The sequence below is a fragment of the Flagellimonas sp. B-3 genome (assembly GCF_056857835.1).
This window is the reverse complement of record NZ_JBSXNW010000024.1, coordinates 1,095,758-1,211,100: the sequence shown is the minus strand read 5'-3', so window position 1 is coordinate 1,211,100 and position 115,343 is coordinate 1,095,758. Positions and strand designations below refer to the sequence as shown.

The window sequence follows — 115,343 nt, the reverse complement described above, 5'->3', positions numbered from 1 at the left end:
GTTGAAGAAAATGAGCTTACTCAAACTCCATTTAAAATGCTGATTGACCGAATTTATTCGTTCAAATATGGCTATCAAATATTCGGAAGTCAGGTAGGTGTGGACTTAGCGGACAAGAAAGAACAAATGGAAGTAGCTAAAAAATATGGAATTAAATAAACTAAAAACAGTCTCAGGTTCAAATAAACAATTATCAATAATATTGATAAATAAGTTGTGCAACGTTTAAACCATATTGATGAAGGAAATACTGACTCTTTTACTTTTAGCAAACCTATATTTTGCAAGCGGTCAACGTAGTGAATTTATTTATCCCGAAGGGACTTATACCACCTTTGAGGACTTTATAAATAAGAAACCAAGTATCGAAAATTCAATTTCTGCGAAACAGGGTAAAAATGTTATCATCACAACATTCAGAATTAAAGATGGTGATGGGAATAAAATAAAAGATGCGTTTGCCGTATCAGATGGACAATATGTTTATGTACGGTCAAATGCCATGTTAAATCATCTCACAAATTCTGAATTCAACAAACCTAATGTGACAAATAAGGATTATAGCATCGCAAGTTTAGTTAACAAAGACTATCTCTATTTCGAAGTTTTTTTTCAAAACAAATCTGTTAGGACTTGGGGAATTGGAAAGGTCTATCTGGCTGGAATCATCTATGACAATTCCAATCATAAGTTCACATTTTTAGATACAATAAAAGACTTGGAAGCTGTATTGGGGGAACAGGAAGCTAATAATGATAAAAATTACAGAGTTAATGGACAAAATATTGAACTTGCACGGAAAGCCGTTTCTATATTATTCAATTAATATTTAAAACGTCTCAAAACAAAGGTGCTGAGTTAGCCAAAGTTCAAATAAACGATTCAGTTAAACTCCAATGAACGAAAACGAAGATTACTTTAGGATTTCCAAAAATGGAAGCGTTCATACCCTGAGTGACCGAATTCCATTTAGATGGAAAGAGCTGATAATTTGGACTTCGGCTTCGTTCCTTATTTTGATTTATTTTTTAGGGTTATTGGTTGGAATTTGGGTAGCCATTCTGACATTAATGGGCTATACGTTTTATCGATTCGCAGCTAGTATATATTACTCAGTGTTGGAAATAGATGAACAAAGTGGAAAAATGACTCGGAAGATGAAATTTCTCGACAGAGTACAAAAGGAGGAATTGATAACAGACAAGTTTGACCCGAACCGATTTGAATTTTCTGAATTATCAAGAAGTGGGAAATCGAAGTTCCTAATGAATTATAGAACACATAAAAACAATGAGCTGTTAGTGTTGAAAAACAGAATAGATAAAGAATTAATGGAAAAATATATTTCTGACAATTTCGATATTGGAAGAAATGTTTAAACAAAAGTTCAAATAAACGATAGATGTTTGGTTCAAGGTTTTTTAGGGCATTTTTTAATTTCATCGGAGCAGGCGCAAGATGGATTTGGGGTTCTATTTGGAGAACCCTCTTTAACAAACCAAAATATAAATGGAGAGAATATCTATATGGTCCCGATAATCCAGATTATTTTGATGAGATGGGACATAGATTAAACAATGGTTTGATTGGCATCTTGGTTTTATTCTTAATAATAATCCCAATCATAGAAATTTTATTTAGATAGCTTTATGTTTAAAATAAAGTTCAAATAAACGATTACACTAGTTAATTAAGCAGATTGAGAAAGGTTGTTTATATAATATGTTTTGTAGGGATATTGATTGGATGTGCGAAATCAAAAAAGCAAGAGCTTACACAGACCAAGAATGGGAAATTAATGGTTTATAATTTGGATCAATTGATTAGGAACAATGAATGTGAAATAGTCAGAATAGAAAATGACAGTTCAGTTCTATTCAAGTATAATAATCTAATTGACTCCACTAAAAGCCTTGAATTTTCTTATCGGAAAGCTGATGGTGTGATTCTTTTTGGGCCTGATAAATTCGTAAAGGTAGAAGATGATGTTTTGGTTGAAGAGTTAAATTTTGATCGGTATGAATTGATCGAACCATATCCTGATGGTATGGGTCCAGTGATTTTTAATTTTGAATATGGTGTAGTGGCATTTAACAATGGATGGGGTATGGAATTTCATTTATTAACCGATAAAAAAATGGATGAGCTTAAATTTCCTTTAACCTACAAGATGGAACAAAAACAATAATAAAGTTCAAATAAACGATGAAAGCAAGCTGTAAGAAAATATGAACTACTCAAAAGAAATTCTAGACGGACTTGGAAGAGGGTTGAATGAAGCAGAGCTATTAGGTTCGGAATTTGATTTCGAAAGAGAACTTTTAGCTTGTACTTTCAATCCAATAGTGGTTGATATAAACGGAAGAATTCCAGTAGACAGAAGAATTCAGCTGATTTTAAAAAACGTAAAGAGAATCGTAAGTTCATTGCGCAATAGTGATTGGTATGACGATAGGCAACAAGCTGAAACATTTGAATTGTCCGAATTGCTATCCGTTGTAAATAGCTTTGGAGGATTACCTATTTACGGTTGGGAATTTTTTAATTGCAGAGAAGATGGTTTTAAAAGATGGGAAGACAGATTAAGTTTTGACTGGAGAAATCAACAATTTAATGGAAAGGAAAATACGTTTGACTTTTTTCAAGAGGGACATGAAAGGCATTTAGATATTCGAGTATGGTTTGAGGAAATTCATTTATTTGATTCAAATGGCAAAAAAATAGAATTTAAAAGTTTTATGGATGCATCTGACAGAGGTTGGAGGGCATTGAATTCGAACCCAGAAGTCTCTAAACATTACGGAATTCAATTTATTGACAAGGACGCAAAACCTGATATATAGAATAGGAAAAAGGCCAGCAGATATAATTGGCTATAACTTAATATTGAATGATTTAATAACAAAGTTTAAAAAAAACGATGCCGAAGATTGAATTGAAAACTGAAATTAAAGCTGATAAGGAAATAGTTTTTGATTTATCGAGAAGTATCGATTTGCATAAGATATCAACCGAACATACTAAGGAAGATGCAATTGCAGGGAAAGTTTCTGGACTTATCGGTGATGGTGAATGGGTGACTTGGAGAGCCCAACATTTTGGAATTTACCAGACACTAACATCTAAAATTATTGAATTTGAAAGACCAGATTACTTTGTCGATGTAATGGTGAAAGGAGCATTTAAAAGCTTTAGGCACCAGCATTACTTTAAAGACCTTGAATATGGCACATTGATGATTGACTATTTTGAATATCAATCTCCTGTTGGAATTTTAGGAAATCTTGCTGATAGTTTGTTTTTAAAAAAATACATGAAGACATTGCTTGAAAAACGCAATCAAACTATAAAGGAGTTTGCCGAATCAGAAATGTGGAAGCAAGTACTGAAGAAATAAAAGTTCAAATAAACGATTCATCTAAACCATTTTCGAAAAATGTCTCAAGATTATATCACCGTTAAAAATCGACATGAAAAGTTTATCAAGGATGTAAGTGAAACAGAAACGGTTTATGCATTGAAAAACAAAACGGGATTTGCAACATCTAGCTCTATACATTATGAAGATGAAGATGGTAACCCAATTGGGTTGATTTGTTTTTGGTCAGAAAGTGCAAGAGCCAAATCTTGCATAAAGGATGGCTGGAAAGAATATGAGTTAGCGGAAATAACACTAGTCGAGTTTATGGAAAATTGGTGTGTTGGAATGGAAAATGATGGACTTTTACTAGGCACTCAATTTGACAATAACATGTTTGGATTTGAGGCTGAACCATATGAATTGATACTGGACTTAGTAGATGAATTGAAGTCTCTTGGAAAGGATTTAGGCTTCAGGAAATTTAGCGGTATTCAGGATTTAGAGAAACAAGTGAAGGCCGTACTTGAATAAAAGTTCAAATAAACGATTGTCACCAATTAGTTAATGGATAAATTTAAGGAAAATTCTTTTTGGAAAAAGTTCACTTTTGGGCTTTTGGCAATTGCAATTATTGGAGGTTCTACCTATCATTTAATAAAGGACTACAGTGTAAAGACTAATAAAAAACATGTAATTGGAAAAATAACGAATTTCCAATTTATTAATATGACCCGTTATTCGATTGACTACGAATATATTGTGGAAAATAAAAAATATGGTGGTACAGTTGGGGTTGAATATTTTGATTGCTATAAGAACAAAGATTGTTTGGGATATGAGATTGATGTCTACTATTCTTCAAAAAATCCAAAATTCTCACAGGTCGACTTAAGGAAATATGAAAAATTTAAAACAACGGTTTATCTTATAAAATAACTCTTTGCAATAAAGAAAATAGTGAAAACAAAGTTCAAATAAACGATATAAACAAGTTGGTGAACACATGAACTGTAAGTACATCTTATTATCGATATTTTCATTGACTTTGTCACAGTTTCCTTGTAATGGTCAAACCGCTGATTTAGAAAAATTTGAAAGTGTCCTAGGGCCTGAAAAGAGCAAGGTTCTAACCCAGCTAGTGGAGGATTTCGAAAACAGGTTCTTGCCAACTTATTACCCCAACAGCAATCTAACGGAAGGTTATTTAGCATTTATGGAACAAATGGCAAAACGCAATTTCCCCAAGAGAGAAGAACTTATTCTAAAAGAAAACGAGAAAAAATATAGGGATAGCAGGCTAATAAATGAAAAGTACCTATTCATTGATTCCGTTTGGCTTGATAAAAAAGGAATCAAATCGGTGTGGACTTTTACCGATTCAAGTGGAGAAAATCATACTGAAGAAAGCTTTCGGCCATTAAACAAAGATGAGTACCAAGTTAAAGATTCAATTCTTGAAATAGAGAAAAAAATCTTTAGATTCAACTCTTATAGTGATTATACAAAAGCCCTTGAGGCTGTTAAAGATGAAAGCCCGTTCATAGCAACCTATTTTACTTTGGTAACGCAATTTGGATTGGTGGGTAGTTCAGTTCTATTTCCCATAATCAAGGAAGACAACCTTGACATTAATGGACCAGTAGAAAGACGTGTATTAGTTCTGGATATGATTTATTAAATAGACGGCTTATGGAAATCTTACATTTATAAAAGTTCAAATAAACGATGCAAAAGTTGCGGGCTTTTTCACAGTCCATGGTATATGTCTCTGTAAGCTCCCCTTATTTCTCCTACATTCTTACCTAACCCAATGATGACAAGGGTTTTCAAGCTAGGTCAGATGTTTTTTTAACTTACCTATCTTACCTTTTAGGTAGGTTAGGTAACCTTTAGGTAAGATGGAAGTTATATATCCTACCTAAGGTTTTGCCCCATGACCATTGGCTTTATTCTGCTTTAGATAACTAGGTAGGTATATTCTTCTTTCTTTGCAAATTCCATTTCCCATGGGCTACCCCAAAAGAGCGGTCGGGACAAATAGCCGTACACCTGTCCTTTGGGGTGCTTTATCTTTTGATTTATTTGTTCCTTTCGCTCTGCGTTCCGTTTCCAACGAAATTTTGATGATTTGATGACAAACCTCTCGGAGACCCTATAAATACTGATTGTTCCCCCGTCATCATTTTGTCATCGTTTCATCATTTTTGTTTTTTTCTTCATTGTTCCTGTCATCATTTTTTATTTTGATGACAGAATGATGACAAAGTGATGACAGCCTAATCTCTTATAAACACTGGGCTAAGATCAATCTGTCATCAAATCATCAAATTTTTGGCATGTAATTTTATTTTTTCCTTCAGTGCATCATCCATCTAACCATACTATATGTAAAAAAGCCAATTTTGTCCCAACGGCAAAAAGGGGTACAGAATCGAGCTCCCAACTTTGGCCTGGACACTAAAAATTTATCACACTGTCCAAAGCTTCGTCCGCCTCCTTATGGATAAAATTTGCTTGATAGTTCAAGGTAGTCTTTAAATCGCTATGGCGATAGAGTTTTTGAAGCATCAAGGGATGAATCTTGTCACCCGCAATATTCCCAAAACTGTGACGTGCAATATGATTGGAAAGAGGTTTGTCGATATCACAGAGCTCAGCGATTCGCCTGAGATATTTATTACATAGTTTTGTTGCATTTCTTGTTTTCACAAAAACAGCTTTGGTGTCCTTGGGATTGACATCCTTTAGAAAGGGAAAAACATAGCCATTATTTAACTCTTTGTCATTCGTATATAAATCCAAAATGACCTGCGCTTTATCCGGGATTTTTAAGCTTACCGGTTTAGAGTTTTTGTTCATTACATAGAATAGACGATTGTCTTTGAAATCGCTCCATTTTATCTGTACAATATCCGAAATACGGATGCCGGCAAAATAGAAAGCCGTTAACCAGACATTCCGGGTATGCCAAATAGAAGTTCCATGGTCCAACTCCAATTGCTCGATGCTTTGAACTTCTTTGATAGTCAGACCGATTTTATGCCCTGAACCAATCCTTATTTTTTCCTTATCACCAGCAAAGGGGTAATATTTGGATGGAACTATCCCGTCTTTTATAGCCACATTGAACAAGGTACGGATAAAGATAAGTTGATTGGTTATGGTTCGTTCTTTATGTTCCAGATAAATAGCGCAAAAATCCTTGAACTTTTCAATAAAACGCTCATTGATATCTATAAATCTAAGTGATGGTCTGTTTTTGAAATAACGCACCGAATCATAAAAGTCGGTTTTCGATTTGCGTCCATCACTGATGCGTTTCTTTCTTCGGCTTTTAATGCCCTCAATGATCTCATGCTTATTCAACGAACGTTTAAGGTGTAAAAATTCATCTATATTAAAAAGAATTGACATTTCGGCCTTGGCAACAGATATGGTTCCCCTATCATATTTATCCTTTATACGTTCGGCAGCTAACACAAAAAATGGTTTTATCCCCTCTACTCCCTTCAACTTTTGCTTAGCCTGTTTTGGAGTTAGGCTTTCCTCCTTCAAATCAAAATAAATATCGTTGGCCTCAATCAACTTTTTCATCAGAAAGTTGTTCAACTTTTTATAATTGGGGTGTGATCTTTTGACCCTGCTAACTGTCTTATCCCAATCTTTTTCAAGAATGTACTGGCCCAAAAATCGGTAGCTTGTTCTATAATTATCACTTATCCGCAATGCAAGTGGTGCAGAACCGTCGTTTCTTTCCTTATTTTTCCGTCGAACAATCTTAATGCTGGCCATAATTCTTCTTTTTAATCCTTAATAAAAGTACAACTTTAAACAAAAAAAGGGGTACAGAATAGGTACAGAATAAATTGATATTAAATGGATTCATTTGGTTTTATTTAACATTTAAAATAATGTAAATAGTTTATTTTCAATTGTTTAAGTATTTATTGGTTGGTATTTTATCAAGCTCATAACCCGAAGGTCGCTGGTTCGAGTCCAGTCCCCGCTACTAGAAGTAAAAAAGCCGAGAAGATTTTCTCGGCTTTTTTTGTATTCTCACCTCAGTCCCTCAGTTTATATAGCTTTCTAGGGGTAAACTTTTATCGGGGCTTACCTACTTTAATAGTTTGTTAACGTTTTTAACACAGTATTTTCATAAATTGTTAATACTAATTCATCATCAATCAAAATGAGACAATCTACCAACTATATTGTCTTACTGTTTCTATGGCTAAACCTCATGTTTGCCTATGGCCTTACCCTTAACAGCGGTTATGGTGGTTTTCCTGCACCCACAGCAGAAACCTTTAAAGACTCCCTCGATTGGGCAGACTACTATTTTAATATTCACCGGTTTAAGGAAGCAGTACCCCTCTATAAAAAAAATCTTGATGTAACCGATAAGGAACAAAAAATTCACATCTTAAAAAAGTTAGCGCTTAGTCAGGCAGCATTGAAGAAACCAGAAGAATCAATTGGATATATATACGATTATTTCAAAATAGATTTTCAGCCCACTTTTTTATTGCACGAGGATTTTGACCACATCAGGAACAATGAGGATTTCATCAAACTATCAGGAACCGTATTACCAAAATTCACAGGTTGGTCAATTTTTTACTTTTTTGTTTCCCTAATTGGCTTTTATGTCACCTTTATTTTATTGATCAACAAAAAAATTGACAAACAGGCGAGAATTCTGATTGCCATTTTTGTCTTTATCCATTCGCTTTTCATTTTAAATATATGCATCAACCAGACCAATTATGTGTTCGAGTTTCCACACACCTATCTCATGTCAACTTGGTCTTCCTTTTTATATGGCCCCTTACTTTTCCTATATTTTAAGCGCGTTTCAAAGTCAACGAATCTTAAAAAAAACGACCTATGGCATTTTTTGCCCACATTGGTTTTAACTGTATATCTAATTTTTACAGTTTATGGTTTTTCAGGATCAGAAAAAGTGAACCAAATGCTGCAAAGGTTGCAAGAAGGGTTAAACCCAGGGGATTCTACCAAATTATTGTTGATGGTCGTTCTCAAAGCAACTTCATTAGGGGTTTATGCATTTTTTGTACATCTGATTTTAGCCAACAACAAAATGGGACTGAGCAAAAAAACCAGAACTTGGCAAAAAAATATCTATTTTATACATGTAAGCTATGTAATGGTTTATATAATCTATGGTATATACATTAATATAGGGGTAAATAGTGGTGTATTCTATCATGCACCTATTGTTTTGATGAGCACCATGGTCTTGTATGTAGGATATGCCGCTAATGTACAACCCGATGTGTTTAGCGGTTTATATGCCTATACCAATCGGCTGTTCCCAAAATATGTAAAATCCGGTCTAACGGACAGTCTTTCACAAGAGCTCAAAAAGAACCTGACTGACCTATTTCTAAAAGATAAGCTATATCGCAAAAATGACATCAATCTTGACATGGTGGCCGAAAAACTCGACACTACCCGACACAATGCCTCGCAACTGATCAACGAACATTTTAATATGAGCTTTAGGGAGTTTGTAAATTCTTACCGTATACAAGAAGCCAAAGAACTCCTTGAAAAAGAAAATGAACTCAACATTATAGACATCGCCTACGAGGTGGGTTACAACAATAAGGTATCCTTCAACAAAGCTTTCAAAAAAGACACCCATCTCACTCCCAGCGAATACCTCAACCACTTAAAACAGGGGTAAACTCTTATCGGGAACACCTAAAAACAGGGGTTTTATTGCTAACTAGTGGTCATCAATCAAAAATCATCAATCATTATGAAACGACTACTAAAACAACTCGTTTTTAAGTACATTGGGCAGAAGGAGCTGACCTCCGGCCCATTAAACAGTCATGAAAAGTACAAGAAGTCCGGACTTACGGAAGAAGAAGCCCTTGCTATTCGAGGGAAAATTAAAAGGGCCTTTGAGGAGGACAAGATTTACAGGAACAACACCATTTGTCTTGACGAACTTTCGGAACACATTCAAGACAATAGGTACAAGGTGTCCCAAGTAATCAATACTTACTTCTCCAAAAACTTTTATTCCTTTTTGAACGAATACAGAATAAAAGAAGCCAAACATCTTCTGGTATCGGACCCCACTTTAAGTGTAAAGGCCATTATGTACGAAGTAGGTTTCAACAGCAAGAACAGCTTTTACGGTGCCTTTAAAAAAGTAACAGGGCTTAGCCCCAACGATTACAGATCTGTTGCCACTACTGTGGATTTCAATCAAAACAACATACAGATGGCGTAGCAGAACCCATTAAATCGTTCAGAGTTATTCGCAAAAACCTCTTGGATTTCCAAGAGGTTTTTTCACATCCCATTATCAAATTGTTATCAAATCCATTTTTATGTGTTAAAAACGGTACTTCCCCATGGGCACCCTTGCTTTTCAGGTTCTTGCCGTTTAAAAAGTACCTACTCCACGACACTTATAAGTTGATTTGTTATGCAATTGTAAAGGTAGGGCGGTGAGAGGCTCTGCTTCTTAAAAAGACAAAATCCATTAAGTTTTGTTCACTTCCCAGAAGTATTATTTGAATTAGCTATCATTTTCCCAGTGCCGTCCACCTTTCTCAGTTGCCCTAACTCATTTCAAATTACTAACAAAACTTTATTCGTATGAAAGTAAAGAAACTGTTTGGAGCACTGGTGGCCATGTGTCTATCGATAGTATTTGCCCATGCTCAAGAAAAAACGGTCACCGGAACGGTCACCGACCAAGAAGGGGTACCCTTGCCCGGTGTTAACATTGTTGTTAAGGGAATTGTTCGAGGCACACAGTCCGATTTTGATGGCAATTATGCTATTGAAGCCAGTGAAGGAGATATTCTTGTATTCTCCTATTTGGGACAAAGAACGCAAGAAAGAAGTATTGGTGCAGGGAGTACCATTAACGTACAAATGGCCGAAGATGCATCCCAACTTGAAGAAGTAGTGGTAACCGCTCAAGGTATTGTTCGAGAGAAACGATCCCTAGGATACTCCGTAACCACTGTGGAATCCGACAAAGTGGAATCCAGACCGGAGGCCGACGTTGCCCGTGTATTGAACGGAAAAGTCGCCGGGGTCAACATTACATCCAATAATGGAATGTCCGGTTCAGGCACCAACATTATTATCCGTGGATATTCCTCAGCAACACAATCCAACCAACCGTTGTTTATTGTGGACGGCATCCCTTTTGATTCTGGCACCAACACACAGACCAACTTTTTGGATGGAAACACCGAATCCAGTCGATTTTTAGACCTTGATCCGAACAATATAGAAAGTGTAAGTGTATTAAAAGGGTTGAGTGCAACCGTATTGTACGGTAACCGAGGTAGAAATGGTGTGATTTTAATTACCACCAAAGGTGCCGCCACAGGTGACACCCCCTCAAAAACCGAAGTTTCCGTTACACAGTCGGTATTTATGTCGAATGCAGTGCTCCCAAAATTCCAAGATAATTACGGAAGTGGGTTTCACCAAGGTTTCGGATTTTTCTTCAGTAACTGGGGACCTCGTTTTGATCGTACAGATGATGATGGCATAGCCACGGCAGCACAATATATTCGTACTGGTCCAAACGGAGTTGCATTGACGCAACACCCATTCAACTATATTGCCGACCCTACTCTGATTGCAGGTTATGAAGACCTTTTGGACGACGAATATCCTTATAAACCCTACAATGGCGTCGAAGAATTCTTCAGGACCGGTTATGTGTACAGTACATCCGTTAATGTTCGCGGAGGTTCGGAAAAAGTAAACTTTAATGCCAATTACGGTCGCACAGAAGATATTGGGGTTACTCCCGGGAACAGATTATTGCGCAACAACTTTAGTTTGGGAGGCAATGCTACTTTGTCCAACAACTTTACCGTTTCGGGTGTTTTCAATTTTGCAAGGACAGGATATAAATCACCTCCAAATGCAGTAAGTACCGGTAGTGGGGCCGCCTTTAACGGTTCTGCCATTTTTGGGGATGTGCTTTATACCCCAAGGAGTGTCGATTTAACCAACATTCCGTTCCAAGCAGCAGATGGCAGAAGTTTATACTACCGTTCAGGAAACGATATCCAAAACCCATATTGGACCGTGGCCAACTCAAAAACCTCTCAGGAAACCGACCGTTTTACAGGAAATGTTTCCATGAGCTACGCCATCAACGATTGGATGAACCTCACCTATCGTGTTGGTTTGGATACCTACACCGAGTTAAACTCCTATGGACAAAACAAAGGTGGAGTAGATGGGCCAACCTTGGGTATTTTAAGGACATCATCAGTAAGAAACTCCATTTGGAACCATGATTTGATTCTAAGTGCTGAAAAAAGTCTTTCCGAAGATGTAAACCTTACCGCAACTTTGGGTGCCAATAGCCGTAGGGATACCTATGCACAAGATGGTATTGAAAGCCAAGGACAATTGGTGTTTGGAGTGCTCGAACACTACAACTTTACCACCCCATCATCTGTTAACTCTTTCTCTGGAGCTAATTTGAATCAAAATTTTGAGGAAAACCTAGTTGGAGTTTATTTAGATGCTACCCTCTCATATAAGGATTTGCTCTACCTCAATGTGGTAGGAAGAAACGATTGGTCCTCAACATTGGAAAGGGAAAACAACTCCTTGTTCTATCCAGGAGCCAGTTTATCCTTTATTCCAACAACCGCATTCCCTGCACTGCAAGGAAACGTACTGAACTATGCCAAACTTAGAGTGGGCTATGGTTCCTCCGCAGGTTTCCCTACCCCATTTAATACACGGGATGTCCTCACCTTGGGCGCAAGGACCTTTGTAGATTTCAATGGCAATGTAGTATCAGGAAACACAGTTTCGGATGTTTTGGGGAACAGGAATTTATCACCAGAGAGAGTTCAAGAACTGGAAATAGGTTTGGACACTCGGTTGTTCAACAGCCTCAATTTTAATGTGAGCTTGTACCAAAAATCAACTACCGACCTGATTACCAACCGTACTTTGGACAGTTCCACAGGTTTCCGTTCCACTTTTGTTAACATTGGTGAGGTAGAGACCAAAGGTGTCGAGATTGATTACGACCTTAATCTATTAAGGGAAAGTGAAGCTGGAATAGGATTTAATCTAGCTGGAAACTTTACTGCCAACGAAACCATTGTTACCGATTTGGCCGAAGGTACCAACAACATCCTATTGACGTTTGCCGTAGCCGGCGAAGCAGCCAACTACGCCGTGGAAGGCAGACCCTTTGGTGTTTTGCTCGGGAGCACCATTCTAAAAGATGACAATGGCAACAAAGTTGTAGGCCCAAATGGTCGCTATTTGGTGGACAACAACATTACTGAAATAGGTGATCCCAATCCAGATTGGACCACTGCGCTGATTCCAACAATAACATTCAAAAACTTCACCCTATCGGCCAACTTACAGTATCGCCATGGCGGTGATGTTTACTCTGTAACCACTGCAGGATTGATCGGTCGTGGTGTGGTTGATCTGGATGATCCGATCCACAGGGAATCCAATTATATTTTGCCTGGAGTTTTTGCTGATGGCACACCCAATAATGTTGCCATTTCGTCCACAGAATTTGGATTCAACACCCTTTTTGCCGGTGGCATCAACGAAGCAAATATTTTTGATGGCACCACTATCCGTGTCCAAGAAGCATCATTAGGGTATTCTATTCCTAAGAAAATGTTGGATAAAACGCCTTTTGGAAGTTTATCCTTTACACTATCTGGTACCAACTTATGGTACAAAGCGGTAAACTTCCCAGATAATGTTCGTTACGATACCAACTCATCAAGTACCGGTGTGGGCAACGGGCAAGGAATTGATTTCTTCACAGGCCCTTCCACCAGAAGGTATGGTCTTACCGTAAGAGCATCATTTTAAAAGCAGCTAACTAGAATCAAAAAATATATTATGAAAAAAATATCAAATATACTAAGTCTCGTAATCGCTGCACTGACAGTTATGTTGGGCTGTGAGACCACATCCTTGGATGTTGTGGAGAGTCCGAATGCATTAAACCCTTCGCAGGCGAGCGTCGATTTCTTTCTAAATCAAATACAACTGATGACCGCGCAAATCCATTCCGGTGAAGAGGGGCGCGCCGAAAACGGCCTCAGTCAATTTGGAATGGAACCGGTAAGAATGCAACACGGGTTTGGCCCAACGTATCGTGAAAGTTATGATCCATCGGATTTTGATAGGGTCTGGGACAATGTTTACGCAAGGGCATTGATCGATATCAGAACCATGAACCCCTTGGCAGAAGACGCTGGCCAGTTCACCCATCTTGCCATTGGGCAAATTTTGGAAGCCTACATCATGATGTCCATGGTGGATTTCTTTGGAGATGTACCCTATTCGGAAGCAGTATCTGGCGGTGAAGGTATTCTGAACCCCTCTGTGGATTCAGGAGCTTCCATTTACCAAGCGGCAGACCAACTTTTAGTCGATGCCATTGCCAACCTGAATAAAGATGAGACGTCTTTACCCTCCAATGACCTTTTTTACGACGGCAACGAAAGTCAATGGAAAAAAGTCGCCAATACCATGCGATTGAAGCTATACCTGCAAACACGTTTGGCCAGTGCCGATGGGTTTGGGGCATCTGTTTCCACCTCGCGCATCAACGAGTTGATCAGTGGAAACCAGTTGATTTTGGATCCTTCCGATGATTTCTTGTTCCAATGGGGCACCAACAATGCCTCCCCAGATAGTAGACATCCTTATTTTGATGCCAACTACGATGGCGCAGGGCCAAGTTCGGATTTTTATACCTGTAACTATTATATGGACCTGATGGCCAATCAGTATAGTGACCCAGACCCAAGAATACGGTACTACTTTTACCGACAACAATCAGATTATTCAGGTGCCGATGTTGTTACCAAAGAATGTGTTACGGAAATATCCTTGCCCGCTTGGTGGGATCCTTCACAACCCTATTGCTTAGTGCCCGCAACCAATGGTTTAAGCGGATATTGGGGAAGAAACCACTTGGATGATGATGGTATTCCACCAGATGACGCCTTTAGAACACTACATGGTACATACCCTGTTGGCGGACCGTTTGATGATGACTCATTTAGAAATGTGTCCGGTTCCGGAGCTATAAATGAAGGTTTGGTAGGAGCCGGTATTTCACCCATTCTAATGTCCTCCTACACCTATTTTATGTTGGCCGAAGCAGCGTTGACATTGAACACCACTGGAAATGCTCGGGATTACTTGGAAACAGGAATCAGACAGTCCATAGGCACCGTGGTTGACTTTGGAGCATCTTTGGCAAGTGGCACGGGATACGAACCCACCTCAACGGCCATCGACGATCATGTAGCGGAAATATTGGCCAATTTTGATGCCGGGGATGATACGGACAAACTTCGCATTATTGTAGAGCAATACTTTATAGCATTGTGGTGCAACGGAATAGAGGCTTATAACACCTACAGAAGAACCGGTCAACCGGACAACCTAACTCCTGCTTTTACCACCAACGACCCGGGACCGTTCCTAAGATCTATGTGGTATTCGCAGACCGCAGCGGACAGCAATACGAACATTACACAGAAAAGTGCCCCTAGCACTCCTGTGTTTTGGGACACCAACCCAGACGGATTCGTTGATTGATTTAAAACTAAAAAACAATACAGATGAAAAGTAATTTTAAATATATATTCGGTCTTGTTCTCCTGATCTTGGGAATTGTAGCCTGCGAGGACAACGACAAAAATCCGATCAATGTTTTTGAACTGGAAGATTCAGCAGCTCCTTATGTTAGGATTTTGTTGGATGAAACCATTGTTGCGAAAGGCGATTTGGCCAATTCCACCTTTTCTGGTACCGTTGACGACCCTAGCGACAATGTAGCTTCGTGGGATTTAAGCGTAACCCTGGAATCGGGCGGAGTCTCCACCGATACAGTACCTCTGGCAACAATAACGGAATTTCCAAGTGACATTTCCATTCCATATACCGATATCGCTAGTGCCTTGGGCATAACCGTTGATGATATTTCGGGAGGTGACTTTATCCGGTTTTTAGGAAAATCCACTGGAGTTGATGGTACGGAAACCACTGCAGAAAACTATAGTGCCACCGTTACCGGGCAGCCAGAGCAGTTACAGGCCTTTAATTTTATAGTACTGGTCAAATGTTCCCCAATTTCCGGAACCACGGTTCCCGGGACTTGGGTGATCGATATGCAGGACCTTTATGGCGATGGATGGGACGGTGCCTTTGTTACTTTTGAAATTGATGGCGTAACGACGGATTATACCTTTACCGGAGGTGATGCAGCAACTTTCAATGTGGATGTACCAGAAGGAACAAGCTCATTGGTAATTTCCTATACCAGCGGCGCTTTCGAAGAAGAACATGTTTACACTATTGAAACACCGGATGGCGAAGTACTGGGACCTTTTGGGCCCAACCCGTCACCCTGTATCAATTGATCTTTACATATTGTTCAAAAAAAGTCCCGACCTAAATGGATCGGGACTTTTGTTTTTGGAACAAATAGGTTCTACTAAATCGGGAATGGTACTTGTAGTTGAGGATTTCCGCAAAAAATAATCCATCCACGTAATTTTAGCGTATATAAAAAGTAATCCTCATAACAGCCTTGAACCCAAAATATCTTTTCAAAAGTATTTGTTTCATTTTTTGAATGTATTTGAATTAGTCCAATCCTCAAGGCTGTTTTTCTTCCTCAGGTAATTCAAAATAGAATTAAGTAAAAATCCTTGCAACTTCTTCCTGCAATAGGACTTACCTTTGCGCTTTAAGAAAATAAGCTTGGACAACACTTCTCGATCAACCAACAAAAAAGCACTTTTATCTCTTGCCATAGGCGGTTTTGGTATAGGCCTAACGGAATTCGTGATTATGGGAATTCTTCCCAACATTGCTGAATCCATGGAAATTTCCATACCTAAAGCAGGACATTTTATCGCCATCTACGCCTTGGGCGTGGTAATCGGTGCCCCTGTAATGGCTCGGATCACAAACAACTTAAACCCTAAAAAAACTTTGTTGTTCCTGATGTTGTGGTTTACGGTTTTCAATACCTTATCCGCATTTTCCGGCAACTATTGGGTCATGATGCTCTTTCGGTTTTTATCCGGAATGCCGCATGGTGCTTTTTTTGGTATAGGTGCCGTAGTATCGGGATATTTGGCCAAACCGGGCAAAGCGGCCCAAGCCATGGCCATTATGTTTTCCGGATTGACCATTGCCAATATTTTAGGAGTTCCTTTGGGTACCTATATTGGACAGGAATTACATTGGAGCTATTCGTTTATGCTGGTGGGCATTGCAGGTATTGCCACTTTATCCAGCCTTTATTTTTGGATGCCCAAAGAGGACTTGGAAGAAAAGGTTGATGACCAACACGCCAAAAGCGCATCACCGGGTTTAAAAAACAAAAAACTATGGGCCTTGATCGCTTTGACCACTGTGGGAACCGGTGGTTTTTTTGCTTGGTACAGCTACATTGCCCCTTTAGTGATCTCTGTAACAAAACTGCCCGAAGCAAACGTAGGATACGTGATGATCGTAGCTGGGCTGGGAATGTTTTTTGGCAATTTTTTGGGAGCAAGGATGGTAGAAACATTCAACCCCGTAAAATCGGTGGTCATTAGCATGCTGTCCATGACGATCATCTTGATCCTCAACGCGCTTTTTGCCAGTAATGGCATTGCCATATTTGTCTTAAGCTTTTTTGTTGGGGTCATTACGTTTACCATTGCAGCACCTATCCAAATTGCAATAATAAAAGCCGCGAAGGGTGCAGAAAAATTAGGTTCTTCCATGAACCAAAGCGCTTTTAACATGGGAAATGCCTCGGGTGCCTATTTTGGTGGACTGCCCATGGTTTTTGGTCTCGGGGTTAACTATGCCAGTGTTGTGGGAGGTATTTTGGCTTGCATTGGAGCCTGTATCGGAATTGCAATCCTTTATATGGATAAACTTTCCAAAAAGAATAAAGGATAAAAAAATTCTTGCTGAAATAACACTTTGGAACAAAACCATTAAGCATCTAAAAAGAGCTCTAGTTTTATACTTAACTTTATCTTTATAAGTTTCGATGCATATTTAAAATAGTTCGGTTTGAAGCCCCACATTTTTTATTTTCTGTTGTTCTTTTGCTTCACCCTGGTGGGTCAAGAACTGCCGCCTATCCGAAATTATACCCCAAAAGAATACATCGGGGAGTTTCAGAATTGGGGAATAACGCAATCCCCTTCAAAAAACATCTACGTGGCCAACCATACCAGCCTTATGGAGTTTGATGGGAGCAAATGGCATCAATATAAACTGCCAACCTCCCCCATAATTAGATCGGTAAAGGCAGTTGGGGATAAAATCTATACCGGCTCCTACCGTGAATTCGGCTTTTGGACAAAAATGACAAACGGTGAACTGACCTACACTTCATTATCCCAAAAAATGGAAATACCCATGGCCGAAGACGAAGAGTTCTGGGATATTTTGGTCGTGGACCAATGGATTCTTTTTCAATCCCTGGATAGAATTTATATTTATGACAGTGCAGAGGATACTTTTAAAGTTATAAATGCAAATTCGGAAAAAGCGAACCTTAGCATTGTAAACGGTGATGTTTATTTCCAAATAGCCCGGAAAGGGCTGTTTACCATTCAAAATGGGGAGCCCAAATTGGTAAGTGACAACCAAGTTTTTACAGACCAACCCATTATTGGGCTATACACCATGGGCAATGATCTTTTGGTAATTACCGAAGGTTCCCGTTTTTACAAATATAATTCAGAAGCCATCATGCCGTTGAAAACAGCTATGGATTCCATCAATGTAAAACTCTACAGCAGTATTCAACTTAAGGATGGTTCTTTTGTGCTGGGCAGCATTTCCAATGGTTTTTATCATCTTTCGCCAAACGGACAGACCATCATCCGGAACATTGACCAAGAAAAAGGGCTAAACAACAATACGGTATTAACACTTTTTGAGGATTCGGAAAATAATTTGTGGTTGGGGTTGGACAACGGTATTAGTGTCGTAAACCTTTACTCTCCCTTTAACGAATACGTGGACAAACTTGGGAACCTAGGTTTGGTTTATGCGGCCTTAAGCCACAAAGGGTACTTGTATTTGGGCACCAACCAAGGTCTGTTCTACCGCAAAACCGGTTCTGAGGATGCCTTTCGTATGATTGAAGGTACAGAAGGCCAAGTGTGGAACATTCAGCTTGTGGATTCCACTATTTTTTGTGGGCACAATAATGGTACGTTCGTTGTGGAAAATAACTTGGCTGAACTTATCTCTGATTTTCCGGGCACTTGGGGCGTAAAACCTATACAAAATCGTAAAAACTTACTTCTTCAAGGAAATTACAATGGGTTGAGTATACTCGAAAAGGTGCAAGGCTCATGGAGATTCCGAAATACCATTGATGGTTATACAATTTCCAGTCGTTTTTTTGAAATGGATTCGCTTGAGGTAGTCGTGGACCACGAAAAAAAAGGGCTATATTTTATTGAGCTGGAGCCGAACCTGAGAAAAGTTAAACAAGTTACCAATAAGGAGCGAATCGGCCACAGTTCCAATATTTTCAGTTTTCAGGATAAACTCTATTACAAGACCAATGCAGGAATCTATAATATTGATGGCGAAAACAACATCGTCCTGGACAGTACTTTGACCCAGTTGATTTTAGATGAAAATGATGGACAGGTCAGCATCATAATTCCTGAAAGTTCGGAACAACGGTTGTGGTTCTTTACCAACGATGGCATCCAGTACGTTACCCAAAGTACACTTAGCAACAAACTGAGTGCCTCCCATATTTCCATACCCAAGGACATTAGGGCCAATTTGGGAGTTTCAGGTTTTGAAAATATTTCAAAAATATCCGATTACACATACTTGATAGGAAGTTCCAACGGCTACGTGTCCTTGGACCTTACCAGATTGAAGCCCACGAACCAGCAAGTGCATATCAATTCGGTTTATTATGGGGATTACCAAGAAGTATCCTCCAAGGCATCTATTGACACAACAGGCACTTTTAAATACTCCAACAACAACGTTAGGTTGGAATTTAGCGTACCGGAATTCGATAAATACACCGAGGTAAAGTACCAGTATAAGATGGACAACGTATACGATGATTGGAGCGAATGGTCCGAAAATACGGATGCCACATTTAAAAACCTGTCTTTTGGTGATTATACCTTTACTGTAAGGGCCATGGTAGGCAGTACCATGAGCGAGAATACCTCTTCGTACAGTTTTAGCATATCCCGGCCATGGTACCTTTCCAATCTTGCACTTATCCTTTATATGTTGTCCATTGCATTGCTGTTTGTACTTGTACACAGACTTTACAACAACTATTATCAAAAAAAACAAGAGTCCCTCATAAAAAGGAATAAAAAAGAATTGGAGCGCAGGGAACTGGAAGAAAAAGAACGAATTGCCAAAATACAGACGGAAAAACTCCAAAACGAAATTGACAGTAAAAACCGCGAGTTGGCCATTTCCACGATGAGCCTGGTAAAGAAAAATAAATTCCTCTCTGCACTAAAAGCGCAACTCAGGGAAGTTCCCAGCAAGGATAAGAACATAAAATATGTAATCAAGGAAATAGACAGGAACATTAACAGCGAAGACGATTGGAAATTTTTCGAAGACGCATTCAATAATGCCGACAAAGACTTTTTAAAAAGAATAAAAGCAAAACACGACAGCCTTACCAACAACGATCTTCGCCTGTGCGCTTATTTAAGGTTAAATCTTTCCTCCAAAGAAATTGCACCATTGCTTAACATTTCTGTAAAAAGTGTGGAAATGAAACGTTACAGGCTCCGTAAAAAGTTCAACCTACCACACCACGACAACCTTATAGATTACATTTTAAACTTTTAATAAGCTCTACTTTTGCACATCATTGCCCTACAAACCTTAAAATTACCTCTACAATAACTCTACATATCCTCATTTTGTTCCGTTTTACCACATTGTTCAGGATGATTGCAAAAACGCTAAATATTTTAAAATCCTCATATTTTATAGGGTTTGAGTGATAAAAAATCAATTTTACCCCTTTCCAATTAACAATGTAGGTTTTTTATAGAGGTACATCCTTTGTTAACAAGACGTTAAGCCATATACCTTTAACTCAAATTAAATTCACTCAAAAATGAGATATGGCATTTTAACCTTAATGGTACTTTTATGTACTGCTTATGGATATTCACAAACAAAAACTGTTACCGGCACCGTTTCTGATAATATTGGGCCCATGCCGGGTGTTAACGTACTTGTTAAGGGAACAACCAATGGGGTTGTCACCGATTTTGATGGTGAATTTACCATTGACGATGTTTCCAATGAAGACATCTTAGTTTTCAGCTACATTGGTTTTGTGACCCAGGAGGTTCCTGTCGGGACCCAGGAGGAAATCAACATTGTATTGAATGAAGATACCCAAGCCCTCGACGAAGTAGTTGTTGTGGGATATGGTACCCAAAAGAAAAGTAATGTAATCGGATCTGTGGCCAGTGTTGAAGTAGAGGAAGCCACCAATGTACCCACAACAAACGTATCCGAAATGTTAAGAGGTAGAGCGGCAGGGGTTCAAGTAAACTTGGGCGATGCACGGCCAGGAGGTAATTCCAATATCGTAATCAGGGGTAATGTATCCGTTGCACCCGGCGGAAACTCTCCGTTGATCATCGTAGATGGACTTCCTTTTGACAACCTAAATGATGTAGCTCCCGATGACATTGCCAACATTGAGATATTAAAAGATGCATCTTCAACGGCCATTTACGGTTCCCGAGCATCCAACGGTGTAATCTTGGTGACTACAAAATCAGGAAAAGTAGGCAAGGCAACCATAGATTACCATGGATATACCACCGTACAAACCTTGACCAAAAACTTCAACCAATATACTGGACAGCAATTTATCGACCTAAGAAGAGAAGCTAACAGAAATAGGTTCACCGGGGATTACCTGAACGATGAGAACATCTTCTCGCCATTTGAGTTGGAGGCCATAGAAAACCAAAACTTTGTGGATTGGGAAGACTTGGTGCTTCAAGATGCCATTATCCAGAGCCATTCGCTTAGTTTTTCAGCAGGTAGCGAAAAAACGAAGGTCTTTTCAAGTGTAAATTACTTTTCGCAAGAAGGTATTATTCCCAATTCGGGTTTTGACAGAGGCACATTTAAACTAAACTTAGAACAAAAAATATCCGATAAGTTATTGTTCCGTGGAATAATCAACTATCAAAATGCAAAACAGGACAGGGAAACAGGTGGAATCAACTTTACCACAATTACTCCACTGGCACAACCTTATACAGCAGATGGCGAGCTCCAGAAATTCTACTTGGGGCCATCCAACACAGCAGTCAACCCATTGTGGGACCAAAGAGAGTCTGTGGATGAGACCAAAATCAACCTTACGGATATAAACCTGAGCCTTATTTATGACATTGCACCAAACCTGAGCTATACCCTAAAAACGTTTTTAAGGAACCGTAACTCCAACCAAGGTGTTTACAGGTCTTCTCTTCACTCCGCTGGGGATGAAGGAATTGATGGAATCGGAGTATTATCCAACACCCTGTTCAAACAGGTGCTGGTAGAAAATATTTTGAACTATACACCACAAATCCATGATGATCATAGTTTGGACTTAACGGCTGTTCACGCATTTGATGAACGCCGTACCGAGTACACCCAATTGGACAAATCCGGCTTTACCAACGATGCCTTGCGCTTTAACGGAAATGCCACCAACCTGCTAAACAACGTAAGGGATGTTTCTCAACGTAGGCTTTTGTCCTTCTTGGGCAGGGTACGATATGGTTATCTGGACAGATATCTTTTGGAGGCCACCGCTCGTGCCGATGGTGCTTCGGTATTTGCCGAAAACAACAAATGGGGGTTTTTCCCGGCAGTGTCCGTAGCATGGAAAATGCACATGGAACCTTTTATGGCAGATGTAGATGCCATTAACGAAATGAAGTTTAGGGTAAGTTACGGTGCCACGGGCAACCAGGGAATCAACCCTTTGGAATCTTTGGGCGTTGCGGACGACCTACCTTATGTTTTTGGAGATGAAACCGTGGCCGGCGCCACAGCATCGTCTCGTTTGCCCAACCCAAACCTAAAATGGGAGACCACAACAACTTTGAATGCAGGTGTGGATTTCAGGTTGTTCAACAATTTTTTCCAAGGAACTTTTGAATACTACAAAGCCAACACCAACGACCTATTATTGGATAGATCCATAGCAGGAACCACCGGATTCAATGTAATCCGGTTTAATTCCGGTGAATTGCAAAACCAAGGTATTGAAGCCTCTTTGACCTCGAACATTATTCGTAAAGAGAACTTTAGTTGGTCTTTGGGGATGGTTTTCTCCAGAAACAGAAACAAAGTAATCTCATTGACAGGAGAACTGGATGATAATGGCAACCCCATCGACATAACCGATATTGCATCGGGAAGGCGTTTATCCGTAGGGCAGTCCATCAACAACATTTGGCTCCCCAAATATGATGGTATATACCAAGAAGGTGATGATATTGCAGGGTCAGGAAACCCATTGGCCCAGCCCGGTGATGTCCGCGTGGTGGACCAGGATGGAAATGGTCAGATAGACAATCGCGATAACGTATTCACAAATACCGATCCCGATTGGTATGGTTCCATTACCAACACCATTACCTACAAGAACTTTGACTTGTTTGCCGATATTTATATTGTTCAAGGAGCAACAAACCTAAACCCTGTTCTTGCCAATGGAGAACTTTGGAAGGGTGCCATAAACGGGATCAGAACCAAATATTACACACCGGAATATCCATCTACCGAATACCCAAGACCAAAGCCGGATACACACTTGCACCTGTTCCCTTTTGCTGTGAGGGATGCATCTTATGTGAGGTTGAGAACCCTTACTTTGGGATACAACATACCCAAAGATGCCTTCTCCAAGCTTGGGTTGCAACGGGCCAAAGTATACCTCACGGGGACCAACCTGTTCACTTTTACCGATTTTAGATCGTACAGCCCGGAACAAACCCCACTAAACAATGACCAAAGTGGCTCTGCATTCCCTGAGACCAGAAACATAACCCTAGGGGTAAAATTAGGATTCTAAAAAAATTGTCATGAAAACCATATTTCAATATTTAACATCAAAAAGAATATGTGCAATACTACTTGCTATTGCAACATTTACATCGTGCGAAAAGGATTTGTTGGAGGATGAACTGTTATCCAACACCTCTGTCGATTTTCTATACTCCACGCCCGAAGGTTTGGAGAACGCCGTTGTAGGCCTGTACACCCTCAACAGAAACTTATACCAAGACTTGAGCCTAAATGGTACTTATCCTCTAATTCCACAAGCCAAAAGCGATCTTGGAGTTGGGATTACAGGGGAGGTTTCTTTATACAGCCGTTTGCTTTGGGGGGCTAGTCTAGGGGATTTCGGTACTACCTCGGGAATTAATGCGTACTGGGTCAACTACTATAAAATAGTGGATAGGGCCAACGCTGTGATTCAGGGAGCAGAGAATTTGGAAGATATCGAGGAAGGCAGAAAAAATCAGATTCTTGCTGAGGCCAAATGCATGAGGGCCCATGCCTACTTTACCTTGTACCGCCTTTTTAACAACATCTTCATCACCACGGAGCCCACTACCCCAGAAAATGCCTTTGATGTACCACAGGACAAATCTTCGGAAGAAGAAATCTTTTCGCTATTGCGTTCCGATTTGGATTTTGCCATAGACAATTTGGATTATTCCACGGCACAATTTGGACGTTGGGGGCAGGGAGCCGCAAGACATCTCAGAGCAAAAGTGGCCATGTGGGAAAACGATTGGACAGAAGCCGCTGCCCAAACCGATGCCTTGATCACTAGTGGAAGTCATAGTTTGACCACTACCACGGCAGAAGTATTTGCCGGTGAACTTAATCATCCTGAGACTCTCTTTGCAATCAACTTTGAAAGAGAAACCATTGGTGGCGGGAGTCCGCATATCTTGAACTGGAACATGGTCTCTTCCTATGCCGATGCACCAGGCCTTGTTCAATCCGTAGAGAATGGCGGTGCGGGAGCGGGATTCATTTCATTAAACCAATACACCATCGACCTGCTCAATGAGGATCCGAACGATGACCGAAAAAACAACACCTATTACATTTTTGAGTATGCCTACAACGACGAAACTGCTTTACCGGAAGGGAAAGAGTTAGGCGACCCATTGGATTTGTACGAAAACAGTGAAACGGACCAAAACGAGTTTATGCTCTATTACAGAAGGCAGAACCCGGGCATCCTTAAATTTTTTGATGAAACCGTGGAACCTACAGACAGAAATCATTTTAAAAATATTATGATCTACAGGTTGGCCGAAACCTATTTGATCGGTGCCGAGGCCCACATGATGCTGAACAACACCACCAAAGCCCTTGAGTACCTAAATACAGTGCGAACAAGGGCAAATGCAGCTCCTGTAAACAGTATCGACCTTGAAATTATTCTGGAAGAGAGAGCAAGAGAGTTAGCCTTTGAGGGGCAGCGGTGGTTTACCCTAAAACGTACCGGATTGTTGTACGAGTATCTTTTGGACCATATGAACAATGATAACATGAACGAGTCCTATCCTGAAGGAAATCCAAAGGATATTCTAAGAGAATACATGCAAAACTGGCCCATTCCACAACAACAAATGGATCTTTTGGGACCAAACTACCCACAGAACGACGGGTATAATTAAATCGGCACTAACTAGAATTAACCTATAACATTGAAAAATGAAAAAGCATAACAACAAGAAGAACCTCAACAGCACAAGATTACCCATCTTGTTCCTGTTGACGGCCATAGGTATTTTGGGCACTATCATTTCTTGCGAAACTGAGGACGATTTGCCCCCACCCTCTGCCTATGTTCCACCAGAACCGGAACCAGAGCCAGAACCAGGCGAGGATTGCACATTCTCCACTATTGTTCCAGAATTGGCAGATGGAATGGATTTTGAGTGTGGAGGACCGGAAGTGACCTTTTTTGGGGAAAAAGACGGTTCCTTTACCCTTGATTATGTTGAAAATCCGGATCCATCCGGCATCAACACCTCTGAAACCGTTGTTGAATATACCCAAACAGCCGATATTGAACCTTGGGCAGGCTTCTTTTTTGATTTGGCCAGTAAAGTGGATTTTAACGAGATGCAGACGGTCAAAATTAAAGTGTACTCCCCTGCCGCAGATCAAATTGTACTGATGAAGTTTGAGGACAAGACCGATAATTCCATTGCAAAAGAAGTTCAGGCAACCACAACTGTGGCCAACGAATGGGAAGAACTGTCCTTTGTTTTTTCACCCAGTGACTCCGATAAGTTTGATCGAATGATTTTGTTCTTTGACTTTAACGGAGAAAAGAGTGCCGAGACCACCCACTATTTTGATGACATCGTGATGAGTGAAGGTGGCGAAGTAGAAGAACCTGTTGAAACTGGCGAACCCGCCGCCGCCGCCGCCGACCCCACTATTGATCCATTGGAAGTGGTTTCGTTGTTTAGCGACGTCTATACCAACGTCGCCGTGGATACCTGGAGAACCGATTGGTCCGATGCCACATTGGAAGACATTGAAATTGAAGGCAATGCCGTTAAAAAATACAGCGAACTTAGTTTTGTGGGCGTAGAAACGGTGTCCAGCACTATTGATGCTACCAACATGACCCATTTTAGAACTGATATCTGGACTGGTGACGCTACAGAATTCAGAATAAAGTTAGTTGACTTTGGTGCTGATGGCGCTTTTGATGGCGGTGATGATGTAGAGCACGAAATAGTGATCGAAGCACCCACACAGCAAGAATGGGTAACGCTAGATATACCGCTTTCAGATTTTACAGGACTGACCACTAGGGGCAATATCGCCCAATTGATATTCGTGGGAGCACCATCAGGCGCAAATACAGTATTTGTGGACAATGTGTTCTTTTACAACGAAGCAGGTGTTTCCAACGCGCCCACATCGGGTGCCCCTGCACCTACACTAGCGGAAGCAAATGTGATTTCCGTGTTCAGTGATGCCTATACCGATGTCGCAGGAACGGATTATAATCCAAATTGGGGGCAGGCCACTATAGTTACACAAGAGGAGATTGCAGGGAACAACACCTTAAAATATGAAAACCTTAACTATCAAGGAACGCAGTTTGCAGCTCCATTGGACGTTTCTGGAGCTACTATGGTGCACGTGGATTATTGGACACCCGATTCCTCACAGCTAAATTTATCCTTGATCAGTTCAGGACCTGCAGAAATTCCATATTCTTTTGATATCACCAATGGTGAATGGGTAAGTGTGGATATTCCATTAACAGTGTTTTCGGATGTAGTGGATCTTACCGATGTGATACAATTAAAATTTGATGGTAACGGAACCATTTATTTGGACAACATCTACTTTTATTCACCACCTGCAACGGAACCAACAGCCGCAGCGCCAACTCCAACTGTTGCAGAAGCGGATGTGATATCAATGTTTAGCAATGCATACACTAATGTTTCCATTGACACTTGGAGAACAGATTGGTCGGTTGCTACACTTGAGGATATTATGATCGATGGTAACGATGTAAAAAAGTATAGCGACTTAAATTTTGTGGGGATAGAATCCGTAACCACTCCAATCGATGCAACGGAAATGACACATTTTCATACCGATGTTTGGACAGCGGATGCCACTGAAATTAGAATAAAACTTGTTGATTTTGGTGCCGACGGTGCTTTTGATGGAGGAGATGATGTGGAGCACGAAATTACCATCGCCAACCCAGAACAAAACACTTGGATTTCATTGGATATCCCGTTATCAGAATTTGTTGGACTTACCACTAAAGCAAACATTGCACAACTTATCTATGCAGGCCAACCCGCTGGTTCAACCACAGTATTTGTGGACAACGTATATTTTCACAAATAATGGATAAAAAACAAATCGTAATTTGAGTTAGTTAATTAAGGGAAAGGTTCCACTCTTTAAAAAAGGGTGGAACTTTAATCCAAGCAATGTTTTCTATGAAAAACAAAACATACATTTATCAAAAATTAAAAATGAGCATTTTAAACATATCCTTATTATCCTTGGTATTTGCGCTTTCGTGCAGCTCTGGGGACTCCGACTCCACCGATGTTCCCACCAATTTAAATGTGGACATTTCCATCATTGGTTCAAACGACAATAACCCGAATGGCGATGGTTCTGGGACTGTACAGGTATCCGCATCGGCCAATAATGCGGTACGTTATGCCTTCCGTTTTGAAGGTGGCGACCAAATTAACAGTGAAACGGGATCCATCGAACATACCTTTACCCAAAATGGCACTAATACATACAACATAACTGTATGGGCTTATTCAGAATCCGGTGGGTTCATTAACCAAAGTTATAGTGTGGATGTATACAAATCCGATGAAGCTTTTGCCACTTTGGTCTTTTCCGATGAATTTGATAACGAAGGTAGGCCAGATGACCAAAAATGGCATCATCAGGTTATTCCCCCGAACAATGGAAGCTGGCACAATGATGAACTACAACACTATACGGACAGGCCAGAAAACTCCTTTGTGAAAGATGGTTCCTTAAAAATCAAGGCTATCAAAGAACAATATTCGTATAACGGAAGCACAAAAGAATATACTTCTGCTAGATTGAATACAAAATTTGCCTTTACCTACGGCCGGGTAGAGGTACGAGCCAAACTTCCAAGCAATGCAGGTACTTGGCCCGCTATTTGGACCTTGGGCGCCAATGTAAACGAAACCGGAAACTATTTCGGGGACCAATACGGCAGCGTTGGCTGGCCTCTTTGTGGAGAGATTGACATTATGGAACAAACGGGTTGGGACAAGAGCAGTACCATATCCCACTTTCATTGGGGCGACCTAAACACCGAGGAATATATGGATACTGGGGGAGAAACTACTGTTGCCAATGCATCTACCGAATATCATATCTATGCCATGGAATGGGATAGTGAAAGTATTAAGACCTATGTTGACGACACCTTGGTTTTTGAATTGCCCAATACCAATAACAAACCTTATAATCACGAACATTATTTGATTCTGAACATTGCCATAGGCGGAAATTTAGGTGGTGATGTACCAAGCAATTTTACAGAAGATACCTTTGAAATTGATTATGTAAGGATATATCAGTAGTACCTGAGAAATTGGCAAGAGGTGGATTACTGTTTACGATCAACTTCAAGATTTTGGAAAAGGGTTCCATCAACTTATTCCAATCAACCCAAAGCCGGAGTTTTAGACCTTCGGCTTTTTTTATTGCCCAAGTTCCTTAACATCAAAAAAAACAAGTTCCCGATTATTAAATTTCGCCGTGGCCTCAATAGGGTTGCAGCATACTTCACAATCTTCCACATAGGTTTGATGCGGCACAGAACTATCCAAAAGAAAGGATATTTCTTCCCAACAGTATGGACATTGAAAAAAATGCTCGTACATCTTCTAAAAATCTACATTGAGCAACTGACCGCTAACTTGAAGCATTTGAAGTTCCGCCAATTTTGCATTGTATTTGGCCTGACTTTTGGCCAGTTCTGCATTTAACAAGTTCAACTGGGCCTGCCTAAATTCTATTGAGGTTATTTGCCCCAGTTTATAGCGCTCATCGGTACGCTTAAAGTTGTTTTGGTTGGTCTGTAGGTTTTTCTCCTGAACCTCCAGTACGTACAGCGCATTGGTATAGCTGTCCCAAGCATTGCGAATATCCCTTTCTACTTCCAACTGTATCTGCTTTTTCGCTATCTCTTGGTTTTTATAGGCGATTTTGGCATTCTTTATCCCAGTTATGGTAGTTCCGCCATCAAACAAATTCCACGTTAAGTTTATAGTTCCCGTAACCCCTGTAGAGGTGTTTTGCAAAACAAAAGCCAGTGGACTGTTGTTGTTGGACTCGTTCCAACCGTAAGTTCCTGTCAATCCAATGGTAGGCAAATAACCGCTTTTGGCTACCCGAATGTCGTTAAGGCCCATATTGATGTCCTTTTCCACAATTTGAAGCCTTACATTGTTCATTTGGGCCTCATTGTACATATTTTCCATTTGAAGTCCAGGAACAAAGGTTACCGTGGTATCCGCAGCAAATTGGGCAGATAGATCACGATTCAATATCAAATTCAAATCCCTCATGGTATTTCTGAGCTGTTGCTTGGAGTTCAATAAATTAATGCTATCCGTGTTGATGTCCACTTCGGCATTCAATACATCCAACCCTGTATTTTGTCCGTATTCAAATTGATATTGCGCCCTTTTTAATCTATCCTTGGAAATCTCCAGCGCTTGCTCCAATGTTGCGGTATTTTCGGTAAGGCGGGCTGCTTCATAATAAACTGTAAACAATTGTAAAATGGTGTTTTCAATGGTCTGCCTGACCTCTAGCTCGGATTGTTCGGACCGTTCTTGAAAACTTTTGTAATTATAATACCTTCCCAATCCATCGAACAAAGTATAGTTTACATTAACCGCAGCATTATACCTTCTGGTTTCGGCCCCTTCTGCTGTACGGGTATCTCCATTGCCCAGAACCCCTTCGGAATTTTGCTTGTCTATACTTCCGCTGGCATTTCCTGTTACCGATGGCAAATAGCCAGAGTTAAGGATATCGGCATTATTGTCATCTATCAGTTTGGTATTACGGGCCACTTTGATATCCAGATTGTTTTCCAAAATCAAGTCAATGGCTTCCTGTTTGGTAAGTATTTGATCTTGGGCGTTTGCCATTGGACCAAAAAACAACAAAATCAGGGATACGGTATAAAAAATGCTTTTCATTATGTGGTCTCTTCTACAACTTTTGAGGTTTCTTCTCCATTCTGAGAAAGGTTTTTACTATCGGTTCCGTTTAAGGCAACGCCATTTGCTTCCATCTCCTCCTCTTCATGCTGTTCGCGAATAGCTCGTTCCACTTCTTCGGACGTAACCTCTTCCCCTGTCCACAACTTTTTGGCCGCAACCTTTACATTGTTTCCAAAGGAAAGCAGCAAGGGCAGCAGCAACAAAGTCAAAATAGTGGCAAAACCAATTCCGTAGGCAATGGAAATAGCCATTGGCTTTAAAAATTGGGCTTGACGGCTTTTCTCCAAAAGCAATGGTGCCAGGCCTGCAATTGTGGTAACCGAGGTCAAGAATATGGCCCTAAAACGGGAACGGCCTGCTTGGTACAAGGCATCATCGAAATTCATCCCAGTTCGAAGATTGGTATTGAATTTACCTATTAGTACCAGTCCGTCGTTTACCATAATCCCAATTAATGCAATTATTCCCAACATAGAAAGAATGTTCACCGGGAATCCGTGCAGCCAGTGTCCCCAAGCCACGGCAGTCAAACTAAAGGGCACCATAAAAATCAATAATAAGGGTTGACTTATACTCCTAAAGGTGAAGGCTATGACAATAAAAATCAGAAACAATACAATTGGTCCTACAAACCCTAAGGAACCGATCAATTTATTGGCCTCTCTGTTCTGTCCTTCATAAGATGGGCTTATGGATGGGTATTTGGCCAGAATTTCCGGCATTACCTCATTTCGTATCCACAGCATGGCATCGGTTCCACTTGTAGTTTCCGGGTCGGTCAAATCTGAAGAAACCTGTATTTCCCTTCTACCTTCTAGGTGGTTGATGGCCACATCTCCCCTTTCAATGGTATAGCTTGCAATCTCTTTTAGGGGGATACGGTCTCCGCTGGGTGCCAAAATCCGCATTTCATCCAAATCTGAAATGGATGATCTGTTCTCTCTATCGTACCGGACCCAAACCCTAATTTCATCCTGCCCTCGTTGAAAACGTTGTGCCTGTGCTCCAAAGAAGCCACCTCTAACCTGATTCATCACAGTTCTAAGGTCCAGGCCGAGCAGGTATGCATTTTCTTTAAGTTCCAAACGTATTTCCTTGATTCCGGCCGGATCATTGTCCGTTACATCCTTAAGGTTCGTATTTTCTTCCATCGCTTGTTTAAGCTCTTCTTTTGCTGCCTTTAGCTCGGTAATATTGTTGCCCAAAAGGGACACGGAAACAGGGTTTCCACCAAAATTACCTCCAGAACCATATATTAAACTCTCTACGCCAATAACAGGGCCTACCAGTTCTCGAAGCCTGGTAGTCACCATATCGGCGCGGATACCATCGGGGCGTTCTTCACCGGGTAGTAGGTTTATCTCCAGTTCAGCAGCAGAAGAACCTGGTCCCAAGTTCTTTATCATATTCACAAAAAGCATCTTATCCATGCCTTGCAAATATTGATCAGTAAGTTCCTGATTTACAATGTGCGCTTTTTCCTGAATGAGGCTTATAATGGAATCCGTTACCTTTTCGTTTGTACCATTGGGCATGGTAAGTTGTATGGACACCTGATCACTTGCAATTCTCGGAAAGAATGAAGTACGGATAACTCCTCCCCCAATGGAACCCAGGGTTAATGCCAAAGCCATAAAGAACAGGGCAAAAGTCAAAAATTTATAGTTCATCATAAAGCGAAGTACTGGACTATACCAGTTATCCCTCATGTAGTTCATTAATCTATCGCCCATTTTATTAATTACCCTAAGTTTTGCAAAAATTTTTGCAACACCTGTTTTGGGTTTGGTATTTTTAGCTCGAAGCGCTTTGGAGTGCGCCAAGTGAGCTGGCAAAATAATCAATGCTTCTACCAAGGACACCACCAAGGTGAGAATTACAATCACGGACACCTCGCTAAAGAATTCACCGATACGGCTATCCAAGAAAAGGAAAATGGAAAAGGCCAAAATTGTGGTGATTATCGCTGAAATAATGGGCGGTATTACTTCCATGGTGCCATCCAAAGCGGCCTGTACCGGAGATTTCCCGTCTTCATAATGTTGATAGATGTTCTCTGCGATCACAATTCCATCATCCACCAAAATACCGATAACGATAATCATCCCGAACAGGGAAAGAACGTTAATGGTAACGTTGAACATGGGGGCAAAAACGAACATTCCCAAAAATGCAATGGGAAGTCCAAAGGCTACCCAAAATGCCAATCGGGTATTTAAAAAGAGGGATAAAAACACCAATACCAAAATCATCCCTACGATGGCATTCTCGGTTAAAAGTTGGGTACGCTGTGTTAAAGTAGTTGAACGGTCATCTATAACGTTCAACTGTACATTGGTATACTTTTCGTTGAACTCTTTAATGTACTGCCTAACTTTTTCTGCAGAGCCCATTAAATCCTCTGTATTTGTACTGGTGATGGTTATGTTAACGGCCAATTCCCCATCAAAATAGGAAGCATTTGGAGTCTCGGAAAACCTGTCCCGTATCGTAGCTACATCTTTTAAGCGTATGGTACGGCCTGCTGCATCACCTCGAACTACAATATTGGAAAGCTCATCTCCATAATAGGAACGGTTGTTGGCGCGTATTAGATATTCTTCGGTAGCGGTTTTAATATTACCTCCCGTTACCAAAATATTTGCATTGGAAACGGCTTGTGCTACATCGGCAAAAGATAGGTTATAGGCCAAGAGGCTGTTCTCATCTACAGCAATCTCGATTTCTTCATCGGGATAGCCGGCTATTTGAATTTGAGAGATTCCATCAATGGCCCTAAGGTCGTTTTCTATTTGGCGGCCAATTTGTTTTAAGGTAGCCAAGGGAATATCCTTTCCGCTTACGGCAAAACTTATGGTAGGCCTGACCGGTTCTTGCTTGGCAACAATCAAAGGTTCCATGCCCGTAGGAAAGGTAGGTACCCTATCCACGGCATTTTTAACCTCTAACAACATGAAGTCTACATTCCTCTCTTTCTCAATCTCCACATTGATTGTACCACTGTTTTCCCTTGATGTAGAGGTTACCCTTTCCACACCTTCGAGCCCTTTTAGGTTATCCTCAATTTTTAGGACGATACCTTCCTCGACTTCTTGTGGCGAAGCACCTGGGTAAGCAATGGTAATTGTAATGTTACGTGCCTCGGTAAGAGGAAAAAAAGATGATTTTAAGGAAAGTATTCCCACAACCCCAAAAACAAAAAACGCCAATATAAAGACATTTACTGCCATGTGGTATTTAATAAAATACGAGATGAGTTTTCTCACGGCCAGGGGGTTTAGGATTTACTTTCGTCAAATGTTTTAACCAACATGCCTGCGTAGGCACCGGTAATGGGTTTTGCCACTATAACTTCTCCATCGGGAACGTTCTTAAGCACTACGGTTTTGTCCGTAAAAAAGATAGGCTTTACATCCATTAGGTCTAAAATGGAGTCCCTGACCACAAAAATCTGGTTGTTTTCCAACAACAAGGACCGACTGATTTCTATGGCATCTGGCTCTTCTTTTGCTTCTAGGTTGGCTTCAAGATACTGACCTTCTTTTAAATTATCGCCACTTACTTCAATGTAAACCGTTATGGTCTGTGAGTTTTGGTCCACCCTACTGTTCACACGGGCAACTTCACCCATATACGTTTGGGTCTTTTCCAAATTGGATAACGCTACCTTTTTTCCTTCTTTTAAGAAATCCCCGTAGGTCTTGCTAACGGAAACTTCCAGTTCGTACAGTCCCGTATCAATAAATTCTCCTAGTTTTTGTCCAGATCTGACCAATGTTCCCTCCGTGACCAAAGCTTCGGTCAATACTCCTGTAAAAGGGGCGGAAATGGTGTATTTGGACAGTCGCTGTTCCAAATTCTTTACGTTATAATATGTAGTGATAATTTCTCTTCCCGTTATGAAGAACTTTTCTTTTTCTGAATCCATCTTGGGTAGCTCGGGAGTGGTTTTCTCCAAATCAAACCCATTGAGGTATTGTTGCCATTTTGGATAAATCTCTGGGTAATCCAACCGTAAATCTGGCATTATGGACGTAAGCAAGTTATATAGATTGCTTTTGGCCGATTGCACGCTAGCGTAATACTCGTTTGCATCTATTCTGATAAGCGTTTGTCCTGCCGTATATTGCTGTCCTGTTCGGAACAATTTGCTTCCCGATCTAAATACTCCTTGCACTTCGGAGTAAAGTTCTACGCGTTTTTTGGCGGTAAGGTTACCATTGGCAGGCACCATTATGGGAATGGTCGTATTTTGTACTGTATCCACAAAAACAGTTTTTACCACCTTTTGGGAAGGGGGCCTTTTATTGTCCTTGCTGCCAGCAATAAGGCCAGCAAAATATAGAGAGGCCAATATGATGATACCTCCGGCAACTGCCGATATTATAAGCTTTCGCATTCGTTAGTTGGTTTAATAGCTACAAATCTATTCCCTACTTTTTTTACAATGGTTAAATATTTCATAAAATGCATTTTTAACTGGGTCAAATGCAAAAAGGGGACCCCAAACGGCATCCCCAAACCAAACAAACTAAAGTAATAACTAACTACTCGTTTTCGTTTTCATCCTCGAATTTGGTATCTGCCATTCGAGTACGGTCTATTTGAATATCCATAAATTTTGGGTTCAATGTTTTATCATCGGTATCGAACACCAAAAACTGTTTCGCATCCATACCATGTAAGGCGTTGAAAGAGTTGAACCTATTATTTTGAAGTTGTAATATTTTTAAGTTTGCCAATTGGCCAAACTCCTTGGGAATTTCGCCTCCCAATTGATTATTCGACAAGACCAATTCCTTTAACTGGACCAAATTCCCAATTTCTCGTGGTATCTGACCTTCCAATTTGTTTTCAAAAAGACCCAATGCCTCTAAGTTTGATAGGTTTCCAATGGATTCGGGTATTGTTCCTTTGAGATTGTTACTGGATAGGTTTAGCTCTTTTAACTTTTTAAGTTCCCCAAATGTTTCTGGAATAGGTCCGGTTAAAAAGTTGTTGAACATAGAGAATACCTCCAACTCCTTAAAATTGGCGACTCCTGTTGGGATACCACCCTTGATTCGGTTCATCTCCAAACGGAAAACCTTAAGCTTTTCCAATTTCACAATATCTTTAGGAAGCACTCCGGTAATCTGGTTGAAAGCCAGATTCAAATTGGAAAGGTGCCTTAAATCTCCTATGCTTTCTGGAAGTACGCCATTTAAATTATTCATAAACAGTGTTAGGCCCACTACATGCCCTTTATCGACCTCTACACCCTTCCATGTGTCCACGGGTGCGGTCAAATCCCAAGAAACATTCCAATCTTCGCCATTGGTGCTATTGTACAAATCTACCAAGGCAGATTTTTCTTTAGGGGAAATCTGTCCACTGGCAAAAGATATACCCGCAGAGAACATCAAATAAAAGAAAAAAAGAGCCGCTCGAATCATTAATTACTTATTAAATCACAACGAATTTACTTACAAAATACAATAAAGAAGAAATAACTTACAAATATAATCGTCAAATACACTCCGATTTGTTGTGAATTCGGTAAAATTCGATGTAAAAACTGAAATGTTAGGTTAATCAAGAGCCTCTAAAGCTTCGGACAAGTTCTCCCAATCTTCCATTAAGGACTCCAAATCTTTCTTTTTTCCCTCGTAATTATCAAAAAAATTGGGCTTCGCAATGGTGGCATCGTAGTCCATGAGCAAGTCGTGGTCAATATCGGCAATCTGTTTTTCCAGTTGGGAAATCTTCTTCTCTACCCCACTAAGCTTGTTTTTGAGGGATTTTTGCTTCTTTTGGATTTGATAGTCGTTCTCCTTGCTTTTTTCCTGTGGTTTGTCTTCTTTCTTTGTGTCCCCTTTTTCAACACTTCGGAAATCCTCCATCTTACGCTGTTCCAAGTAAAAGTCGATATCTCCCAAATACTCCTTTATGCCTCCGTCCTTAAACTCGTAAACCCTATCGGTCAACCCTTGAAGAAAGTCACGATCGTGAGAAACGAGAATCAATGTCCCCTCAAAATTTTGAAGCGCTTGTTTTAAAACATTTTTGGATTTAATGTCCAAGTGGTTGGTAGGCTCATCCATTACGAGCACGTTAAAGGGTTGCAAGAGCATTTTGGCCAGGGCCAAACGGTTTCTTTCGCCCCCGGAAAGCACTTTTACATATTTGTCCACCTCATCACCTCTAAACAGAAAGGATCCTAAAATATCCCTTACTTTACTGCGGTTCTTCTCATTGGCGGCATCGATCATGGTATCCAAAATGGTCTTATTACCATCCAGGTATTCCGCTTGGTTCTGGGCAAAATAGCCCAACTGTACGTTGTGTCCAATTTTTAAATCGCCCGTGTAATCCAGTTCACCGACCAAAATTTTGGCAAGAGTTGTTTTTCCTTGGCCGTTTTGGCCTACAAAAGCGGTTTTACTTCCACGATCAATCATTAGATCTATATGTTGAAGCACTTTTTTGGGGCCGTAGTTTTTGGAAACACCGTTTAATTCTGCCACTACCTTGCCGGGGTTTACTGAAACAGGAAACCGAAGATTCATCACACTATTGTCCTCTTCATCCACCTCGATGCGCTCCATTTTATCCAGTTTTTTGACAAGGGACTGTGCCATGGATGCCTTGCTGGATTTTGCCCTAAATTTTTCAATCAACCTTTCGGTCTGCTGTATCTGTTTTTCTTGGTTTTTTTGGGCACTTAATTGCTGTTCCTTTATTTCCTTTCGGTGCACCAAAAACTGGGAATAGGGCTTGTTGTAGTCATAAATCCTTCCTAATGAAATCTCAATGGTACGGTTGGTTACATTGTCCAAAAACATTTTATCGTGGGAAACAATCACCACGGCACCGGTAAAGTTTCGTAAAAACTGCTCCAACCAAATAATGGATTCAATGTCCAAGTGGTTGGTAGGCTCATCCAGCAGCAATACATCGTTATTTTGAAGTAAGAGCTTGGCCAGTTCAATACGCATACGCCATCCACCGGAAAAGGTATCGGTCAGTTTATTGAAGTCTTCTCGTTTAAAACCCAACCCAAGAAGCACTTTTTCGGTATCACCTTGATAATTGTACCCTCCCAAGATTTCATACCGATGCGTTACATCGTTCAAATCCACCATGAGTTGATGGTACCCGTCGCTTTCATAATCGGTTCGCTCCGCCAAGGCAGTATTGATCTCGTCCAGTTTGAGTTCCAGCTCTTTGATTTCTGAAAATGCCTGATAGGATTCTTCCAAAACGGTTCTCCCTTCTTCAAAATCAATATCCTGTTTAAGAAAACCGATTTTTATGTTTTTTTCAGTGGCTATGACCCCTTCGTCCAAGGGCATTTCCTTGGCAAGGAGTTTAAGCATAGTGGATTTACCCGCACCGTTCTTTCCGATCAGACCTACTCTATCCCCGCCGTTAAGACGAAACGATATTTCCTCGAACAGATATTCTCCTCCAAAGGCTACGGAAAGATTATGAATATTTAGCATTTAAATGTGACCTTGATTACAAAACATTAGTTGGCGAATTCATACTTTTGTACAAAAGCCCTGCAAATGTTAAAAAAAGGAACCAAAATGTACAGCATTTTAACAGGAAACTGTCCAAGATGCCACCAGGAGAGCATGTACGAGAAATCCAATCCGTACACACTTTCCAAAATTTTCAGTATGAACGAAAGGTGTTCGCATTGTGGCTTAAAATACAAGATTGAGCCCTCCTTTTTTTACGGTGCCATGTACGTGAGCTACGGTGTGGGCATTGCGTTTGCAGTTGCCGCCTTTGTAATCTCCTTTTTATTTATTGGCACTTCTTTATTGACCACCTTTATTGCTATTGTGGGTACTTTGATTGTTTTTATGCCGGTAATCATCAGGTTATCCAGAAATATTTGGATCAACTTTTTTGTGAAGTATGACCCCACTTCGGTTAAAAAACACGAAGCGGTAAAGAGTTAACCGGAATAATATTTTTTGGTAAACCTTACAATATCCATTTCCGGATCCAAGTCAGTATTCTTTTCAATATAATCGAACAATTGCCTAGAGGCATACGGCCCTATCAACACACCCCTAGAACCAAATCCGTTCAAAACATACAAATTTTGATACTTCGGGTGCCTGCCCACCAAGGGTCTGCGATCAATAACAGTGGGGCGAATGCCCGCTACGTGGTCAACAATCTCAAAATCACATTTTAAAAAGGACTTCAGTTTTTCCAATAGTTCGTTCTTGGACGCTTCGGTAGGTTCATTGGTCTTATCTTTCCACTTGTACGTGGATCCCACCAAATACGTGTCATCTTCCATTGGAATGGTAAAAACCGAGGATTTGATTACATTGTCTTCTTTGTAATTGGGCGCATGGATAATCAATAGCTCGCCTTTGGTCCCATTTAAGGGGAGGTAACCGAAATATGGATTCTGTTTGAGGCCGTAACCGCATGCAAAAACAATGTTCTTGGCGGCAATGGACTTATAAGTGATATGATCTTCTGATATTGAAAGTGAATCAAAATCCAAAGATTCTGATAAGAGTTTGCCTTTTACTTCCAGATAACTTTTGTACGAACGCACTAAGGTACCCGTATCTATTCTTCCTGTATATTTTACTTTGCCAAATCCATGTGGTGCATCAATGGCCGGGTTATTGTTGTGCAGAATTTTGGTTGAAAGGAAATAGTCCAACTCTGGGCGGTCAGCGGCCTCGAACCATAGGTTTTGCTCTTCAATGGATGCAAACTTTCGCAGAACAGGGAGCTGGTAATCTAACTTTTTGCCCAGTTTTTCCTCTAAATTATGATAAAATGGTTTGGCCCCTTGCAACTGTTGCTTGGCTTTCCATGCCATGGTGAACCGTTTTAAGGTTATGGGATTGTATAGGCCACCAGCCACTTGTGAAGCTCTTTGTGATTCGTCCGTGATCACTGTAAAAGCTTTTCCCTCTTTTTCCAAAACTTCGCAGAACGAAATCCCGGCCAACCCTAAACCTACTACTATATAATCCAACATCTTGCAAAATTAGGTATCTGATCGATCAATCAATCATTCCTACTTGAGTTTAATGCAAAAAAACGCCGCACTAGGTGCGGCGTTTTACTGTATTGAATTGGAAATATTCTATGGACTTACTTAATATGCCCACATATCTTGCTCTCTGTCGCGTATACCCTCTTTTATCCTTTGGGATTCCAAGAGCTGGAACAATGCATTATCAAAAATGTAATCGCTTATTTCACGATCTTCGTGAACGTTTTCCTCTTTGTAGATAACTCCGTTGAATCGACGTGCGTTCAACAACATATCAAAGGAAATGGGTCTTGCCGAGTTCCGCTGGTTGTACACCTTGGCATCGTGCAAAATTTGCCTAGCCGCAGGGTACCACACCCAGAACAATTCTACTTTGTTCTGCCCTGGATCAACATTCTCATCATCGATGAAGTTGACATCGGGAGCTACTGGTGCAATTCCCAATAAACGATACTTAAGTTCTCCCTGGCGCTTGTCGAAATACCAGATTCCCTTTATACGGAACTCCTCTATGTCGGCAGCAGTAATATCCCTTTTGTTAATAAACTCCGGGGAAACCTGCTCACCAGCATTTACCTGCTCGTAACCAAGATCGGTGGTATCTACCTTTCTTAAGGTAGCCGAAAGGTCTTCCAACTTTCTTTTTTCGGTAAAGTAGGAGTCTGCATAAACCTCGGTAAGGTTTCCATTTTTAATGTTTTTCATCAAAACATGGTACAGCGACCTTCTATCTGCCCCAATACCTATGGTATCGGTTGGGTAATACAATGGAAAGTTAACTCGTTCGTCAAGATCGATGATTTCCCAAACGGTCTTGGACCATAGGATATCCCTATCATCCACATAACCGTACGCTAAAGGCTCATCGGCATCTTGCTCTATTTGAGCTTGGGTTTTTTTACCTATATCCTCTGGCAACTTGGCATTTAAAATATTTGCCTGTGCCATGATTGATACTGGCAATACGCCCAACAATCCAATTAATAATGCGTTTTTCCAATTCATGATCACTTGTATACTTTTTATACTTCTTAGTTAGTAAGCTCAACCATAACAGGAGATACTTTCTTTAACTTGTAGCTCTTGTTGTTTGTGATGTAAGCTTGGATATCGAATATCTGGACAGACTCGCCTCTACCTGCTCTCGCAAGTACAGATTTGGCTCTGCCATCCAATTTGTTTCCATTTACAACTACGGTAGGCTGACCCGGTACTTTAAACTTAAACTGATTAACAGCTAGGTTCAAGTCAAAGTCGAAATCTTCCAACATTGCACTAACAGTTGCAATTTCAAGGTTTTTCCTTGGCATTTTAATGCTACCTGATTCTCCACGAACGGTACCACTTGGCCTTGGAATATCCTTGATACGGAATTCGGACGAAGTACGGATTCCCTTACCATCGGGCAACGTTCCAGAAGCTGTAATGGTTACAGATCTACCTGTGCCGGGGTTCATTATGTAATTGCTGCCACTTCTTCTGCTCAAACCAGGAGCTGAAGCTGAAACCTTATTATCTGGAATACCAGGAATAGAGATGGTCATTGGGTTGGCAACACCACGGTAAACCACGTTCATCTTATCCGCAGAAATTACTGCTGCGTTAGGCATGGAGATGGTTGCAAAAGTGTTGTTCACTTCCACTGGCACCTCTACACCATCTTGCATGTATGTCATGGTTCCTTTAATGGTATGATCCCCTGGGGTACCGGCACTGATCAACATTTTGATACCACCAGCTTCCAATTCATAGTCCTTACCCTCGGTCAATGGTCTTCCGTCCAAAGTCAATTCTGCTTTTACAGGCGTGGAAGTCTTGTCAGTTTTACTAACAATGATCTTACCATCGTACTTTTCCCCTGCGTAGTAAGCGGTTTTTGGAGCGGACAATGCACTTGCAAAGTTGGTCAAGGACACAGCCTCGGTCAATTCACCCTCCAAAAGGGTTTTCAACACTTCTTGTTCCGTGGTTTTGATATCTGCCTGCAACTGGGTCATTTTGGTCAAAGAGGCCACCAATGGGAACCCTTCGTAATGGTAGTTGATCCAATCTTGACGTGTGCCATCTCTCTTCTCAACTTTACCATCTTCATCACCAGTGGCAAAACGGGTTTCAACACCGGTTTTCAAAGATTTGTATTCATCTGGCAAAGCATTGATAACACCTTCACGGTAGGTATTGATCTGATCCATGAACTTTTTTCCTTCTGGGCCCAAATTGTCGCCTTGAAAGAATTTTTGGTCCAAATAATCAGACTTGTCCATAACCACATAGTCTTTGGGATCTTCCAAATCTGCGGTCATTTCTTTTTTCAATCCTTCCAAATAGTTATAGTAATTATCGGAAAGTTGTTTGATCTCTTGAGCATTTTGGTACAATTCTCCGTACTCCTCTTCGTTTTCACTGGCCTTTGTTTCCAAGCTGGCCATAAAACTAGAGTTATTGGAGTCCATATTGGTATTGGAAGTTTCCAGCTTTTCGTTCATAAGTCCGAACGCGGCAAGTACTTCCTTGCTCATATTTAGTGCCAACATCGCGATGAAGATCAAGTACATAAGGTTGATCATCTTCTGACGTGGTGTTTGTTTTCCTCCTGCCATGTTTTTCTAATTAGATTTAATAATTAATTTGATTTGGTTTTGTTTTCTGTTGATTTGAAAACTTCTAATTAGACTTTTCCGCCCATGGCTGTAAGCATACCTCCGTACACTCCGTTCAAAGAAGATAGGTTGGTGGCCAAAGACTCCATTTGGTCTTTCAACGCACCTGCGTTCTGTACAACTTCTTCGTTAATGGAGGCTTGTCTGCTAGCACTTTCCAATTGTACTTTGTACAAACTGTTCAAAGATTCCATTTGAGCTGCTGCGTGAGACAATTCCTCTGAGTACTTTTTAGTGTGCTGAATAGCATCTGTAGTTGGAGTGATGTTCTTGGCAGCACCTTCAAAGCTCTTGATACTTTCTCCAAGGTTGGTAAAAAGTTCAGAATCGATTTTTGCTTCTTTAAGAAGGTTATCCAGTTTTTTGGAAAGCAATCCTTCAGCTTCTTGAGCATCTTTGGCTTGTTGTTTTTTAGAAGCGTCCGCTTGGCCACCGGCCAATTCCGGGTACACCAAAGACCAATCGAATTCATCGTCAACTGGTTCAAATGCAGAGATAGCAAAGATCAATGCTTCGGTAATAAGTCCAACCGCAAGAAGAAGTCCACCTGTAAGGGGCCCGAACTCCCAGTGAAGGATCTTGAACAATGCACCAATAATTACTACCGATGCCCCTAGCCCGTAGGCCATGTTAAACAGCTTTTTTGTTGATTTTGACTGCGCCATAATTCTAGTTTTAATTAAGTTATATAAAAAATAAGTATTTGGTTACTACTCTTACTTGTTTATATAATGTTCTCTCGTGTTTTTTGTTTTATTATAGTCCGCTTCGGCTACCGTTGGTAGAATCTTCCTCTCCCATATAATCCTGGACCGTTCTAAATCCTATGTAACTTCTTGCAGAATCTTGATATTCGTAATCTCTGGTACTTACTTGAAGGAAGTAAGCTACATCTTTCCAAGAACCTCCACGAATCACTTTACGTTTGTTGTCCTGTGAACCAATATTCGGGTTCATCGTGGATAAATATTGGTAAGCACCTGGATCAAAACTGGAGTTTGTCCATTCCGATACATTGCCTGCCATATTGTATAGATTGTATTCGTTAGGCTCAAAGGATTTTGCTTCTACCGTATATAAAGCGGCATCAGCTGCGTAATCGCCACGTTGTGGTTTAAAGTTGGCCATGAAACATCCTGTATCGCTGATCACATACGGACCGCCCCAAGGATATGTCCCGCCTTCGATTCCTCCCCTGGCGGCATATTCCCACTCTGCTTCGGTGGGCAACCTAAATTGGTTCACAAACTGTTTTCCACGACTTTTTTGATCATCGTTCTTAAATTTTGTTCTCCAATTACAGAAGGCTTTGGCCTGCATCCAGTTTACCCCGACAACAGGGTAGTCGCTATAGGCATCGTGCCAAAAGTAATCATTGTGCATTGGCTCATTGTAGCTGTATTCAAAATCTCGAATCCACACAGTGGTATCTGGATAAATTTCAATCTCTTCTTGCTTGATGAAGTCTTTTCTATTGCCAGATCGAGCCCTGGCAGCAGCTTCGATGTCCATCCAGTTGTACTTGTATTTGATTTTGGTAACATCTATGCTCCTAAGACCATTGTAACTCTCTTCTTCTGGTAGATACATGGAATCCATAACCTCTGTATAGTACTCATCTGGGTATTCCGATGTATCCCATATCAGGTCAACATCTTTGTTCAATGCCCTCCCTTCATAATAGTTATCTCCCATGCCCGCATAATTATCGAGCATGTATTTGTCGTAAACGGAAAGTTCGGTAGTGTCGGTGTCCTTAAAACCGTATTCTCCGATACCTTCATCTTCGGGCCCAATACCCAACTCGTCGGCCAAAATGGCCAATCTGGTTCTTACTATGGAATCCTTGACCCACTCCACAAACTGTCGGTACTCACTATTGGTGATTTCCGTATCGTCCATATAAAAGGAACGTACGGTAACCGTTCTTGTGGGAGCATTCAATGTTTTTGCTTGATCCTCATGGGCTTTCCCCATTACAAAGGCGCCTCTGGGAATCAATTCCATTCCATAGGGTTTTTCTGGATGCCATTTTTTTCCCTTTACCCCAACTAGTTCACCTTTTGACCTTGATTTAGAGCCACAACTGGCAAGCAAAAAAACAAGTGCTAGAGATGAAAAGAATAGCTTTCTCATACTTTAGGTTAAATTGTTCGATTCAAGATTTTATAACTGTACTACACAGATTCATTACTCTCAAAACTGATTTTTGAATGAATTATTGTGCAAAAACAATTAATGATCAAAATTTAATTTATTTAGTTCAAGCCTTTTCTGTAGGCTTTGAACCACCTTTCAGGAATGTTCTGGTTGCAAGCATCCAAATAGTCCTCTTCGGTGCAAGGTAATAACGCCACCGAATTTGTTTTAGTATGCTCTGCCAAAATTGTTGGCACTTCTACCCACCACCGTTCTGTGACATGGCTTTTGAAAAAAATCAATTCTTCCGTGTCCGTGGGTACAGTAAACTTTGTGAAGTCTTCGTTCTTTGAACTTGGGTATTCTTTGATCCTGAAGCTTAGGCCCTCAATAAAATACCATATAATCTGGGCAATCATCTGGAATGCCTGGTGCGAGTTCTCCCCTTCGTAAATTCCAAACAGGGAAACTTTGTCGCTAATACCGGCGTAACGGGCAATGGTACATATCTCTCGACCTGTAAAACCATTTGGGGAAAAGTTACTTGTCATACCCATTTCGCTGGCCCGGATAGCCCGCAGGTCCAAGCTTACAATATCACTGCTTCGCAAAACAGGTTCCGCCAGTTCTATATTGGCGGCAATCTCACCTAAGCGATAGGCATCAAAAAAAAGGCGCTCCATTAAATCCTTCTCTTCCTGGGCATTGAAATAACTCTGGTATCCAATGTTTGAAAAATTAAAAAGATTATTGGGCTTATCCGTAATAATTTTGCTCATATAAGAATGTGATGAAATCAATTCATCGTCCTCACCAAAGTCGAACCGACTATCAATGGAGACCAGATTCACCATATTCTTTATTTTATCAAAAGCGCGGTAAGTAGGGAAAGTAATATCCTGGGTAAGACCCAATACTATGGGTATTATGTTTTCCTCAAGTAATCCAGCTACAATTTCCTTTACAACAAAGTAGGTATCCTCCACAGTGTCGCCTTCCTCCACATCCCCTATATCAATAATGGTGGAGTTCCAATTGCCCATCATTAAACGGTAGAGCTGAATACGGACTTCGTCCAAATCCAGTTTTTCTGGTTTTTTCTCAAAGGCATTTCTGGATTCCAATACGCCAAAAATGGCCACATCGGCATGGGCGAATACGGGAAGCCCATCCTTTTCGGTATGCATGTGGATGTTTTTTCCCAATGCTTGTTCTGGCAACAATTCGGAATGTGCCAATACCTTGTCCTTTACCGGAACCAGAAAATCGAAGGCCATACTATTTTTTATTCTTAGCTTTTGCTTTTGACTTGGCTTTTTTCTTTGGTGATTTTTTTTCCAATAGGGCTTGTGCTTCTTCCAAAGTTACTTTTGTGGCGTCCACATCTTTGGAAATTTCAACTTTCACCTTACCTTTTATAATATTGTGTCTTCCCCAACGGGCTTTTTCTATCCTGATTTTTTCTTCGGGCCATTCTTGAACCAGTTTTTCGGCTTCCTTTTTCTTTTTGGCCTCGATCAATTCAGCAATATCGCTTTCGGAAAGATTATCAAAGTCATATTTTTTGTTCACATTGATGAACATACCGTCCCATTTGATAAAGGGACCAAACCTACCTTTACCTTTGGTAACTTCCTTTCCTTCATACGTGGCAATCGGTGCATCGGCCTTTTGTTTTTCCTTGATCAGTTCTATGGCACGGTCCATATCCACATCAAAAGCACTTTCGCCTTTGGCGAGTGAAATAAATTTTTTCCCAAACCGTACATAAGGGCCATAGCGGCCTACATTCGCTTCTACTTCCTCACCTTCGTACACTCCCAATTTTCTTGGGAGCTCAAAAAGCGTCATGGCCTCCTCGAACGTAATGGTTCCAATGGATTGATCAGGCAACAAACTTGCAAATTGTGGTTTTTCCTCATCGTCGACCGTTCCAATTTGTACCATGGGACCAAAACGTCCCAATCTTACGGATACCTGTCTGCCAGATTTTGGGTCTGTTCCCAACACACGCTCTCCGCTTGCCCGTTCGGCATTTTCCTCAACCTTCAACACATTCGGGTGGAAATCCTTGTAGAAATTTTTCATCATTTCCTGCCAATCTTCATCACCAGATGCTATTTCATCAAAATCCTCTTCTACCTGAGCTGTAAAATTGTAATCCAGAATTTGGGTAAAGTGGGTCACCAAAAAATCATTTACTATCATCCCGATATCGGTCGGAACAATCTTCCCTTTCTCAGACCCCACCATTTCGCTTAGCTGGCTATCGGACACTTTTCCACCCTCCAATACCAACTGTGTATACTTGCGCTCGGAACCTTCAACGGTACCTTTTTCCACATATCCCCTATTTTGAATGGTGGATATGGTAGGGGCGTAGGTAGATGGTCGGCCAATGCCCAATTCTTCCAACTTCTTCACCAAAGAAGCTTCTGAATAACGGTAAGGCGGTCTTGAGAATCTTTCTGTGGCCGAAATAAATACATTTTGAAGCGGCTCCCCCACAGCCATGGCCGGTAACATACCTTCTTGTTCCTCCCCATCCTCATCATCAGTTCCTTCCAAGTATACTTTAAGGAATCCATCAAACTTCACCACTTCTCCGTTTGCTGAGAATTCCTCGTTGTGGGTACTTGCCTTTATTTTTACATTGGTGCGCTCCAACTGGGCATCGCTCATTTGCGAGGCCAGGGTACGTTTCCAGATAAGTTCGTATAATTTGGCCTGGTCGCGCTCCAATTGGGGCGACTGCAATTTCATATCGGTTGGGCGAATGGCCTCGTGAGCCTCTTGTGCTCCTTTGGATTTACCCGTAAAGTTTCTGGTTTGACTATACTTTTCGCCATAGTTGTCCAGTATGGCACTTTTGGCGGCGGACAATGCTTCGTTCGAAAGATTCACACTATCTGTTCTCATATAAGTAATGAGACCAGCCTCGTATAGGCGCTGGGCTACCTGCATGGTGCGGCTCACCGAAAAATAGAGTTTTCGCGATGCTTCCTGCTGTAAGGTAGATGTGGTAAATGGCGCCGCTGGTGCTTTTTTGGCCGGTTTTTGGGCCAAATCGGAAACCGAAAAATCCGCACCAATATTCTCTTTTAAAAATGATTCGGCCGCCTCTTTGGTCGGGAATGTTCTGTTCAGCTTGGCTGCAAATGTATTCCCCTCATTGGTTTTGAATTCCGCCTTTATCCTAAAAGATGCTTCGGGCGTAAACCCTTCGATCTCACGTTCACGCTCCACGATCAAGCGTACCGCAACAGATTGAACCCTACCTGCGGAAAGTCCCGGTTTTATTTTTTTCCAAAGTACCGGCGATAGTTCGTAACCCACCAATCGATCCAACACCCTACGTGCTTGCTGTGCATTTACCAAGTTATAATTAATGTCCCTTGGATTTTCAATCGCCTTTTGGATGGCCGATTTTGTGATGGAGTTAAATACGATCCGCTTGGTCTTGTTCTTGTCCAAACCCAACTCTTCTGCCAAGTGCCAAGATATGGCCTCCCCTTCGCGGTCCTCATCACTTGCCAGCCAAATAGTTTCTGCTTTTTTAGCCAAATCCTTAAGCTTTTTTACCAAAGCTTTTTTCTCCTTGTCTACAGTGTATTTTGGCTTAAAATCGTTCTCCACATCTACACCGAGCTCTTTTGAGGGAAGGTCGGCAATGTGCCCAAAACTAGACTCTACTTGAAATTCTTTTCCTAGGAACCGTTCAATGGTCTTAGCTTTAGCGGGGGACTCTACAATAACTAAATTTTTTGGCATGCACTTGGTTTTGTGACAACAAAAGTATATTAAAATTTAAACTTCAGCATTTACAGGATAGGTTTTAGTCTTCAGAACCAAAAAAAATCATCTAGCAAATTCAAAAACCCACATTAATAGCTGATCCATTACAACTCAGGGTGAAATATTTGTTATTTTTATGAAGACTAACTCATAACTCAACTAAAAATGACCAACCGCTACTTGATCATGGTACTTGCCGTACTGTGTTTTTATCCCTCGAACGCTCAACGAAAAAAGAACAAGAACAACGCTCCCCTATACAAGGAATCCCTTTACGATGGAATGAAATGGAGGATGGTGGGCCCACACCGGGGAGGAAGGGCCGGAACCGTTTCAGGTGTAGCCAACGACCCCAACCTATATTATATGGGTACCGCAGGTGGAGGTGTTTGGAGAACTACTGATGCGGGCAATTCTTGGGAATGTATTTCCGATGGCTATTTTGGTGGTTCCATCGGGGCCGTCACCGTTGCCGAATCCGACCCTAATATTATATATGTAGGCGAAGGCGAGCAGACACTAAGAGGAAATGTATCCTCGGGCAAAGGACTTTGGAAAAGTATGGATGCCGGTGAAACCTGGGAATTTATAGGCTTGAAAGATTCCGAACATATTTCCCGAATCCGAGTTCATCCCAAAAATCCGGACATTGTTTACGTAGCCGCCATTGGAAACTTGTGGAAACCGAACGAAACCCGGGGTGTATTCCGTTCTATGGACGGAGGAAAAAATTGGGAAAAAATTCTATACATAAGTGATAAAGCAGGGGCCGGAGACCTGATTATGGACCCGAACAACAGTAGAATCCTCTATGCCGCCACTTGGCAGATGAAACGAAACGGTTATCGCATGGACAGTGGTGGTCCAGATAGCAAAATGTTTAAAAGTACCGACGGTGGCGATACTTGGAAGGATATTTCAGAACATTCAGGATTGCCCGGTTTTCCATGGGGAATTGTAGGGATAACCGTTTCCCCATTGGATTCTGACAGGGTATGGGCCATTATTGAGGCCGAAGACGGGGGCGTTTTCCGCTCAGATGATGCAGGGGCAACTTGGAAAAAAGTCAATGAAAACCGAGGACTAAGACAAAGAGCTTGGTATTACAGTAGAATTTATGCCGACACCCAGAACATTGACAAAGTTTGGGTAATGAACGTGAGCTATGGGGTTTCCACAGATGGAGGAAACACCTTTACACTTAAAACAGCCGGGCATAGTGATCACCATGATCTATGGATCGACCCAAACAACAATCAAAGAATGATCATTGCCGATGACGGAGGCGCACAAATTTCCAATGATGGTGGAAACAACTGGACCACCTATTACAACCAGCCGACCATGCAGTTCTACCGCATTGCGACGGATAGCATTTTTCCTTACAGAATATATGGAGCGCAGCAGGACAATACTGCCTTGCGAGTTTTCCATCGCTCCTCGGGCTCAAGCATCACAGAGGATGACTGGGAACCAACGGCCGGAGGCGAGAGCGCCCACTTGGCACCCGACCCCAAGAACAACCAATTGGTTTATGGGGGAACCTACAAAGGCTACATGAACCGTTTGGACCATACCACCGGTCAAACTATCTCTACAAATATATGGCCCGACAATCCCGCTGGTTCGGGTGCTGAAGTAATGAAGTACCGTTTCAACTGGAACTATCCTTTGACGTTTAGCCGACACGACCCAAACGTACTCTATGCAGGGTCCAACTATTTGCATGCCACTACGGATGGAGGGCAATCATGGAAAACCATCTCACCTGAATTGGCCAGAGGTATACCCGAGACCATTGAATCTTCAGGAGGACCCATTACGCAGGACAACACGGGTGCAGAATTTTATTCCAACGTTTTTGTGATTACTGAATCCATTCTGGAAAAGGGCGTGATTTGGACAGGTAGTGATGATGGGCTCATTCATGTAACTCGTGACAACGGAGTTACTTGGGAAAATGTCACCCCACCAGAATCCATGTCCCCAAAATTGAACATGATCAACTCAATAGATACCAGTCCATTTGATGCTGCCACTACATATGTTGCAGCTACGTCATACAAATTTGGTGACTACACACCTTATTTGTACAAAACGGATGATTATGGAAAAACGTGGAAATTGATTACGGATGGCATCAAGGACAATTACTATACCCGGGTCATTCGTACCGATAAGGTTCGCGAAGGCTTATTGTATGCTGGTACCGAATGGGGCATGTATGTTTCTTTTAATGATGGAGAAAACTGGACACCCTTCCAGTTAAATTTACCTATCACTGCAATACGCGACCTACATGTTAGGGACAATGATTTGATTGCTGCCACCCACGGAAGAGGTTTTTGGATGATTGATGATTTAACACCACTTCACCAGCTTTCGGAAGAAGTTGCAAACAGTGATTTCTATTTGTACAAGCCAGATATGGCATATAGAATGCATCAGGATCGTGCTTGGCGGAAACCCAACACCAAGTTGGTGGGGGAAAATCATCCTGATGGAGCCATCATCAACTATTACCTAAAAAGCTTAAAGGAAACCGATACAGTGACCATGGAAATTTTGGAAACTGATGGCAGTGTCATCCAAAAGTTTTCCAACCATGCCAAACCAGATAGGTTAAATCCGGCCTCAACTCAAAAATTAGAGGTTACCGAAGGAGGCAACAGATTTATCTGGAATATGCGATACCCAGGCTACCAAGAGTTCGAGGGAATGGTGTTCTATTCCTCGCCCAACATTGGACCAAAGGCGGTACCCGGCAATTACAAAACAAGACTCACGGTCAACGGAAAATCTATGGAGCAAGCGTTTGCCATAGTCAAGGATCCAAGGGTATCGCTCAGTCAAAAAGATTTTCAAGATCAATTCGACTTTTTAATGAAGGTACGTGCCCAAGTAAGCCGTGCCAACAATGCCATCATCAATATTAGAAGCATTAAAAGGGATCTGGACTATTTAAAGGAGAAAACCAAGGAAAATGCGGAAATCCAGAAAATGGCCAAGGATTTTGAAACGGAGCTTTCCATAATCGAGAACAACATTCACATGACCAAAAATCAGAGTAGGCAAGATCCATTAAATTATGGTATCCGAATCAATAACAGATTGGCATTTTTGATGGTGGACTCGCAACGTGGCGACCAAAAGCCAACAAAACAAGCCCAGGAGTTTTTTGTGGAGGTGACCAAGGAGCTCGACAAGGAAATCAACGACTTAAATACACTAGTGGAAAAACAAGCCACCTTGATCAATCGGAAAGTGGAAGAGAATCAAATTAAATTGATTTCTACCGAATAGAAGTTTAATACTTGGCAGCAAGTGAAAGCGCCCTTTTTTTAGAGGGCGCTTTTTGTTTATGGCTATTACACATCCATGGAAATTCCCACGGCCTCTTTATAAATAAAGTAGATGGGTATTTTACTGAACATTGCGGTAAATAAAACCCCGACCAAACACAATATTACTCCAAGTTGAGCAACCATTCCGGCCACAAGTATCAAAAGAAATATCATCAACCAGTTTTTATTTCCAAGGGCAAACCCGGCTTTTACAATTTCCATGGCGGTAAGTTCTTTATCAAAAGAAAAAAATGCGGGGAACAAAGACATGGGCACCATTAAATAGATAATACCCAATCCGCAGGCCAATAAACCCAGCAACGATAGCCCGACCATTATCAAAGAAAGAATCAATGCCTTTGACAAATATTCTTTTTTGAAGTAATAAAAATAATCGTCCCTCCCCTGCTCCTTTAAATCATATTTTCTGCAAATCCTTAAAAAAGCAGCGTTCAAACAAATAGCAACGGTCATTACACCAATCATAAATATAGGCATGACCATGGTCATTAACACGGCAAATGCTGGTGGCATTTCCTGTTGGTCGAAAGCATTGGGATCGCTGATACCCATAGCTATCATTGGGAGGTAAATCAGTAAATAAAAAGGAATTATGCTAACAAAAGTCAATAATAAGGTAAGAGACCCTTGTAGCCACACTTTTTTGAACAATTCAAAAGAGTTGTTGAACACGGCCCCAAATTCTATTGGTGCACTTTGTTTTATTCTTTCGGATAGGTTGATAAAATTCATTTTAAAAAAATAGGTTATGTTTTTAGTTTGAAGGTAACACTAACAGGCGATTCCGCAATATCTTCTTAAAAATTACTGCCAAATTGTCACTAAACTGTAATAAGCATTATCTTTGCACCCCATTGAAACATTTATGATCGAGGAAAAAAGCGTGGAAAAAGTAATAGATGAAAGCCAACAAGGGAGCACCTTGTCGCTGGAAAACAACGAAAAGAACGGCCGAAAGCTCTACATAGAAAGCTATGGTTGCCAGATGAACTTTTCCGACAGCGAGATTGTGGCGTCCATATTGGCCAAGGAAGGTTTCAACACCACCCAAAACTTGGATGATGCCGATCTCGTTTTGGTAAACACCTGCTCCATTCGCGAAAAGGCCGAACAAACCGTTCGCAAGCGACTGGAGAAGTTCAATGCCGTAAAAAGAACCAAACCCAACATGAAGGTTGGGGTACTGGGCTGTATGGCCGAGCGATTGAAAAGTAAATTCCTGGAAGAGGAAAAAATTGTGGACATGGTCGTGGGGCCCGATGCCTATAAAGACCTGCCCAACCTTATCCAAGAAATTGATGAAGGTAGAAATGCCGTAAACGTTATCCTTTCCAAAGACGAAACCTATGGCGATGTAGCGCCTGTCCGATTGAACACCAACGGTGTCTCTGCTTTTGTTTCCATTACACGTGGCTGCGACAACATGTGCACGTTCTGTGTAGTGCCTTTTACCAGAGGAAGGGAACGTAGTCGTGACCCACAATCCATTTTAGAGGAAGTGAACGACCTTTGGGAAAGAGGATTCAAGGAAATTACCCTTTTGGGCCAGAATGTGGACAGCTACCTTTGGTATGGTGGTGGATTGAAAAAGGATTTCGACAAGGCTACGGACATGCAAAAAGCCACTTCCGTAAACTTTGCAGGGTTGTTGGAACTTGTGGCACAGGCACAGCCAAAGATGCGTATCCGTTTTTCCACATCCAACCCACAGGATATGACTTTGGACGTGATCGAGACCATGGCAAAATACAGAAATATCTGCAAGTACATTCACTTGCCCGTGCAAAGTGGAAGCAACCGTATTCTAAAAGCCATGAACCGTCTGCACACTCGTGAGGAGTATTTTGAATTGATTGATAACATCAAAAAAATAATCCCTGATTGCGCCATCAGTCAAGATATGATAACCGGGTTCCCTACGGAAACGGAAGAAGACCATCAGGACACCTTGAGTTTGATGGAATACGTGAAGTACGATTTTGGTTTTATGTTCGCTTATTCCGAAAGACCCGGAACTTTGGCCGAACGTAAAATGGAGGACGATATTCCCGAGACCATCAAAAAAAGACGTCTTACGGAGATCATCGAACTGCAGCAAAAGCATAGCCATTATCGCACGCAAGAGCATTTGGGCAAGATCGAGGAAGTGCTCATCGAGGGAACTTCCAAAAAATCGGACGCCCACTGGATGGGACGAAACTCCCAGAATACCGTTGTGGTTTTTCCAAAGGAAAATTATAAAGTAGGGGATTTTGTCAACGTCAAAATCAACGAATGTACCTCCGCTACCCTTATCGGTGAGGCAGTAGGTTTAAGCTAAGTGAAAAACATGCCGAAAAGCAAAAAAATAAACGTTAAGGGAATTGATATTGTATTGTACGAGCAAAACAATAACGATTTTATTTCCCTAACCGATATCGCCCGGCACAAAGACCCCCATCATACCGACGACATTATTAAAAACTGGATGAGGAATCGAAACACGATTGAGCTTTTGGGCTTTTGGGAAAGTATTTATAACCCCAATTTTAAACCCGTCGAATTCGACGGGTTTAAAAAGCAAGCAGGGCTTAACAGTTTTGTAATGACCCCAAAACGTTGGATTGAAAACACGAATGCAATTGGCATTGTTTCAAAGGCCGGAAGGTATGGCGGCACCTTTGCCCATAAAGATATAGCTTTGGAATTTGCTTCTTGGATTTCCATAGAGTTTAAGCTCTATGTCATCAAAGAATTTCAACGCTTGAAAGATGATGAAAACAATCGCCTAAAATTAGAATGGGACCTACAGCGGGCCATTTCCAAAATCAATTATCAAATCCACACAGATGCAATAAAGGAAAACCTGATTCCAAAAGAAATTACCAAGAAGCAAGCCAATTTTGTATATGCCACTGAGGCCGATTTACTCAATACCGCTCTTTTTGGAACAACTGCAAAGGAATGGAGACAAGAAAACCCTAACAAAAAAGGAAATATACGAGATTTTGCCACTTTGGAACAATTGGTCGTTTTAAGCAACATAGAAAGCATTAACGCTTTACTTATTGAGCAAAACCTTCCTCAGAGCGAAAGACTGATCCAACTCAATAAAGTTGCAATTACCCAAATGAAATCCTTAACTGAAAATACCACTATCAAAAAATTAAGATAAGTTCACTTAACCCTATGGAATCAGTCCAAAGCATAAAACAACGGTTCGAGATCATCGGGAACGATGTGAAACTCAACCGCGCCATAGAAAAGGCCATACAAGTAGCTCCGACCGATATTTCGGTATTGGTAACAGGTGAAAGCGGTGTGGGAAAGGAATCCATTCCCAAGATCATTCACTCGCTTTCCCATCGCAAGCACGCCAAGTACATTGCGGTTAACTGCGGTGCCATCCCCGAGGGAACTATTGACAGTGAACTCTTCGGGCATGAAAAAGGTGCCTTTACCGGAGCCACCCAGACCCGTAGTGGTTATTTTGAGGTAGCCGATGGCGGCACCATATTTTTGGACGAGGTTGGCGAACTTCCATTGACCACCCAAGTTCGATTGCTTCGGGTCTTGGAAAATGGCGAGTTTCTTAAAGTGGGGTCCTCACAGGTACAAAAAACCGATGTTAGGATTGTAGCAGCGACCAACATCAATATGTTCGAAGCCATAAAGAAGGAAAAATTCAGGGAAGACCTCTATTATAGATTGAGTACGGTGGAAATCAATCTACCGCCGCTACGCGATAGACGGGACGACATCCATTTATTGTTCCGAAAATTTGCATCCGATTTTGGACAGAAGTATAAAATGCCCACGATCCGACTGGAAGATGATGCCATAAATCTTCTTTTAAAATATCGTTGGCCCGGAAACATTCGCCAATTACGGAACATTGCAGAACAAATTTCCGTACTGGAAGAAGACCGAAACATTTCGGCCGCAACCTTTAAAAGTTACTTGCCCGATTCGAGCGGTTCCAATTTGCCAGCCGTTGTGGAACAAGCCAAAAAAGAAGGGGACTTTAGTAACGAACGCGAAATCCTGTACAAAGTCCTCTTTGACATGAAGAGCGACCTGAACGATCTTAAAAAATTGACCCTGGAACTTTTAAAGGACGATGATTCCAATAAAGTACAACGAGAAAATGAGGGATTGATCCGTAAAATATACGGCAATGAAGGGCAGGAAGAAGATATAGAACACGAAGAGACCCCTGCTGAGCTATTGCATTTGCCCGAGCCCGTTTTGGAACCAACAACACCAACGCCATCGCTACAACCTCCAGAGGACAGATATCATTTTGCGGAGGAAATCGAAGAGGAAGAAACCCTATCTTTACAAGAAAAAGAAATCGAGCTGATCAAAAAATCCTTGGAGCGAAACAAGGGAAAACGTAAGGCCGCAGCTGCCGAGCTTGGTATTTCGGAGAGGACGCTCTACAGAAAAATAAAGCAGTACGATCTATAATCAAGATCAAAAAGTCTGAAAACAATGATAAAAAAAAATAGTGTAAAAGTTGGATTGCTTGGACTCGTCCTTTTTTTACAGAGTTGCGGAGCTTATAACTTCTCCGGTGCCGATATTGGAACTGCGGAAAGTTTCCAAGTAAATTTTTTCCAGAATTACGCGGATCAAACACCCGGTTCAGTTATTGTACCGGGATTAGGAAGGGATTTTACCTTGGCGCTGCAAGACATGATCAATAATCTTACCAGCCTATCCCTCACTGGTAGTAATGGCGATTTATTATATGAAGGGGAAATCGTGGAATATAAGGTTGTGCCCATGACGGCCACGGCCGACCAGCGTACTGCACAGAACCGATTGACCATGAGCGTGAATGTTCGGTTTTACAACACAACTAAGGAAGATGCCGATTTTGAAAAGAGGTTTTCCTTTTTTTACGATTTTGATGCTGCAGCTCCTTTACCATCAGTACAAGCAGCGGCCCATGAAGAAATTTTTGAACGACTTACCCAGGATATTTTTAATGCATCCTTGGGAAATTGGTAATAGTATATGAACGTTTCAGATTTTATTCATATTCTTCAAAATTCGAATGCCATCCTATCTCCCAAACAAACTAGGGAATTGGAAGGCATTATCGAGGAATACCCCTATTTTCAGGCTGCTCGTGCCTTGCATTTAAAGGGACTTAAAAATCTGGATAGCTACAAATACAATAGTGCTTTAAAAGTAACCGCCGCCCACACAGCGGACAGGGATGTACTCTTTGATTATATCACTTCAAAAGAATTCATCCAGAACAATATTGCAGATGCCATTGCCGGAAGGGGTTCTAAACTTGAGGACCAAGAAGCCGTTTCGGAAGAAATACGGCCCAATCCAAATGCGGCGAGTATGCTTTCGGAATCCAACGAACCTGCCCTTCCCCAAAATTTAAACGACGCAGAGCAAATTCTGAATCCAGAACTTTTCAAATCAAAAACCCCTGAAAAGCAAGCTGAAAAAGTTGAGGAAACCAAAAAGGAACCGAATACCGATTTAAATCTTGGCAAACCCATCCCGTTCACCAAAAAGGAAAAACACTCCTTTACCGAATGGCTTCAATTGACCTCAACCTCAGAAGAACCATCAGAAGAAAAGGAGAACAATGTAGACCATCAGGAAAAAAATGTGATGGACGAACTGGAGCGTAAAAAGAAATTTGAACTCCTGGATAAGTTTATCGAGAACAACCCCAAAATAGTTCCAAAGGAAAACAACCCAAAAGTCAATATAAAAGAGTCAACCAAAATCAACCAAAACGAGTTGATGACAGAGACCTTGGCCAAGGTTTATCTTGAACAGAAAAAGTATAAAAAAGCCATTCAAGCGTTTAAAATATTGAGTTTGAAATATCCAGAAAAAAGTGGTTTCTTTGCAGATCAAATTCAGGCAGTGAAGAAACTGCAACAAGAAAAAGATAAGAAATGAGCACGTTTTCAATTTTTTTGGTACTGATAATTATCGTGTGCCTTTTGTTGGTCTTGGTCATTATGGTCCAGAACCCAAAAGGAGGTGGTTTGTCCTCATCCTTTGGAGGAAGCGGCAACCAAGTTGTTGGTGGTGTAAAGAAGACGGGGGACTTTTTGGATAAAAGTACTTGGACCCTTGCCACATTATTGATTGTTTTGATTTTGCTTTCCAATGTTTCCTTAAAAGGAAATTATAGCCAAGCAGATTCCAAACTACTTCAAGGCGACGATACGGAAATACCTGAAACAGTTCCAGAGGAAGTACCCGAACAACTTCCACCTGCCGACACAACAAGTCCAGTGGACACTATTGGATAACAAAAAGTGACAAAGCATAGAAAAATGCCAGCTTGAAATGACAAGCTGGCATTTTTGTTTTCCAGAATGTCAGTTTTTAAGCATTGGCACAATTTCTGTCCTTTACGTTCAAGAATTTTTAAAACAAACACCTAAATAATTAAAATATGGCTAAAGTAAATATCAAACCATTGGCAGACAGGGTTTTGATCGAGCCTCTACAGGCCGAGACAAAAACTGCCTCCGGTATCATCATCCCGGACAACGCTAAAGAAAAACCACAAAAAGGAACTGTTGTGGCCGTTGGACCTGGAACCAAGGACGAAAAAGTGACCGTTAAAGTAGGCGACACCGTTCTTTATGGAAAATATGCCGGTACCGAACTTAAGTTCGATGGCACCGATTATTTGATGATGCGCGAAAGCGATATTTTGGCAATAGTGTAACGCAAAATTCCAAAAACCAATAATCAAAATCCAAAGCAATCCCTATCAATACTTCCAGCATGGAATTTGGGAATTGAGTTTTGGAAATTAATTTTTTCAACTAAAAAATTTAAAAATGGCAAAAGATATTAAATTTGATATAGATGCACGTGACGGACTGAAACGAGGCGTTGACAAATTGGCCGAGGCCGTTAAGGTAACCTTGGGGCCAAAAGGCAGAAACGTAATCATCAGCAAGTCCTTTGGAGCACCACAAGTAACCAAAGATGGTGTATCCGTTGCAAAAGAAATTGAATTGGAAGACGCCCTGGAGGATATGGGCGCACAAATGGTGAAGGAAGTTGCTTCCAAAACCAACGACCAAGCGGGTGATGGTACCACTACCGCAACCGTATTGGCACAGGCCATTGTAAAAGAAGGCCTTAAAAACGTTGCCGCTGGAGCAAATCCCATGGATTTAAAACGCGGAATCGACAAAGCTGTCGAAGCTTTGGTGGCCGACTTGGAAAAACAAGCCAAAAAAGTGGGCAACGATTCCGACAAGATCAAGCAAGTTGCTTCTATTTCCGCAAATAACGATCAAGCTATCGGTGACCTTATCGCCAAAGCATTCGCCAAAGTTGGAAACGAAGGTGTAATCACCGTTGAAGAAGCAAAAGGTACCGACACTTATGTTGATGTTGTAGAAGGTATGCAGTTTGACAGAGGATACCTTTCTCCCTACTTCGTGACCGATACGGATAAAATGATTGCTGATTTGGAGAACCCTTACATTCTTCTTTTTGACAAGAAAATCTCTAACCTTCAGGAAATCCTTCCTATCCTTGAGCCAGTAGCACAATCTGGAAGACCTCTTTTGATTATCGCTGAAGATGTAGAAGGGCAAGCCCTAGCTACTTTGGTAGTGAACAAATTGAGAGGTGGACTTAAGATTGCCGCTGTAAAAGCGCCAGGTTTTGGTGACAGAAGAAAAGCCATGTTGGAAGACATCGCTATCCTAACCGGTGGAACCGTAATCTCTGAAGAAAGAGGATTCTCTTTGGAAAACGCTTCTTTGGATATGTTGGGTACTGCTGAAACTGTAACCATTGACAAAGACAATACTACAATTGTAAACGGTAGCGGAAATGCAGATGACATCAAAGCTAGGGTAAACCAGATCAAAGCTCAAATCGAGACTACAACATCCGATTACGACAAAGAGAAACTTCAGGAGCGTTTGGCCAAATTGGCCGGTGGTGTTGCCGTACTATACGTAGGTGCAGCCTCCGAAGTGGAAATGAAAGAGAAAAAAGACCGTGTGGATGATGCCTTGCACGCAACCCGTGCCGCTGTAGAAGAAGGTATTGTTGCCGGTGGTGGTGTTGCCTTGGTAAGAGCCAAAAAGGTCCTTGAAAAATTGGCGACCGAATCTTTGGATGAAACCACAGGTGTACAAATTGTGGCCAAAGCCATTGAAGCTCCTTTGCGTACCATCGTAGAGAATGCCGGTGGCGAAGGTTCCGTGGTTATCGCCAAAGTATTGGAAGGTAAAAAAGACTTCGGTTATGATGCCAAGTCCGACCAATATGTGGATATGCTCAAAACAGGAATCATTGATCCTAAAAAAGTAACCCGTATTGCCTTGGAAAACGCAGCATCTGTTTCAGGTATGATCTTGACCACAGAGTGTGCATTGACCGATATTAAGGAAGATGCCCCTGCAATGCCTCCAATGGGAGGTGGCGGTGGAATGCCAGGCATGATGTAACAACATCCCATTCGGATTAAAAATAGGAACGCCCTGATTTTCATCGGGGCGTTTTCTTTTTCTTTTCTGTTGTACGGTTCTCTGGGAGAACCTAAAACCACAAGTTACTTCTTCTTACCAGTAGCTTGGGCAGTCTTCTTTGCAACAGGCTTTACTGTTTTTGCAGGAGATGACTTTCCGTTTGACTTTGCTTGTTTCATCAGTCAATAATTTAAATGTTGAAGTAAATGTATTTCAGTTTTGAATCCGAAAATTTTATTTGGCTAAAAATTAACTAAAACAGCTAGTCGATTGTTCCCACCACGCTACCACATGTCAGCATAGCATCCCCATAGTAGGGATTTCGTATTTCTTCCTCCAAGCTGAGCCAATTGGCTCCATTATCATTATTAGCCATGGGGCAGTGCTGTACATACAGTTTTGTCTCCAGCATATTCATTTGTTGTGCTATCTGAATTATATTTTGAGAAAGTTGCACAAAATCATCACGTTGGTTCTTTAAATTGTTTTTTGAAGCAATATTAGCTAATTGTCCCTCTAGTCTAGACATATGACTCTTACCCATATCTCCCATTGGCAAGTCGCTTATTTTTGAAGCAACTTCTGCCCCTTTCTGCGCTAACATTTGTGTTTGTTCTTCGTCTGATGCAACCAAGGCATCTTTCAAATTCAGATATATCTCCAATAGGTCACCAAATGTATCTTGTGCCTCGTCCGAAAATTCCATTTTCATTTTGGTGAGCATATTGGATTTACCTGTTTGATTCATCATGGATTTTTTGCCCTGCAATTGAGCCGCAGCATCAACCGTAAAAGTACCTTTGGCAACTACCAAGTCTCCCGGTTTCAAGCCCGAATTGATCACATAACTGCCATTTCTCAAATTTCCGAGCTCCACCTCGCGCATTTCAAAAATGGCATTGTCTGGATTTGGCTGTACATAGACCAAGGAACGCTTTCCCGTCCACAAAACCGCACTTTCCGGTATGGTCAACGATTCATTTTGATTGTTTGAAACCTCAACTTCGGCCTGCACAAACATCCCTGGTTTTAAAAGTCCTTGTTTGTTGTCCAGTTCGGCACGAACCTCCAACGTCCTCGTTTTGTTGTTCAATAACGGGGCAACAAAGGAAACTTTGGCAGGGAACGTTTCATTGGGGTATGATTTGGTGGTCACGTTCAACGTTTGCCCTTCCTTAAACAAGCTCAATTGGTTTTCATACGCATCAAAAATAGCCCAAACCGAATTCAAATTGGCTACTTTCAACAAAGGTGAACCCGTTTTGATGTAATCGCCTTCCTCTACCATAATTTCGGAGATTACACCGCTTACATTGGAGTACACCGGAAAATTTTCAAGTACTTGTCCAGAGCTTTCAATTTGGTTGATTTGTGCTTCGGACAATTTCCAAAGCTTTAATTTATTCCGAACGGCCTTATACAATTGCGGTTGGGATTCCTTTAAATTGGACGCCGTCAACAGTTCTTGTTGAGCCGAAACCAAAGCTGGAGCATAAATCGTGGCCAATTTTTGGCCTTTGCGCACCGTTTCGCCTTCAAAATTGATGTAAATGTTTTCAATCCTCCCATCAAAATAAGCGGATTGTACCGCATCCGACTCTTGGTTGACAGCTACTTTGCCCGAAATTTTAACTTGGTTGTCCCCATCAGCCCCGGAACCTACCATAACGGTTTCCACACCAGCCAAAACCATCGCGTTCTCAGTCATTTTTATTTGATTTGCCATCAGTCCCTCTCCGCTACTTTCTGCTGGAATAAGGTCCATGCCACAAATGGGACACGACCCCGACTCTGGTTGCATAATTTGTGGGTGCATGGAACAGGTCCACATGTCGCCCGAAGCAATTTCCGTGCTATGGTCATGCTCCGCTCCGTTTGTCGCATCGGTACTATTTCCAAATATGAGATATCCTATCAATAGTCCTGTAATTACTGCAATTCCGAAGTATATGATGTTTTCCTTTTTCATGTGTTTATTTTTTTCTTTTTACAACTTTTCTCATCGTTGGCGACGAGGTAAACCAAAGCAAAAATCCGCTCAACACGGTAATCAACCCCAAAAGGGAAAATGCCCGAAGCAAAGTGGTATTAAAATCATCACGACTTTCATAATCCATCGTGTGGGTCATCCAAAGAAAATCGAACCACCTCCAATTCCGATGTCGCACCGTTTGAAACGAACCATCGGCCACCGAAACGTAGGCCTTAATATTTTCCGGTGAATCATACGTAATCACATAAGCAGGCAATTTCTTTTCCCGATACTCGTGATGCTTATCGGTCTCATGGATCACCTCAACCCCTTTAACATTTAATTCTGGTGACATTTGGCGCTCCGCAACAGCTAGAGCTTCTAATTCCGAAACACCTTCTTTTAAGTTGCCGCTTTTCGCATCAACCAAAAATTCATTGTTAATCCAGTAGTAGGGTTTGCCAGCTATTTCCTTAAGGCTCAACGAACTTATTTTAGATGGAATATTGATTTGTGAAAGCCCAATGAGTCCATCAAATGCAACGGGTTCATAATCCATGTTCCTGAAATGGTCCCCATGGATTTCATCAATATCGGTCCAGCTGAAGTAGAGTCCACTGGCTGTCCACATGATGAATTGAATGCCCAAAAATATTCCCAAATACCTATGGGCTTTTCTAATCTTAACCGCTGTTGTTCGTTTTACCATTTTATTTTTAGTCGATTGATTTAGTTCGTAATCGCAATGCATTGGCTATAACCGACACCGAGCTAAAGCTCATGGCCAGGGCTGCGATCATGGGCGAAAGCAAAATCCCAAAGAAGGGATAGAGTACCCCTGCTGCCACCGGCACACCAATGGTGTTGTATATCAATGCAAAAAATAAGTTTTGTTTTATGTTTTTCATCACGGCCTCACTAAGGTTCCGTGCTTTTACAATGCCGTGCAGGTCGCCTTTTACCAAAGTGATCATGGCGCTTTCTATGGCCACATCGGTACCCGTACCCATGGCAATACCCAAATCGCTTTTGGCCAATGCTGGAGCATCGTTGATACCATCACCCGCCATGGCGACCACTTTGCCGTTGTTTTGAAGCTGTTCCACTTCCTTCATTTTATCCTCGGGCAAGGTTTCGGCCTTAAAATCATCCAAATGTAACTCACTGGCCACTGCTTTTGCGGTCGTTGCATTGTCTCCCGTAAGCATGATCACTTTTATTCCTTTATCCTGAATTGCTTTGATCGCTTTGGCACTTGTCTCCTTGATTTTATCACCAATGGCCACAAAACCGTGACATTTACCATCAATGGCCAAATAGGAAACCGTTTTACCTTTCTCCTGTGCTTTTTTGACCTTTTCCATCATATCATCAGAGATGTCAACATTGGCTTTTTCCATCAATTTGATGTTCCCCAACTTAATCTCCAAATCCTTGATCTTGCCTTCAACACCCATACCCGTCACGGCATTGAAATATTTTGTCTTTAGAATTTTGACCTCCTTTTCTTTGCCATAATTCACCGTCGCTTGTGCCAAAGGGTGTTCGCTATTGGCATTTACCGACACTAGATATTGCAGCAATTCTTCTTCTGAATAATCATCCGAAAACACTACCAATTGATCAAAAGTAGGCTTGCCCTCGGTAATGGTTCCTGTTTTATCAATGATCAGGGTGTCCACATCGGCCATTTTTTCCAAGGCTTCCGCGTTTTTGATCAGCACTCCGTTTTGGGCACCTTTTCCTATCCCTACCATTACGGACATGGGTGTGGCGAGACCGAGTGCACATGGACAGGCGATGATCAATACAGCAATGGCATTGATCAAAGCGTAAACATAGGTTGGTTGGGGACCCCATATCGCCCAAACTGCGAATGTCAAAATAGAAATAATGACAACTGCTGGCACAAAATAAGCGGATACTTTATCAGCCAAATTTTGAATGGGTGCACGGCTTCGGCTGGCTTCGTTCACCATCTTGATGATTTGTGAAAGCAGGGTGTCGCTACCCACTTTTTCAGCTTTCATCAAAAAGGTTTGGTTACCATTGATGGTTCCGCTGCTTACTTTGTCATCCACTGTTTTTTCAACTGGAATGGGCTCTCCTGTGATCATGGATTCATCCACCGAAGTGTCTCCCTCTGTAATGATGCCGTCCACAGGAATTTTTTCGCCAGGTTTCACACGGAGAATATCATCCTTTTCTATATCATCAATGCTTACCTCAACTTCTCCCCCATCCACAACTTTGATCGCTTTGTTGGGCGCCAATTTCAATAATTCCTTTACCGCATTATTGGTTTTGCTGTGCGCCCTAGCCTCTAACAATTGACCCAAAAGCACCAAGGTGAGGATTACGGTTGCTGCCTCAAAATACACGTGAACCGCACCTGTTTCCCCTTTAAACTGGTCAGGGAAAAATCCTGGGAACAACAATGCGAGCACACTAAATATAAAAGCCACGCCCGCACCAATACCAATTAAGGTAAACATGTTCAGGTTCCACGTTTTAATGCTTCGATAAGCTCTTTCAAAAAACATCCATGTGGCGTAAAAAACCACGGGAAGCGATAGGACAAACTGAACCCAATTCCAATATTTTGGCTCCATTAGCTCATGCAACGGATTATTGGGAATCATATCGCTCATAGCTATCAGAAAAATGGGCAATGTGAACGCAAGGGCAATCCAAAACTTTTTGAGCAGTTTTTTATATGTTTTTTCCTCTGCGCTGGCTTCCGGTTCTTTGGGTACTAAATCCATTCCACATTTTGGGCAAGAACCCGGACCATCCTCCAACACTTCGGGGTGCATAGGACAGGTCCATTGTTGCTTGGAACCCGCAGCCGTATTTTGCTCCTCCACCAAATCCATTCCACAAACAGGACAATCGCCAGGTTTATCGTAGGTTCTGTCTCCCTCGCATTGCATAGGGCAATAAAAGGTGCCATTTCCATTGGAAACCGATTTTTTCTCTTTTTTCTTTGGTTTATGATGATGGCCTTCAGCATGTATACTGTAACCGCCTCCATCTTTTTCCAAAGCTTCCTCGAACTTTTTGATTGGAATATGCTCCTCCATCTCAATCACGGCCTCGGCTTTTTCCAGATTTACCTCAACCCCGGTAACCCCATCCACTTTGGAAAGGGTTCCTTCTACATGATTTCTACAGCCATTACAGCTCATTCCGTGTATGTGATAGGTATGTTTCATCTTGTTTGTTTTTTTTATTCAAAACTAGCTGAACACCAGCCGGAAGCTTTTCACAATTCTGGGTATCTTTTATACAATTTGATCTAAAGGCCTCCGATTCCAATCTTGCACTTTTCGGTATTCACTCATGGACATTCCTGTTATCGATTTAAACTGTTTGGCCAAATGGCTACTGCTCTTATAGTTCAAATCATAAGCTATTTCAGAAAATGTCTTGTTTTCCATCTGGATTTCTTCCTTTACCCGCTCAATTTTCAAGAGGATGAAGTACTTTTCAATGGTCAGCCCCTCCTTGGCACTAAACATTTTACTGAGCACCGAATAATCCTTGTTCATTTTTTCTGACAGGTATTTCGAGAGATTCCGTTGCAAATCGCCATCCAAAGCATTGATCAAGTGTTTTTTAATGTCAGCTATATAACTTTCATTCACACCCTCGATCAATTCAAAACCATTTTTGACCAAAATCTCTCGAATACGCTCCAATTGGTTTTGTGCCCCATCAGAAAATTGGACTTCTCCCAAATCCATATGTACCACCTCGATGCCCGCATTCTGAAACTCTTGTCTCAGAACGCCTTTGCATCTATCGCAAACCATATTTTTTACTTTAATCCGCATCGCTGGTACAATTCAAACTTTAATTAATTGTGAGTATGTCCGTCCGCCATGTGCTCCTCGTTCAACACATAGGTCATCCCGCAAACTGGGCATTTCCCTTCTTCATCGCTTCCACTGCCTTTACAATGCATTGGGCAAACATATGTGGAGGTATATTCCTTACCTTCCATTTTTGCGGTTTCCATGCCTTCCATGTCATGCCCTTCATGATCCATACTGTCCATGTCGTGACCTTCTTCATGTTCCATGGTTGCTTCCGTAGAAGTTTCTTTTGCTTCCTCCGTTTTTCCTTTGCACGATACCGTAAGTACCAACACTGAAGCGAATGCGATTCCGATAATAGTTCTAATGTTTGTTCTCATTTTTGACATTTTAAATTTACTTGTTAATTAAATAATTGATGATGGCAGATTGTAGATAATACAACTGCACCGATTGTATTTGATTGGTCTGAAACTTTAATTGCAACTCTTGAATATCGAGCACATCGTTAAAGTCGATGGTGCCCGTTTCGTAGTTCTTGATCAGGATTTCTTCGGCATCCTTGGCCTGTTTTAGGTTTTTTGCTTGGGTTTGATGCGCAATGCGTGCCTGGTTCCGTTGCGAAATGGCATTGGCATAGGCATTTTCCAGCACGTTCAATCGTTCCTTTTTTTGGAATTCAATCTCTTTTTGACGAAGCTCGTTCTGTTTGGTGGTCGATTTAAACTTGTTGTTGAAAATGGGAACGGAAAAAGTGAACATCGGCATTACAATATCCTTTCCATTATCGTTAAAAACCATATTATCCCGTTCCGAAACAGGGATATAATCCAACCCTATCCCAAAACTTGGAGCATTTTCCTTTTGGTTGAGCAATTCCGATTGGGTTACCGATTCATACAACTGATCATACTTGAGCAACTCTGGATTAAGGCTCAAATCTTCTTTGTTGAAAATGGGGTCGTCCACAGGAATATCCATTTCATCCACCACCTCAACCCCAATACTTTCATCTCGATTCAGTAAATTATTGAAGACAGCCTGCTCCGCTAGGTACGATTGCTTCAGCACTTCTTTCTGCTGTTGCAGTTCATTTTGACGAATTTGAAGTTTTAAAACATCCACCGCAGAGGCATTTCCCACTTCAACAGAGGTCAAAGCCAAGGTTTCATAGGTTTTCAATAACTCAATATTTTCCTGCAACACCTTTTGCTTGGCCTTGATTCCATACAATTTATAGTAGGATTGCGCTACGGAAAGGGCCAATTTTCGTTTGGCGATCACAATTTCTGCATACTCGGTCTCCGCCATGGAACTTGCATAGTTTTCCCGTGCGGTGATCGTCCCGAACCAAGGTAACATTTGCGATACCGAAAATCTGGCACGCTGTGCCCCAGTTCTGGTCTCCGGTTCGCTCACAAAATATCCTGCCGCTATGGTGGTATTGGGCAAAGTGTTCACCTCATTTACCTTTTCCTTTGCGATGTTATAGCGGAGTTCCAACGCTTGGATCATGGGACTGTTCAACTCGGCTTCTTGCAAATAGCTTTCCAAGGACTGGGCGTTAACCCCAAAAGCCGTTAAAGCAAATAGTATGTATATGAATCTCTTTTTCATCGGTTTTGCATTTTAAGTTGCAACTCACTTTTCCAACTGTAAAGCACGGGCACCACAAACAAGGTGATCAACGCGATCAGCATACCTCCAAAACTTGGAATGGCCATCGGAATCATGATGTCACTTCCTCTACCCGTACTGGTAAGCACGGGCAAAAGTGCCAAAATGGTGGTCGCTGTGGTCATCAAACAAGGCCGGATACGTTTTTCGCCTGCTTCCAGTACCGAGGTACGGATGCTTTTTAAATTGTTGGGTTTGTTCTTGTCAAAAGTTTGGGTAAGGTAGGTGGCCATCACCACCCCGTCATCGGTAGCAATACCGAACAGGGCAATAAAACCGACCCAGACAGCCACACTCAGGTTAATCGTATGCATTTGGAAAAGGTCACGCAGGTTCTCACCCATAAAACTGAAGTTTAGAAACCAATCCTGACCATAGAACCAAATCATTAAAAAGCCACCTGCAAAAGCCACCGTAATTCCAGAAAAAACCATTAGGGAAGTAGCAACCGACCTAAACTGAAAGTAAAGTATCAAAAAGATGATTAATAGGGCCAAGGGAACCACCACGGACAAAGTTTTTTCTGCACGTAACTGGTTCTCATACGTCCCGGTAAATTTATAGCTGATGCCTTTTGGCACCACCAATTCGCCACTTTCTATTTTTTCTTCAATCTTGGCCTGTGCATTTTCCACCACATTGACCTCTGCATAGCCATCTTGCTTATCAAATAGCACATAGCCCACCAAAAAGGTGTCTTCGCTCTTAATCGCTTGTGGTCCCTGCTCGTATCGAATGGTTACAAGTTCGCTCAATGGAACGGGACTTCCTTTTTGCACCGGAACATAAATATTTTCCAAATCGGTTGGGTTTTCCCGAAGTTCCCTTGGGTAGCGCACCCGAACACCATAGCGCTCCCTTCCTTCCACGGTTTGGGTCAAATTCATACCTCCAATGGCCACCTCAAGAATTTGTTGCACATCTTCAATTACAAGTCCGTAGCGTACCAATTTTTCACGGTCAATATCGATGAGCAGATAGGGCTTCCCTACGATTCGGTCTGCAAAAACGGCCTCATCCTTAACCCCTGCGGCTTCTTTTAAAATGGGTTCCAATTGAAGGCCAAAATTTTCGATTTCCTTTAAATCCTGACCTTTTACCTTAATACCCATAGGAGCGCGCATTCCTGTTTGAAGCATCACCAATCGTGTTTCGATGGGTTGGAGCTTGGGCGCCGAAGTGACGCCGGGCAACTTGGTCACCTTTACAATTTCATTCCAAATATCATCCGGACTTTTGATCTCGGGACGCCAGTTTCGGAAATATTCCCCATCATCATCTGGAATTAAAAGATTCCGATTTATTCGCAACGGTTCGCTTACATGATTTTCAGTATAGTTTTGTTCGTTGCTCACTTTCAAGTTTGGATTGGCCAATACTTTTCCGTTGCTCAGCTCAAAATATCCATCGGGATTGATTTTGAATCGTTGTGGACTTCCAGCATCATTTTTCTGGTACTCTGACCGATACTGAATAATGTTCTCGTACATGGAAAGTGGTGCAGGGTCCAATGCAGATTCGGTCCTACCAGCTTTACCCACTACAGTTTGAATCTCGGGGATGGTGGCAACGGCCATATCCAGCTGTTGCAACACCCTTTTGTTTTCTTCAACTCCTGCATGGGGCAAGGAAGTGGGCATCAAAAGGAATGAGCCTTCATTGAGCGAGGGCATAAATTCCTCCCCTGTGTTGCGCATGATCATAAATCCGAAGACAACTATTACAGAAGGAATAGAAAGAAATAGCAGTTTGTTTTCCAATGCCCATGTTAAAATGCGGCTGTAATATTGTCTGAATAGGTAAAATACGCCCAATAAAACACCACAAATCAAGCCAACAAAAATTAGGTTGATGGCAATACTGCGATCAAAGCCCAAGGGTCTCCAATAGGTGGCCAACAAGAAAATAATTGTAGTAACGCAGATACCCACATTGAGCATTCCAGCTTGTTTAGCATCTAGAATTTCTCTCAACTTCAAGATTCCAGAAACGCCAAAGGCGATCAAGGCCAGTCCCGACCAATATCCGAAACCGATGGCAACCAATCCCAAAACAATCAAAATGCCGTTCCAGATATACTTGAATAGTTGATTAGAGCTTTTCTTTCTAAAAATTATCGCTGCAAAAGGCGGAATCAAAAAGAGCGCTACAATGATGGAGGCCGTCAATGCCATGGTCTTGGTAAAAGCCAATGGTCTAAAAAGTTTTCCTTCGGCACCGACCATAGTGAATACGGGTATAAAACTGATAATCGTGGTCAGTACGGCCGTTAAAATTGCTCCTGAAACCTCGGAAGTGGCATTGTAGACCACCTCATTTATGGACAAGTTTTCATTGTTTTCGTCCATATGTCGAATAATATTCTCGGAGAGAATGACACCGACATCGACCATGGTCCCAATGGCAATGGCTATTCCTGAAAGTGCCACGATGTTGGCATCTACTCCGAATATTTTCATGGCGATGAAGACCATGAGAACGGCAATGGGCAACAAACCAGAAATTAGAATAGAGGCTCTAAGGTTGAACACCATAACCACAATGACCAAAATAGTGATGAGAATTTCGAGCGTTAAGGCTTCATTCAAGGTTCCCAGGGTTTCTTGAATGAGTTCAGTTCTATCATAAAAGGGAACAATGGTCAATTGCGAAGCGGTCCCATCTTTCAATTCTTTGGATGGAAGTCCCGCACTCAATTCCTTGATTTGTTGTTTTACATTGTTGATAACCTCCAACGGATTGGCTCCGTATCGGGCCACAACCACACCACCAACTACTTCGGCTCCTTCCTTGTCCAAAATTCCGCGACGCACCGCAGGCCCCAAAGAAACATGGGCAACATCCTGCACGCGAATGGAGGTGTAATCCGTTGCGGTCACTACTGCATTTTTGATATCGTCCAACGATTTGATGTAGCCAAGTCCACGAACTAAGTATTCCGCTTTGTTGATTTCCAAGGTCTGGGCACCAATATCCCGATTACTTTGCTTTACGGCTTTGACGACTTGATCCAACCCCACGTTGTACTGTTTCATCAATTCAGGATCCACATCCACTTGGTATTCTTGCACAAAACCACCGATGGAGGCTACTTCAGATACGCCCGATGCAGAAGAAAGTGCATATTTTACGTAGTAATCCTGTACACTGCGCAACTCTTGCAAATCCCATCCACCCGTTACATTACCATCTTTATCACGGCCCTCCAAAGTGTACCAAAAAATCTGCCCCAAAGCGGTGGCATCTGGTCCCAAGGCCGGGTTTACTCCTTCTGGCAATAAGTTATTTGGGAGTGAATTGAGTTTTTCCAAAATGCGACTGCGACTCCAGTAGAACTCCACATCCTCTTCAAAAATAATGTAGATGCTAGAAAACCCGAACATGGAAGAACTTCGGATGGTCTTCACCCCGGGAATACCCAATAAAGAAGTCGTCAACGGATAGGTAATCTGATCTTCGATATCTTGCGGAGAGCGCCCGGGCCATTTGGTAAACACAATCTGTTGGTTTTCGCCGATATCGGGAATGGCATCGACGGCCACGGGATTACTAGGCAAAATGCCACCAGTATCCCAATTAAAAGGAGTGCTTACAATGCCCCATGCCATAAAAACCAGCAGGAGCAACACGGCCACCAATTTGTTCTCTATTAAAAATTTGATGCTTTTGTTCAGCATAAAGGTTTGATTTAAACATTAGATCGATACAAAAAATGCGCATAAACGCAACTGCCCAACCAAATTGGCCGGGTACATTCAATCAATGCTTAAATCAAATAAGGAAAGTCTGATCTAGAACCTGCACGTCCCTTATCAATGGGGGTGGATTATACTCATTAAAGGAGCTTGGTTCTTCGGAATCAATTTCGAAAAGTTGAAAATAGGTCTGGACAAAGCTTACCAAAAAGACTTGTTGGTCCAGACTAAAGTTTTCAAAGGAGATTTTTAGGTCGTCCTGACCTTGAACAGTGAACGACTCATCATCACAACACGATTTTTCCATATCCATGTCCATACCGCAATCGTCGGCATGGGCAAAAAAGGAAATATCCATCACACGGCCCATACAGATATGCTTGTCCACCGTCCACGAAACCGTGGAGGCCAACAGCAAAAGTGCCATTACCGAGGATCCTATTTGATGGAAAAACTGTTTTATTCGACTACAAAACTACAAAATATTAACATTTATTGTTTTGCTTAACAGAACTTTATCTGTTTTTAAGCTGTAAGCTTGTTTTCTTTTGTCGTACAAATCCACTATTCAATACATTTGCAAAAAAAAATTACCTCATGCTAAAATCATTGGAACCCAAGGTCCTCGAAATCATAAAAGATGAAAACAAATCAGTAGATGCCCGTTTGGGGGAAATCTGTGAACTTTTGCGCAATAATGTCGATTATTACGATTGGGTCGGGTTCTACTTTAAAAATGGCGACAAGGCAGAATTGAAATTGGGCCCCTACGCTGGTACTCCTACCGACCATACTATTATCCCCTTTGGCAAAGGCATCTGCGGACAGGTTGCCGTGAGCAACCAGAACTTCGTCGTACCGGATGTGGCAGCCCAAGACAATTACATTGCTTGCAGCATCACGGTAAAAGCAGAGATTGTTGTTCCGCTATTTGTGAATGGTGAAAATGTGGGGCAAATCGACATTGACTCCAATACACCAGACCCATTTACGGAAGAGGATGAACGTTTTTTGGAATTCATCAACCAGAACGTTGCTGAAATTCTGTAAAACTTCTCCCATTTTGTTGATAAACCGTTCTGCTTTTTAGCTTCAAAAAAAGTACTTTTGTGCGCTTAATAAATTGATTTTAAGACATAGAAGATGACTGCCAAAAAAGCCTCTGCCGCATTAATTTCCGTATTTCATAAGGATGGACTGGAACCCATCGTAAAAAAATTGGACGAACTTGGTGTAACTCTTTATTCCACAGGAGGTACCGAAAAATTTATCCGTGATCTAGGTATCAACGTGGTACCTGTTGAGGATGTTACCAGTTACCCGTCCATTTTGGGGGGACGCGTAAAAACACTGCACCCAAAGGTTTTTGGTGGCATTTTGAACAGACAGGACAACGAGAGCGATGTTTCCCAAATGAAGGAATTTGATATTCCACAGTTGGACATTGTGATCGTAGATCTTTATCCTTTTGAAAAAACCGTTGCCAGTGGCGCATCGGAACAAGATATTATCGAGAAAATTGATATTGGAGGCATCTCTCTCATCAGGGCCGCTGCCAAAAACTTCAAGGATGTGCTTTGTGTATCGTCCATGGAGGATTACGAAGACTTTTTGAATGTGATTTCCGAAGGAAACGGAAGCACTAGCTTGGAAGACCGCAAACGTTTTGCAACCAAGGCCTTCAACATTTCCTCACATTACGATACGGCCATTTTCAACTACTTCAACCAAGAAAAAGAAGAAACCGTGTTGAAAATAAGCGAGACCAAAGGTCAGGTATTGCGTTACGGTGAAAACCCACACCAGAAAGGATTCTTCTTTGGTGATTTTGATGCGATGTTCTCCAAAATGCACGGTAAGGAATTATCCTACAACAATCTATTAGATGTGGATGCTGCCGTAAATTTGATGGTAGAATTCAAAAACGATGACCCAACTTTTGCGATTTTAAAACACAACAATGCCTGTGGGTTAGCCACCCGCAGCACCATTAAACAAGCCTATGTGGATGCATTGGCAGGTGATCCAGTTTCAGCTTTTGGTGGTATTTTAATTTCCAATGTTGAAATTGATAAACCTACGGCCGAAGAAATTCACAAATTGTTCTGCGAAGTAGTAATTGCTCCAAGCTATTCTAATGATGCTTTGGAAATCTTGAAAGGCAAGAAGAATCGAATCATTCTTGTCCAAAATGAAATTGACTTGCCAGACACTTTGGTACGGACTTGTTTGAACGGTGTTTTGGTTCAGGATAAGGATTCCAAAACCGACACAAAGGAAGACCTGAACCCCGTGACCGACAAAAAGCCGACTCCAGAAGAAATTGAGGACTTGATTTTTGCTTCTAAATTGTGCAAGCACACTAAAAGTAACACCATTGTTTTGGCAAAGAACAAACAATTGTGTGCAAGCGGAACTGGGCAAACATCGCGTGTTGATGCATTGAACCAAGCCATCCACAAAGCACAATCCTTTAACTTTGATTTGAACGGTGCGGTTATGGCCAGCGATGCTTTCTTCCCCTTTCCCGATTGTGTGGAAATTGCGGACAACGCGGGCATTAAAAGTGTGATTCAACCCGGGGGATCAATCAAGGATCAATTGAGCATTGATTATTGCAACGAAAATGGATTGGCCATGGTGATGACGGGTACAAGACATTTTAAACATTAATTTTAGTACTTTAGCCGTTAAATTTTACCGTTAATCCGAAAAACAGACAATTTGTATGGGATTTTTTGATTTCATGACCGAGGAAATTGCCATTGACCTTGGTACTGCAAATACCCTGATCATCCACTTGGACAAAGTGGTTGTGGACAGTCCTTCCATTGTGGCAAGGGACCGTGTATCGGGGAAAATTATCGCGGTGGGCCGCGAAGCCAACATGATGCAGGGGAAAACCCATGAAAACATCAAAACCATACGACCGTTGAAAGACGGGGTAATTGCCGATTTCGATGCTTCGGAAAAGATGATCAGTATGTTCATCAAAAATATTCCGGCACTCAAGAAAAAATGGTTCCCGCCGGCACTTCGCATGGTCATTTGTATTCCTTCTGGGATTACTGAAGTGGAAATGCGTGCGGTACGCGAATCTGCTGAACGTGTAAACGGTAAAGAAGTATACTTGATTCACGAACCAATGGCCGCTGCCATTGGTATTGGTCTGGACATTATGCAACCGAAAGGAAACATGATCGTGGATATAGGCGGTGGTACTACGGAGATTGCGGTCATTGCACTTGGTGGTATTGTTTGTGACAAATCCGTAAAAATTGCTGGTGATGTGTTCACCAACGATATTATCTACTATATGCGGACCCAACATAACTTGTACGTGGGCGAAAGCACCGCCGAGGCCATCAAAATAGAGATTGGTTCGGCTACCGAGGATTTGAAATCCCCACCAGAGGATAAATCCATACAAGGCCGCGACCTATTGACGGGAAAACCAAAACAGGTCCATGTTTCCTACAGAGAGATTGCCAAAGCACTCGACAAAAGTATTTTAAGGGTAGAGGATGCCGTTATGGAAACCTTGTCACAAACCCCACCCGAACTTGCAGCGGATATTTACAATACAGGTATTTATTTGGCAGGTGGTGGATCCATGCTCCGAGGTTTGGACAGAAGGCTTTCCCAAAAAACCGATTTGCCCGTGTACATCGCCGAAGATCCTTTGAGGGCCGTTGTGCGGGGTACGGGCATTGCTCTTAAAAACTTGGAGCGCTATAAAAGTATTTTAATAAAATAGACTTGTATTTTCTGCGGTTCTATTACCTTCAAGGAGTTGAAAAACCTTCTTAACGATACGATTGCATGCAACGCATCATCAATTTTGTTTTACGCTACCGAAATGCATTTTTGTATGCTTTTTTTGCGTTTATCGCATTGGTGATGACGATTCGCTCCCATTCCTACCATCAATCCAAATTTTTTAATTCATCCCGATGGGTGTCTGGAAGTATTTACGGTGCTGGGTCAGATGTGTCTTCGTATTTTAATCTACAAGAAGAAAATAAACGATTGGTCGAGGAAAATCAGCAGTTGCGCAAAATGCTATTCAATGCCCAATATGACAGCATTGAACCTTTGGATTCCACCCTGGCCATCTATCAGGTATTGAACGCGAGGCTCATCAAGAATAGTTTTACCTCTCCCAGAAATTATGTTTTAATTGACAAAGGAGAGAAAGATGGGGTACAACAAGATATGGGCGTAATTACCACCGATGGGATTTTGGGAATCGTAGAGAATGTCTCCAATAATTTTGCCACGGTACAAAGTGTGCTGAACACCAAATCCAACATCAACGCAAAAATTAAGGGCACCGAATACTTTGGTTCCTTGATTTGGGACACTAAAGATTATAAGGTGGTACAATTGATAGATATTCCAAGATTGGTTCCCTTGGTCGTTGGCGACACTATTGTAACTGGGGGCATGTCCAGTATTTTTCCAGAAAACGTTCCCATTGGGATCATTAAAAAATACGACTTGAACGCATCAAAGAGCTTTTACGATATAGATGTGGAACTGTTTTCGGATATGGCCAACATCAAAAATGTATATCTTATAGAGAATAAGGACAAAGAGGAGATTGAGGAATTAGAATCCAGAACCATAGAATGAACAATACCCTGATCATAAATATGCTGCGATTTGTGTTATTGGTCATCACACAGATTTTGATATTTAACAATCTCAACTTTCTGGGTTTTATCAACCCGTTTATATATGTGATTTTCTTTTATTGGTACCCCATCAAAGGGAACAGGGCACTTTTTATGCTTACTGCATTTTTATTGGGGCTGGTCATTGATATTTTTTCTGACACCCTTGCCTTGAATGCTTTGGCCTCGGTTACCATTGCCTATGCAAGACCCGCCATTATGCGGTTTTGTTTTGGTGTAAACTACGATTTTCAAAGTTTCAGCTTTAAGAACACCACCAAGGTACAGCGTATCACCTTTATGGCTTTGCTCGTTTTTATCCATCATCTGATATTCTTTTCGTTTGAAATTTTAAGTATCGCCCATATCCTATTAATTTTGAAGAAAGTTTTCGCCACAGGTATTGTAACTTTAATACTTTGTGTATTATTCAGTTCACTATTTAGTCCAAAAAGCGAATAAAAACGTAGTTTTTATCGTTGGGGTATATAAGAAGCCCTAGAATTTAGGTTGGTCATGAAGAAATTATTGCTGTCATCCATTATTGTACTTATAGGATTCACCTTTATTGGCAGGTTATCCTATCTGCAATTGTTTCGGTTTTCGCCCGATCAAATTTTGGATGATCCCGCCATAAAAAAAGTCTACGACTATCCTGAAAGAGGCTACATTTACGACAGGGACGGCAAACTATTGGTAGGCAATCAGCCTGCATACGACGTTATGGTCATCCCAAGGGAAGTAAAACCTTTGGACACTCTGGAATTTTGCAGTCTTTTGGGTATTGATAAACTTGAATTCCTTTCCAAAATGGAAAAAGCGAGAATTTATTCTCCTCGGCTACCCTCTGTTTTGGTGCCCCAACTCTCCAAAGAGGATTATGCCAAGCTTCAGGAAAAAATGCGGCACTTCACCGGTTTTTATATTCAAAAGAGGTCGTTGCGCTATTACAATACCAAAAGTGCGGCCAATGTACTGGGCTACATCAGTGAGGTAAACGAATGGGACCTAAAAAACAATCCGTATTATGTTGCCGGAGAATTAAAAGGACGTACAGGTATTGAAAAGCAATATGAAGAAATATTGAGAGGCCGAAAAGGTGTCAAGCATATTCAGAAAGACCGTTTTAACAGGGATATTGGGCCTTACAAAGACGGAAAATTGGACACCCTTCCCAAACAAGGCAAAGAGATTCACATTACCTTGGACAAGACTCTGCAGGAGTATGGGGAAAAATTGATGCACGGCAAACGTGGGGGCATTGTGGCCATTGAACCCAAATCAGGAGAAATATTGGCCATGATTTCGGGCCCGACCTACGACCCCGCCCTTTTGGTAGGCAGGGAACGCTCCAAAAATTATAGCAAACTACATTACGATACCATATCCAAACCTACTTGGGACCGTTCTATTTTAGCACAGCCTTCCCCTGGATCACCTTTTAAAACACTTAATGCCTTAGTGGGCTTACAAGAAGGCGTAATAGATACCAACACCAAATTTAGGTGCTATCACGGGTTCTACGTAGGCAATACGCTCAGGGGATGCCATTGTGGTGGTGGTATTCGAGATTTAAATTCAGGTATTTACCAATCGTGCAACGCCTATTTTGCCGGAGTCTTCCGAAAAATATTCGACAAATACGAGACTACCGACGAAGGCATGGATATGTGGGAAAAGCACATGAAAAGTTTTGGTCTTGGTGATTTCTTGGGTACCGACCTCCCTACTGGAGCCCCGGGAAGAATTCCAGATGTGGCCTATTATGATAAGTGGTATGGGGATGGCCGGTGGGCGGCATCCACGATCATATCCAATTCCATTGGTCAAGGGGAAATTGCGGCCACTCCTCTACAATTGGCCAATATGACCGCTGCCATTGCCAATCGTGGATATTTTTACACGCCACACATAATTAAGAACGTTGGGGATAATGGTAAGATTGACCCCAAATACACCGAGCCCCGATACACCACCATAGACAGAAAACATTTTGAACCTGTAATTGAGGGCATGGCCAATGTGTATAATTATGGAACAGCAAGGTGGGTCCAAATTCCAGGTATTGAGATAGCTGGAAAAACAGGTACTGTGGAAAATTATATCCGTATTGATGGAGAGCGAATGCAATTGACCGACCATTCCGTTTTTGTCGCCTTTGCCCCTATTGAAAACCCCCAGATCGCATTGGCGGTCTATATTGAAAATGGGTATTACGGATCACGCTATGCGGGTCACATTGCCTCGCTTTTGATAGAAAAATACATTAAAGGGGAGATTACCCGAAAAGATTTGGAAAAGCGCATGCTGGAAAAAACATTGGAACACGAGTATGCCAAACCATATAGTGGAGAACCTTTTGAAATAAACGAATATGAGTGGTAGGGGGCCTTTTGGCAGATTGGATTGGATTACCGTAATCCTCTACGCACTTTTGGTATTTATTGGTTGGATCAATATTTACTCCACATCGGTGGGCGAAGCCAGTACCTCCATTTTTGATTTTTCCACTTTATACGGCAAACAGCTATTTTTTATAGGCCTTGCCGCTTTGGGCATCATCTTCGTGCTCTTTGTAGAATCACAGTTTTTTGAACGCTTTGCTTCAATCTTCTATATTGTTTCGATTGTTTTGCTTTTGGGCTTGTTTGTTTTTGGAAAAACCATAGCTGGGGCAACTTCTTGGTACGACCTTGGTTTTTTTAACCTTCAACCTTCGGAGTTGGCGAAAGTGGCAACCTCCTTGGCACTGGCCAAGTTTTTAAGCGACATCCAAACGGATATTCGGACAAGAAAGCATCAAATTTATGCCTTGATCATCATCTTATTGCCCGCGTTATTGATATTGCCACAGCCCGATCCAGGAAGCTCACTTATTTACTTTTCTCTCTTTTTTGTGCTATTTAGAGAAGGGTTTCCCATCTATTACTTGGGCATCCTCATTTTTGCGGTCGTTTTATTTGCTACAACTTTAATGTTCGGAACTGTTTGGGTCACCATAGGGTTGATCATTTTAACCCTATTGATCTACACATTCAAAAAGGCATCCGTAAAAATTCCTATACTCCCCGTTGTAGGGGTGATTGTTGTTTCGATACTCTTTTCCCTATCTGTAAATTTTGTATTTGAAAATGTATTTGAACAACGTCACAGAGATCGTTTTTCATTATGGTTGAGTTTGGAAAAGGACGAAGAAAAGCTTGATGAAATCCGAAAGACCATTGGCTACAACACCTATCAATCCGAAAAAGCTATCGAATCGGGCGGTTTTACCGGAAAAGGATTTATGGAGGGTACACGGACCAAAGGGGATTTTGTGCCCGAGCAGCATACGGATTATATATTTAGCTCGGTGGGCGAAGAATGGGGGTTTTTAGGCACTTCTGCCGTAATTCTATTGTTTTCATTATTCTTTTTACGGTTGATTTATATTGCGGAGCGGCAAAAGAGTGACTTTAGCCGAATGTATGGTTATGGGGTGATTTCCATTTTGGTGTTCCACTACTTTATAAATATTGGAATGGTAATCGGGCTGTTACCCACTATCGGGGTTCCATTGCCCTTTTTTAGCTACGGTGGCTCTGGTTTGATTTTCTTTACGATGTTATTGTTCATCTTCCTAAAACTGGATTCCAACCGCTTGAAGGACGGTATTTAAAATTTCCAATCTTGGGTATCAACCCGAGCTTCTATTGCTGATTGCCAATTTTCAGGTTGGTTTTGAAAAAAATCAATACCTGTTTTCTCCTCGATTTCATCAATGGGCACCACAAAATTTTGAAGTGGTTCTTGACTTTCTTCTGCTGGCATCAAAAAGGCCAGTACTTGCGCTCCTTCACCATTACCTTTCAACACAATCTTGTAAAAAGTGCGCGGCACATCTACATCCTCGATTCCAATCTCTTCTAAATCATTTTCCAACACCCCTCCGGTTATCACTATTAAATCACCATATTTTTTGCACCAATAACGGACTTTCTGCTCCAATCGGTTCCAAATTCCGGCATTGAAGTGTTTATCCTGCGGACTTATGTTACTTGTATAAAAAGTTTCGTTGTACGCTTGTTCAGAAAACCGTCGGTCACCAGCAGGAAGCAAATGCCCCCTATTGTACCCAGAACCTCTGTAATTCCGCCAATCTGCCGATTTTGTTTTCACCATTGGGTCTTCAATAAAATAGGGGCGTTCCCTATCATCATAGGTAAGATGCTCCCTTTTAAGGGTGTATGCCACCCACTCTGCTTGTTCGTGGGTTTCACTATAAGAAAGTGTATAGTAGGTATGTTCCACTACTTCACCTGTTGTGGAACTGGGCAAAAAATCGGTTTGCACCAAGTCTCCCTTTGTACCATTTGGATTGGAATAGGTTGCCGGGGTATAGAAATTTTCAAACAACCAAAAGCCAATAACACATAGTGTTATGAGCAGGGCATAAATTGTTCTGTTCTTCATTGGTCACAATCGTTAGTTGAAACCCCGCCTGCGGCAGGCAAGTATGCACTTTTTAGTGCAAGACTTTGAGTTTCTACAAATCTCATCGTCTTAAGAGTTATTAAATTATGGATTATTGAGTTATTAAAACGTCTAAACAACTGAGTAGCTTAATAACCCAATAACGGTTTGCAATTTCATTGTTTTTCAAAACCTATGGATTTTTAGTTAGTCAACTATTGTACTGATAGAACTCGTCTGGAGTTCATAACGTTGCATAAAAAAACCAACCCATAAGAGTTGGCTTTTAATACTATTTTTATAAACGACTATCCTTTTACGCTAGCCAATTTATTTTCTTCTCTTTTGATATTGTTCTTGTGAAGGTCCTTTAGCACATTTACAGCTTCTTCAACATAAATGTCTCGTGCTAGGTCTTTATGCCATCTATCTCTTTTTTCCCTGAGAACAGAATCTTGGGTAAATAGTTCCTTCTCGTATTGCAAGGAACTAAAAGACAGTTTGGAATCGTAATCCCTCAGGCTCTTGAACTTTTCCGAACGCTTTTTGGCTTCTTGTTCTTTGCTTACATAAGCATCGTATTTAAGGGAAATGGTGTTTTCATCTTGCTGCTCTTTCAACCATTTCGCATTTTCCTCAATAAGCTTGATCTGCTCATTTTTCGCCATACGCTCTTTACTGTTTTTTACGGCTTCATCAAAATCAATATAGCCATCCCAAACTTCGTAATCCGCAGGGGTAATTTTATCCCAACCAAGCGGGTTTTGCTGGTCGCGTTCTCCAAGATCTATATAACTGTACCGGTCCGGAACCACAATATCGCTCTTTACACCTTCCAACTGGGTAGACCCACCGTTGATTCGGTAGAATTTTTGGGTTGTCAATTTAATGGCACCCAAATCTCCATGTTCGTTGCCCCTTACAATATTGTCCAAAGGAATTACATTTTGAACGGTTCCCTTTCCGAAAGTTTGTTTGCTTCCAATGATTACCGCTCTTTTGTAATCTTGCATGGCAGCGGCCAATATTTCCGAGGCGGAGGCGGATAGTTCGTTCACCAAGATAACCAATGGTCCATCCCACTGGATACGCTCATCCTTGTCCTCGTGAACTTCTTTGCGTTGGCCAGAGGAACGAACCTGAACGATAGGTCCATCCTTAATGAACAATCCTGCCATTTCGACAACCGTTTTTAAAGATCCTCCACCGTTGTCGCGCAAATCCAAAATAATTCCTTCTGCGCCTGCTTCTTTTAAACGTTCCAATTCCTTGGCCACATCGGTTGCTGCGTTTCTTTCGGAGTAATCTTCAAAATCCACATAGAATTTTGGAAGATTGATCAATCCATACTTTTGTTCACCAGCATCAATAGTTGCTGATTTAGCGTAGGATTCTTCCAATTCCACAACATCTCTAGTTATGGAAACCGTTTCAATGGTTCCGTCTACTTTTCTTACTGTCAAATCAACCACGGTTCCCTCTGGGCCCTTAATCAATTTAATGGCATCTTCCAATCGCATGCCCACAATATTGATGGGTTCCTCACCCTCTTGCCCTACTTTGAGTATTTGATCTCCAACTTCCAGCGACTGATCTCTCCAAACGGGGCCACCGGAAATAATTTCCACGATTTTGGCTCCTTCAGGCTTTTTCTGCAATCGGGCTCCGATACCTTCAAACTTACCGGACATACCAATGTCAAATTTTTCCTTTTCTTCTGGAGCAAAGTAAAAAGTGTGGGGATCAAACTCCTCTACAATGGTGTTCAAGTATTGTACAAACCAATCTTTGCGTTCCAAATCACCCACAAAGTCGAAAAACTCGTCCAAGGTGTTTTTGGTTACTTCCCTTGCTTCTTCCTCTGTAGTGACCTTATCAACAGTACTAGGAATATCATTAAAAGCCAATATCTGATCGGTATTCGAAGCTGCTTCCTGATTTGCATCAGAGATCATATTGTCTACCTTATTGTCAAAAACGTTTAGGGTATTGTACTTTAGCTGTTTTCTCCAACGTTCCTTAAGTTCTTTTTTGTTGGCCGCAAAATCTTGTTCGTCATAATCGATTTCAATGGATTCATCAAGTGTATAGTCAAAAGGGGTAGCAAGCACTTCTTTATAAATATCCTTGGCTTCCTCCATTCGCACCATTAAACGCTGGTATACGGTATTGAAAAATTCGATGTCGGTATTTCTGATCTCATCATCGATCATAAACCTGTATTTTTCAAATTCCCTGATGTCACTTTTTAGAAAGTATCTTTTGGTAGGGTCGATGATGTCAATAAAATCATCAAAAACATTGGAGCTGAAGCTATCGTTGACTTCTTTGGGTTCATAATGCCCTTTTTCCAAAACGTAGGAAATCAGTTCCAATAAAAATTTATCCTTGTCGTCGTTATCAAAAGACTTATTGGTAAAACTGCAGGAGGCAACTGCAACAAGAATAACCAAAAGTGCCAAAATAAAGTTCTTTTTCATAATGTGATTTTTCTAGAGCGAAATAATCTGACCTCATACTGTCAAATCTTCATTACATCACCCATCGTTTCTACTTGTATGAATTCTCTAAGATACAGAAAAAACCGTGCCAGTCCTTTCCACCGCATTTAATTTTTTGTTAAACGCCCAAGGCTTCATATCCTTATGAAAAACGTATTTTTATGGCTTAAATTATCCAAGATGGAAAAACCGCTTATTCTGGTTACCAACGATGATGGAATCACAGCTCCAGGACTTAGGGCGTTAATCCGCACCATGAAAGAACTTGGTGATGTTGTGGTAGTGGCTCCCGACAGCCCGCAAAGTGGTATGGGGCACGCCATTACGGTGGACAGCACTCTGTTTTCCAAAAAGGTGGTCGTTGACCATAAAGAAGGTGCACCAAGCGAGTACAGTTGCAGTGGAACCCCTGCCGATTGTGTAAAATTGGCACTTCGGGTAATTTTGGACAGAAAACCCGACATTTGTGTAAGCGGCATCAACCACGGGTCCAATTCGTCTATCAATGTGATTTACTCAGGAACCATGAGCGCAGCCATTGAGGCCGGTATCGAAGGTATCCCTGCCATTGGATTTTCGTTGTGCGACTATGCTTGGGATGCCAATTTTGAGCCTGCGTTGGGTTCCATCAAAAAAATTGTTTCCGAAGCTTTGACCAATGGAATTCCAAAGGGAACTGTGTTGAATGTAAACATCCCGAAAACGGAAACAGTACCCAAAGGAATACGGATATGCAGGCAAGCAAGGGGAAATTGGAAAGAGGAATTTGACAAAAGAACTAGTCCTTCTGGAAAGGATTATTATTGGTTAACGGGAGAATTTGAACTTTTGGACAAAGGCGAGGATACGGACGAATGGGCCTTGGCACAAGGCTACATTTCGGTAGTGCCTACCCAGTTCGACCTTACGGCACACCACGCCATACCACAAATAAACAACTGGAACTTAAATGAACAATAAGAAAGAAATCATCATAGGATTTATCGTAGGAATTATTGCAAATACCTTTGGAACTTTGCTCTACATTCTCATGTTTTCCGATTTGGGCATTGTGGAGACCTTTAATGCCGCCATAGAGCAAGGCCATATTGGCAGCTTATTGGCATTGGGCGCCATCTTGAACTTAGTGGCGTTTTTTGGATTTTTACGAATCAAAAGAGATCAACGGGCCAAGGGAGTTATGTTGGCCACTTTGGTAACGGCATTGGTTATATTGTTGTACAAAGTGATGTCGTAAAAAGCGAAGAACACAAGAGCTAGTTCAAGATTAAACGGTTTCACTGAAAACTTTTGAACTTGAACTTGATACTTGAACTTGATACTTGTCAATGAAATATTACATCATAGCTGGTGAAGCATCGGGGGACCTGCATGGTTCCAATTTGATCAAGGCCCTTAAAAAAGAGGATACCTCGGCAGCGATTCGTTGTTGGGGCGGTGATTTGATGCAACAAGCTGGCGGAGAATTGGCAAAACATTACAAGGACATGGCCTTTATGGGTTTTTTGGAGGTGCTGATGAACATTCCCACCATCTTCAAAAACATTTCATATTGTAAAGAAGATATTCAAAAGTTCAATCCAGACCAGATTATTTTTATTGATTTCTCCGGTTTTAATCTTAGGATTGCAAAATGGGCCAAAGAACACGGCTTTAAGACCAATTATTACATTTCACCTCAAATTTGGGCATCAAGAGAGGGCAGAATCAAAAAGATTAAGCGGGATATTGACCATATGTACGTAATCCTGCCTTTTGAAAAAGATTTTTACGAAAAAAAACACGGTTATCCAGTACAGTTTGTGGGGCACCCCCTTATTGATGCCATTGAAAACACCCCGCTTCAGGATAATGAAACGTTTCGAAAAGAAAACGGCCTACATCCTGACAAACCCATCATCGCCTTATTGCCCGGTAGCCGAAAACAAGAAGTTCAAAAGATGTTGGAGGTAATGCTTTCCGTAAAAAAGGATTTTCCCGATTACCAATTCGTCATTGCAGGAGCTCCAAGTCTTCCCGATGAGTTTTACACCCCATTTCTCAAAGGTGACAAAGTGGAATACGTTTCCAACAAAACCTATACGCTCTTGAAGCATTCACACGCCGCTCTGGTTACCAGTGGAACTGCCACTTTGGAAACGGCTCTTTTTGGCATCCCTCAAGTGGTATGCTATAAAGGGAATTGGATTTCCTATCAAATCGCGAAGCGCATCATTACGTTGGATTACATTTCCTTGGTGAACTTAATCATGAAACGAGAAGTTGTTAAAGAGCTTATTCAGAATGATTTATCAACAAAAAATCTTAAAATAGAACTTTCCAAAATCGTAGAAGGAGCCGAGCGGGAACGTATATTGTCCGATTATAAGTTGTTGAAAGAAAAGTTGGGAGGAAAAGGCGCCAGTCAAATGGCGGCCAAATTAATTGTGAAAAATGCGTAGTTTTATCTTCCAAGAATGTAAATCTATTCTTGGATGTTACGAAAAACCATAATCTTACTGTTGCTTTTTACCATTTTCGCTTGCGGTCCAGGTAAAAAACGACGCACCTACAGCAAGACCCGAACCGTTACGGTAGAGGGGTCCACCGAAGACACTTCCCCAAAAAAAGAACCCGAAAGGGTACGTAAAAAAGAGGGGCGTAAAAATGCTAAGGCAAACGAAATTATTTCCACCGCATTGACTTTTTCCGGAACCCGTTACAAATATGGCGGGACCACCAAAAGGGGCATGGATTGCTCTGGACTGGTCTATGTTTCCTTAAAGGAAAACGACATTATGTTCCCCAGAACTTCATACCAAATGGCCTTGGAAGGTAACAAGATCAGGGTTAACGATGTGGAGAAAGGAGACTTGCTATTTTTTAAGACCAGCAAAACGGGCAGGCGCATCAACCACGTAGGATTGGTGGTCGATGTGGATGGAGACGACATTAAATTTATTCACGCCACAACCTCACGCGGCGTGCTGGTATCCTCGTTACGGGAAGGATACTGGAACAGCGCTTTTGTAAAGGCCATGCGCATCCTGTAAGGTGCGTCAACTTAATTTTGTGTCCATAAAACTCACATTGTGGGTTGTTTTGGGCATTATCGTCGGTTTTTATTTTGATGTAGCGCCACTTTTGCCCCTTGTTTCAATGTTTGTTTTGCTGCCAGTTCTTTACTGGGTGGGCAAAAAACAACAAAGAGAAGGGTTCCCGTATTTTGAGGTGTTGACTTCGTTCATTACGATATGCTTGGGTGTTTTTGCTGTGGGCATTTCCATGAACAGAGGAATGTCTCAACACTACCCTAAACAAAACCTCAACCAGGAAAAGGTCTGGCACCTCAAAGTGAGAGAGGTACTCAAACCAAATGCCTACTCCCACCCATATATTGCCCAAATTATTGCTTTGAATGGTGACGTAGCATCCGGAAAACTGCTTTTCAGTCTCTCGGTGGATTCCACTTTAAAAGAATTACAGGTTGATGATGAACTTGTGGTCTATGCAAAACCCGATAGTATTCGGCCCCCTTTAAATCCACACCAATTTGATTATAAAAGTTATCTGCAAAAACAGGGGATTCAACACCAAATAAGAACCGATTTCCCTTCCATTATAAAAAAAGAGAATGCTTCTAAAACTTTGTTTGGCCTTGCTTCAAACTTTAGAGAATCCATCGTTTCCAAATTGAAAAAGGAAAACTTCGGAGAAGAAGAATTGGGCGTAATCCAAGCATTGCTTTTGGGAAAACGCGACGACATTTCAGAGAGCACCTATAACAATTATAAAAACGCGGGTGCCGTTCATATACTGGCTGTTTCTGGACTTCATGTGGGCATTATCCTTTTGCTGCTGGAATTTATTTTAGTCCCGTTGGAACGTTTACCTAAAGGTAAAACCCTTAAACTCCTATTGGTTGTCCTCCTACTTTGGGGTTATGCATTTGTGGCGGGACTTTCGCCATCCATTGTGCGTGCCGTTACCATGTTTTCTTTTGTAGCCTACGCGCTTTACCTCAACCGACCTACCAATTCATTCAACATTATTGCGCTTTCCATGTTGTTTATATTATTGGCAAAGCCCTTGTTTTTGTTCCAAGTGGGGTTCCAAATGAGTTACGCTGCGGTGTTTGCCATTGTTTGGATTTACCCCAAGTTGCAAAGGTTTTGGTTTCCAGATAATTTGATTATCCGTAAAACATGGCAGTTGCTGTCCGTGAGCGTTGCGGCACAATTAGGGGTTTTACCGATTAGTTTGTTCTATTTTCACCAGTTTCCCGCCTTGTTTTTTATTTCCAACCTGCTCATTGTTCCTTTTTTAGGTTTGATTTTGGGTCTAGGAATTTTAGTCATTGCACTGGCTTTGATGGATCTTTTGCCTGCATTTTTGGTCGATAGTTTCAATGGGGTCATTAAAATGATGAATTCCATTATTGGCTGGGTTGCCCATCAAGAAGGTTTTATTATAAAAAATATTCCTTTTGATTCGATTCAATTGATCTTGGGTTACCTCATCATCATTGTTTTGGTGGTGTTTTTATCCAGACCCAAATGGAGGGTGGCTTTAGTTTTATTTGGTGGAGTTATCATCTTGCAAAGTTGGAATATTTGGAATCAAACCCAATTGCATAAAAAAGAGGTGGTTATATTGACGCATCGGTCTCGAAATACGGTTCTGTTGCATCAATGGGGAAATTCCCTTTCCATTATCACTTCTGATAGTTCCAACATTGGAAACATTGCAGACAATTATTCGGTAGCGGAACGAATTCAAAATATAGATACATCAAAATTAAAAAACAGCTATCGTCTTGGTGATAAAAAATTATTCGTTGTGGACAGTTTGGGTATTCTTCCTTTGGAAAAGCAACCAGATTATGTGCTGCTCACCCAATCCCCAAAAATCAATCTAGACCGGTTTCTGGATTCCATCCGACCCAAAACAATATTTGCGGACGGGAGTAATTACCCTAGCTTGATCAATAAATGGAAACTAAGCTGTGCACAAAAAGAAATCCCTTTCCACTATACTGGCGAAAAGGGATTTTATGTTTTTAAGTTTTAAATCTGTTTTTAATGTACTTTGCCCATCAACCTTTTGATCAATGGTGAAGCTAAAATCACTAAAACACCAGCTCCCAAAGCATATTCGGCTATGAGCATAAAACCATCTGTGTATACATTAAGAGTTTCAAAGCCGCTTATATCGGCATCTGTACTTTCTATGGCCAATTGTTTACCGATAAAGCCAACTACCTGAAATGCAAATGCAGATGATAAAAACCACACTCCCATCATAAATGCTACGATGCGTTTAGGGGATAGGTCCGTAATTTTGGACAGTCCAACAGGAGACATGAACAATTCCCCAACGGATAACAAGAAGTACATCAACAACAAGTACGTGAAGGGAACAAAACCGTTTTCGTTGGCACTTGCCCCACTTACGGCCAAGGCATAAAAGCTAACTCCGGCCAACAAAAGCCCCATTCCGAACTTGTAAGGCGTTCTTGGGTTGAGTTTCTTTTTGGAGAGCCATTGCCACATTAAAGAAATTGGGATGGCCAAAATAATGATCCACATGGAGTTCAATGAATTGGTCTGGGAAGCGGACATGATTCCCTCCAAATCCACATTTCGGGCGGCAAAGAGTGTGATTACACTGCCCGAAAGCTCATGAAAGCCCCAAAAGATGGTCATAAAAAAGGTAATCAGTACGGCGACAAATAGTTTTTTACGTTCATCAACGGTGGCTTTGTACATAATGTAACCCAAGTATACCAATATGGATAATCCTATCAATTTGAAAATCACATTGACGATGTTCTGATCGTCAAAAAAAGTTCCTTCTGCACCCAATGCTTTGTAAGCCGACAATAAATAGGCTATCACTGGAACCGAGGCAAAAGCCAAAACCGGCACCAATACTCCTTGTTTTAGACCGAAAATCTTTTTTTCAATGTTTCCATTTGCTGGTGGAAGTCCTTTATCTCCAAAAACCCCTTTTTTGATTCCGCTCCAAAAAACGATCAAACCTGTAAGCATCCCAATTCCTGCAAGTCCAAAACCGTAGTGCCATCCATATTTTGCCGCCAAATAACCGCAAAGTAATGGTGCTACCCAGCCCCCAATATTGATTCCCATATAAAAAATGGTAAACCCAGAATCCTTTTTGGGGTCTCCATCTTTATACAGCGAACCTACAAATGTTGATATGTTTGGTTTGAAGAATCCGTTACCGGCTATAATGAGCGAAAGTGCCAGAAAAAAAGTGATGTTGTTTTCGATGGCCAGCACAAAATGTCCCAAGGACATTAAGATACCTCCCAAAAAAATAGATTTTCGCATCCCAAGAATACTATCGGAAATACGACCCCCGATTACTGTTGAAGCGTAAACCAAAGAACCGTATGATGAATACACTGCCGCTGTGGCGTAATCCCTTTCCATTAAAGCTGCGAAAATCACATCTACCATGTAAAGGGTGAGCAAAGCTCGCATTCCATAAAAACTGAAACGCTCCCATAACTCTGCAAAAAAGAGGTAGAACAATCCCCTTGGATGCCCAAATATTTGTTTTTCGCTTTCTGGTTTGGATACTTCTGTCATAACAGGTCTGTATTGGTTAAAATTCTATAGATTTTCCTTAACGAAGCTGGTCATTTTGGTATACAGGTGCAATCGGGTATTGCCACCATAAATACCGTGGTTTTTATCGGGGTAAATGGCCCAATCGAACTGTTTGTTGGCCTGCACCAATGCTTCGATCATCCGCATGGTGTTCTGCACATGCACATTGTCGTCTCCCGAGCCATGCACCAATAAATAGTTGCCTTTCAACAATTCTGGGTAGTTGAACGGTGAGTTATCATCATAACCCGTTGGATTTTCTTGTGGCGTCTGCATGTAACGTTCGGTGTAAATGGTGTCATAAAAACGCCAAGAGGTCACGGGTGCCACGGCAATGGCCATTTCAAAGGTGTCGTTGCCTTTTAGCAAACAGTTGGTGGACATAAAACCACCGTAGCTCCATCCCCATATTCCTGTTCTGTTTTCATCAATATAAGAGCGTTCGCTCAATTTTTGGGCTGCGGCAATCTGGTCCTCCACCTCATATTTTCCCAACTTTTTTTGGGTCAATTTTTTAAAATCGCGCCCCTTTAAACCTGTTCCCCTTCCATCTACACAGGCCACAATATAGCCTTGAGATGCTAAAAGTTGGTGCCAGTAATCGTTGCTCCCCATCCAAGAATTGGAAACTTGTTGTGATCCCGGGCCGCTATATTGGAACATGAACAACGGATATTTTTTATTGGGGTCAAAATCCACAGGTTTGATCATATACATATTTAGGTCGTACCCGTTTATGTTTATGGTGGAAAACTCTTTGGGGGCAACCTCATACCCTTCCAATTTGTTCAGCAAAGCTGAATTGTCCTTGATCTCTTTCAGCAATTTACCATCGGATGCTTTGTGCAATGTGAACTTGTATGGTGTAGTTGCACTCGAAAAAGTGTTGATGTAGTAGGTAAAATCACTGCTGAATGCTGCTGAATTGGTTCCCTCTTCGGTAGACAATTCCTTTTTGCGTTTTCCTTTGGTGGAAATACTGTAAACACCTCTGTTAATGGAACCATTTTCTACGGACTGGTAAAAAATACGGTCATGCTTTTCATCATAACCATAGTAGCGGGTCACTTCCCATGGGCCTTCGGTTATTTGATTTTTTAACTTGCCATCCCTTCCGTATAGATAGAGGTGATTGAAACCGTCTGTCTCGCTTGTCCAGATAAAACTGTCATCATCCAAAAAAGTTAGGTCGTCATCAATATCCACGTAGGCTTCATCCGTTTCTTTCAATAAAATGGATACTGAATTATCTTCTGCATTTACAGCATAGAGTTTCAAATCGTTCTGGTGCCTATTCAAAGTTTGAACGCTCAAATCGTTTGGATTGTGCATCCATTTGATTCTTGGAATGTAGTATGGATTATTCAAATCAACATCCGAAATATTGCCTGAAGCCACATCGTACAAATGCAACGTAACTATGGAATTCTTCTCCCCTGCTTTGGGGTATTTAAATTCATGTTGGTAAGGGTATAGCTCTTTTCCGTAAACATCCATCGAAAAATGTGGAACTTCGGTCTCATCAAACCGGAGGAATGCAATTTTGGTTCCGTTACTGTTCCACTCAAAAGCGCGAACAAAGGCAAATTCTTCCTCGTACACCCAATCCGTCACCCCGTTGATTATGGTTCCTTTGCTACCATCAGTGGTAACTTGTTTGGTAGTTCTGGACTCCATATCCAAAACATAAATGTTGTTGTCAAAAACATAAGCCACTTTGCTGCCATCTGGAGAAAGCGTAGGTTCTTGGATTTTGGTCTCGGAGATTTTTGTTAAGTCTTTTGAGGCAATGTCGTACACATAATAGATGCCCAAGCGGGAACGCCTAAAAATAGGTTCCACTTCTGTGGCCAAGAGTACTTTGGATTCATCATCGCTAAAGGTGTAGGATGAAAAGTATGGAACGGCATCGGAAGAGGCCACAATGGTCTCCACATTTTGCAAAGTTTCGTAATCGTATTTTTCCAAACTACTGGAGCGCGGTGATTGTTCGGTGTTTAAAATGGTGTACTGTGTTCCATTGTCCATGGACCGAAGGACGTCCATGTGTTCCGTCCTGAATTCCCCTCCCCAAATCTCTTCAAGGGTTATTTTTTTCTTTTGTGCCGTGGTAAAAGTCAAAACTCCCAGAAGTAATAGGAATAGAAAAGACTGTTTGTTCATGAAGTAAAAAAATTGATTAAATATTCTCTTAAATGTCAAAAAAGCGTTTTTGTCATCTTGAGCCTTTCATCTTTGCTCAAGACAAGCTTTGTCTAAAGGTTCAACAAAAATGTCTCGACTGCGCTCGACATGACATTATTTATTCAAAATGTACCGTTAGAAATGCTTTTTCCAATCGGCACATTTGATTAAAAACCCCCAAGTTTACTAATATTTATCGGAAAAATAAATTTTGATGTTGCGTTTGCAACAAATTTTAACCTTTGGAACACCGCTTCGGTTTCAAAATAGATGCAAGGCTCGTCCAAAAGGTCAATATCCGTATATTTGAAAGCTTTAAGCCAGCTTTATGAACACGCCCGTTGAAGGATTTTCCAAACTATCCAAAGCCGAAAAGATTGATTGGATTGCCCACAATTGTACCAAAGACCCAGAAAATACTCGACAATTGTTGGAACAATATTGGAACGGTGACCCGAAAGTGCAAAAATTGCACGATGAATTTATAGAAAACACCATTTCCAATTACTATTTGCCTTTTGCTATTGCTCCCAATTTTTTGATCAATGGAAATTATTTGGCCATTCCCATGGCTATTGAGGAAAGTTCAGTAGTTGCCGCAGCCAGTAAGGCCGCCAAGTTTTGGTTGGAACGCGGAGGTTTTAAAACGGAAATCCTTGGAACGGAAAAAGTGGGGCAAGTACACTTTATATATAAAGGTGACACCAAAAAACTATCCAAATTTTTCAATTGGGTAAAGCCCGAGCTTCTTAAAAGTGTTTCCTCCATCACCCAAAGTATGGAAAAACGCGGGGGAGGCATCAACAATATTGAGTTAAGGGATTTGAGCAATAAAATGGAAGGGTACCACCAGCTCCATTGCACGTTTGAGACTTTGGATGCCATGGGGGCCAACTTCATCAATTCGTGTTTGGAGCAATTTGCCAAAACCCTTAAGGAACAAGCCATTTCTTTTGAAGCTTTTACCGAGGAAGAAAAGAACATTGAGGTGGTAATGAGCATTTTATCCAATTACGTACCTCATTGTCTGGTAAAGGCAGAAGTAAGTTGTCCAATCTCTGATTTGGGCAATAGTGATATGCCCGCTGAGCAATTTGCTGAAAAATTTGTACGGGCCGTAAACATTGCCAAGGCGGAGCCGTACAGGGCCGTAACGCACAATAAAGGCATTATGAACGGAATTGATGCCGTGGTCTTGGCCACCGGGAACGATTTTAGGGCGGTTGAGGCAGGCGTGCACGCCTATGCCGCTAAAGATGGACAGTATTCCAGCTTAACGCACGCCAAAATTGAAGATGGTATTTTCAAGTTTTGGATCGAGGTTCCTTTGGCCCTTGGAACAGTAGGGGGTCTGACCACTTTGCATCCTTTGGTAAAGCTTGCATTGGAAATTCTTCAAAATCCTACCGCAAAAGAATTGATGCAGATCGTGGCCGTAGCCGGATTGGCCCAGAATTTTGCCGCTGTCCGTAGCTTGGTTACCACAGGTATCCAAAAAGGGCACATGAAAATGCATTTGCTCAACATGCTCAACCAGATGGGCGCCACCGAAAATGAAAAAAAACAACTTGTGGAATATTTCAAAAGTCGTACGGTAACGAATGCCTCGGTAAAGGAAGCCTTTGAAAAGATTAAAAAATAACCATGCCCTTTTTTTGTATCTTTATCTTGGTACTATTTAATAGAAAACTTTGAAAAATTTGGAAAAATATATTGAGATAAATCCAGCCAAAAGGTTTGGAAGGCCCATTTTAAAGGGAACCAGAATATCAATTTACGATGTTTTGAACTGGATGGCCAACGGCATGGAGAAATCTGCCATTATTGCAGATTTTCCTGAATTGACAGAACAGCACATCAATGCTTGTCTCGCCTATGCTGCCGACCGTGAAAAGAAATTGAATATTGCTTCGTGAAATTACTCTTTGATCAAAACATTTCCTTTCGGCTAATAAAAATAATAGCGCCTATTTTTCCACAAGCATATTCTGTAAAGGATTTAAATCTGGTAGATTCCTCAGATATTGATATATGGAGATATGCCAAGGACAACCATTTTACTATCGTAACCTTTGATGCAGATTTTTTTGACCTAAGTACATTATATGGTAGCCCTCCCAAAATTATTTGGCTCAAAACCGGTAACATGACTACTTCGTTGCTGGCGCAATTGTTTGAGGAGCACCAAAGTTTAATCAAAGAGTTTATCGAAGACAAAGAGAGTGATTCCCTTTTGCTTTCGCTAAACAATCAATAATGAAAAAATCATTTTACAGCAACGGTAAATTACTGCTCTCCGGGGAGTATGCCATTTTGGATGGTGCCTTGGGATTGGCCATGCCCACCAGCTATGGGCAATCACTCCATGTAACTCCAACAACATCTGGCTTTTTGGAGTGGACCAGTTTGGATGAAAACGATAAAGTTTGGTTCACAGCAAAGTTTGATCTTGCCAATTTAAATGTCGTTTCTACTTCGGACGAAGCGATGGCCAAGACATTGGCAACCCTTCTTTTGGAAGCCAATGCACAAAATCCATTGCTTTTAACCGATGGTGATGGCTTCCAGATAGAAACACACCTTACTTTTCCAAAATCCTGGGGGCTGGGAACATCCTCGACCCTTATTAACAACTTGGCGCAATGGGCTCGGGTTGATGCGTATCAGCTCTTGTGGAATGCCTTTGGCGGAAGTGGCTACGATATTGCTTGTGCCCAGCACAATTCACCCATAACGTATCAGGTAAAAAATGGAGTGCCCCATGTTGAGGCAATCAATTTTAATCCCTTTTTCAAGGATTCCCTTTACTTTGTACACCTCAATCAAAAACAGAACAGCAAAGAAGCTATTGCAAAGTACAGGGAGCAACAATTTGATAGGCCCCAACTCATAAAAAGTATTTCCAGCATCACCCAAAAATTGATAAATGCACCCACTTTGGCAGGGTTCGAGACATTAATGGAGGAACATGAAGCTTTGCTTTCCAAGGTTTTGAACATAGAACCCGTAAAGCAACGCCTTTTTCCAGACTATTTTGGAATGGTAAAAAGCCTTGGTGCCTGGGGCGGAGATTTTGTATTGGCCACTGGTGATGAAAAAACGATTTCCTATTTTAAACACAAAGGGTACGAAACTGTAATTCCTTTTTCCAAAATGATGCTTTAACTATCTCCAATATGCAAAAAAGCCTATTTTCCCTACTGATCGCTCTTCTTGTTCTTTCATGCAAAACAAAAGAAAAACAAATGACCTACAAAACGGATTCTTTAGAGATAGGGGCGCTTACGGAGCATGCGTACCAGCACACCTCTTTTTTAGAAACCGAAAGTTTTGGCAAAGTAGCCTGCAATGGTATGATTGTGGTGAATAATGGAGAAGCCATAGTATTTGACACCCCCACCAACAACATGGTTTCCAAGGAACTGATGGATTGGTTGGACACACAGAATGTTACTGTAAAAGCTGTTGTTGCCACGCATTTTCATGATGATTGTGTCGGGGGCTTGAAAAGCTTTCATCAAAGAGGCGTTCCATCGTATGCCCACCAAGAGACCATAAGGCTCCTCGCTGGAAAAGAGACAGAAATTCCCCAAAACGGATTCACCGATTTTACCGAGTTACAAGTAGGAAACAAAAAAGTGATTCTTGAGTTTATGGGAGCGGGGCATACCAACGACAACATTATTGGATACTTCCCCAGTGAAAAGATCATGTTCGGTGGCTGCCTGATTAAATCCATTGGTGCCGGAAAAGGTAACTTGGAAGATGCCAATGTTATGGAGTGGCCCAAAACAGTTTCCAAAATAAAGTCCAAATATCCCAATACCTCCATAATTGTTCCCGGTCATGGGAATTATGGGGATGGTGGGCTTCTAGATTATACAATTGCACTATTTAAGGATTGATCAGATGTAGTCCAATCCATGAAAATTGCCCATTGATGAATCCAGACGGGGCATTCATCAATTACACCATTAATATATCTTCCTTTTTTTGCACCTTGCAGAAAGAAGACTTAGGCTAGCTCAAAAAATCTTCCCAAAAAGAAAGGTACTATGTCACTTTTTTGGGAAAATGTATTATTATTTTTTATTGTTTCTGGACTCCTAATGTCATTTGTTTTACTATCTAAAAGGAGAGTATATTTCAATAAGAACAACCTATTGATGCTTTTTTTGTTCTTATTCTCCTATAACACTGTCCTATCCTTATATAGTTGGATACAACCAGATTACAAATTGAACGACTTACTATTATGTGCCCTATTCATCCCATTGCTTCTGTATGGCATTCTAATCTATCTGCTCATTATGTGCCCAGATATTTTAAAAGGACAAAGGCCACCCAACATTTCACAAGATCAAAAAAACGTAAAGTATGAAAAAACAGGACTTTCAGAGACATTTTCTTTAGAGTTGAAGAGCAAATTGGAACATTTAATGGATACTGAAAAGCTCTATCTACAACACGAAATTAAGCTGGATACTATAGCGAACCTACTTAACATATCAAGACATCATGCCTCGCAAGTCATCAATGAAAATTTTAACATGAACTTCTATGATTTTATAAATGCATATAGAATTGAAGAAGCTAAAAACAAATTATGCTCAGGTTTTGAAAATTCTTCCGAATCCATTTCGGATATAGCCTACCAATGTGGATTCAACAATCGGGTTTCGTTTTACAAAGCCTTCAAAAAGATAACCCATATCACCCCAAAAGAGTTTATCCAAAAGGCTGCATAATCAAATGAACTACCTCAGCGCAGAAGCTAGCTTTGTCGACGTACCAGATATCGGAAGCCCACCTGCGACCGACAGGTAAGACCCCTTCGCCACAAAAACCAATACTGGAGTCTATTGATATTCCTTTGCAGTATACCGTGACCATATCTGTACGCTACACTCGGGGCTGAGACTCAGATGAATTTTAATGGTTAAAAACCTTCAACTGTTAATGTTAATCTTCTTCGGCAAATGCGTAAAGGTTAATAAGCGCTTACAATCTGCACGATCACTTTCATTTTTTTTGTGCTGCATTCCACAAGGTGGAGGCTCTAAGTCTTACTTCTTACCGAAATTTTAGTTTTCATTGTTTCGGAAGATTTTTTGAATTAGCCTACAAACAAGATTTACCCTCCCCTTGCCTGGATGCAATAACTAACTCTAAATTAATTTTTATGATAATGAAAAATTATTGGATGATGCTAGTGTTTTTTCTCTCTGTTTTTACAGGAGCACTCGCACAAGAAAAGAATGTTTCTGGTACCGTTACCGGCCAAGACGGATTACCTCTTCCAGGCGTGTCGATAATAGTTGTTGGCACAACTAATGGCACACAAACAGATTTTGATGGAAATTATTCCATTACGGCAAATACGGGGCAGGTGCTTCGTTTTAGCTACATTGGTCAAAAAACAGTGGAAAGAACCATAGGAGCTTCTTCCACCATCAATGTACAAATGGAAGAAGATGCCCAGGCCTTGGAAGAGGTGGTTGTTACGGCGTTGGGTGTTGAAAGGGATCCAAAATCTTTGGCATATTCCGCCCCGAAGGTCGGTTCAGAAGAATTGACTTCAGCACAGAACAACAATGCAATTTCTGCACTTTCGGGTAAAGTTGCAGGATTAAAAATCAATTCGCCTTCAGGAAACTTAGACGGTTCCCAACGAATATTGATCAGGGGAACCAACTCCATTACTGGGGAAAACCAGCCCCTTTTCGTTATTGACGGTATTCCTATGGACAACTCAAACTTTAATACTACCAATGCCCAAAGAGGCGCAGGTGGCGTTGACTTTGGTAGCACCATTAATGATATTGACCCAAACAGCATTGAAAGTGTAACTGTTTTAAAGGGAGCTGCTGCTGCACTTTACGGATCCCGAGCCTCAAATGGCGTAGTGCTCATCACTACAAAAAGCGGCAAATCTTCCAAAAGGTTAGGAGTCACCATCAACACTTCTGTTGCAATGTCGCAAGTTGCCGTACTTCCTGATCTACAAAGAGAATATGGTGGCGGTTCGATTGTAGCTGATGATGAGGGTGGAGTTAATGGGTTTGAAACCGTAAATATCAATGGGACCCAATATCTAATTCCACAATACGCTGTCGATGAGAGTTGGGGGCCTAAGTACGACCCTAACGTAATGGTTTTACATTGGGATGCATTTGATCAAAATAGTTTTCCTGAAGACTATCTCAAACCCAGACCTTGGGTTGCACCAGCTAACGATGTTGATAGTTTCTTTAACACGGGAGTTTCTATAAACAACAATGTAACAGTTACAACAGGAGGAGAAAAAGGAAGTGCTTTGATGTCTGTCGGTAACCAAAATACCACTGGCATCCTTCCTGGTTCAGAAATTAAAAAACATTTCATAAGGTTGAACCTCAAGCAACAACTGTCTGAAAAATGGTTGTTCACCAGTAATTTAAATTATGTCAATTCCAAAGGAATTAGACCTACAATAGGTTATGATGACAACAGTGTTACCCAGAAGTTTTTCCAATGGGGACAAAGACAATTGGATTTTGATAGATTAAGAAACTATAAAAATGATGATGGCAGTCAAAGAACTTGGAACCGAATAGCCTGGAATGACCCCACTCCCAATTATTCTGACAATCCTTATTGGACCGCCTTTGAGAATTATCCAACAGATACACGCTCTAGAATCTATGGCGCGGCCAGCCTCAATTATATGATCAGCGATAACCTAGGAGCCAAACTATCTGTCTATGGAGATACATACAACTTTAGGAATACCGAACAAAAAGCGATTGGCTCCCAAGCACAGTCTTCATATTTGGAAAGAACCTACGATTTTCAAGAGTACAACTACGAGTTTACTCTTAATTATAATAAAGACCTCAGCGATAATTTTGGGATTACCGCCATGCTAGGTGCCAACCAAAGAGATTATCAATTAGATTACAGGGCAATTGCCACAACAGGAGGTTTGGCTCTTCCAGGTATTTTTAATATCAATAATGGTAACGGCCCCCTTGATAAAGCCACAGACACAGAACTGAAAAAGGTGAACAGTTTATTCGGTAGCCTTAACTTGGCTGTGGCAGACCAAATCTTCCTTGATATAACTGCTAGAAATGACTGGTCATCTACATTGCCCAATGACAACAATTCATATTTCTACCCATCGGCAGCTTTGGCCTGGGTTTTTTCCGAAACCTTCGCAAAAGATTCCAATTGGTTCAACTATGGTAAACTAAGAGCTGGTTGGGCACAAGTAGGTAACGACGCCAACCCTTATGCAGCTTCCAGTACTTTATCGGTACTAAACCCTTTCAATGGTGAAGGTAGGGCCACTGCCCCAAGTACTTTGCAAAATGTGAATCTTAAAAATGAGATAACAGAAACTTGGGAGGTAGGTGCTGAACTTAGCTTTCTTAAAAATAGATTGAATCTAGATGTAACTTACTATAACAACTCGACAACAGACCAGATTATTCCCGTAGACCTATCACTCAGCACAGGATATGCCGCACAATGGATCAATGCGGGAGAGATGACCAACAAGGGAATTGAAGTTCAATTGGGAGTAAAACCTATTAGTTCTGAAGATTTTTCCTGGGAATTCAATATCAACTATGCAAAAAATGAAAATGAACTGGTAAAATTGATAGAGGGATTGGAATCCGTTAATCTAACCAACGCCCCATTTAGAGCCCAATTGGTAGCAACCGAAGGACAGTCTTATGGTGTTATCATGGGTACGGATTTTATTTATGATGATGCAGGCAATAAAGTAATAACAGATAGTGGTGCTTATGCAGCCACTCAAGATTTGGTTCCTTTAGGCTCTGTTCTGCCCGATTATACAGGTGGATTACGAAATACGTTCCGTTTTAAAAATGTTGACTTGAGTTTCTTGTTGGAAATGAGCAAAGGAGGCAAATACTTTTCTACTACCCACCAATGGGGGATGTACTCTGGAATGTTGCAAGAAACGGTAGACAACAATATACGAGAAGAGGGTATAGTACTCGATGGCGTTACTGGAACTATTACTTACGATGAAGACGGAAATTATACCGTTACTGATACTGCTGTAAACACAACCAGTATTTCCGGCCAAGCTTATGGGCAACTTCACTACGGTGGTTTTGGTACTCCCGATGCACAAAATGTCTTTGATGCCGACTTTATTAAAATAAGAGAGATAACCTTGGGGTATACCTTTAAAGACTTTGTCGATATTTTTGAATCTGCCAGAATAAGCTTCTTTGGCAGGAACATGTTCACGTGGGGGTTGGATTATGATGGAATAGATCCTGAGACCGTCTCTACCGGTTCTGGTAACATACAAGGTTTGGAAGGTGGCCTGCAGCCGTCCATCAGAACATACGGAATGAACGTTCAACTATCCTTTTAAACAAATAACAATGAAAAATAATATAAAGAAACTTTTGATAACCCTTGGTCTTATGACCATTGTGGTAAGTTGTGACACAGATTATATAGAGGACCCAGACAATCCAGTTTCTGTTCCCTCAATACAATTGTTCAATAATGCCACCTACGATTTGGCATGGGAGTTAAATAATGAATGGGTAGCCGGAAGAGGTACTCTTGGGATAGCCCAATACTGGGCAGGTGCTTTCTATGTGGAAGAAAACCTATATGCCCTACGTCCTTCAATGATTGATGATATGTGGGAATGGCCCTATCGTATCCTAACAGATTATCAGAAAGTCATCGAATTAAACGAAGACCCTGACACCAAAGCGCTTATGGAGCCTTATGGTTCCAACAATGATCAGATTCAAGTGTGTCGTATGATGATGGCCTACACCTTTTATAAGTTGGTCGACACTTTTGGAGATGTTCCTTATTGGAGTTATGGTCAAAAGGACAATCCAGACTTTCAAGCATTAGGTCTATTGAACGAAACCCCGATACCGAATCCAGCTTATACAGATGCAACTGTTATCTATCAAGATTTATTGGCAGAATTATGGGATGCTGCAAAAAAGATAAGTCCAACTGGCTCTACTTTTGGAACAGTATATTCTTCCAATGGAGATTGGATTAAATTTGCCCATTCATTAAGATTAAGGTTAGCTGTACATCTACTTGATGTTAACCCTACCCTGGCCAACGATGTGTTCATGGAATCCAATGAGCTTGCCTTTGACAGTAATGCGGATAATGCATTGTTCACTTTCGGAACAGATGATATTACAGGGGGGCCATGGCATGATGCATTTACAGTAAATGCCCGAAGAGACTTTGCCCCAACTTTATCCTTTGTAGACTTATTATATAACCGTACGGGCCCATTCATGGACTCTGATGCTGACCCACGGGTCGAACTTTATTTTGATAAAAGATTGGAATCAGAAGAAGTAGTTGGAATACCTTATGGTTTTGGGCAAGATATTGCAAGGGCAGTGACAGACGAAGGCATTCCAGCAGAGCGAATATTAGCTCCTGACTTTTCCCAACCATTGTTGACCTATGCGGAAGTAGAGTTCATTAGGTCTGAATTCATGGATTGGGACCAAATGCACTACGAAAATGGTATAAAAGCATCTATGGAATATTGGGGAGCTGCATCGAGTGATATTGACAATTATGTTGGAAGCATTGCAGCGGCTACAGAAGAAACCGTCCTTACCCAAAAATACATTGCACTTTATATGGATGGATTAGAGGCTTGGACAGAATACCGCAGAACGGGTTACCCTACAACATTGAGCGTCCCGGGAGATGTATATAACGGTGCTACTTTTGTTACTAATATTCCCGGTTTAGACATTATTCCGACCAGAGTCACATATCCCCAAAACGAACAGTTATTAAATCGTACCAATTGGGATGCAGCTCGAAGTAAATTAAATAATGGAGATGCAATGTTCTCAAAAATATTCTGGGATGTTGATTAATCAAGCTCAACAAATTCTTATACAAAAAAGCCACCCTTTAAAGGGTGGCTTTTTTGGTCTTAATCATTAAAAGAAAAATCCAAACCCCTATTACATCCATCCAAACCCATCATCCGTCAATTGGTGCCAAAAAAATCCATCTATAGCTTTTAAGTTTGAACATATTCATCAAACTTAAGGAAAGATGTCCCGAATTTGTAAAAACATTGTTAGCAAGTCCTTGGTTGCGATTTTTCTTCTATCTGTCTCTTCTTCATTTTGCCAGGATGATATAAAAGCAACCCTTAGGTTAGACAATTTTTTAAATGAAAGTTGTAAAACCAATTATACCGAGATTACTTCAGAGGCGGTTAAAAATATCCTGAAATATAATGTGTTCTACATCACCCAAGAGACCAAAAACATCTATGGTGAAAAGGATAAACAGGTCAATGAGTTTATTGTAATAGACAATGGAAATCAAGTAAAACCTTTTGAGCGTATTAAAATCAATACCGACTTGCCGGAACTTGCCGGTTATATCAGGGACGATTTTATTTTGAACAAAGAATCCGCTCCTTATTTTCAAGTACTTTTAGATTACATCTACCCTATTGCAGAATGGAAACCCGATAAAAGAGAGTTCTTTTTCAAAAATGGCAAATGGTATTTTCTCCGTGATGCCTACTTCCGCACCAAACAAGGTTTTGAAATTACAGTTGATTCCAAAGGGAAAATCACCCATATCTGCTATAAGATGAAATGGGATGAACCTGAAAGCAAATAATAATGTAATCAACAAAAAACGCCTCCCGTTCGGGAGGCGTTTTTATTATCTCATATCGCTAAATCCTAGTAGAACGTAGCTCTTTTATCTTCAATCTCGGCTTTGTCCTTCAAAGCGTTGTAAACCGCACCATTCACTCTGGCCGCTGCACTTGTCTGCAAATTTTGGGCATAAGTGCTATAGTTTTCTACATCTGGAGCTTCGGTTTTGTTGGTAACCTTGATCATGTACACCCCTGTGTTTCCTTCAATTAAATCGGAAGTCTGGTCTTTATCCATGGCAAACGCTGTTCCGACCACTAAAGGCTCCCTACCAGCTCCAGGCAAGGTTGGTGACGACAATGTTACGGCAGAGGCTGTACTTTGACTTACATTGTTGTCCGAAGCAATGGCATCCATGGCTTTTCCTTTGTTTGCTGCTATGATTTGTTTTGCCTTTAGTTCTTTTCTAATAGCTGGCAATGCTGTTGCTGAAGCATCCTCGGGGGCCATAAGTCCTTTTTTGTACTTTTTGGTCAACTGTACCACGGCATAACCGTTGTTTACATTAAATCGTTTAATATCCCCTACACTGGTATCCTCGTTAAAAGCCCATTGTACAATGCTTCGCTGTGAACCAAGACCTGGAAGGTTCTCTTCCATCTCCTTGATTTTGTTTACGGGCCTAACTGTGTAGTTGCTTTCTTTGGCAATATCCCCAAAGTTTTCCGGTTCTGCATCCATAACGGCCATTTCGTACTTGGTCGCATCGGTAAACAAAGTGTTGATGGTCGTTTCCGATGGTTCAATTTCTCTTGCCAAGGTAGCTACCTGTATCACATCTTGTTTGTCGTCAACTTTAATAACGTGGTATCCAAATTGCGTTTCTACCAAACCTATGGTTCCGGTCGGATTTCCAAAACAAAAATCGTTGAACTCATCTGCCATTACTCCTTCTTGGAAATACCCAAGGTCTCCTCCACGTGGCGCAGAAGGCCCGTCTGAGTTGTCTCTCGCCAAAGCAGTGAAGGTTACATCGTCTTTTCTGGCCTCGGCCAATAATCTTTTTGCTTCGGCCTCGGCCTCTTCTTTGGTTCTTGTAATGGATGGGTTCGCGCGCTCGGCTCCTTCCCAAGTTATAAGGATATGACTTGCTTTTACGGTTCCATTTTCTTTTCGATCCATTACTTTGGACACTTTATAAGAATCCCCATCCTTGTACGGCCCGTATACTTCTCCAATGCTCATCGCCATCAAAGTATCGGCCACTACAGATGGAAGGTCCTTTTTAGCTTTGTAAATGGTATCGAATTTGGAATCGGAATATCTGTCCAGAAACGCGGCCATATCGTTGGTATTTCTAAAACCAAGTATGGTATCGTTGCTATCCGTTGCCTCTGAATATTCAACAGAATCATCCATCAAAGCGGTAATCTCTTCTTTTACACTGTTCTCATCTTCAGCAGATGGCTTTTCCTCAAAATACACAAAACGGATATCGCGTGCCTTATCTTGCTCGAACATTGCCTTGTGGTCGTTGATGTACGCTTCTATATCACCTTTGGAAATTTCGACCGTACTATCAGCAATGGAAGTGTAAGGAATGCGAACGTATTGCAAATCCACCTTATCGTTGGCCATGTCGTAGTTCATCTTTCCTTCGGTAAGGGTAGCAGTAACCCCTCCTTTTACCAAGTTGAAGTACATGCGCTCCTTGGCCGCTTGTATAATGGATGCCTCATCTTGCAACCAGGCATCGTAACGCAAAGGGTCGTTTGCTCTCCAATCGGCAATGGCACTTTTAAATACTTGTTCGTTAAATACTCCGTTCTCGTCCTGGAAATCTGGAATTTGGGCATAACCCGAAGTTCGCACAAACTCAATGATCTGGTCGCTTTCCACATCAATTCCCAATTCTTCGAACTGTTGGTTCAAAATGGTATTTCTTACTTCTTGATCGTACACCATGTTCACCAACTGGGTTGAAGTAACACTGGGCCCATATCTTCTGGAAGCCGTTTCTACCTGAGCTCTAAACTCGTTGATGGGAATATTTTCTCCATTTACCTCTGCAACCGTGGAGCCTACTTTTCCGCCAGAAAAATTATCGCTGCTGAAAACTCCCGATATTACGAATGCGAACAACGCCAAACCAATAATTAGAATAAGAACTGTTGTCCGTTTTCTAATATTCTCTAATATTGCCATTTTACTGCTTGTTTTCTTTAAATCCCTCATTGAGGGCTTTATTCCCCGACGTTCTACGTCGAAATGAATTATTTTTTTTGTTTGAATACCTCGTGGCCCTGCCCCGGGGCAGTTAATTTCAGTGGGCGAAAATACCACTTTCTTTTCAAATAGGAAAGCTAAAAAAGGGACGGAAATTATTAATCTTCAGCCTATAGTACAATTGGACACATATCGTCAATTCCTGTGGTTTTTCAATGTGGAGTAGTGAAAATTGTATGTAGAATACGATTTTTTACCCTAAAAACACTTGTTATGGCTATGCTTCGCACTTGTGCTGAAGTGTTTATTGGGAGAAATGAAAACATCATGCACAAGGGGTTAATCTTCTGTATGGACGCGCACACTTACCAAATCTATTTTGGTAGTGGATACCTCCAAAATTTTGAAGGTGAAGTTGCCGATGGTCACTTCTGAATCCTGTTCGGGAATTTCGCCCGTTTTGTTTACGATCAATCCTCCCAAGGTTTCATATTCTTCTCCTTCGGGCAGCTCCAATTTATAGTTTTCGTTAATGTAATCCACCTCCAAACGGGCCGAAAACTTATACTCGGTCTCACTTATTTGCTCTTCATAAAGATCGGTGGAATCGTGTTCGTCTTCGATCTCCCCAAAAAGCTCCTCGATAATGTCCTCGACCGTTAAAATACCCGATGTACCCCCATATTCGTCCAAGACCACTGCCATACTTTTACGTTTTTTGGTAAGCACATTCAATATGTCCTGAATGAGCATGGTCTCGGGAACAAATTCAACGGGAAGCAATATACTTTTGATGGTCTTTGGCTTTTTGAACAGCTCGTAGGAGTGAACATAACCGATTATTTCGTCAATGCTGTCTTTATAGATCAGAATTTTTGAATAACCGGTTTCAGAGAATAGTTTGGCAAGGTTTTTTGGTGTCTCGCTAATTTCAACCGCGGTAATCTCGGTACGGGGCACCATTACCTCCCTCGCTTTTACGGTTGAAAACTCCAATGCATTCTGAAAAATCTGAATCTCGGAATCCACATCATCCTCTTCCTCAACGGTTTCCATTTGCTCGTTGATATAATCTCCCAATTCCAGTTTGGTAAAGGATAGTTGTACCTCATCACCTTCGGTTTTGAAAAACACCCTCAAGATAAAATCGGACACTTTGATTACAAACCAAGATATGATGGAGAACAAGAGGTAAAAGAAATAGGCAGGTATTGCTAGAATCTTAATCAGTGCATTGGAATATATCTGAAAAAATACCTTGGGCAAAAATTCCGCTGTCACAAGAATCAACAAGGTTGAGATGACCGTTTGGGAAAGCAAACTAAAATCTGTTAACAAGGCATTTAGGAACTGATAATGTGTAGGCAACAAATTTTGGAACCATTCCATAAGCACATCTCCCATAAAAAGTCCGTATACAACCAATGCAATGTTATTGCCTATGAGCATGGTGGCAATAAATTTTGAAGGTTTATCGGTGAGCAGGGTAAGCACCTTGGCCAAGAAACCTTCTTGCTTTTTTTCTATTTCAATATGAATTTTGTTGGCTGAAACGAAGGCAATCTCCATTCCTGAGAAAAATGCCGAAAACAGCAGGGAAAGAACTATAATTATAAGGGAGGAATCCAATGTTATTGTTGATTATCCTTTTTTCGTTGTTCAAAGCGTTTCCGATACCTTCTTCTGAAAACGAACATGGCAATGGAAACCACTGCAAAGAAGATAAATATGTAGGTCTCCTTTGGGTTTATGCTCCAAAGTGTAACAATCTTATAAATGGAAATGACCGCTACGGCCAAGTATAGATATTCTGTGTATCGTAAAATTTTGATCATCCTATTCTTCTTCTTTAATCGTCATTAATCCGTAGGTCTTGTGGGCCTTGAAAAAAGTGAAATCCTTATTAAAATCCATTCCTTCGCCGTCCATTACGGTTCCGTCTTCAGGATTGGTGTATTTAAATGCGGCTTCGGTAAAGATCCAATTGTTCTTTCTGTCAAAGTACAACTGGTCTGTCTCCAGTTTTTTGCCATCGTGGCTTTCAATCACCACATTTCCTTGCAAATCTATCAAATTGGTCTGTGAATATACAATACCATAATCGGCCACAATAACACTTTTTTGGTTTTTTTCATCGTAAAAATCAACCTGAAGTCCTTTTGGGAAGGTACGGAATTTAAATCTTTGATTGTCAAAATCCTCGGACAATGGACTACTAAGCACGGCCACCACCCTCGAACTGGCAGAATCTTGGGTACTCATGGTCTCAACCGTCTCCGTATAGGTCAAGGTAAAATTTTGTGCCACGCCTTGTGGAAACAAAGGTTTAACGGCTTCCTCACCCACCCTTTCATAATCGTCACCACAGGATATAAAAAGGATTGCCACGGTAAAAACCGTGGCAAAGCTCTTTAAAATATGTTGTAATTTCTGTTTCACCTTATAGATTAGGTACGGTAACGCTACCTCCTACCCAACAGCTAAAAGAAATGCTTTGACCGGCTTTTCCTGAGCTGAAAATCATCTCTTTGGATGGTGCCTTGGCAGCATAACTGGCCGCTGTTTGATTTGCACGACTGCTCAAAGCAGGGTCTACCCTACCGGCTTTTCTGGCCATGTCGGCAGCTTTCCAATAGATTGCTCTTTTCTCGAACGGTGTACTACCGCAGGAGTTGGCACTTGTTGCATAAAGGTTGGCGATCAACAAATATGCTTTACCGTTGGCCGGGTTTGCATCTATTGCTTTAAGCGCATAGCTTCTTGCTTGTGATTTACTACTGTTTCTAACGGTAGTGGCAATTTTATAAAGGATTTCAGATTTCTTATAGGAATCTGTTTCCAGTTCCACTGCTTTGTTAAAGTCAGCAAGGGCACCGTTCATATCTCCAGACTTTTGTTTAAGTGCTCCACCGTACATGTATGCATCGGCAGATGGATCTAGAGCCAACTGCGCTTCGAACAATTTTCTGAACATGGGGTCGTCTATACACTCTTTTGAGAACATTCTTCCTACGGCACGTTTTACCCACTTAACATCGGTTTTCTTTTCCTCAAAACTCTTTTCGTACAATGGAATAAGGTTGTCACAGTCGGCCAATGCACCCAATTTGGAATCTACACTGCTTGCAACTTTACCATAAGACTCAGAATTAACTGTTGCTACTCTAAGTGCTCTTTTTTCCTTAGATGTCAATGTACCCAAAGAATCTTTTGGAAGAAGTTTGGTTACCACATCGGTCAACTGTTTATTTTCCTCTTCTATTTTTCCGGTAACATCATCGTAAGTATTAAATACATCCTGAAGGTCTTTTTTACCGGCACCATGTAAATCTACAAGGCTAGAGAAATATAGGTACAAAGCTCTTGGGTTCTTGAAATTGGCTTGATCTTCCTGGAAGGCTTTGTCCAACATATTGAACAACTCTTCATCTGAAGCCATTTTGTTTTCGTACATCAACAATGCCTTGTCTATCGCTACACCAGCTTTACTGTATTTTGTTGGGAAGTATTTTAGGCTATTATCGTACAGGTCCAACAAATCTTGAATATAGCCATCTTTTTCGGCTCCTGTTGAACTCTCAACTTTGGCCTTCAGAATTCTTTCTCCATAGGAGAAGTTGGCCTTGTTGATATCCGGGCAGCTTTCGTAAACCATTTTCCATGGCTCGTAAGCAGCATCATAATTTTTAACCTTTACGTGTTCTGCATAAATAGATAGATTGGTCATGCACTCGGGGTTCTGTGCTTGTGCCATACTTAATCCCGTCAACATGGTGACCATTATCATTGTTAAGTAGTGTCTCTTTTTCATCTTACTAGTTTTAAAGGTGTTAAAGTACAAATTTTCATTAAAAAATCCTCTTACAGGACCTTCTATGGGTGGTTATTTATCAAATTTTTAAAAAAAAGGCCTATCAATTTATTTTTCTCTGCTGAAACCATCTATCGTTTAACGATAAGCCTACATTGATTTTGAAATAACTTTCTTCAATTAAGTTTTGATCGGTAGTTCCACGTCTTCCCAATTCAAAACCTACATTAAGATTGGAAAAGTTTGCCCCTACGGGTAATCCTAATCCAAAAGTTATGCCAAAGTTGTTTATTTCTTTGTTGTTCACCGTCATACCACTTACATCGTACCGTAATCCGGCACGATAGGTGACCCGCTTAAAGTAACCGGAAAGCGAACGGTAATCGGGTACCCAATACCCTCCAAAGGCGTAGGTGCTGGCATCGTTATATGTTACGTTGTCCAAACCCAGGAACGTATTGTCAAAATCGCTCATCTGTTGAAAACTGTACTCCGCTCCCAAAAACCATTTTTTGTCTTCCCCAAAACCAAGGCCCACCGTTGTCCGTGTGGGTATCTTTAATTCGGTGTTCCGAAGGTTGGAGGCATCTAGGTCCACATCCACTACCTCTACATTGTTTCCGTTTGAAAGTGAAAAGGACCCAAGCGTTTGTGTGTTTTTTGATACCAGATTGCCTTGGGTATTCACCAATACAGATGTGTAAAGTGTATACTTGTCCTTTATTTTAGGTGTGTAGTTTAAGGCATATTTAAAATCGTAACCGTTTATTTTGGATTCACGATTGTCCAGAGTTCCGAACTGCACTCCTTCTACACTCTGGATTCTTTCGTATTCCAAAGTTCCAAAATTAAAGTTGGCGGTAACTCCCAAACTAAGATTTTTGATAGGCTCAAACCCAATGGAGGCATATAATCTGTTAAGCCCTCCTTCTCCCGTAAAAAAATTGGCCACTTCCGCACCTTGGCTGTTTTCGGAGGAGGAATTTAAACTGTAGCCAACAGATGAATAAGGCATTAAACCAAAACCGAAACCAACATTTCTTGCCAAAGGAAAACCAATGGAAAGGTAATCCAGGTTGGTCACCGATGTATTTTGCTCTTCCGTCCAGTTCTTTAGTCGGTATTCTTTATGGGACAATCCCGCTGTGTATGCGGTTAGCCTAAGCTTGGAGTACGCCGCTGGATTGGATAGATTAATATGGATGCTGTCCCCATACATACTTATGCCACCCATCATTTGGTTGTCCACGGATCCGGTGTCCCGATGGTCGCCAATTCCGAAATAAGAATATGGCGAAATAGTTCCATTTTGTGCGAACAAGCCATGGGCAGTCACGCAGAAAAAAGCGATCAGAATTTTTTTAATCATTCAGTTTGTATTGTATTCCAGCAGGCAATTTAGCCCCTCCAAGAGAAATTTGGAGTTCGCAAATATGGTGTTTTTTAGCCTTTTGGCAAAAAAATGGGAGTCTCCGCCTGTTAAAATAACTGTTAAATCTTGAAAACGAGATTGATATTGGCCAATTACCCCGTCTACTTCTTGCGCCACACCGTTAATTACACCACTGTGCATGCACGATTCCGTAGAGTTGCCAATAAAGTCCAACAGTTCACCTGGGCCAAGCAAAGGAAGCCCGGCCGTTTGGTTGTGCATGGCATTGTACCTCATTCTAATGCCCGGAGATATGGCTCCGCCTACATATTCTCCCGCATTGTTTACCATATCGTAGGTAATACAGGTGCCGGCGTCTATTACCAAAGTATTTCCGCGCGGATTCTGGTAAAATGCCGCTGTGGCCAAGGCCAACCTGTCCACCCCCAAGGTGTTTGGAGTGGCATAACTGTTTTTAAAAGGGACTTTGGACTCACTTGTGAGCACGTGTACCTTGCAAAAAAGGGCCACGACATCCCTTTCCTTTCGGTCCAATTTGCCTACAGATGACAGTATGGCGTTGTTGATCTGCGGATATTTCTCGAACAGCTCTTTAATTTTTGACAGGAACAGGCCAGATTCAAAGCTATGGTCGTAAATTATCCTTCTATTCTCAAAAACAGCATATTTGATCAGGGTATTACCTATGTCGATAACCAAATTCATATAGCAAAGATCGGGAATTGGAAAAAATCAGGACCTTTTTTTCGGGTTTTTGTTTGTATATCCTAATTTTGAAATTATATTTGCACCCGCTTAATAAAGCTTGGTACCTTAGCTCAGTTGGTAGAGCAACGGACTGAAAATCCGTGTGTCCCTGGTTCGATTCCTGGAGGTACCACAAAAAAGCCCGCGAACTATGTTTGCGGGTTTTTTGTTTTTTGAACAAGCGGTGAAACTGCTTCGACATTGCACAGTCAAAGCTACCCTACAATGAGAATCATATGAGATTTGGCTTAAACGAATTTCATTTTAACTAAGTTCTTTGATTGGATGTGTTTATTATTTAAATAAATTGATATATTCTTCGAACCAATATTGTTTCCCTCGTTTAGCACCTGTTATTTCCTTTAGAATACCAAGTTGTTCTAATTCATGCACTAGTTTATATGCTGATGGTAAGGAAAGATCTGTAAGATCTGCCACCTTTTGGACATTGATAAGCGGTCGAAGATAGAGTTTACTCACTACAGCTCTAGCATTGCTCGTTCTTGCACCAAGTCCTTGAATTTTCAAATCAACCTCTTTTTGCAACTTCATAATATTGTTAAAAGTATCGATACTTCCCTTTGCGGTTTCTATAACACCCACCAGAAAAAACTTAAACCATTGTTTAATGTCATTGGCAGTTCTAACTTTCATCAAATTGTCATAATACAATTGCCTATTTCTTTCAAAGAAATCAGATAAGTATAAGATTGGTTTTTTCAAAATACCTTTCTCAACTAAATAAAGAGTAATCAAGAGACGCCCAACTCGACCGTTGCCATCTAAAAAGGGATGTATTGTTTCGAACTGGTAGTGAATAAGCGCAATTTTCAATAGATGTGGCAGCCTTATTTCAGCGTTGTGAGAAAACTTCTCCAAATCTCCCATTAACCGAGGAACTTCAGTATGCGGAGGAGGAATGAATGTTGCATCGGCAATTGAGGCACCACCGATCCAATTTTGACTAGTTCTGAATTGTCCTGGTATTTTATGTTTCCCTCGAACTCCTTGTAGAAGAACTTTATGGGCTAATCTTATTAATCTCGAAGATAACGGTAATTCATCCAGTGATTCAATAGCTTTATTCAATGCTTTAATATAGTTCTGAACTTCTTCCCAATCGTCCCGTTCTTCTTCAGCTATCTCTTCTTTATCCTGCAGCGCTTCTTCTATATTGGTTTTTGTGCCTTCTATTTTACTTGATTTTGTTGCCTCCTTTAGAATATGCATAGAAATGAAAAGATCTATATTAGGCGTATGTTCGGAGTACATATCCAATCTTCCTAGCTGTCTGTCCGCTTGGCTTAACAACTCTATGACCTCCATGTCGTCTAGAGTCCAATTTCGATTGATCTCTTCGGGAATAAAACTATTGAGGGTTCCCTGGCTGACGTAATTCCCTGCTTTAAAGTTCTGCATTATATATTAACTAGCGCAGCTCCTAAATTAAGAAAAAAATAAAAAACTTAAATAACGAATGGGTAATTTTAAGTTTATAGGGAAATTCTTTAAAACTGACCATTCTTAATAAACATACTCCAATGGTCTAGGCTATAATTTTATTAGGCTAGTAGTCGACGAGCAATACTGCGGACGGCGTGCGAGGTGATTCTTTGTAGGTACCACAAAAAAACCCGTAAACTTGGTTTGTCCAAAGAAATAGGAATTGACATACTATACTCCTTTTGGATACCATCGGATATCGATTTTGTAAACGATTCTACACGGTTGGAACACCTGCATAAGGAAATAATCGAGACTGTTACAAAGTACAAGGGCCAAGAAAATATTATCGGATGGAATTTTTCCAATGATGTTTGGCAAGGCCTGTCCGATCGTTACCGGCTTAATGCATTAAAGGAACAACGTAGGGCCTATCATCTTTGGTTGTACAACCTTTTGGAAGATGTGAAAAAAATTGATCCCATACGGCCCATTGCCAAAGATATTTCCATATCTCAAGTAACATCGGCGCTTTTGGAAGATATGCAAACCTATGGTTTTAAAATAGATGCCTATAGCCTAATAGTTGAAAAGCCGTTTTGGTTGAACGATAATTTGACCTATTTGGAACGTGAAAAGAAGCCATTTATATTGGGGGGGATCAATGTGGGGGATTACAAAAAATTTCATGCCCTATGGCCGAACAATGTACCTGTGCTGCTTTCAAATTGGCAAAACCGTTGGGAAAGCCATGCGGTTTCGTTTGATGGGCTACTTGATTTTAACGGGAATAAGACCCAGGCCTATTCAACAATCAAAAATTTATGGACGCCCAATGGTGTGGAAGCCCAACTGCCCAAAATTCGGATTTTGAAACCTTCACTTATTTTGAAGCGAAACTTTACAGCTACCTACCATGCCACTTATTTGAAAAATGGCAGTTGGCATTATTTTGATGAACAGGAAGGAGAGCGGTTGCAATGGTCGCTGTGTAAAAAAGATATCAATGGTAATGATCTGGCTATTAAGATAATGGGATATGGCCCTAAAATGGAAGTAAAAATTCCCGAAGATTATGGTAGGTATACTATAGTCTTGACCTATATGAAAGATGGTTATTCAAAATCGTCCATTGAAAAGTTGAACACGCCCCTGTATTAGTTACTGGCTTTAAAAAAATCTTCACAGAAATTTTTATTTGAAATGCTTTTTTGTGTCCATGCGTTGGTGTAAAATTCTAACGATCTCTACCATACCATTTTCCACTTTTCGATAAAAAATAAGATGTTATTTTATTTTAGTAACACGATAATTTTTTCGAGTTTGTTCCGCTGATTTTCCACTCATAAAGTGATCGGCAATGAATTCAATTTCTGCAATTATTAAGTCATAATATCTGTCCGCTTGCTCTTTCGACCATTTATTTAAAGTGTAAACCCAAATGTTGTTTAAATCCTTAATCGCTTCATGACTTATTCGATATTGGTTTTTACTCATAAGTGTTTGCGATGTAATTCTTTCAGATTTTGTTTTGGGTCAAAATTTTCTACAAATCCACTTTGCTCTCCAATTTCGAGAGCTTTAATAAGTTCTCTTTCTTTCTTTTCTTCTCTTTCCAAAAGTCTTAAAGCTGAGCGAATAACTTCACTTACCGAACCATATCTTCCCGATTTTACTTCTTCTTTTATAAATTCCTCAAAATGATCTCCGAGTGATATTGATGTGTTTTTTCCCATTATTCATTATATTTAAACCAAATGTACCAAATCTTGGTAACGCATCAAAATTGAACACAACTATCTAGCTATGATTTCGTTGTAGTTATAAACTTTTATTTTGTAGGTTTTCTTTCAATTACAGCTAACTTGTTTATAGAAACGTAAAATACACCTCTACACACCCAAATTAAGAGTAAAGTTGATATTGTTATTTACTTTAGTGAAAAGATGATACCCTATTCATCAAATCCTTCTGCAAAAAATTCCGTGATACTTAAATCAAAATAGGTAGATATTCTTTTGATGGTGCTGAATTTTGGGTCCCATTTTCCAGTTTCTATGCGACCAAAATGGATTCCGGTATCGTTGTAGGCGTCTTCTTGGGTAAGATTTCGGATTTCTCTCAGCCCCTTAATCCGACTGGCTAAGTCCTTCAAAAAATCAACATTTTGCTCGTCGTTGTCCATCATAAGACAGCAATGTCAAAATTTTAGATGTTGAAATTAATGACGTAAACGTCATTTTATGTAAATTTGAAGAATCCCAATCACTAAAACTACCTACCATGCCAACACCTCCCATTTCATCCACTTTTACCAACCACCTCCACCAAACTTCCCCTGCCCCCTTGCAAATCACCTTTGCAACCCTTACTATCCGCAACCACCAAAACGGGCAGTTCCTTAACCGGGTGCAACGGCAGCAGAGCCGTATCATCCTCCAGAAATTGCCACAAACGGGCCTGGCCGAAATGACGGTACTGGATAATCTGGTGTTTTGTTTCTCCTTCCAGTTCCGCATTCCTAGTGCCAAGGAGTTCCATAATATTGAAATGCTGTCCCTGCCCCGATCCTTGGATCGCGGCAGGCTGTTTGTAGATAATGAAAAATTGCGGCTATCCTTTAGGATAGATGCCCCGGACCCTTCGCTTAGGGTAGAGGTTACGCATACCTACCAAGGCGTTTGTGACCTAAAAGAACTCTGCGCGCCCGTTTCAGGACAATCGGTGTAGCTGCAAAACCATGGCTAGCCCCCCACTTGAGCACCCTTTTTACCGTTTTTAAATTCACTTGGGCTTAAACCATAGCGTTCCTTAAAAATCTTGGAAAAATAACTCCGGCTGGTAAATCCAATGGAGTATACCACCTCGGAAATGTTCATTTCGGTGGTTGTAATATAATCGCGGGCCAATTCCAGCCTTGCATGCCTTATATATTCCGTTACCGTTTTATTGTACAACAACTTAAACCCTTCTTGGAGCTTTGCTTGGGTAAGGCCTGTTTCGGCAGAAATGTCTTCCAACGAAAAATCCTTGGCAATGTTTTTCTCTATTTTTTTGGCATAGCTGCGTATCGTTTTCAGCTCCCTTTTTAATAAGCTGGTCTGGGGCCTTTTGTTCATCACCTCTTTGTTATGCTGCATCATGTGCATGGATAGAATTTGATAAACATAGCCCTCGATCATCATAATGCGGATCATTCCCTTTGCCTTGATCTTTTTTATAGCGGATATCACCTCGGCTATTTTCAAATTGTAAGAACCGTAGTAAGCGAACACTTTTTCCTGGTCAGTATCCAAAAATACTTTGTACAACTGTTTGTTGAGTTCTTCTCCCTGGTTTAACCTTTTGCGCAAGAACGGCTTTCTACGCACCTGTATTACGGTTTGGGAAACCTTCACGTTCTTGGGAAAATACCTGTCCGTAATGCCACCATCCCGATTGGTAAGGATAACGGACTGGAATTGCTCCATGATCTTGATCTTATCTTCCGGCTGGTACCCGAATTTATGTCCACAATACCCCTCCAGGCAATAATAAAAATTGATGGGGTTAAAATTTGAAGTGTCCACCTCAATCAATACCTCATCAAAAAAAGTAATGTCCAGTTCCAATAAACTTACCCCCCAATCGAAGGTAATGAAACGGATACTCCCCTTTGCCTTATCGTTGGAAACACTCAAAGTGTACTGCCCCCATCGTTCTTCTATCTTCCCTCCTATCACATTTTTTATTTGCTCCACCGATTCGGCGGTATCTTGGG

92 protein-coding genes and 1 tRNA gene (2 of these 93 running past the window's edge) are annotated in these 115,343 nt (G+C 41.2%); 54 read left to right on the top strand and 39 right to left on the bottom strand.

Features of this window, described 5'->3' with window-relative positions:
* The 9 genes from AC13CS_RS17900 to AC13CS_RS17860 form a co-directional block, all read left to right on the top strand.
* Positions 1 to 159, top strand: the 3' end of a protein-coding gene (locus AC13CS_RS17900) for a hypothetical protein (protein WP_482889091.1). The gene continues 726 nt to the left of window position 1, outside the view; only the last 159 of its 885 coding nucleotides appear in the window; its start codon lies beyond the left edge, outside the window; its stop codon occupies positions 157 to 159.
* Between the two features lie 79 nt (positions 160 to 238).
* Positions 239 to 826 (top strand): hypothetical protein, encoded by a 588-nt coding sequence (locus AC13CS_RS17895; RefSeq protein ID WP_482889090.1) that lies wholly within the window; start codon positions 239 to 241, stop codon positions 824 to 826.
* Between the two features lie 70 nt (positions 827 to 896).
* Positions 897 to 1,379, top strand: a complete 483-nt coding sequence (locus AC13CS_RS17890; RefSeq protein WP_482889089.1) for a hypothetical protein — start codon at positions 897 to 899, stop codon at positions 1,377 to 1,379.
* A gap of 320 nt (positions 1,380 to 1,699) precedes the next feature.
* The gene (locus AC13CS_RS17885) at positions 1,700 to 2,188 is read left to right on the top strand and encodes a hypothetical protein (RefSeq protein WP_482889088.1); all 489 of its coding nucleotides are present in this window, start codon (positions 1,700 to 1,702) and stop codon (positions 2,186 to 2,188) included.
* A gap of 40 nt (positions 2,189 to 2,228) precedes the next feature.
* Positions 2,229 to 2,843, top strand: a complete 615-nt coding sequence (locus AC13CS_RS17880; RefSeq protein WP_482889087.1) for a hypothetical protein — start codon at positions 2,229 to 2,231, stop codon at positions 2,841 to 2,843.
* 77 nt (positions 2,844 to 2,920) lie between these two features.
* Complete coding sequence (locus AC13CS_RS17875; protein ID WP_482889086.1) at positions 2,921 to 3,397, top strand: SRPBCC family protein; 477 nt, start codon at positions 2,921 to 2,923, stop codon at positions 3,395 to 3,397.
* 39 nt (positions 3,398 to 3,436) lie between these two features.
* Positions 3,437 to 3,892, top strand: a complete 456-nt coding sequence (locus tag AC13CS_RS17870) for a DUF2750 domain-containing protein (protein WP_482889085.1) — start codon at positions 3,437 to 3,439, stop codon at positions 3,890 to 3,892.
* Between the two features lie 33 nt (positions 3,893 to 3,925).
* A complete protein-coding gene (locus AC13CS_RS17865) occupies positions 3,926 to 4,297 on the top strand; it encodes a hypothetical protein (protein ID WP_482889083.1) in 372 nt (123 codons plus the stop codon).
* Between the two features lie 67 nt (positions 4,298 to 4,364).
* Entirely contained in the window at positions 4,365 to 5,039 is a 675-nt protein-coding gene (locus AC13CS_RS17860; protein WP_482889082.1) for a hypothetical protein, read from the top strand.
* Between the two features lie 779 nt (positions 5,040 to 5,818).
* Here AC13CS_RS17860 and AC13CS_RS17855 read toward each other — a convergent pair.
* A complete protein-coding gene (locus tag AC13CS_RS17855; RefSeq protein ID WP_482889081.1) occupies positions 5,819 to 7,153 on the bottom strand; it encodes a tyrosine-type recombinase/integrase in 1,335 nt (444 codons plus the stop codon).
* Between the two features lie 397 nt (positions 7,154 to 7,550).
* On the opposite strand from AC13CS_RS17855, the gene AC13CS_RS17850 reads away from it, so the two are divergent.
* The 11 genes from AC13CS_RS17850 to AC13CS_RS17800 all read left to right on the top strand — a co-directional run bounded on the left by AC13CS_RS17850 (position 7,551) and on the right by AC13CS_RS17800 (position 28,605).
* Positions 7,551 to 9,071, top strand: a complete 1,521-nt coding sequence (locus tag AC13CS_RS17850) for a helix-turn-helix domain-containing protein (protein WP_293165303.1) — start codon at positions 7,551 to 7,553, stop codon at positions 9,069 to 9,071.
* Between the two features lie 75 nt (positions 9,072 to 9,146).
* Positions 9,147 to 9,629, top strand: coding sequence for a helix-turn-helix domain-containing protein (locus AC13CS_RS17845; protein WP_293165305.1), 483 nt, complete (start codon positions 9,147 to 9,149; stop codon positions 9,627 to 9,629).
* Between the two features lie 371 nt (positions 9,630 to 10,000).
* Complete coding sequence (locus AC13CS_RS17840; protein ID WP_482889080.1) at positions 10,001 to 13,243, top strand: SusC/RagA family TonB-linked outer membrane protein; 3,243 nt, start codon at positions 10,001 to 10,003, stop codon at positions 13,241 to 13,243.
* A 30-nt stretch (positions 13,244 to 13,273) separates the two neighbouring features.
* Positions 13,274 to 14,989: a SusD/RagB family nutrient-binding outer membrane lipoprotein gene (locus AC13CS_RS17835; RefSeq protein ID WP_482889079.1), complete on the top strand. Its 1,716-nt coding sequence runs from the start codon at positions 13,274 to 13,276 to the stop codon at positions 14,987 to 14,989.
* Positions 14,990 to 15,012: 23 nt separating this feature from the next.
* Positions 15,013 to 15,813 carry a hypothetical protein gene (locus AC13CS_RS17830; protein WP_482889078.1) on the top strand — a complete coding sequence of 267 codons (801 nt, stop codon included), beginning with the start codon at positions 15,013 to 15,015 and terminating at the stop codon, positions 15,811 to 15,813.
* A gap of 322 nt (positions 15,814 to 16,135) precedes the next feature.
* On the top strand, positions 16,136 to 17,353 hold the full coding sequence (locus tag AC13CS_RS17825) for an MFS transporter (RefSeq protein WP_482889077.1): 1,218 nt from the start codon (positions 16,136 to 16,138) through the stop codon (positions 17,351 to 17,353).
* Positions 17,354 to 17,470: 117 nt separating this feature from the next.
* A complete protein-coding gene (locus AC13CS_RS17820; RefSeq protein WP_482889075.1) occupies positions 17,471 to 20,266 on the top strand; it encodes a helix-turn-helix and ligand-binding sensor domain-containing protein in 2,796 nt (931 codons plus the stop codon).
* 274 nt (positions 20,267 to 20,540) lie between these two features.
* Positions 20,541 to 23,519 (top strand): SusC/RagA family TonB-linked outer membrane protein, encoded by a 2,979-nt coding sequence (locus AC13CS_RS17815; RefSeq protein WP_293165316.1) that lies wholly within the window; start codon positions 20,541 to 20,543, stop codon positions 23,517 to 23,519.
* 10 nt (positions 23,520 to 23,529) lie between these two features.
* Positions 23,530 to 25,146, top strand: coding sequence for a RagB/SusD family nutrient uptake outer membrane protein (locus AC13CS_RS17810; protein ID WP_482875899.1), 1,617 nt, complete (start codon positions 23,530 to 23,532; stop codon positions 25,144 to 25,146).
* 37 nt (positions 25,147 to 25,183) lie between these two features.
* On the top strand, positions 25,184 to 27,364 hold the full coding sequence (locus tag AC13CS_RS17805; RefSeq protein ID WP_482889074.1) for a hypothetical protein: 2,181 nt from the start codon (positions 25,184 to 25,186) through the stop codon (positions 27,362 to 27,364).
* 131 nt (positions 27,365 to 27,495) lie between these two features.
* Positions 27,496 to 28,605 (top strand): glycoside hydrolase family 16 protein, encoded by a 1,110-nt coding sequence (locus AC13CS_RS17800; protein ID WP_482889073.1) that lies wholly within the window; start codon positions 27,496 to 27,498, stop codon positions 28,603 to 28,605.
* A gap of 120 nt (positions 28,606 to 28,725) precedes the next feature.
* On the opposite strand, the gene AC13CS_RS17795 is transcribed toward AC13CS_RS17800, so the two are convergent.
* The 6 genes from AC13CS_RS17795 to AC13CS_RS17770 form a co-directional block, all read right to left on the bottom strand.
* The gene (locus AC13CS_RS17795) at positions 28,726 to 28,908 is read right to left on the bottom strand and encodes a CPXCG motif-containing cysteine-rich protein (protein ID WP_482889072.1); all 183 of its coding nucleotides are present in this window, start codon (positions 28,906 to 28,908) and stop codon (positions 28,726 to 28,728) included.
* A gap of 3 nt (positions 28,909 to 28,911) precedes the next feature.
* A complete protein-coding gene (locus AC13CS_RS17790) occupies positions 28,912 to 30,237 on the bottom strand; it encodes a TolC family protein (protein WP_293165326.1) in 1,326 nt (441 codons plus the stop codon).
* On the bottom strand, positions 30,237 to 33,527 hold the full coding sequence (locus tag AC13CS_RS17785; RefSeq protein ID WP_482889070.1) for an efflux RND transporter permease subunit: 3,291 nt from the start codon (positions 33,525 to 33,527) through the stop codon (positions 30,237 to 30,239). The genes AC13CS_RS17790 and AC13CS_RS17785 overlap by 1 nt, the downstream gene beginning before the upstream one ends.
* 11 nt (positions 33,528 to 33,538) lie before the next feature.
* On the bottom strand, positions 33,539 to 34,660 hold the full coding sequence (locus tag AC13CS_RS17780) for an efflux RND transporter periplasmic adaptor subunit (protein ID WP_482889069.1): 1,122 nt from the start codon (positions 34,658 to 34,660) through the stop codon (positions 33,539 to 33,541).
* Between the two features lie 148 nt (positions 34,661 to 34,808).
* Entirely contained in the window at positions 34,809 to 35,696 is an 888-nt protein-coding gene (locus AC13CS_RS17775) for a leucine-rich repeat domain-containing protein (RefSeq protein WP_293165331.1), read from the bottom strand.
* A 135-nt stretch (positions 35,697 to 35,831) separates the two neighbouring features.
* Positions 35,832 to 37,745, bottom strand: a complete 1,914-nt coding sequence (locus tag AC13CS_RS17770; RefSeq protein WP_482889068.1) for an ABC-F family ATP-binding cassette domain-containing protein — start codon at positions 37,743 to 37,745, stop codon at positions 35,832 to 35,834.
* A 66-nt stretch (positions 37,746 to 37,811) separates the two neighbouring features.
* On the opposite strand from AC13CS_RS17770, the gene AC13CS_RS17765 reads away from it, so the two are divergent.
* Positions 37,812 to 38,213 (top strand): DUF983 domain-containing protein, encoded by a 402-nt coding sequence (locus tag AC13CS_RS17765; protein WP_163626609.1) that lies wholly within the window; start codon positions 37,812 to 37,814, stop codon positions 38,211 to 38,213.
* Here the strand turns inward: AC13CS_RS17765 and AC13CS_RS17760 are convergent.
* From AC13CS_RS17760 to topA, 7 genes are all read right to left on the bottom strand, one after another.
* A complete protein-coding gene (locus AC13CS_RS17760; RefSeq protein ID WP_482889067.1) occupies positions 38,210 to 39,265 on the bottom strand; it encodes an NAD(P)/FAD-dependent oxidoreductase in 1,056 nt (351 codons plus the stop codon). The two genes, AC13CS_RS17765 and AC13CS_RS17760, sit on opposite strands and share 4 nt — an antisense overlap.
* Positions 39,266 to 39,385: 120 nt before the next feature.
* On the bottom strand, positions 39,386 to 40,288 hold the full coding sequence (gene porN, locus AC13CS_RS17755; RefSeq protein ID WP_482889066.1) for a type IX secretion system ring subunit PorN/GldN: 903 nt from the start codon (positions 40,286 to 40,288) through the stop codon (positions 39,386 to 39,388).
* Positions 40,289 to 40,314: 26 nt separating this feature from the next.
* Positions 40,315 to 41,883 carry a type IX secretion system motor protein PorM/GldM gene (gene porM / locus AC13CS_RS17750; protein WP_482889065.1) on the bottom strand — a complete coding sequence of 523 codons (1,569 nt, stop codon included), beginning with the start codon at positions 41,881 to 41,883 and terminating at the stop codon, positions 40,315 to 40,317.
* Between the two features lie 68 nt (positions 41,884 to 41,951).
* Positions 41,952 to 42,608 carry a type IX secretion system motor protein PorL/GldL gene (gene porL / locus AC13CS_RS17745; RefSeq protein ID WP_293165342.1) on the bottom strand — a complete coding sequence of 219 codons (657 nt, stop codon included), beginning with the start codon at positions 42,606 to 42,608 and terminating at the stop codon, positions 41,952 to 41,954.
* 91 nt (positions 42,609 to 42,699) lie between these two features.
* Entirely contained in the window at positions 42,700 to 44,079 is a 1,380-nt protein-coding gene (gene porK, locus AC13CS_RS17740; RefSeq protein ID WP_482889064.1) for a T9SS ring complex lipoprotein PorK/GldK, read from the bottom strand.
* Positions 44,080 to 44,201: 122 nt separating this feature from the next.
* Positions 44,202 to 45,359, bottom strand: coding sequence for a formimidoylglutamase (locus AC13CS_RS17735; protein ID WP_293165346.1), 1,158 nt, complete (start codon positions 45,357 to 45,359; stop codon positions 44,202 to 44,204).
* Between the two features lies 1 nt (position 45,360).
* On the bottom strand, positions 45,361 to 47,853 hold the full coding sequence (topA, locus tag AC13CS_RS17730) for a type I DNA topoisomerase (protein ID WP_482889063.1): 2,493 nt from the start codon (positions 47,851 to 47,853) through the stop codon (positions 45,361 to 45,363).
* Positions 47,854 to 48,042: 189 nt separating this feature from the next.
* Between topA and AC13CS_RS17725 the strand changes: the two genes are divergently transcribed.
* Positions 48,043 to 51,180: a WD40/YVTN/BNR-like repeat-containing protein gene (locus AC13CS_RS17725; protein ID WP_482889062.1), complete on the top strand. Its 3,138-nt coding sequence runs from the start codon at positions 48,043 to 48,045 to the stop codon at positions 51,178 to 51,180.
* A gap of 65 nt (positions 51,181 to 51,245) precedes the next feature.
* On the opposite strand, the gene AC13CS_RS17720 is transcribed toward AC13CS_RS17725, so the two are convergent.
* Entirely contained in the window at positions 51,246 to 51,974 is a 729-nt protein-coding gene (locus AC13CS_RS17720; RefSeq protein WP_482889061.1) for a hypothetical protein, read from the bottom strand.
* 151 nt (positions 51,975 to 52,125) lie between these two features.
* On the opposite strand from AC13CS_RS17720, the gene miaB reads away from it, so the two are divergent.
* The 8 genes from miaB to groL all read left to right on the top strand — a co-directional run bounded on the left by miaB (position 52,126) and on the right by groL (position 59,695).
* Entirely contained in the window at positions 52,126 to 53,562 is a 1,437-nt protein-coding gene (gene miaB / locus AC13CS_RS17715) for a tRNA (N6-isopentenyl adenosine(37)-C2)-methylthiotransferase MiaB (RefSeq protein ID WP_482889100.1), read from the top strand.
* 9 nt (positions 53,563 to 53,571) lie between these two features.
* On the top strand, positions 53,572 to 54,396 hold the full coding sequence (locus AC13CS_RS17710) for a KilA-N domain-containing protein (RefSeq protein WP_482889060.1): 825 nt from the start codon (positions 53,572 to 53,574) through the stop codon (positions 54,394 to 54,396).
* Positions 54,397 to 54,410: 14 nt separating this feature from the next.
* Entirely contained in the window at positions 54,411 to 55,691 is a 1,281-nt protein-coding gene (locus tag AC13CS_RS17705; RefSeq protein ID WP_482889058.1) for a sigma-54 interaction domain-containing protein, read from the top strand.
* A gap of 24 nt (positions 55,692 to 55,715) precedes the next feature.
* Positions 55,716 to 56,237 (top strand): LptE family protein, encoded by a 522-nt coding sequence (locus tag AC13CS_RS17700; RefSeq protein ID WP_482889057.1) that lies wholly within the window; start codon positions 55,716 to 55,718, stop codon positions 56,235 to 56,237.
* A gap of 6 nt (positions 56,238 to 56,243) precedes the next feature.
* A complete protein-coding gene (locus AC13CS_RS17695) occupies positions 56,244 to 57,161 on the top strand; it encodes a hypothetical protein (RefSeq protein WP_163626621.1) in 918 nt (305 codons plus the stop codon).
* Positions 57,158 to 57,520 (top strand): preprotein translocase subunit SecG, encoded by a 363-nt coding sequence (gene secG / locus AC13CS_RS17690; RefSeq protein WP_482889056.1) that lies wholly within the window; start codon positions 57,158 to 57,160, stop codon positions 57,518 to 57,520. Before AC13CS_RS17695 ends, secG begins: the two co-directional genes overlap by 4 nt.
* Before the next feature lie 146 nt (positions 57,521 to 57,666).
* Entirely contained in the window at positions 57,667 to 57,945 is a 279-nt protein-coding gene (locus tag AC13CS_RS17685; RefSeq protein ID WP_014032184.1) for a co-chaperone GroES, read from the top strand.
* A gap of 115 nt (positions 57,946 to 58,060) precedes the next feature.
* Positions 58,061 to 59,695, top strand: coding sequence for a chaperonin GroEL (gene groL, locus AC13CS_RS17680; RefSeq protein WP_482876724.1), 1,635 nt, complete (start codon positions 58,061 to 58,063; stop codon positions 59,693 to 59,695).
* Positions 59,696 to 59,978: 283 nt separating this feature from the next.
* Here groL and AC13CS_RS17675 read toward each other — a convergent pair whose 3' ends face one another.
* From AC13CS_RS17675 to AC13CS_RS17640, 8 genes are all read right to left on the bottom strand, one after another.
* Complete coding sequence (locus AC13CS_RS17675; RefSeq protein WP_482889055.1) at positions 59,979 to 61,685, bottom strand: efflux RND transporter periplasmic adaptor subunit; 1,707 nt, start codon at positions 61,683 to 61,685, stop codon at positions 59,979 to 59,981.
* Positions 61,686 to 61,689: 4 nt separating this feature from the next.
* The gene (locus AC13CS_RS17670; RefSeq protein WP_482889054.1) at positions 61,690 to 62,397 is read right to left on the bottom strand and encodes a hypothetical protein; all 708 of its coding nucleotides are present in this window, start codon (positions 62,395 to 62,397) and stop codon (positions 61,690 to 61,692) included.
* A gap of 7 nt (positions 62,398 to 62,404) precedes the next feature.
* A complete protein-coding gene (locus tag AC13CS_RS17665; protein ID WP_482889053.1) occupies positions 62,405 to 64,903 on the bottom strand; it encodes a heavy metal translocating P-type ATPase in 2,499 nt (832 codons plus the stop codon).
* A gap of 69 nt (positions 64,904 to 64,972) precedes the next feature.
* Positions 64,973 to 65,524: a helix-turn-helix domain-containing protein gene (locus AC13CS_RS17660; protein ID WP_482889052.1), complete on the bottom strand. Its 552-nt coding sequence runs from the start codon at positions 65,522 to 65,524 to the stop codon at positions 64,973 to 64,975.
* A 23-nt stretch (positions 65,525 to 65,547) separates the two neighbouring features.
* Positions 65,548 to 65,886, bottom strand: coding sequence for a heavy metal-binding domain-containing protein (locus AC13CS_RS17655; RefSeq protein WP_482889051.1), 339 nt, complete (start codon positions 65,884 to 65,886; stop codon positions 65,548 to 65,550).
* 16 nt (positions 65,887 to 65,902) lie between these two features.
* On the bottom strand, positions 65,903 to 67,123 hold the full coding sequence (locus AC13CS_RS17650; protein ID WP_482889050.1) for a TolC family protein: 1,221 nt from the start codon (positions 67,121 to 67,123) through the stop codon (positions 65,903 to 65,905).
* Positions 67,120 to 70,860 carry an efflux RND transporter permease subunit gene (locus AC13CS_RS17645; RefSeq protein ID WP_482889049.1) on the bottom strand — a complete coding sequence of 1,247 codons (3,741 nt, stop codon included), beginning with the start codon at positions 70,858 to 70,860 and terminating at the stop codon, positions 67,120 to 67,122. Before AC13CS_RS17645 ends, AC13CS_RS17650 begins: the two co-directional genes overlap by 4 nt.
* A 94-nt stretch (positions 70,861 to 70,954) precedes the next feature.
* The gene (locus tag AC13CS_RS17640) at positions 70,955 to 71,320 is read right to left on the bottom strand and encodes an HYC_CC_PP family protein (protein ID WP_482889099.1); all 366 of its coding nucleotides are present in this window, start codon (positions 71,318 to 71,320) and stop codon (positions 70,955 to 70,957) included.
* A 155-nt stretch (positions 71,321 to 71,475) separates the two neighbouring features.
* Between AC13CS_RS17640 and AC13CS_RS17635 the strand changes: the two genes are divergently transcribed.
* The 7 genes from AC13CS_RS17635 (at position 71,476) to rodA (ending at position 79,212) form a co-directional block, all read left to right on the top strand.
* Positions 71,476 to 71,928 carry a GAF domain-containing protein gene (locus AC13CS_RS17635; protein WP_293165381.1) on the top strand — a complete coding sequence of 151 codons (453 nt, stop codon included), beginning with the start codon at positions 71,476 to 71,478 and terminating at the stop codon, positions 71,926 to 71,928.
* A gap of 93 nt (positions 71,929 to 72,021) precedes the next feature.
* Positions 72,022 to 73,551, top strand: coding sequence for a bifunctional phosphoribosylaminoimidazolecarboxamide formyltransferase/IMP cyclohydrolase (gene purH, locus AC13CS_RS17630; protein WP_482889048.1), 1,530 nt, complete (start codon positions 72,022 to 72,024; stop codon positions 73,549 to 73,551).
* Between the two features lie 55 nt (positions 73,552 to 73,606).
* Entirely contained in the window at positions 73,607 to 74,635 is a 1,029-nt protein-coding gene (locus AC13CS_RS17625) for a rod shape-determining protein (RefSeq protein ID WP_293165385.1), read from the top strand.
* 65 nt (positions 74,636 to 74,700) lie between these two features.
* The gene (gene mreC, locus AC13CS_RS17620; protein ID WP_293165387.1) at positions 74,701 to 75,513 is read left to right on the top strand and encodes a rod shape-determining protein MreC; all 813 of its coding nucleotides are present in this window, start codon (positions 74,701 to 74,703) and stop codon (positions 75,511 to 75,513) included.
* Positions 75,510 to 76,016 carry a rod shape-determining protein MreD gene (locus tag AC13CS_RS17615; RefSeq protein WP_293165389.1) on the top strand — a complete coding sequence of 169 codons (507 nt, stop codon included), beginning with the start codon at positions 75,510 to 75,512 and terminating at the stop codon, positions 76,014 to 76,016. Before mreC ends, AC13CS_RS17615 begins: the two co-directional genes overlap by 4 nt.
* Positions 76,017 to 76,070: 54 nt before the next feature.
* Positions 76,071 to 77,939 carry a penicillin-binding transpeptidase domain-containing protein gene (locus tag AC13CS_RS17610; protein WP_293165391.1) on the top strand — a complete coding sequence of 623 codons (1,869 nt, stop codon included), beginning with the start codon at positions 76,071 to 76,073 and terminating at the stop codon, positions 77,937 to 77,939.
* Positions 77,929 to 79,212 carry a rod shape-determining protein RodA gene (gene rodA / locus AC13CS_RS17605; RefSeq protein WP_293165393.1) on the top strand — a complete coding sequence of 428 codons (1,284 nt, stop codon included), beginning with the start codon at positions 77,929 to 77,931 and terminating at the stop codon, positions 79,210 to 79,212. The genes AC13CS_RS17610 and rodA overlap by 11 nt, the downstream gene beginning before the upstream one ends.
* Here the strand turns inward: rodA and AC13CS_RS17600 are convergent.
* Positions 79,209 to 80,006 (bottom strand): DNA/RNA non-specific endonuclease, encoded by a 798-nt coding sequence (locus AC13CS_RS17600; RefSeq protein WP_293165395.1) that lies wholly within the window; start codon positions 80,004 to 80,006, stop codon positions 79,209 to 79,211. The genes rodA and AC13CS_RS17600 overlap by 4 nt on opposite strands.
* A 308-nt stretch (positions 80,007 to 80,314) precedes the next feature.
* The gene (locus AC13CS_RS17595) at positions 80,315 to 82,486 is read right to left on the bottom strand and encodes a carboxy terminal-processing peptidase (RefSeq protein ID WP_293165397.1); all 2,172 of its coding nucleotides are present in this window, start codon (positions 82,484 to 82,486) and stop codon (positions 80,315 to 80,317) included.
* Positions 82,487 to 82,687: 201 nt separating this feature from the next.
* Between AC13CS_RS17595 and surE the strand changes: the two genes are divergently transcribed.
* The 5 genes from surE (at position 82,688) to AC13CS_RS17570 (ending at position 87,556) form a co-directional block, all read left to right on the top strand.
* Positions 82,688 to 83,467, top strand: coding sequence for a 5'/3'-nucleotidase SurE (gene surE, locus AC13CS_RS17590; protein ID WP_293165399.1), 780 nt, complete (start codon positions 82,688 to 82,690; stop codon positions 83,465 to 83,467).
* Positions 83,457 to 83,744 (top strand): hypothetical protein, encoded by a 288-nt coding sequence (locus AC13CS_RS17585; RefSeq protein ID WP_293165401.1) that lies wholly within the window; start codon positions 83,457 to 83,459, stop codon positions 83,742 to 83,744. The genes surE and AC13CS_RS17585 overlap by 11 nt, the downstream gene beginning before the upstream one ends.
* A 91-nt stretch (positions 83,745 to 83,835) precedes the next feature.
* A complete protein-coding gene (gene lpxB / locus AC13CS_RS17580; RefSeq protein ID WP_482889047.1) occupies positions 83,836 to 84,948 on the top strand; it encodes a lipid-A-disaccharide synthase in 1,113 nt (370 codons plus the stop codon).
* Positions 84,949 to 84,981: 33 nt separating this feature from the next.
* The gene (locus AC13CS_RS17575) at positions 84,982 to 85,539 is read left to right on the top strand and encodes a C40 family peptidase (protein WP_482889046.1); all 558 of its coding nucleotides are present in this window, start codon (positions 84,982 to 84,984) and stop codon (positions 85,537 to 85,539) included.
* 19 nt (positions 85,540 to 85,558) lie between these two features.
* A complete protein-coding gene (locus tag AC13CS_RS17570; RefSeq protein WP_482889045.1) occupies positions 85,559 to 87,556 on the top strand; it encodes a ComEC/Rec2 family competence protein in 1,998 nt (665 codons plus the stop codon).
* Positions 87,557 to 87,564: 8 nt separating this feature from the next.
* Here AC13CS_RS17570 and AC13CS_RS17565 read toward each other — a convergent pair whose 3' ends face one another.
* A complete protein-coding gene (locus tag AC13CS_RS17565) occupies positions 87,565 to 89,100 on the bottom strand; it encodes a peptide MFS transporter (protein ID WP_482889043.1) in 1,536 nt (511 codons plus the stop codon).
* Between the two features lie 24 nt (positions 89,101 to 89,124).
* Positions 89,125 to 91,284 carry a S9 family peptidase gene (locus AC13CS_RS17560; protein WP_482889042.1) on the bottom strand — a complete coding sequence of 720 codons (2,160 nt, stop codon included), beginning with the start codon at positions 91,282 to 91,284 and terminating at the stop codon, positions 89,125 to 89,127.
* A gap of 349 nt (positions 91,285 to 91,633) precedes the next feature.
* On the opposite strand from AC13CS_RS17560, the gene AC13CS_RS17555 reads away from it, so the two are divergent.
* From AC13CS_RS17555 to AC13CS_RS17515, 9 genes are all read left to right on the top strand, one after another.
* On the top strand, positions 91,634 to 92,947 hold the full coding sequence (locus tag AC13CS_RS17555) for a hydroxymethylglutaryl-CoA reductase, degradative (RefSeq protein WP_293165413.1): 1,314 nt from the start codon (positions 91,634 to 91,636) through the stop codon (positions 92,945 to 92,947).
* Between the two features lie 49 nt (positions 92,948 to 92,996).
* Complete coding sequence (locus AC13CS_RS17550; protein WP_293165415.1) at positions 92,997 to 93,221, top strand: DUF433 domain-containing protein; 225 nt, start codon at positions 92,997 to 92,999, stop codon at positions 93,219 to 93,221.
* A complete protein-coding gene (locus AC13CS_RS17545) occupies positions 93,218 to 93,562 on the top strand; it encodes a DUF5615 family PIN-like protein (protein ID WP_293165417.1) in 345 nt (114 codons plus the stop codon). Before AC13CS_RS17550 ends, AC13CS_RS17545 begins: the two co-directional genes overlap by 4 nt.
* On the top strand, positions 93,562 to 94,470 hold the full coding sequence (locus tag AC13CS_RS17540) for a GYDIA family GHMP kinase (RefSeq protein ID WP_293165419.1): 909 nt from the start codon (positions 93,562 to 93,564) through the stop codon (positions 94,468 to 94,470). The genes AC13CS_RS17545 and AC13CS_RS17540 overlap by 1 nt, the downstream gene beginning before the upstream one ends.
* A gap of 2 nt (positions 94,471 to 94,472) precedes the next feature.
* The gene (gene bla, locus AC13CS_RS17535) at positions 94,473 to 95,210 is read left to right on the top strand and encodes a subclass B1 metallo-beta-lactamase (protein ID WP_482889098.1); all 738 of its coding nucleotides are present in this window, start codon (positions 94,473 to 94,475) and stop codon (positions 95,208 to 95,210) included.
* Between the two features lie 333 nt (positions 95,211 to 95,543).
* The gene (locus tag AC13CS_RS17530) at positions 95,544 to 96,053 is read left to right on the top strand and encodes a helix-turn-helix domain-containing protein (protein WP_482889041.1); all 510 of its coding nucleotides are present in this window, start codon (positions 95,544 to 95,546) and stop codon (positions 96,051 to 96,053) included.
* Between the two features lie 440 nt (positions 96,054 to 96,493).
* Complete coding sequence (locus AC13CS_RS17525; RefSeq protein ID WP_293165425.1) at positions 96,494 to 99,703, top strand: SusC/RagA family TonB-linked outer membrane protein; 3,210 nt, start codon at positions 96,494 to 96,496, stop codon at positions 99,701 to 99,703.
* A gap of 10 nt (positions 99,704 to 99,713) precedes the next feature.
* Positions 99,714 to 101,216 carry a SusD/RagB family nutrient-binding outer membrane lipoprotein gene (locus AC13CS_RS17520; protein WP_293165427.1) on the top strand — a complete coding sequence of 501 codons (1,503 nt, stop codon included), beginning with the start codon at positions 99,714 to 99,716 and terminating at the stop codon, positions 101,214 to 101,216.
* Positions 101,217 to 101,400: 184 nt separating this feature from the next.
* Positions 101,401 to 101,982: a hypothetical protein gene (locus AC13CS_RS17515; protein WP_482889040.1), complete on the top strand. Its 582-nt coding sequence runs from the start codon at positions 101,401 to 101,403 to the stop codon at positions 101,980 to 101,982.
* 65 nt (positions 101,983 to 102,047) lie between these two features.
* Here AC13CS_RS17515 and AC13CS_RS17510 read toward each other — a convergent pair whose 3' ends face one another.
* From AC13CS_RS17510 to AC13CS_RS17480, 7 genes are all read right to left on the bottom strand, one after another.
* Positions 102,048 to 104,168, bottom strand: a complete 2,121-nt coding sequence (locus tag AC13CS_RS17510) for a peptidylprolyl isomerase (RefSeq protein WP_482889039.1) — start codon at positions 104,166 to 104,168, stop codon at positions 102,048 to 102,050.
* A 360-nt stretch (positions 104,169 to 104,528) separates the two neighbouring features.
* On the bottom strand, positions 104,529 to 105,818 hold the full coding sequence (locus AC13CS_RS17505; protein WP_482889038.1) for a hemolysin family protein: 1,290 nt from the start codon (positions 105,816 to 105,818) through the stop codon (positions 104,529 to 104,531).
* A gap of 2 nt (positions 105,819 to 105,820) precedes the next feature.
* Positions 105,821 to 106,024: a hypothetical protein gene (locus tag AC13CS_RS17500; protein WP_293165435.1), complete on the bottom strand. Its 204-nt coding sequence runs from the start codon at positions 106,022 to 106,024 to the stop codon at positions 105,821 to 105,823.
* 1 nt (position 106,025) lies between these two features.
* Entirely contained in the window at positions 106,026 to 106,628 is a 603-nt protein-coding gene (gene lptC / locus AC13CS_RS17495; protein ID WP_293165437.1) for an LPS export ABC transporter periplasmic protein LptC, read from the bottom strand.
* Position 106,629: 1 nt separating this feature from the next.
* Positions 106,630 to 108,000, bottom strand: coding sequence for a hypothetical protein (locus AC13CS_RS17490; RefSeq protein ID WP_293165439.1), 1,371 nt, complete (start codon positions 107,998 to 108,000; stop codon positions 106,630 to 106,632).
* A gap of 103 nt (positions 108,001 to 108,103) precedes the next feature.
* Positions 108,104 to 109,369, bottom strand: coding sequence for a BamG family beta-barrel-assembly machinery protein (gene bamG, locus AC13CS_RS17485; protein WP_482889037.1), 1,266 nt, complete (start codon positions 109,367 to 109,369; stop codon positions 108,104 to 108,106).
* Positions 109,370 to 110,098: a type III pantothenate kinase gene (locus tag AC13CS_RS17480; RefSeq protein WP_163624830.1), complete on the bottom strand. Its 729-nt coding sequence runs from the start codon at positions 110,096 to 110,098 to the stop codon at positions 109,370 to 109,372.
* A gap of 102 nt (positions 110,099 to 110,200) precedes the next feature.
* On the opposite strand from AC13CS_RS17480, the gene AC13CS_RS17475 reads away from it, so the two are divergent.
* A tRNA-Phe gene (locus AC13CS_RS17475) sits at positions 110,201 to 110,273 on the top strand.
* Positions 110,274 to 110,434: 161 nt separating this feature from the next.
* Here the strand turns inward: AC13CS_RS17475 and AC13CS_RS17470 are convergent.
* Positions 110,435 to 111,559 (bottom strand): Fic family protein, encoded by a 1,125-nt coding sequence (locus AC13CS_RS17470; RefSeq protein ID WP_482889036.1) that lies wholly within the window; start codon positions 111,557 to 111,559, stop codon positions 110,435 to 110,437.
* A 228-nt stretch (positions 111,560 to 111,787) separates the two neighbouring features.
* Between AC13CS_RS17470 and AC13CS_RS17465 the strand changes: the two genes are divergently transcribed.
* On the top strand, positions 111,788 to 112,744 hold the full coding sequence (locus AC13CS_RS17465; protein ID WP_482889035.1) for a hypothetical protein: 957 nt from the start codon (positions 111,788 to 111,790) through the stop codon (positions 112,742 to 112,744).
* A gap of 126 nt (positions 112,745 to 112,870) precedes the next feature.
* On the opposite strand, the gene AC13CS_RS17460 is transcribed toward AC13CS_RS17465, so the two are convergent.
* The 3 genes from AC13CS_RS17460 to AC13CS_RS17450 all read right to left on the bottom strand — a co-directional run bounded on the left by AC13CS_RS17460 (position 112,871) and on the right by AC13CS_RS17450 (position 113,771).
* Complete coding sequence (locus AC13CS_RS17460; protein WP_482889034.1) at positions 112,871 to 113,080, bottom strand: type II toxin-antitoxin system RelE/ParE family toxin; 210 nt, start codon at positions 113,078 to 113,080, stop codon at positions 112,871 to 112,873.
* Positions 113,077 to 113,319, bottom strand: a complete 243-nt coding sequence (locus tag AC13CS_RS17455; protein WP_482889033.1) for a type II toxin-antitoxin system ParD family antitoxin — start codon at positions 113,317 to 113,319, stop codon at positions 113,077 to 113,079. Before AC13CS_RS17455 ends, AC13CS_RS17460 begins: the two co-directional genes overlap by 4 nt.
* Positions 113,320 to 113,537: 218 nt before the next feature.
* On the bottom strand, positions 113,538 to 113,771 hold the full coding sequence (locus tag AC13CS_RS17450; protein ID WP_482889032.1) for a helix-turn-helix domain-containing protein: 234 nt from the start codon (positions 113,769 to 113,771) through the stop codon (positions 113,538 to 113,540).
* Between the two features lie 95 nt (positions 113,772 to 113,866).
* Here AC13CS_RS17450 and AC13CS_RS17445 point away from each other — a divergent pair, with 95 nt between their 5' ends.
* The gene (locus tag AC13CS_RS17445; protein WP_482889031.1) at positions 113,867 to 114,313 is read left to right on the top strand and encodes a hypothetical protein; all 447 of its coding nucleotides are present in this window, start codon (positions 113,867 to 113,869) and stop codon (positions 114,311 to 114,313) included.
* A gap of 14 nt (positions 114,314 to 114,327) precedes the next feature.
* Here AC13CS_RS17445 and AC13CS_RS17440 read toward each other — a convergent pair whose 3' ends face one another.
* A protein-coding gene (locus AC13CS_RS17440) for a helix-turn-helix domain-containing protein (RefSeq protein WP_482889030.1) crosses the window boundary here: on the bottom strand, positions 114,328 to 115,343 show its 3' portion. Its footprint extends 22 nt past the window's final position; the window shows 1,016 of its 1,038 coding nt (coding positions 23–1,038); its start codon lies off the right edge, out of view — the gene reads right to left on this strand; the stop codon is at positions 114,328 to 114,330.

What these genes read in the sequence shown, in the direction of transcription:
- AC13CS_RS17830 (WP_482889078.1), top strand. Translation starts at nt 15,013, where the DNA reads ATGAAAAGTAATTTTAAATATATATTCGGTCTTGTTCTCCTGATCTTG.
- AC13CS_RS17660 (WP_482889052.1), bottom strand. Translation starts at nt 65,524, where the DNA reads ATGCGGATTAAAGTAAAAAATATGGTTTGCGATAGATGCAAAGGCGTT.
- AC13CS_RS17615 (WP_293165389.1), top strand. Translation starts at nt 75,510, where the DNA reads ATGAACAATACCCTGATCATAAATATGCTGCGATTTGTGTTATTGGTC.
- porM (WP_482889065.1), bottom strand. Translation starts at nt 41,883, where the DNA reads ATGGCAGGAGGAAAACAAACACCACGTCAGAAGATGATCAACCTTATG.
- AC13CS_RS17675 (WP_482889055.1), bottom strand. Translation starts at nt 61,685, where the DNA reads ATGAAAAAGGAAAACATCATATACTTCGGAATTGCAGTAATTACAGGA.
- AC13CS_RS17855 (WP_482889081.1), bottom strand. Translation starts at nt 7,153, where the DNA reads ATGGCCAGCATTAAGATTGTTCGACGGAAAAATAAGGAAAGAAACGAC.
- AC13CS_RS17585 (WP_293165401.1), top strand. Translation starts at nt 83,457, where the DNA reads ATGAACAATAAGAAAGAAATCATCATAGGATTTATCGTAGGAATTATT.
- AC13CS_RS17800 (WP_482889073.1), top strand. Translation starts at nt 27,496, where the DNA reads ATGAGCATTTTAAACATATCCTTATTATCCTTGGTATTTGCGCTTTCG.
- AC13CS_RS17515 (WP_482889040.1), top strand. Translation starts at nt 101,401, where the DNA reads ATGTCCCGAATTTGTAAAAACATTGTTAGCAAGTCCTTGGTTGCGATT.
- AC13CS_RS17835 (WP_482889079.1), top strand. Translation starts at nt 13,274, where the DNA reads ATGAAAAAAATATCAAATATACTAAGTCTCGTAATCGCTGCACTGACA.
- bamG (WP_482889037.1), bottom strand. Translation starts at nt 109,369, where the DNA reads ATGATTAAAAAAATTCTGATCGCTTTTTTCTGCGTGACTGCCCATGGC.
- AC13CS_RS17895 (WP_482889090.1), top strand. Translation starts at nt 239, where the DNA reads ATGAAGGAAATACTGACTCTTTTACTTTTAGCAAACCTATATTTTGCA.
- AC13CS_RS17795 (WP_482889072.1), bottom strand. Translation starts at nt 28,908, where the DNA reads ATGTACGAGCATTTTTTTCAATGTCCATACTGTTGGGAAGAAATATCC.
- AC13CS_RS17480 (WP_163624830.1), bottom strand. Translation starts at nt 110,098, where the DNA reads ATGAATTTGGTTATCGACATAGGTAATACCCTGATCAAATATGCTGTT.
- lpxB (WP_482889047.1), top strand. Translation starts at nt 83,836, where the DNA reads ATGAAATATTACATCATAGCTGGTGAAGCATCGGGGGACCTGCATGGT.
- porN (WP_482889066.1), bottom strand. Translation starts at nt 40,288, where the DNA reads ATGAATTGGAAAAACGCATTATTAATTGGATTGTTGGGCGTATTGCCA.
- AC13CS_RS17845 (WP_293165305.1), top strand. Translation starts at nt 9,147, where the DNA reads ATGAAACGACTACTAAAACAACTCGTTTTTAAGTACATTGGGCAGAAG.
- AC13CS_RS17710 (WP_482889060.1), top strand. Translation starts at nt 53,572, where the DNA reads ATGCCGAAAAGCAAAAAAATAAACGTTAAGGGAATTGATATTGTATTG.
- AC13CS_RS17725 (WP_482889062.1), top strand. Translation starts at nt 48,043, where the DNA reads ATGACCAACCGCTACTTGATCATGGTACTTGCCGTACTGTGTTTTTAT.
- AC13CS_RS17595 (WP_293165397.1), bottom strand. Translation starts at nt 82,486, where the DNA reads ATGAAAAAGAACTTTATTTTGGCACTTTTGGTTATTCTTGTTGCAGTT.
- AC13CS_RS17810 (WP_482875899.1), top strand. Translation starts at nt 23,530, where the DNA reads ATGAAAACCATATTTCAATATTTAACATCAAAAAGAATATGTGCAATA.
- AC13CS_RS17720 (WP_482889061.1), bottom strand. Translation starts at nt 51,974, where the DNA reads ATGAATTTTATCAACCTATCCGAAAGAATAAAACAAAGTGCACCAATA.
- AC13CS_RS17625 (WP_293165385.1), top strand. Translation starts at nt 73,607, where the DNA reads ATGGGATTTTTTGATTTCATGACCGAGGAAATTGCCATTGACCTTGGT.
- porK (WP_482889064.1), bottom strand. Translation starts at nt 44,079, where the DNA reads ATGAGAAAGCTATTCTTTTCATCTCTAGCACTTGTTTTTTTGCTTGCC.
- AC13CS_RS17815 (WP_293165316.1), top strand. Translation starts at nt 20,541, where the DNA reads ATGAGATATGGCATTTTAACCTTAATGGTACTTTTATGTACTGCTTAT.
- AC13CS_RS17805 (WP_482889074.1), top strand. Translation starts at nt 25,184, where the DNA reads ATGAAAAAGCATAACAACAAGAAGAACCTCAACAGCACAAGATTACCC.
- AC13CS_RS17460 (WP_482889034.1), bottom strand. Translation starts at nt 113,080, where the DNA reads ATGAGTAAAAACCAATATCGAATAAGTCATGAAGCGATTAAGGATTTA.
- AC13CS_RS17510 (WP_482889039.1), bottom strand. Translation starts at nt 104,168, where the DNA reads ATGGCAATATTAGAGAATATTAGAAAACGGACAACAGTTCTTATTCTA.
- topA (WP_482889063.1), bottom strand. Translation starts at nt 47,853, where the DNA reads ATGCCAAAAAATTTAGTTATTGTAGAGTCCCCCGCTAAAGCTAAGACC.
- AC13CS_RS17670 (WP_482889054.1), bottom strand. Translation starts at nt 62,397, where the DNA reads ATGGTAAAACGAACAACAGCGGTTAAGATTAGAAAAGCCCATAGGTAT.
- AC13CS_RS17780 (WP_482889069.1), bottom strand. Translation starts at nt 34,660, where the DNA reads ATGCGAAAGCTTATAATATCGGCAGTTGCCGGAGGTATCATCATATTG.
- AC13CS_RS17600 (WP_293165395.1), bottom strand. Translation starts at nt 80,006, where the DNA reads ATGAAGAACAGAACAATTTATGCCCTGCTCATAACACTATGTGTTATT.
- AC13CS_RS17880 (WP_482889087.1), top strand. Translation starts at nt 2,229, where the DNA reads ATGAACTACTCAAAAGAAATTCTAGACGGACTTGGAAGAGGGTTGAAT.
- AC13CS_RS17500 (WP_293165435.1), bottom strand. Translation starts at nt 106,024, where the DNA reads ATGATCAAAATTTTACGATACACAGAATATCTATACTTGGCCGTAGCG.
- AC13CS_RS17525 (WP_293165425.1), top strand. Translation starts at nt 96,494, where the DNA reads ATGAAAAATTATTGGATGATGCTAGTGTTTTTTCTCTCTGTTTTTACA.
- AC13CS_RS17490 (WP_293165439.1), bottom strand. Translation starts at nt 108,000, where the DNA reads ATGAAAAAGAGACACTACTTAACAATGATAATGGTCACCATGTTGACG.
- groL (WP_482876724.1), top strand. Translation starts at nt 58,061, where the DNA reads ATGGCAAAAGATATTAAATTTGATATAGATGCACGTGACGGACTGAAA.
- AC13CS_RS17865 (WP_482889083.1), top strand. Translation starts at nt 3,926, where the DNA reads ATGGATAAATTTAAGGAAAATTCTTTTTGGAAAAAGTTCACTTTTGGG.
- AC13CS_RS17760 (WP_482889067.1), bottom strand. Translation starts at nt 39,265, where the DNA reads ATGTTGGATTATATAGTAGTAGGTTTAGGGTTGGCCGGGATTTCGTTC.
- AC13CS_RS17575 (WP_482889046.1), top strand. Translation starts at nt 84,982, where the DNA reads ATGTTACGAAAAACCATAATCTTACTGTTGCTTTTTACCATTTTCGCT.
- AC13CS_RS17705 (WP_482889058.1), top strand. Translation starts at nt 54,411, where the DNA reads ATGGAATCAGTCCAAAGCATAAAACAACGGTTCGAGATCATCGGGAAC.
- mreC (WP_293165387.1), top strand. Translation starts at nt 74,701, where the DNA reads ATGCAACGCATCATCAATTTTGTTTTACGCTACCGAAATGCATTTTTG.
- AC13CS_RS17840 (WP_482889080.1), top strand. Translation starts at nt 10,001, where the DNA reads ATGAAAGTAAAGAAACTGTTTGGAGCACTGGTGGCCATGTGTCTATCG.
- AC13CS_RS17790 (WP_293165326.1), bottom strand. Translation starts at nt 30,237, where the DNA reads ATGAAAAGCATTTTTTATACCGTATCCCTGATTTTGTTGTTTTTTGGT.
- AC13CS_RS17655 (WP_482889051.1), bottom strand. Translation starts at nt 65,886, where the DNA reads ATGAGAACAAACATTAGAACTATTATCGGAATCGCATTCGCTTCAGTG.
- AC13CS_RS17520 (WP_293165427.1), top strand. Translation starts at nt 99,714, where the DNA reads ATGAAAAATAATATAAAGAAACTTTTGATAACCCTTGGTCTTATGACC.
- AC13CS_RS17875 (WP_482889086.1), top strand. Translation starts at nt 2,921, where the DNA reads ATGCCGAAGATTGAATTGAAAACTGAAATTAAAGCTGATAAGGAAATA.
- AC13CS_RS17565 (WP_482889043.1), bottom strand. Translation starts at nt 89,100, where the DNA reads ATGACAGAAGTATCCAAACCAGAAAGCGAAAAACAAATATTTGGGCAT.
- AC13CS_RS17890 (WP_482889089.1), top strand. Translation starts at nt 897, where the DNA reads ATGAACGAAAACGAAGATTACTTTAGGATTTCCAAAAATGGAAGCGTT.
- AC13CS_RS17735 (WP_293165346.1), bottom strand. Translation starts at nt 45,359, where the DNA reads ATGGCCTTCGATTTTCTGGTTCCGGTAAAGGACAAGGTATTGGCACAT.
- AC13CS_RS17700 (WP_482889057.1), top strand. Translation starts at nt 55,716, where the DNA reads ATGATAAAAAAAAATAGTGTAAAAGTTGGATTGCTTGGACTCGTCCTT.
- AC13CS_RS17665 (WP_482889053.1), bottom strand. Translation starts at nt 64,903, where the DNA reads ATGAAACATACCTATCACATACACGGAATGAGCTGTAATGGCTGTAGA.
- AC13CS_RS17695 (WP_163626621.1), top strand. Translation starts at nt 56,244, where the DNA reads ATGAACGTTTCAGATTTTATTCATATTCTTCAAAATTCGAATGCCATC.
- AC13CS_RS17685 (WP_014032184.1), top strand. Translation starts at nt 57,667, where the DNA reads ATGGCTAAAGTAAATATCAAACCATTGGCAGACAGGGTTTTGATCGAG.
- AC13CS_RS17610 (WP_293165391.1), top strand. Translation starts at nt 76,071, where the DNA reads ATGAAGAAATTATTGCTGTCATCCATTATTGTACTTATAGGATTCACC.
- AC13CS_RS17850 (WP_293165303.1), top strand. Translation starts at nt 7,551, where the DNA reads ATGAGACAATCTACCAACTATATTGTCTTACTGTTTCTATGGCTAAAC.
- AC13CS_RS17860 (WP_482889082.1), top strand. Translation starts at nt 4,365, where the DNA reads ATGAACTGTAAGTACATCTTATTATCGATATTTTCATTGACTTTGTCA.
- AC13CS_RS17635 (WP_293165381.1), top strand. Translation starts at nt 71,476, where the DNA reads ATGCTAAAATCATTGGAACCCAAGGTCCTCGAAATCATAAAAGATGAA.
- AC13CS_RS17770 (WP_482889068.1), bottom strand. Translation starts at nt 37,745, where the DNA reads ATGCTAAATATTCATAATCTTTCCGTAGCCTTTGGAGGAGAATATCTG.
- AC13CS_RS17445 (WP_482889031.1), top strand. Translation starts at nt 113,867, where the DNA reads ATGCCAACACCTCCCATTTCATCCACTTTTACCAACCACCTCCACCAA.
- AC13CS_RS17775 (WP_293165331.1), bottom strand. Translation starts at nt 35,696, where the DNA reads ATGATTCGAGCGGCTCTTTTTTTCTTTTATTTGATGTTCTCTGCGGGT.
- AC13CS_RS17870 (WP_482889085.1), top strand. Translation starts at nt 3,437, where the DNA reads ATGTCTCAAGATTATATCACCGTTAAAAATCGACATGAAAAGTTTATC.
- AC13CS_RS17455 (WP_482889033.1), bottom strand. Translation starts at nt 113,319, where the DNA reads ATGGGAAAAAACACATCAATATCACTCGGAGATCATTTTGAGGAATTT.
- AC13CS_RS17645 (WP_482889049.1), bottom strand. Translation starts at nt 70,860, where the DNA reads ATGCTGAACAAAAGCATCAAATTTTTAATAGAGAACAAATTGGTGGCC.
- surE (WP_293165399.1), top strand. Translation starts at nt 82,688, where the DNA reads ATGGAAAAACCGCTTATTCTGGTTACCAACGATGATGGAATCACAGCT.
- AC13CS_RS17560 (WP_482889042.1), bottom strand. Translation starts at nt 91,284, where the DNA reads ATGAACAAACAGTCTTTTCTATTCCTATTACTTCTGGGAGTTTTGACT.
- porL (WP_293165342.1), bottom strand. Translation starts at nt 42,608, where the DNA reads ATGGCGCAGTCAAAATCAACAAAAAAGCTGTTTAACATGGCCTACGGG.
- AC13CS_RS17470 (WP_482889036.1), bottom strand. Translation starts at nt 111,559, where the DNA reads ATGCAGAACTTTAAAGCAGGGAATTACGTCAGCCAGGGAACCCTCAAT.
- secG (WP_482889056.1), top strand. Translation starts at nt 57,158, where the DNA reads ATGAGCACGTTTTCAATTTTTTTGGTACTGATAATTATCGTGTGCCTT.
- purH (WP_482889048.1), top strand. Translation starts at nt 72,022, where the DNA reads ATGACTGCCAAAAAAGCCTCTGCCGCATTAATTTCCGTATTTCATAAG.
- AC13CS_RS17650 (WP_482889050.1), bottom strand. Translation starts at nt 67,123, where the DNA reads ATGAAAAAGAGATTCATATACATACTATTTGCTTTAACGGCTTTTGGG.
- AC13CS_RS17555 (WP_293165413.1), top strand. Translation starts at nt 91,634, where the DNA reads ATGAACACGCCCGTTGAAGGATTTTCCAAACTATCCAAAGCCGAAAAG.
- rodA (WP_293165393.1), top strand. Translation starts at nt 77,929, where the DNA reads ATGAGTGGTAGGGGGCCTTTTGGCAGATTGGATTGGATTACCGTAATC.
- AC13CS_RS17540 (WP_293165419.1), top strand. Translation starts at nt 93,562, where the DNA reads ATGAAAAAATCATTTTACAGCAACGGTAAATTACTGCTCTCCGGGGAG.
- AC13CS_RS17450 (WP_482889032.1), bottom strand. Translation starts at nt 113,771, where the DNA reads ATGATGGACAACGACGAGCAAAATGTTGATTTTTTGAAGGACTTAGCC.
- AC13CS_RS17765 (WP_163626609.1), top strand. Translation starts at nt 37,812, where the DNA reads ATGTTAAAAAAAGGAACCAAAATGTACAGCATTTTAACAGGAAACTGT.